Origin of the sequence: Haloarcula rara (genome assembly GCF_029338235.1) — an archaeon.
In the GTDB taxonomy this organism is placed as follows: Archaea; Halobacteriota; Halobacteria; order Halobacteriales; family Haloarculaceae; genus Haloarcula; species Haloarcula rara.
The window spans coordinates 1,661,509-1,767,307 of the sequence record NZ_CP119785.1; the positions used below are offsets into that span (position 1 = coordinate 1,661,509).

123 protein-coding genes, 1 tRNA gene and 4 pseudogenes (2 of these 128 running past the window's edge) are annotated in these 105,799 nt (G+C 66.6%); 66 read left to right on the forward strand and 62 right to left on the reverse strand.

Annotated elements, in window-relative coordinates; translation table 11 throughout:
- Both P1K32_RS08770 and P1K32_RS08775 read right to left on the reverse strand, forming a co-directional pair.
- Positions 1 to 596, reverse strand: the 5' portion of a protein-coding gene (locus tag P1K32_RS08770; protein ID WP_276249360.1) for a thiolase family protein. Its footprint begins 535 nt before the window's first position; the window shows 596 of its 1,131 coding nt (coding positions 1-596); it begins with the start codon at positions 594 to 596; its stop codon lies beyond the left edge, outside the window.
- Between the two features lie 64 nt (positions 597 to 660).
- Positions 661 to 1,131 carry a pyridoxamine 5'-phosphate oxidase family protein gene (locus P1K32_RS08775; protein ID WP_276249361.1) on the reverse strand — a complete coding sequence of 157 codons (471 nt, stop codon included), beginning with the start codon at positions 1,129 to 1,131 and terminating at the stop codon, positions 661 to 663.
- Positions 1,132 to 1,245: 114 nt separating this feature from the next.
- Here P1K32_RS08775 and P1K32_RS08780 point away from each other — a divergent pair, with 114 nt between their 5' ends.
- Entirely contained in the window at positions 1,246 to 2,601 is a 1,356-nt protein-coding gene (locus P1K32_RS08780; RefSeq protein WP_276249362.1) for an ATP-binding protein, read from the forward strand.
- Between the two features lie 68 nt (positions 2,602 to 2,669).
- Here P1K32_RS08780 and P1K32_RS08785 read toward each other — a convergent pair whose 3' ends face one another.
- On the reverse strand, positions 2,670 to 3,104 hold the full coding sequence (locus P1K32_RS08785) for a universal stress protein (protein ID WP_276249363.1): 435 nt from the start codon (positions 3,102 to 3,104) through the stop codon (positions 2,670 to 2,672).
- 179 nt (positions 3,105 to 3,283) lie between these two features.
- Between P1K32_RS08785 and P1K32_RS08790 the strand changes: the two genes are divergently transcribed.
- A complete protein-coding gene (locus tag P1K32_RS08790; RefSeq protein WP_276249364.1) occupies positions 3,284 to 4,159 on the forward strand; it encodes an MBL fold metallo-hydrolase in 876 nt (291 codons plus the stop codon).
- 64 nt (positions 4,160 to 4,223) lie between these two features.
- Positions 4,224 to 4,520, forward strand: coding sequence for a hypothetical protein (locus tag P1K32_RS08795; RefSeq protein WP_276249365.1), 297 nt, complete (start codon positions 4,224 to 4,226; stop codon positions 4,518 to 4,520).
- Here the strand turns inward: P1K32_RS08795 and P1K32_RS08800 are convergent, their stop codons facing one another.
- A complete protein-coding gene (locus tag P1K32_RS08800; RefSeq protein WP_276249366.1) occupies positions 4,521 to 5,465 on the reverse strand; it encodes a DUF5787 family protein in 945 nt (314 codons plus the stop codon).
- Between the two features lie 122 nt (positions 5,466 to 5,587).
- Between P1K32_RS08800 and P1K32_RS08805 the strand changes: the two genes are divergently transcribed.
- The 6 genes from P1K32_RS08805 to P1K32_RS08830 all read left to right on the forward strand — a co-directional run bounded on the left by P1K32_RS08805 (position 5,588) and on the right by P1K32_RS08830 (position 8,998).
- Complete coding sequence (locus P1K32_RS08805) at positions 5,588 to 5,995, forward strand: response regulator (protein ID WP_276249367.1); 408 nt, start codon at positions 5,588 to 5,590, stop codon at positions 5,993 to 5,995.
- Positions 5,996 to 6,067: 72 nt separating this feature from the next.
- Entirely contained in the window at positions 6,068 to 7,300 is a 1,233-nt protein-coding gene (locus tag P1K32_RS08810; protein WP_276249368.1) for a translation initiation factor IF-2 subunit gamma, read from the forward strand.
- Positions 7,297 to 7,674 (forward strand): twitching motility protein PilT, encoded by a 378-nt coding sequence (locus P1K32_RS08815; protein ID WP_276249369.1) that lies wholly within the window; start codon positions 7,297 to 7,299, stop codon positions 7,672 to 7,674. Before P1K32_RS08810 ends, P1K32_RS08815 begins: the two co-directional genes overlap by 4 nt.
- Position 7,675: 1 nt before the next feature.
- Complete coding sequence (locus P1K32_RS08820; RefSeq protein WP_276249370.1) at positions 7,676 to 8,254, forward strand: DNA-directed RNA polymerase; 579 nt, start codon at positions 7,676 to 7,678, stop codon at positions 8,252 to 8,254.
- Positions 8,254 to 8,451, forward strand: coding sequence for a transcription elongation factor subunit Spt4 (gene spt4 / locus P1K32_RS08825; protein WP_276249371.1), 198 nt, complete (start codon positions 8,254 to 8,256; stop codon positions 8,449 to 8,451). Before P1K32_RS08820 ends, spt4 begins: the two co-directional genes overlap by 1 nt.
- Before the next feature lies 1 nt (position 8,452).
- Entirely contained in the window at positions 8,453 to 8,998 is a 546-nt protein-coding gene (locus P1K32_RS08830; protein ID WP_276249372.1) for a GTP-dependent dephospho-CoA kinase family protein, read from the forward strand.
- Positions 8,999 to 9,070: 72 nt separating this feature from the next.
- Here P1K32_RS08830 and P1K32_RS08835 read toward each other — a convergent pair whose 3' ends face one another.
- Together P1K32_RS08835 and P1K32_RS08840 are read right to left on the reverse strand one after the other, a co-directional pair.
- Positions 9,071 to 9,223 carry a rubrerythrin-like domain-containing protein gene (locus tag P1K32_RS08835; protein ID WP_276249373.1) on the reverse strand — a complete coding sequence of 51 codons (153 nt, stop codon included), beginning with the start codon at positions 9,221 to 9,223 and terminating at the stop codon, positions 9,071 to 9,073.
- 88 nt (positions 9,224 to 9,311) lie between these two features.
- Positions 9,312 to 10,349, reverse strand: a pseudogene (locus P1K32_RS08840) (TIGR01177 family methyltransferase).
- A gap of 248 nt (positions 10,350 to 10,597) precedes the next feature.
- On the opposite strand from P1K32_RS08840, the gene P1K32_RS08845 reads away from it, so the two are divergent.
- From P1K32_RS08845 to P1K32_RS08855, 3 genes and pseudogenes are all read left to right on the forward strand, one after another.
- A complete protein-coding gene (locus P1K32_RS08845) occupies positions 10,598 to 11,158 on the forward strand; it encodes a TATA-box-binding protein (protein WP_220588475.1) in 561 nt (186 codons plus the stop codon).
- 75 nt (positions 11,159 to 11,233) lie between these two features.
- Positions 11,234 to 11,623, forward strand: coding sequence for a DUF7473 family protein (locus P1K32_RS08850; RefSeq protein WP_276249374.1), 390 nt, complete (start codon positions 11,234 to 11,236; stop codon positions 11,621 to 11,623).
- Positions 11,624 to 12,966, forward strand: a pseudogene (locus tag P1K32_RS08855) (MFS transporter).
- A 41-nt stretch (positions 12,967 to 13,007) separates the two neighbouring features.
- Here P1K32_RS08855 and hisG read toward each other — a convergent pair.
- Positions 13,008 to 13,856, reverse strand: a complete 849-nt coding sequence (hisG, locus tag P1K32_RS08860) for an ATP phosphoribosyltransferase (RefSeq protein WP_276249375.1) — start codon at positions 13,854 to 13,856, stop codon at positions 13,008 to 13,010.
- Between the two features lie 417 nt (positions 13,857 to 14,273).
- Here hisG and P1K32_RS08865 point away from each other — a divergent pair, with 417 nt between their 5' ends.
- From P1K32_RS08865 to priL, 6 genes are all read left to right on the forward strand, one after another.
- On the forward strand, positions 14,274 to 15,371 hold the full coding sequence (locus P1K32_RS08865) for a hypothetical protein (protein ID WP_276249376.1): 1,098 nt from the start codon (positions 14,274 to 14,276) through the stop codon (positions 15,369 to 15,371).
- A gap of 26 nt (positions 15,372 to 15,397) precedes the next feature.
- Positions 15,398 to 16,696, forward strand: coding sequence for an amidohydrolase (locus P1K32_RS08870; RefSeq protein WP_276249377.1), 1,299 nt, complete (start codon positions 15,398 to 15,400; stop codon positions 16,694 to 16,696).
- 156 nt (positions 16,697 to 16,852) lie between these two features.
- Complete coding sequence (locus P1K32_RS08875; RefSeq protein ID WP_276249378.1) at positions 16,853 to 17,614, forward strand: hypothetical protein; 762 nt, start codon at positions 16,853 to 16,855, stop codon at positions 17,612 to 17,614.
- Between the two features lie 44 nt (positions 17,615 to 17,658).
- On the forward strand, positions 17,659 to 18,936 hold the full coding sequence (locus tag P1K32_RS08880) for an adenosylhomocysteinase (RefSeq protein ID WP_276249379.1): 1,278 nt from the start codon (positions 17,659 to 17,661) through the stop codon (positions 18,934 to 18,936).
- A gap of 268 nt (positions 18,937 to 19,204) precedes the next feature.
- A complete protein-coding gene (locus tag P1K32_RS08885) occupies positions 19,205 to 19,366 on the forward strand; it encodes a DUF7534 family protein (protein ID WP_276249380.1) in 162 nt (53 codons plus the stop codon).
- Positions 19,367 to 19,431: 65 nt separating this feature from the next.
- Positions 19,432 to 20,523: a DNA primase regulatory subunit PriL gene (priL, locus tag P1K32_RS08890; protein WP_276249381.1), complete on the forward strand. Its 1,092-nt coding sequence runs from the start codon at positions 19,432 to 19,434 to the stop codon at positions 20,521 to 20,523.
- Here the strand turns inward: priL and P1K32_RS08895 are convergent.
- On the reverse strand, positions 20,520 to 20,729 hold the full coding sequence (locus tag P1K32_RS08895; RefSeq protein ID WP_276249382.1) for a DUF7472 family protein: 210 nt from the start codon (positions 20,727 to 20,729) through the stop codon (positions 20,520 to 20,522). The genes priL and P1K32_RS08895 overlap by 4 nt on opposite strands.
- A gap of 568 nt (positions 20,730 to 21,297) precedes the next feature.
- On the opposite strand from P1K32_RS08895, the gene P1K32_RS08900 reads away from it, so the two are divergent.
- Positions 21,298 to 21,930 (forward strand): SWIM zinc finger family protein, encoded by a 633-nt coding sequence (locus tag P1K32_RS08900; protein WP_276249383.1) that lies wholly within the window; start codon positions 21,298 to 21,300, stop codon positions 21,928 to 21,930.
- 175 nt (positions 21,931 to 22,105) lie between these two features.
- Here P1K32_RS08900 and hjc read toward each other — a convergent pair whose 3' ends face one another.
- Positions 22,106 to 22,627, reverse strand: a complete 522-nt coding sequence (hjc, locus tag P1K32_RS08905) for a Holliday junction resolvase Hjc (protein ID WP_276249384.1) — start codon at positions 22,625 to 22,627, stop codon at positions 22,106 to 22,108.
- Between the two features lie 119 nt (positions 22,628 to 22,746).
- On the opposite strand from hjc, the gene P1K32_RS08910 reads away from it, so the two are divergent.
- Positions 22,747 to 23,637 (forward strand): DUF4382 domain-containing protein, encoded by an 891-nt coding sequence (locus tag P1K32_RS08910; protein WP_276249385.1) that lies wholly within the window; start codon positions 22,747 to 22,749, stop codon positions 23,635 to 23,637.
- A 30-nt stretch (positions 23,638 to 23,667) separates the two neighbouring features.
- Here the strand turns inward: P1K32_RS08910 and P1K32_RS08915 are convergent, their stop codons facing one another.
- The 4 genes from P1K32_RS08915 to P1K32_RS08930 are packed head-to-tail and all read right to left on the reverse strand — an operon-like array spanning position 23,668 to position 25,984.
- Positions 23,668 to 24,279 carry a cell division protein CdpA domain-containing protein gene (locus P1K32_RS08915; RefSeq protein ID WP_276249386.1) on the reverse strand — a complete coding sequence of 204 codons (612 nt, stop codon included), beginning with the start codon at positions 24,277 to 24,279 and terminating at the stop codon, positions 23,668 to 23,670.
- A gap of 36 nt (positions 24,280 to 24,315) precedes the next feature.
- On the reverse strand, positions 24,316 to 24,813 hold the full coding sequence (locus P1K32_RS08920; RefSeq protein WP_276249387.1) for an alpha/beta fold hydrolase: 498 nt from the start codon (positions 24,811 to 24,813) through the stop codon (positions 24,316 to 24,318).
- Positions 24,810 to 25,196: an alpha/beta fold hydrolase gene (locus P1K32_RS08925; protein ID WP_276249388.1), complete on the reverse strand. Its 387-nt coding sequence runs from the start codon at positions 25,194 to 25,196 to the stop codon at positions 24,810 to 24,812. Before P1K32_RS08925 ends, P1K32_RS08920 begins: the two co-directional genes overlap by 4 nt.
- 44 nt (positions 25,197 to 25,240) lie before the next feature.
- On the reverse strand, positions 25,241 to 25,984 hold the full coding sequence (locus P1K32_RS08930) for a DNA polymerase sliding clamp (RefSeq protein WP_276249389.1): 744 nt from the start codon (positions 25,982 to 25,984) through the stop codon (positions 25,241 to 25,243).
- Between the two features lie 178 nt (positions 25,985 to 26,162).
- On the opposite strand from P1K32_RS08930, the gene P1K32_RS08935 reads away from it, so the two are divergent.
- Both P1K32_RS08935 and P1K32_RS08940 read left to right on the forward strand, forming a co-directional pair.
- On the forward strand, positions 26,163 to 26,783 hold the full coding sequence (locus P1K32_RS08935) for a hypothetical protein (protein WP_276249390.1): 621 nt from the start codon (positions 26,163 to 26,165) through the stop codon (positions 26,781 to 26,783).
- Positions 26,784 to 26,832: 49 nt separating this feature from the next.
- A pseudogene (locus P1K32_RS08940) lies at positions 26,833 to 27,626 on the forward strand (23S rRNA (uridine(2552)-2'-O)-methyltransferase).
- Positions 27,627 to 27,707: 81 nt separating this feature from the next.
- Here P1K32_RS08940 and P1K32_RS08945 read toward each other — a convergent pair.
- From P1K32_RS08945 to P1K32_RS08955, 3 genes are read right to left on the reverse strand one after another with little or no spacing between them, the layout of a single operon-like run.
- Positions 27,708 to 28,403, reverse strand: coding sequence for a queuosine precursor transporter (locus P1K32_RS08945; protein WP_276249391.1), 696 nt, complete (start codon positions 28,401 to 28,403; stop codon positions 27,708 to 27,710).
- On the reverse strand, positions 28,393 to 28,569 hold the full coding sequence (locus P1K32_RS08950; RefSeq protein WP_276249392.1) for a ribbon-helix-helix domain-containing protein: 177 nt from the start codon (positions 28,567 to 28,569) through the stop codon (positions 28,393 to 28,395). The genes P1K32_RS08945 and P1K32_RS08950 overlap by 11 nt, the downstream gene beginning before the upstream one ends.
- Before the next feature lie 44 nt (positions 28,570 to 28,613).
- Positions 28,614 to 30,830 carry a twin-arginine translocase subunit TatC gene (locus tag P1K32_RS08955; RefSeq protein ID WP_276249393.1) on the reverse strand — a complete coding sequence of 739 codons (2,217 nt, stop codon included), beginning with the start codon at positions 30,828 to 30,830 and terminating at the stop codon, positions 28,614 to 28,616.
- Between the two features lie 102 nt (positions 30,831 to 30,932).
- On the opposite strand from P1K32_RS08955, the gene tatC reads away from it, so the two are divergent.
- Together tatC and P1K32_RS08965 are read left to right on the forward strand one after the other, a co-directional pair.
- Positions 30,933 to 32,357 (forward strand): twin-arginine translocase subunit TatC, encoded by a 1,425-nt coding sequence (gene tatC / locus P1K32_RS08960; protein ID WP_276249394.1) that lies wholly within the window; start codon positions 30,933 to 30,935, stop codon positions 32,355 to 32,357.
- Complete coding sequence (locus P1K32_RS08965; RefSeq protein WP_276249395.1) at positions 32,354 to 32,971, forward strand: histidine phosphatase family protein; 618 nt, start codon at positions 32,354 to 32,356, stop codon at positions 32,969 to 32,971. The genes tatC and P1K32_RS08965 overlap by 4 nt, the downstream gene beginning before the upstream one ends.
- Here the strand turns inward: P1K32_RS08965 and larE are convergent, their stop codons facing one another.
- Positions 32,972 to 33,841 carry an ATP-dependent sacrificial sulfur transferase LarE gene (larE, locus tag P1K32_RS08970; protein WP_276249396.1) on the reverse strand — a complete coding sequence of 290 codons (870 nt, stop codon included), beginning with the start codon at positions 33,839 to 33,841 and terminating at the stop codon, positions 32,972 to 32,974.
- Between the two features lie 122 nt (positions 33,842 to 33,963).
- Here larE and P1K32_RS08975 point away from each other — a divergent pair, with 122 nt between their 5' ends.
- Positions 33,964 to 34,698 (forward strand): MinD/ParA family ATP-binding protein, encoded by a 735-nt coding sequence (locus P1K32_RS08975; protein ID WP_276249397.1) that lies wholly within the window; start codon positions 33,964 to 33,966, stop codon positions 34,696 to 34,698.
- Here the strand turns inward: P1K32_RS08975 and P1K32_RS08980 are convergent.
- The gene (locus tag P1K32_RS08980) at positions 34,695 to 35,972 is read right to left on the reverse strand and encodes an outer membrane protein assembly factor BamB family protein (protein WP_276249398.1); all 1,278 of its coding nucleotides are present in this window, start codon (positions 35,970 to 35,972) and stop codon (positions 34,695 to 34,697) included. The genes P1K32_RS08975 and P1K32_RS08980 overlap by 4 nt on opposite strands.
- 215 nt (positions 35,973 to 36,187) lie before the next feature.
- On the opposite strand from P1K32_RS08980, the gene P1K32_RS08985 reads away from it, so the two are divergent.
- Complete coding sequence (locus P1K32_RS08985; RefSeq protein ID WP_276249399.1) at positions 36,188 to 38,164, forward strand: MutS-related protein; 1,977 nt, start codon at positions 36,188 to 36,190, stop codon at positions 38,162 to 38,164.
- Between the two features lie 141 nt (positions 38,165 to 38,305).
- Here the strand turns inward: P1K32_RS08985 and P1K32_RS08990 are convergent, their stop codons facing one another.
- Both P1K32_RS08990 and P1K32_RS08995 read right to left on the reverse strand, forming a co-directional pair.
- Positions 38,306 to 39,343: a PGF-CTERM sorting domain-containing protein gene (locus P1K32_RS08990; protein WP_276249400.1), complete on the reverse strand. Its 1,038-nt coding sequence runs from the start codon at positions 39,341 to 39,343 to the stop codon at positions 38,306 to 38,308.
- A 335-nt stretch (positions 39,344 to 39,678) separates the two neighbouring features.
- Positions 39,679 to 39,975: a hypothetical protein gene (locus tag P1K32_RS08995; protein WP_276249401.1), complete on the reverse strand. Its 297-nt coding sequence runs from the start codon at positions 39,973 to 39,975 to the stop codon at positions 39,679 to 39,681.
- Positions 39,976 to 40,303: 328 nt separating this feature from the next.
- Between P1K32_RS08995 and P1K32_RS09000 the strand changes: the two genes are divergently transcribed.
- Together P1K32_RS09000 and P1K32_RS09005 are read left to right on the forward strand one after the other, a co-directional pair.
- A complete protein-coding gene (locus P1K32_RS09000; RefSeq protein ID WP_276249402.1) occupies positions 40,304 to 41,431 on the forward strand; it encodes an ORC1-type DNA replication protein in 1,128 nt (375 codons plus the stop codon).
- A gap of 47 nt (positions 41,432 to 41,478) precedes the next feature.
- A complete protein-coding gene (locus P1K32_RS09005) occupies positions 41,479 to 42,321 on the forward strand; it encodes a hypothetical protein (RefSeq protein ID WP_276249403.1) in 843 nt (280 codons plus the stop codon).
- A 1-nt stretch (position 42,322) separates the two neighbouring features.
- On the opposite strand, the gene P1K32_RS09010 is transcribed toward P1K32_RS09005, so the two are convergent.
- The 4 genes from P1K32_RS09010 to eif1A all read right to left on the reverse strand — a co-directional run bounded on the left by P1K32_RS09010 (position 42,323) and on the right by eif1A (position 44,534).
- Positions 42,323 to 43,108: a DUF7089 family protein gene (locus P1K32_RS09010; protein WP_276249404.1), complete on the reverse strand. Its 786-nt coding sequence runs from the start codon at positions 43,106 to 43,108 to the stop codon at positions 42,323 to 42,325.
- Entirely contained in the window at positions 43,109 to 43,204 is a 96-nt protein-coding gene (locus P1K32_RS17780) for a hypothetical protein (protein WP_419181046.1), read from the reverse strand. It abuts the gene before it with no gap.
- 65 nt (positions 43,205 to 43,269) lie between these two features.
- A complete protein-coding gene (gene rio1, locus P1K32_RS09015) occupies positions 43,270 to 44,205 on the reverse strand; it encodes a serine/threonine-protein kinase Rio1 (RefSeq protein ID WP_276249405.1) in 936 nt (311 codons plus the stop codon).
- Between the two features lie 41 nt (positions 44,206 to 44,246).
- Entirely contained in the window at positions 44,247 to 44,534 is a 288-nt protein-coding gene (eif1A, locus tag P1K32_RS09020) for a translation initiation factor eIF-1A (protein ID WP_276249406.1), read from the reverse strand.
- Between the two features lie 118 nt (positions 44,535 to 44,652).
- On the opposite strand from eif1A, the gene P1K32_RS09025 reads away from it, so the two are divergent.
- Both P1K32_RS09025 and P1K32_RS09030 read left to right on the forward strand, forming a co-directional pair.
- Complete coding sequence (locus tag P1K32_RS09025; protein ID WP_276249407.1) at positions 44,653 to 45,066, forward strand: SCP2 sterol-binding domain-containing protein; 414 nt, start codon at positions 44,653 to 44,655, stop codon at positions 45,064 to 45,066.
- Positions 45,067 to 45,148: 82 nt separating this feature from the next.
- On the forward strand, positions 45,149 to 45,337 hold the full coding sequence (locus tag P1K32_RS09030; protein WP_276249408.1) for a DUF7470 family protein: 189 nt from the start codon (positions 45,149 to 45,151) through the stop codon (positions 45,335 to 45,337).
- A gap of 298 nt (positions 45,338 to 45,635) precedes the next feature.
- Here the strand turns inward: P1K32_RS09030 and P1K32_RS09035 are convergent, their stop codons facing one another.
- The 4 genes from P1K32_RS09035 to P1K32_RS09050 form a co-directional block, all read right to left on the reverse strand.
- On the reverse strand, positions 45,636 to 46,625 hold the full coding sequence (locus tag P1K32_RS09035; RefSeq protein ID WP_276249409.1) for a sensor histidine kinase: 990 nt from the start codon (positions 46,623 to 46,625) through the stop codon (positions 45,636 to 45,638).
- A gap of 282 nt (positions 46,626 to 46,907) precedes the next feature.
- Positions 46,908 to 49,304: a bacterio-opsin activator domain-containing protein gene (locus P1K32_RS09040; RefSeq protein WP_276249410.1), complete on the reverse strand. Its 2,397-nt coding sequence runs from the start codon at positions 49,302 to 49,304 to the stop codon at positions 46,908 to 46,910.
- A gap of 39 nt (positions 49,305 to 49,343) precedes the next feature.
- Positions 49,344 to 49,493 carry a hypothetical protein gene (locus P1K32_RS09045; protein ID WP_276249411.1) on the reverse strand — a complete coding sequence of 50 codons (150 nt, stop codon included), beginning with the start codon at positions 49,491 to 49,493 and terminating at the stop codon, positions 49,344 to 49,346.
- A gap of 418 nt (positions 49,494 to 49,911) precedes the next feature.
- Positions 49,912 to 49,982: transfer RNA gene (locus P1K32_RS09050), tRNA-Gly, on the reverse strand.
- Positions 49,983 to 50,198: 216 nt separating this feature from the next.
- Between P1K32_RS09050 and P1K32_RS09055 the strand changes: the two genes are divergently transcribed.
- From P1K32_RS09055 to thsB, 3 genes and pseudogenes are all read left to right on the forward strand, one after another.
- On the forward strand, positions 50,199 to 51,032 hold the full coding sequence (locus P1K32_RS09055) for an NAD+ synthase (protein WP_276249412.1): 834 nt from the start codon (positions 50,199 to 50,201) through the stop codon (positions 51,030 to 51,032).
- A 527-nt stretch (positions 51,033 to 51,559) separates the two neighbouring features.
- Positions 51,560 to 51,949, forward strand: coding sequence for a DUF7383 domain-containing protein (locus tag P1K32_RS09060; protein ID WP_276249413.1), 390 nt, complete (start codon positions 51,560 to 51,562; stop codon positions 51,947 to 51,949).
- 191 nt (positions 51,950 to 52,140) lie between these two features.
- Positions 52,141 to 53,798 (forward strand): annotated as a pseudogene (gene thsB / locus P1K32_RS09065) (thermosome subunit beta).
- A 353-nt stretch (positions 53,799 to 54,151) separates the two neighbouring features.
- Here thsB and P1K32_RS09070 read toward each other — a convergent pair.
- Positions 54,152 to 54,292, reverse strand: a complete 141-nt coding sequence (locus tag P1K32_RS09070; RefSeq protein ID WP_276249414.1) for a hypothetical protein — start codon at positions 54,290 to 54,292, stop codon at positions 54,152 to 54,154.
- Between the two features lie 108 nt (positions 54,293 to 54,400).
- Positions 54,401 to 55,804, reverse strand: coding sequence for an ATP-binding protein (locus P1K32_RS09075; protein ID WP_276249415.1), 1,404 nt, complete (start codon positions 55,802 to 55,804; stop codon positions 54,401 to 54,403).
- A gap of 289 nt (positions 55,805 to 56,093) precedes the next feature.
- Here P1K32_RS09075 and P1K32_RS09080 point away from each other — a divergent pair, with 289 nt between their 5' ends.
- Positions 56,094 to 57,089, forward strand: coding sequence for an ornithine cyclodeaminase family protein (locus P1K32_RS09080; protein ID WP_276249416.1), 996 nt, complete (start codon positions 56,094 to 56,096; stop codon positions 57,087 to 57,089).
- A 7-nt stretch (positions 57,090 to 57,096) separates the two neighbouring features.
- Here P1K32_RS09080 and P1K32_RS09085 read toward each other — a convergent pair whose 3' ends face one another.
- Positions 57,097 to 57,303: a DUF7535 family protein gene (locus tag P1K32_RS09085; protein ID WP_276249417.1), complete on the reverse strand. Its 207-nt coding sequence runs from the start codon at positions 57,301 to 57,303 to the stop codon at positions 57,097 to 57,099.
- Positions 57,304 to 57,460: 157 nt separating this feature from the next.
- Here P1K32_RS09085 and P1K32_RS09090 point away from each other — a divergent pair, with 157 nt between their 5' ends.
- From P1K32_RS09090 to P1K32_RS09125, 8 genes are all read left to right on the forward strand, one after another.
- On the forward strand, positions 57,461 to 57,676 hold the full coding sequence (locus P1K32_RS09090; protein ID WP_276249418.1) for a hypothetical protein: 216 nt from the start codon (positions 57,461 to 57,463) through the stop codon (positions 57,674 to 57,676).
- Positions 57,677 to 57,678: 2 nt separating this feature from the next.
- Complete coding sequence (locus P1K32_RS09095; protein WP_276249419.1) at positions 57,679 to 58,887, forward strand: hypothetical protein; 1,209 nt, start codon at positions 57,679 to 57,681, stop codon at positions 58,885 to 58,887.
- 125 nt (positions 58,888 to 59,012) lie between these two features.
- The gene (locus P1K32_RS09100; RefSeq protein ID WP_276249420.1) at positions 59,013 to 60,284 is read left to right on the forward strand and encodes a hypothetical protein; all 1,272 of its coding nucleotides are present in this window, start codon (positions 59,013 to 59,015) and stop codon (positions 60,282 to 60,284) included.
- A gap of 1 nt (position 60,285) precedes the next feature.
- Positions 60,286 to 60,942: a hypothetical protein gene (locus P1K32_RS09105; RefSeq protein ID WP_276249421.1), complete on the forward strand. Its 657-nt coding sequence runs from the start codon at positions 60,286 to 60,288 to the stop codon at positions 60,940 to 60,942.
- Positions 60,908 to 61,462, forward strand: coding sequence for a hypothetical protein (locus P1K32_RS09110; protein ID WP_276249422.1), 555 nt, complete (start codon positions 60,908 to 60,910; stop codon positions 61,460 to 61,462). The genes P1K32_RS09105 and P1K32_RS09110 overlap by 35 nt, the downstream gene beginning before the upstream one ends.
- Before the next feature lie 101 nt (positions 61,463 to 61,563).
- The gene (leuS, locus tag P1K32_RS09115) at positions 61,564 to 64,263 is read left to right on the forward strand and encodes a leucine--tRNA ligase (RefSeq protein ID WP_276249423.1); all 2,700 of its coding nucleotides are present in this window, start codon (positions 61,564 to 61,566) and stop codon (positions 64,261 to 64,263) included.
- 49 nt (positions 64,264 to 64,312) lie between these two features.
- Positions 64,313 to 64,765 carry a hypothetical protein gene (locus P1K32_RS09120; protein WP_276249424.1) on the forward strand — a complete coding sequence of 151 codons (453 nt, stop codon included), beginning with the start codon at positions 64,313 to 64,315 and terminating at the stop codon, positions 64,763 to 64,765.
- Between the two features lie 58 nt (positions 64,766 to 64,823).
- Positions 64,824 to 65,255, forward strand: coding sequence for a hypothetical protein (locus P1K32_RS09125; protein WP_276249425.1), 432 nt, complete (start codon positions 64,824 to 64,826; stop codon positions 65,253 to 65,255).
- Positions 65,256 to 65,263: 8 nt separating this feature from the next.
- On the opposite strand, the gene P1K32_RS09130 is transcribed toward P1K32_RS09125, so the two are convergent.
- The 3 genes from P1K32_RS09130 to pheA all read right to left on the reverse strand — a co-directional run bounded on the left by P1K32_RS09130 (position 65,264) and on the right by pheA (position 67,003).
- Positions 65,264 to 65,713, reverse strand: coding sequence for a peroxiredoxin (locus tag P1K32_RS09130; protein WP_276249426.1), 450 nt, complete (start codon positions 65,711 to 65,713; stop codon positions 65,264 to 65,266).
- 1 nt (position 65,714) lies between these two features.
- Entirely contained in the window at positions 65,715 to 66,116 is a 402-nt protein-coding gene (locus tag P1K32_RS09135; protein ID WP_276249427.1) for an Hsp20/alpha crystallin family protein, read from the reverse strand.
- 74 nt (positions 66,117 to 66,190) lie between these two features.
- Positions 66,191 to 67,003, reverse strand: coding sequence for a prephenate dehydratase (gene pheA / locus P1K32_RS09140; RefSeq protein ID WP_276249428.1), 813 nt, complete (start codon positions 67,001 to 67,003; stop codon positions 66,191 to 66,193).
- Positions 67,004 to 67,139: 136 nt separating this feature from the next.
- Here pheA and P1K32_RS09145 point away from each other — a divergent pair, with 136 nt between their 5' ends.
- Positions 67,140 to 67,538 (forward strand): hypothetical protein, encoded by a 399-nt coding sequence (locus P1K32_RS09145; protein ID WP_276249429.1) that lies wholly within the window; start codon positions 67,140 to 67,142, stop codon positions 67,536 to 67,538.
- A gap of 27 nt (positions 67,539 to 67,565) precedes the next feature.
- Here P1K32_RS09145 and P1K32_RS09150 read toward each other — a convergent pair whose 3' ends face one another.
- The 3 genes from P1K32_RS09150 to lpdA form a co-directional block, all read right to left on the reverse strand.
- Positions 67,566 to 68,396, reverse strand: coding sequence for an aldo/keto reductase (locus P1K32_RS09150; protein ID WP_276249430.1), 831 nt, complete (start codon positions 68,394 to 68,396; stop codon positions 67,566 to 67,568).
- Positions 68,397 to 68,444: 48 nt separating this feature from the next.
- A complete protein-coding gene (locus P1K32_RS09155) occupies positions 68,445 to 69,065 on the reverse strand; it encodes a hypothetical protein (RefSeq protein ID WP_276249431.1) in 621 nt (206 codons plus the stop codon).
- 127 nt (positions 69,066 to 69,192) lie between these two features.
- Positions 69,193 to 70,614, reverse strand: a complete 1,422-nt coding sequence (gene lpdA / locus P1K32_RS09160; RefSeq protein ID WP_276249432.1) for a dihydrolipoyl dehydrogenase — start codon at positions 70,612 to 70,614, stop codon at positions 69,193 to 69,195.
- Positions 70,615 to 71,092: 478 nt separating this feature from the next.
- Here lpdA and samp2 point away from each other — a divergent pair, with 478 nt between their 5' ends.
- Positions 71,093 to 71,293: a ubiquitin-like small modifier protein SAMP2 gene (gene samp2 / locus P1K32_RS09165; RefSeq protein WP_220588538.1), complete on the forward strand. Its 201-nt coding sequence runs from the start codon at positions 71,093 to 71,095 to the stop codon at positions 71,291 to 71,293.
- Between the two features lie 8 nt (positions 71,294 to 71,301).
- Here the strand turns inward: samp2 and P1K32_RS09170 are convergent, their stop codons facing one another.
- Complete coding sequence (locus P1K32_RS09170; protein ID WP_276249433.1) at positions 71,302 to 71,706, reverse strand: DUF5788 family protein; 405 nt, start codon at positions 71,704 to 71,706, stop codon at positions 71,302 to 71,304.
- A gap of 106 nt (positions 71,707 to 71,812) precedes the next feature.
- On the opposite strand from P1K32_RS09170, the gene P1K32_RS09175 reads away from it, so the two are divergent.
- Both P1K32_RS09175 and P1K32_RS09180 read left to right on the forward strand, forming a co-directional pair.
- Entirely contained in the window at positions 71,813 to 72,304 is a 492-nt protein-coding gene (locus tag P1K32_RS09175) for a peroxiredoxin family protein (protein WP_276249434.1), read from the forward strand.
- Positions 72,301 to 72,675 carry a GNAT family N-acetyltransferase gene (locus tag P1K32_RS09180; RefSeq protein WP_276249435.1) on the forward strand — a complete coding sequence of 125 codons (375 nt, stop codon included), beginning with the start codon at positions 72,301 to 72,303 and terminating at the stop codon, positions 72,673 to 72,675. The genes P1K32_RS09175 and P1K32_RS09180 overlap by 4 nt, the downstream gene beginning before the upstream one ends.
- Here P1K32_RS09180 and P1K32_RS09185 read toward each other — a convergent pair.
- The 6 genes from P1K32_RS09185 to larB form a co-directional block, all read right to left on the reverse strand.
- Positions 72,672 to 73,124 carry a pyridoxamine 5'-phosphate oxidase family protein gene (locus P1K32_RS09185; RefSeq protein WP_276249436.1) on the reverse strand — a complete coding sequence of 151 codons (453 nt, stop codon included), beginning with the start codon at positions 73,122 to 73,124 and terminating at the stop codon, positions 72,672 to 72,674. The two genes, P1K32_RS09180 and P1K32_RS09185, sit on opposite strands and share 4 nt — an antisense overlap.
- Positions 73,125 to 73,196: 72 nt before the next feature.
- The gene (locus P1K32_RS09190) at positions 73,197 to 73,751 is read right to left on the reverse strand and encodes a DoxX family protein (protein ID WP_276249437.1); all 555 of its coding nucleotides are present in this window, start codon (positions 73,749 to 73,751) and stop codon (positions 73,197 to 73,199) included.
- Between the two features lie 91 nt (positions 73,752 to 73,842).
- Positions 73,843 to 75,231, reverse strand: a complete 1,389-nt coding sequence (locus P1K32_RS09195; protein WP_276249438.1) for a phosphohexomutase domain-containing protein — start codon at positions 75,229 to 75,231, stop codon at positions 73,843 to 73,845.
- A gap of 44 nt (positions 75,232 to 75,275) precedes the next feature.
- Positions 75,276 to 75,563, reverse strand: coding sequence for a GIY-YIG nuclease family protein (locus tag P1K32_RS09200; protein WP_276249439.1), 288 nt, complete (start codon positions 75,561 to 75,563; stop codon positions 75,276 to 75,278).
- A gap of 102 nt (positions 75,564 to 75,665) precedes the next feature.
- Positions 75,666 to 75,815, reverse strand: a complete 150-nt coding sequence (locus P1K32_RS09205; RefSeq protein ID WP_324665626.1) for a DUF7563 family protein — start codon at positions 75,813 to 75,815, stop codon at positions 75,666 to 75,668.
- A gap of 109 nt (positions 75,816 to 75,924) precedes the next feature.
- The gene (larB, locus tag P1K32_RS09210; RefSeq protein ID WP_276249440.1) at positions 75,925 to 76,695 is read right to left on the reverse strand and encodes a nickel pincer cofactor biosynthesis protein LarB; all 771 of its coding nucleotides are present in this window, start codon (positions 76,693 to 76,695) and stop codon (positions 75,925 to 75,927) included.
- 246 nt (positions 76,696 to 76,941) lie between these two features.
- On the opposite strand from larB, the gene P1K32_RS09215 reads away from it, so the two are divergent.
- Positions 76,942 to 77,109, forward strand: coding sequence for a DUF1931 domain-containing protein (locus tag P1K32_RS09215; protein ID WP_220588548.1), 168 nt, complete (start codon positions 76,942 to 76,944; stop codon positions 77,107 to 77,109).
- Between the two features lie 73 nt (positions 77,110 to 77,182).
- Here the strand turns inward: P1K32_RS09215 and rpiA are convergent, their stop codons facing one another.
- Positions 77,183 to 77,863 (reverse strand): ribose-5-phosphate isomerase RpiA, encoded by a 681-nt coding sequence (gene rpiA / locus P1K32_RS09220; RefSeq protein WP_276249441.1) that lies wholly within the window; start codon positions 77,861 to 77,863, stop codon positions 77,183 to 77,185.
- Positions 77,864 to 77,953: 90 nt separating this feature from the next.
- Here rpiA and glmM point away from each other — a divergent pair, with 90 nt between their 5' ends.
- The gene (glmM, locus tag P1K32_RS09225; protein WP_276249442.1) at positions 77,954 to 79,270 is read left to right on the forward strand and encodes a phosphoglucosamine mutase; all 1,317 of its coding nucleotides are present in this window, start codon (positions 77,954 to 77,956) and stop codon (positions 79,268 to 79,270) included.
- A 41-nt stretch (positions 79,271 to 79,311) separates the two neighbouring features.
- On the opposite strand, the gene P1K32_RS17785 is transcribed toward glmM, so the two are convergent.
- The 3 genes from P1K32_RS17785 to P1K32_RS09235 all read right to left on the reverse strand — a co-directional run bounded on the left by P1K32_RS17785 (position 79,312) and on the right by P1K32_RS09235 (position 80,608).
- On the reverse strand, positions 79,312 to 79,467 hold the full coding sequence (locus P1K32_RS17785) for a DUF7563 family protein (protein WP_419181047.1): 156 nt from the start codon (positions 79,465 to 79,467) through the stop codon (positions 79,312 to 79,314).
- Positions 79,468 to 79,531: 64 nt separating this feature from the next.
- Positions 79,532 to 80,110, reverse strand: a complete 579-nt coding sequence (locus P1K32_RS09230) for a DUF7090 family protein (protein WP_276249443.1) — start codon at positions 80,108 to 80,110, stop codon at positions 79,532 to 79,534.
- A gap of 57 nt (positions 80,111 to 80,167) precedes the next feature.
- Complete coding sequence (locus tag P1K32_RS09235) at positions 80,168 to 80,608, reverse strand: DUF2391 family protein (protein WP_276249444.1); 441 nt, start codon at positions 80,606 to 80,608, stop codon at positions 80,168 to 80,170.
- Positions 80,609 to 80,779: 171 nt separating this feature from the next.
- Here P1K32_RS09235 and P1K32_RS09240 point away from each other — a divergent pair, with 171 nt between their 5' ends.
- The 3 genes from P1K32_RS09240 (at position 80,780) to P1K32_RS09250 (ending at position 82,994) form a co-directional block, all read left to right on the forward strand.
- Positions 80,780 to 80,977 carry a hypothetical protein gene (locus P1K32_RS09240; protein WP_276249445.1) on the forward strand — a complete coding sequence of 66 codons (198 nt, stop codon included), beginning with the start codon at positions 80,780 to 80,782 and terminating at the stop codon, positions 80,975 to 80,977.
- Positions 80,978 to 81,021: 44 nt separating this feature from the next.
- Positions 81,022 to 81,702 carry a class I SAM-dependent methyltransferase gene (locus tag P1K32_RS09245; RefSeq protein ID WP_276249446.1) on the forward strand — a complete coding sequence of 227 codons (681 nt, stop codon included), beginning with the start codon at positions 81,022 to 81,024 and terminating at the stop codon, positions 81,700 to 81,702.
- 287 nt (positions 81,703 to 81,989) lie between these two features.
- Positions 81,990 to 82,994, forward strand: a complete 1,005-nt coding sequence (locus P1K32_RS09250; protein ID WP_276249447.1) for an AI-2E family transporter — start codon at positions 81,990 to 81,992, stop codon at positions 82,992 to 82,994.
- Between the two features lie 21 nt (positions 82,995 to 83,015).
- On the opposite strand, the gene P1K32_RS09255 is transcribed toward P1K32_RS09250, so the two are convergent.
- Entirely contained in the window at positions 83,016 to 83,795 is a 780-nt protein-coding gene (locus P1K32_RS09255) for a sulfurtransferase (protein WP_276249448.1), read from the reverse strand.
- Between the two features lie 256 nt (positions 83,796 to 84,051).
- Here P1K32_RS09255 and P1K32_RS09260 point away from each other — a divergent pair, with 256 nt between their 5' ends.
- Positions 84,052 to 84,906, forward strand: coding sequence for a sulfurtransferase (locus tag P1K32_RS09260; protein WP_276249449.1), 855 nt, complete (start codon positions 84,052 to 84,054; stop codon positions 84,904 to 84,906).
- A gap of 129 nt (positions 84,907 to 85,035) precedes the next feature.
- On the opposite strand, the gene P1K32_RS09265 is transcribed toward P1K32_RS09260, so the two are convergent.
- Both P1K32_RS09265 and P1K32_RS09270 read right to left on the reverse strand, forming a co-directional pair.
- Positions 85,036 to 85,476 carry a type II toxin-antitoxin system VapC family toxin gene (locus P1K32_RS09265; protein WP_276249450.1) on the reverse strand — a complete coding sequence of 147 codons (441 nt, stop codon included), beginning with the start codon at positions 85,474 to 85,476 and terminating at the stop codon, positions 85,036 to 85,038.
- Entirely contained in the window at positions 85,473 to 85,748 is a 276-nt protein-coding gene (locus P1K32_RS09270) for a hypothetical protein (protein WP_276249451.1), read from the reverse strand. The genes P1K32_RS09265 and P1K32_RS09270 overlap by 4 nt, the downstream gene beginning before the upstream one ends.
- A gap of 116 nt (positions 85,749 to 85,864) precedes the next feature.
- On the opposite strand from P1K32_RS09270, the gene P1K32_RS09275 reads away from it, so the two are divergent.
- The 7 genes from P1K32_RS09275 (at position 85,865) to P1K32_RS09300 (ending at position 91,652) form a co-directional block, all read left to right on the forward strand.
- Positions 85,865 to 86,176, forward strand: a complete 312-nt coding sequence (locus P1K32_RS09275) for a WNWW family protein (RefSeq protein WP_473092381.1) — start codon at positions 85,865 to 85,867, stop codon at positions 86,174 to 86,176.
- 66 nt (positions 86,177 to 86,242) lie between these two features.
- Entirely contained in the window at positions 86,243 to 86,440 is a 198-nt protein-coding gene (locus P1K32_RS17790; RefSeq protein WP_379691037.1) for a hypothetical protein, read from the forward strand.
- A gap of 119 nt (positions 86,441 to 86,559) precedes the next feature.
- Positions 86,560 to 88,500: a PAS domain S-box protein gene (locus tag P1K32_RS09280; RefSeq protein WP_276249453.1), complete on the forward strand. Its 1,941-nt coding sequence runs from the start codon at positions 86,560 to 86,562 to the stop codon at positions 88,498 to 88,500.
- Between the two features lie 531 nt (positions 88,501 to 89,031).
- Entirely contained in the window at positions 89,032 to 90,264 is a 1,233-nt protein-coding gene (locus P1K32_RS09285; RefSeq protein ID WP_276249454.1) for an MBL fold metallo-hydrolase, read from the forward strand.
- Between the two features lie 127 nt (positions 90,265 to 90,391).
- The gene (locus tag P1K32_RS09290) at positions 90,392 to 91,033 is read left to right on the forward strand and encodes a helix-turn-helix domain-containing protein (protein ID WP_276249455.1); all 642 of its coding nucleotides are present in this window, start codon (positions 90,392 to 90,394) and stop codon (positions 91,031 to 91,033) included.
- A gap of 89 nt (positions 91,034 to 91,122) precedes the next feature.
- Entirely contained in the window at positions 91,123 to 91,476 is a 354-nt protein-coding gene (locus P1K32_RS09295; protein ID WP_276249456.1) for a HalOD1 output domain-containing protein, read from the forward strand.
- Positions 91,473 to 91,652 carry a hypothetical protein gene (locus P1K32_RS09300; protein WP_276249457.1) on the forward strand — a complete coding sequence of 60 codons (180 nt, stop codon included), beginning with the start codon at positions 91,473 to 91,475 and terminating at the stop codon, positions 91,650 to 91,652. Before P1K32_RS09295 ends, P1K32_RS09300 begins: the two co-directional genes overlap by 4 nt.
- Before the next feature lie 62 nt (positions 91,653 to 91,714).
- Here the strand turns inward: P1K32_RS09300 and P1K32_RS09305 are convergent, their stop codons facing one another.
- Entirely contained in the window at positions 91,715 to 91,876 is a 162-nt protein-coding gene (locus tag P1K32_RS09305; protein ID WP_276249458.1) for a ribbon-helix-helix protein, CopG family, read from the reverse strand.
- A 116-nt stretch (positions 91,877 to 91,992) separates the two neighbouring features.
- Here P1K32_RS09305 and P1K32_RS09310 point away from each other — a divergent pair, with 116 nt between their 5' ends.
- A complete protein-coding gene (locus P1K32_RS09310) occupies positions 91,993 to 92,295 on the forward strand; it encodes a cupin domain-containing protein (RefSeq protein ID WP_276249459.1) in 303 nt (100 codons plus the stop codon).
- A 106-nt stretch (positions 92,296 to 92,401) separates the two neighbouring features.
- Here P1K32_RS09310 and P1K32_RS09315 read toward each other — a convergent pair whose 3' ends face one another.
- Positions 92,402 to 93,487, reverse strand: coding sequence for a hemolysin family protein (locus tag P1K32_RS09315; protein WP_276249460.1), 1,086 nt, complete (start codon positions 93,485 to 93,487; stop codon positions 92,402 to 92,404).
- A gap of 48 nt (positions 93,488 to 93,535) precedes the next feature.
- Positions 93,536 to 94,468: an oxidoreductase gene (locus P1K32_RS09320; protein WP_276249461.1), complete on the reverse strand. Its 933-nt coding sequence runs from the start codon at positions 94,466 to 94,468 to the stop codon at positions 93,536 to 93,538.
- Positions 94,469 to 94,546: 78 nt separating this feature from the next.
- Here P1K32_RS09320 and P1K32_RS09325 point away from each other — a divergent pair, with 78 nt between their 5' ends.
- Positions 94,547 to 94,795, forward strand: coding sequence for a glutaredoxin family protein (locus P1K32_RS09325; RefSeq protein WP_276249462.1), 249 nt, complete (start codon positions 94,547 to 94,549; stop codon positions 94,793 to 94,795).
- A gap of 6 nt (positions 94,796 to 94,801) precedes the next feature.
- Here the strand turns inward: P1K32_RS09325 and thiE are convergent, their stop codons facing one another.
- Both thiE and P1K32_RS09335 read right to left on the reverse strand, forming a co-directional pair.
- Entirely contained in the window at positions 94,802 to 95,449 is a 648-nt protein-coding gene (gene thiE, locus P1K32_RS09330) for a thiamine phosphate synthase (RefSeq protein WP_276249463.1), read from the reverse strand.
- A gap of 41 nt (positions 95,450 to 95,490) precedes the next feature.
- Positions 95,491 to 96,120 (reverse strand): rhomboid family intramembrane serine protease, encoded by a 630-nt coding sequence (locus P1K32_RS09335; protein WP_276249464.1) that lies wholly within the window; start codon positions 96,118 to 96,120, stop codon positions 95,491 to 95,493.
- Positions 96,121 to 96,211: 91 nt separating this feature from the next.
- Here P1K32_RS09335 and P1K32_RS09340 point away from each other — a divergent pair, with 91 nt between their 5' ends.
- Together P1K32_RS09340 and P1K32_RS09345 are read left to right on the forward strand one after the other, a co-directional pair.
- On the forward strand, positions 96,212 to 97,348 hold the full coding sequence (locus tag P1K32_RS09340; protein WP_276249465.1) for a site-2 protease family protein: 1,137 nt from the start codon (positions 96,212 to 96,214) through the stop codon (positions 97,346 to 97,348).
- A gap of 53 nt (positions 97,349 to 97,401) precedes the next feature.
- Positions 97,402 to 98,256: a ZIP family metal transporter gene (locus P1K32_RS09345; RefSeq protein ID WP_276249466.1), complete on the forward strand. Its 855-nt coding sequence runs from the start codon at positions 97,402 to 97,404 to the stop codon at positions 98,254 to 98,256.
- Here the strand turns inward: P1K32_RS09345 and P1K32_RS09350 are convergent.
- From P1K32_RS09350 to P1K32_RS09360, 3 genes are all read right to left on the reverse strand, one after another.
- Positions 98,253 to 98,552, reverse strand: a complete 300-nt coding sequence (locus P1K32_RS09350; RefSeq protein WP_276249467.1) for a CPCC family cysteine-rich protein — start codon at positions 98,550 to 98,552, stop codon at positions 98,253 to 98,255. The genes P1K32_RS09345 and P1K32_RS09350 overlap by 4 nt on opposite strands.
- Before the next feature lie 162 nt (positions 98,553 to 98,714).
- Entirely contained in the window at positions 98,715 to 98,999 is a 285-nt protein-coding gene (locus P1K32_RS09355; protein WP_276249468.1) for a DUF6360 family protein, read from the reverse strand.
- Between the two features lie 24 nt (positions 99,000 to 99,023).
- Entirely contained in the window at positions 99,024 to 100,193 is a 1,170-nt protein-coding gene (locus P1K32_RS09360; RefSeq protein WP_276249469.1) for a nicotinate phosphoribosyltransferase, read from the reverse strand.
- 118 nt (positions 100,194 to 100,311) lie between these two features.
- Between P1K32_RS09360 and P1K32_RS09365 the strand changes: the two genes are divergently transcribed.
- Positions 100,312 to 101,061, forward strand: a complete 750-nt coding sequence (locus tag P1K32_RS09365) for a DUF3592 domain-containing protein (RefSeq protein WP_276249470.1) — start codon at positions 100,312 to 100,314, stop codon at positions 101,059 to 101,061.
- 119 nt (positions 101,062 to 101,180) lie between these two features.
- Positions 101,181 to 102,008, forward strand: a complete 828-nt coding sequence (locus P1K32_RS09370) for a DUF3592 domain-containing protein (protein ID WP_276249471.1) — start codon at positions 101,181 to 101,183, stop codon at positions 102,006 to 102,008.
- A 20-nt stretch (positions 102,009 to 102,028) separates the two neighbouring features.
- On the opposite strand, the gene P1K32_RS09375 is transcribed toward P1K32_RS09370, so the two are convergent.
- The gene (locus P1K32_RS09375; RefSeq protein ID WP_276249472.1) at positions 102,029 to 103,351 is read right to left on the reverse strand and encodes an Hvo_1808 family surface protein; all 1,323 of its coding nucleotides are present in this window, start codon (positions 103,349 to 103,351) and stop codon (positions 102,029 to 102,031) included.
- Complete coding sequence (locus P1K32_RS09380) at positions 103,344 to 104,849, reverse strand: Hvo_1808 family surface protein (protein WP_276249473.1); 1,506 nt, start codon at positions 104,847 to 104,849, stop codon at positions 103,344 to 103,346. Before P1K32_RS09380 ends, P1K32_RS09375 begins: the two co-directional genes overlap by 8 nt.
- 76 nt (positions 104,850 to 104,925) lie before the next feature.
- Here P1K32_RS09380 and P1K32_RS09385 point away from each other — a divergent pair, with 76 nt between their 5' ends.
- On the forward strand, positions 104,926 to 105,498 hold the full coding sequence (locus tag P1K32_RS09385) for a cysteine hydrolase family protein (RefSeq protein WP_276249474.1): 573 nt from the start codon (positions 104,926 to 104,928) through the stop codon (positions 105,496 to 105,498).
- A gap of 30 nt (positions 105,499 to 105,528) precedes the next feature.
- Here P1K32_RS09385 and P1K32_RS09390 read toward each other — a convergent pair whose 3' ends face one another.
- A protein-coding gene (locus P1K32_RS09390) for a DUF8155 domain-containing protein (RefSeq protein ID WP_276249475.1) crosses the window boundary here: on the reverse strand, positions 105,529 to 105,799 show its end. 554 nt of this gene lie beyond the right edge of the window; only the last 271 of its 825 coding nucleotides appear in the window; the start codon falls outside the window, past its right edge; its stop codon occupies positions 105,529 to 105,531.

Genomic DNA, 105,799 nt, shown 5'->3' on the forward strand with positions numbered 1-105,799 from the left:
GTGACGGTCCCCTCGTCAGTGTTGATGGGGACGAGTTCGTCGTCGAAGCGACCCGAATCTGTCGCGTCGGCGGCCCGTTCGTGGCTCCGGAGCGCGTACTCGTCCTGGCGCTCTCGACTCACCCCGTGTTCCTCGGCGACTTTCTCGGCTGTCATCCCCATCTGGAGCTCGCCGATGTTGTAGTGCTCCGCGAGGCGGGGGTGGACGTTGTGGGTGTTCTCGCCCATCGGGACTCTCGACATCGACTCGACGCCGCCGGCGATAAGCACCTCGCGCTGGCCCGCCGCGATAGCGTCGGCGGCCCGCATCAGCGCCTCCGCCGAGGAGGCACACCAGCGGTTGATGGTCGACCCCGGCACGCCCTCGCCCAGGTCCGATAGCAGCGAGATGACGCGGGCCACGTTGTTGCCTTGCTCGCCCCGCTGCTGGGCACAGCCCCACAGCAGGTCCTCGACCGCGTCGGGGTCGATACCCGTCCGAGAGAGCAGTTCGTTCACCAGCGGAATCGAGAGGTCCTCGCTGCGGACTCCCGCGAGGGCCCCGTCTTCCTTGCCTTGCGGGGTGCGGACGGCGCTGACGATAACCGGTGTTGGCATGGCCGCCACAACGACCGCAGTCGTGTTAAACCCTCACAAACTCACGGCCACGGACGCGGGGTTGTTATGCCGACTCGTCGACGTCGAATCCCGGTGGGAGCCCGGTGTGTTTGTAGCCGGTCCACTCCTCGACTGCGAACCGATAGACGGTCACGTCCTCGGTCTCCATGGCGGCCTCGATGACGTCCGGACGCCAGGCCGCCTCCAGGACCGGCACGATATCGTCCCACTCGTCGTCAGAGATGGCGTCGACGGTACCGGTCAGCAGGGCGCTCTCCCAGCTGAAGGGGCTCTCGGCGGCGTAGGTCAGAAACACCGCGCGGTCGGTCGCCTCGACGAGCCCGCGCTTGCGGCTGTCGGGGCCGCCGACGAACGTGAAATACAGCGTCTCCCCGTCGTCGTAGCCAAAGGACATCGGGAGCAGGTACGGAACCCCGTCGGTCGGGAGGCCAAGCACCCCCATCTTCCGATTCGCCAGGAACGCCCTGATGGCGTCGTCGTCCATCTCCGTGAGCTGTATCTCCTCAACTGTCATACGAATGGAACTTCGGCGCAGCCGCGAATAAGTGGTTCGGCGATTCCCGCCACGCGAATGGGGCTCGACTCGCTTCGAGTCACTTATGACCGTCCCGAGGTAAACTGCGTGGGAATGAGCAATCCGGAACTGGACGTCGTGGAGTTCTTGCTGACGACGACTATCTACAGCGAGCGGCGAGACCTCGACCCCGACGACCTGCCGCCGGCCTACCGAACGGTGTTCTGGACCGACGGGGACATCGAGCGCCCCCTGTCGGCGACGACCTCGACGGCGCGGGAGGCCACCGGCGTCGAGCGGCCGTGGCAGGCGGTCTCGGGGCTGATGTTCACTGACCGTGACGACTTCTCAGGGACTATCTCCTTTACCGACCGGGACCTCGCCGAGGAGTGGTTCCTGGAACGGGCCGACGCCAGTACCATCGAGTCGAACCCGGTGCTCGCGGCCGAGTACGGCGACGACTACGACGTGGACTACGACGCCGCCCGCGAGGGCAATCGACCGGCGCGGGCCGACCGCGCCTTTATCGACGCGATGCTGGAGGAGGCCTTCGACAGCGAGGACGAGGACGACGAGGAGATGCTCGACCTCGTCGACGTCCGCGCCCCCGCGGAGGTCGAGACGACGCTCAACGACCTCGTCCTGACCCCCGACCAGGAAGGCGAGATTCAGAAGATAGTGAAGGCCATCGAACACCGCGACTACCTGGCCCGCATCGGCCTGCGCGAAATCGGGAAACTGCTGTTTGTCGGCCCGCCGGGCACCGGCAAGACCTCCGTCGCCCGCGCGCTGGCTCACGACCTCGACCTCCCCTTCGTCGAGGTGAAACTGTCGATGATTACCAGCCAGTATCTCGGCGAGACGGCGAAAAACGTCGAGAAGGTCTTCGAGGTCGCAAAGCGGCTCTCGCCCTGTATCCTCTTTATGGACGAGTTCGACTTTGTCGCGAAGACTCGCTCCTCGGACGAGCACGCCGCCATCAAGCGCGCGGTCAACACCCTGCTGAAGAGCATCGACGAGATATCCCTGATTCAGGACGAGGTCCTGCTCATCGGCGCGACGAACCACCCCGACCAGCTCGACGCCGCGGCGTGGCGCCGCTTCGACGAGATTGTCAACTTCCCCAAGCCCGACCGGGGGATGCGCGCGGACATCCTCCGCATCGTCACCCGGCAGATGGACATCACGGAATTCGACCCGGACACGCTCGCGGAGCTGACAGAGGGCCTGACCGGCAGCGACCTCCGGATGGTGCTGCGGGAGGCAGTCCTGGAGGCCCTGACCGAGGAGCGGACCACGCTCACCCAGGACGACCTCGAGGACGCCATCAAGGACTTCGAGGAGCGTGACAACCTGAAGAACATGGACATGATAGACGGCGACCACGACGCGCTCGTGGCGGGCGGGGACTTCACCGACGACAGCGCCGACGCGGCCTCGGACGGCGGGCACGACCACGACCACGACTAGCGAGGGACCGGCGGTCCCTCGGGTAGTGCGAGCGGCGTGAGCCACGAGCACTGCGAAGCCGCAGCGGCCTACTCACTTCTGACCAGCACCACGTCGTAGGAGCCGTCGGTGGCGATGCGGTTGCCGACGCTCGATGCCGTCGTCGTGAGGCGGCCGGCGTCGTCCGAGCCGACGAAGACCATGTCGGCGCTGTTGCGCTTTGCGACCTTGCGGACGGGCTTGGCGATGCGGTTGCCGGTGACGCTCCGGCTACACCGCTCGTACTCGAAGGTCGCCTCGGGCGCGATATCGGTGACCTGTTGGCGCAGCGTCGTCACGATAGCCTCCAGATCGAAGGGCTCGCCGGCCGGGAGCCAGCCTCGTTCCCGGGCGTAGGCGGCGTTGCGCTGTGGAATCACGCTGACGACGATGATGTCTTCGCCGAGCGGGTCGGCGAACTCGCGGGCGCGTTCGAGCGCGGTGACGGTACGCTGGGCGCCGTCGAACGGGACGACGAAGGTCATATCGGCCCCAACGGCGAGACCGAAAATATACCTCTCGGACCTCGGTGGCCGAGCCCGAAACGCGGGACTTATACTGCCGGCTGTAAGTTCGCAAAGATGTTCGCCACCCCGGGGTGGCGAATTACTTCAGTTTGTTACAGCCGGCAGTATTAGGACCTTCGCCGCGAGAGTGTCCGGCGATGGAGGTCACGCTGCTGGGCACTGGCGACACGACGGGCACACCGACCATCGGCTGTGACTGTGACACCTGCGAGCGGGCTCGCGACCCGGACGACCCACTGCGCGAGCGCCTGGCCGAGCGGGGCGTGGACGCCCAGGGCGGCGTCGAGCGGTCGCGCTTTTCGGTCTACCTGGCAAACGACGCGACGGGCGAGACGCTGCTGGTCGACGTCAGCCCCGACTTCCGCCACCAGTTCCTGCGAGAAGGGGTCCCGTTGCCCGACGCCGCCATCGTCACCCACGTCCACTTCGACCACCTCGACGGGCTGGGCAATGCCTACCGGCTGTTCGACGACCTGCCGGTGTACGCGGCCGACGAGACCGACCCCGTCACCGGCGAGAGCGTCGCCGAGGGTATCAGAAGCCGCTACGACTACCTCGACACCGTCTCTGTCCACCCCCGGACGCCCTACGAGCCCTTCGAGGTGGCCGGCTTCGAAGTAACACTTGTGCCCGTGGAACACCCGCCGCTGCTGTGCTACGGGCTGCGTATCGAGGAGCCCGAGACCGGCGCCGTCCTGGCTATCTCGGGGGACACCTGTTACGGGATTCCGGACCGCTCGCGTGCGGTGCTGTCGGGCGCCGACCTGGCCCTGGTCGAGGGAATCGTCCACGCCGAGGCCTGCGAGCGCCACCCCAGGGGCGGGGCCCACCACGACGCCGACGGCGTCCCGCGGACGTTCGGCACGAAACACATGACGCTCTCTGGCGCCCGGGACTTCGCCGCCGACATCGGCGCTGACGACTACCGCATCGTCCACACGGCTCACTTCGTCCCGGCCCAGCGGGCCTTCGCCGACGATATCGCCGTCGACGGCGAGCGCTTCTCGCTGTGACGGCTAGCTTCATGAACTGAGGCGGCCCGGACACCTTTGTACGATGGCCGTGAACACACCGTTCATGGAACGGCGCGGAATCGCGGAGGCAGGCGGCGCGGCTATCGCAAGCGGTGTGCTCGCCATCGGCGCGCTGTGGCTGGCCGTCGGCTACATCGACTGGGTCCTCGTCGTCGGGCTCGCCCTCGGCGTCGCCATCGCTGCCGCGGCGAACTACCGCGCCCGGACCGGTCACGCTGACGCGGTCAAAACGGCGGCCCCCGAGGTGACCGCCGACAACTTCGAGAACTACACGCCGGTGAAAGCCGGCGACGGCGGCACCGAGGGTCTGGAGAACGACGGCGACCGCGACTCGGAGTAATCACTGGAAGCGGTCCAGTCCCGACTGCCGGCGGCGATAGCCGTCTGGCTCGGGCTCCCACGGCGAGCGCTCGGCTCTGCGGGCGTCGGTGTCGACCGACGGCGGCTCGCTGGCCTCGTACCCGCCACACGTCGCGCCACACTCCTCGCTCGCTCTGACGGGCTGGCCCTTCCACGCGCAGTACGGGAGGCCGTCTTCGTCGGGCGAGCACTGCGCACACGCCGGGTAGTCGAACGTGCGCCACCCCTTCGCGTAGGCTCGTTCGGCCAGCCGCGTCCGCGCACTGTGCTTCTCGGCGGCGGTCACGGCCCGGACGTCGGTCCGGCCGGGGTGGCCCTCGATGCGTTCGATTCCCGGCTCCTCGACCGGGAGTCGGGTCGGCTCCCGGACCACCTCGCGCTCGCCGCTGTCGGGGTCGAACCGCCAGACGCCGACCGCGTCGGGGATTCGGTTGAGGTGGGCGCGGGTGACGTAGTCGGCCGTCGCAAGCACCACCTCGTCGGCAAGCGCCAGCGACACGTCGGTCCGGAGCTGGGCCTCGAGGTCGCCCGGTCGGTCGAGGTCGGGCTTGTTCTCGACGGCCGTGACGCGCTCGACCCAGTCCGGATAGCGGGCAGTCTGGCGGACGTACGTCCGACCGCGGCGGCGTTCACGCTCGAAGAAGCCCCGCTCGACGGCGAGTTCGACGGCCCGCTCGGCCCGGTCGGGGTGGCAGTCGAAGGCGTCTTTCCAGTACCGGGCCCGGCCCGTCCCCACGTCGGACTCGATTGCGGCCGTCGGGATGCGCTCGCTGGTGATGGCGGCCCGCGCCGGGATATCGCCCGCGACGAGGACGGTGTCGAGGATGCGCCGCCCGTGGACGTGGCCGCCCAGCTGCCGGCTCACCAGTCGCTCGTCGCCCTCGAGGGCGCCGCACAACGACAGCTCGAAGCCGAACTCACGCACGCGGTGAGAGACGGGCCTAACGAACAAAAACCGTGTGCTCAGTGGACCGGTCCGGGACGCGTTTTCAGCGCGTGAACACGCTCACGACGCTTTATTGTCCAGTGGTATACACTGTCATACGAATGGGGTGTGTAGAAGTGGGAACTGGAAGTTCGGACGCTGGGGAGTCACATCGTGTGCTGGTCGTCGACGACAATCAGGCGCTGGCGGCGGTCGTCGCGGAGTCGCTGGAACAGATCGACAGCGAGTTGCGGACGTCCTGTACCACCGAGCCGGCGGACGCGCTGAGACGGCTGCGAGAGGGCTGTGTCGACTGTCTCGTCACGGACTACGAGATGCCCGACCTCGACGGGCTGGCGCTGGTCGACCGGGACGGGACCGACACGCCCTTCGTCGTGTTCACGCAGCGTCGCGACGACGGAATCGCACGCGCCGTCGCGGACCGCGGCGGCGCCTACCTCCGGAAAGGGGCCAGCCGCGAGCAGTACCGTCGTCTGGCGACGCTGGTCCGCGACCAGCTCGGGAGATAGCCTCCGGCCGCGGGGCGAAACAGTAGGTTTATCAGTCGCACGTGGCGAATCTCCACCAAGATTACTCCCGAGATGACATCAAACAACCAACCGGAGGTGAACATCGGACTCGTCGGCCACGTCGACCACGGGAAGACCACCCTGGTACAGGCGCTGTCCGGCGAATGGACCGACCAGCACTCCGAGGAGATGAAGCGCGGAATCTCTATCCGGCTCGGCTACGCCGACGCCACCTTCCGTCGCTGTCCCGAGGAGGACGAGCCCGAGGCGTTCACCGTTTCCGAACGCTGTGAGGACCACGACGTCGACACCGACCACCTCCGGACGGTGTCGTTCGTCGACGCCCCCGGTCACGAGACGCTGATGGCGACGATGCTGTCGGGCGCGGCCATCATGGACGGCGCCGTCCTCGTGGTGTCGGCGACCGAACCCGTCCCGCAGGCCCAGACCGAAGAGCACCTCTCCGCGCTGGACATCATCGGCATCGACAACATCGTCATCGCCCAGAACAAGGTCGACCTCGTCGACGAGGAGCGGGCGATGCAGAACTACGAGCAGATACAGGAGTTCGTCGAGGGGACCGTCGCCGAGGGCGCGCCAGTCGTGCCCATCAGCGCGGGCCAGGAGGCCAACATCGACCTGCTCATCGACGCCATCGAACGGGAGATTCCAACTCCCGACCGGGACCCCGACGCGGACGCCCGCATGATGGTCGCACGGTCGTTCGACATCAACCGGCCCGGCACCACCTACGAGGACCTGTTGGGCGGTGTCCTCGGTGGCTCGCTCGTCGCGGGCGAGCTCGAGGTCGACGACGAACTCGAACTCCGGCCCGGCCGCGAGGTCGAAGAGGGCGGCCAGACGGAGTGGCGTCCGGTCGAGACGGACGTGCGCTCGCTGCAGTCCGGCGGCGACTTCGTCGACGAGGTCACGCCCGGTGGCCTGCTCGGCGTCGGGACCGGTCTGGACCCCTCGATCACGAAGGGCGACGCCCTGGCCGGCCAGGTCGCCGGTCCGCCCGGCAGCCTGCCGCCGACCCACGAGCAGTTCGTCATGGACGTCGACCTGCTCGAACGCATCGTCGGTGACGACGGCGGCGAGGTCGAGGAGATATCGACCGGCGAGCCGCTGATGCTCACCATCGGCACCGCCACCACCGTGGGCTCGGTCACCAGCGCCCGCGGGGGCGAGTGTGAAGTCGCGCTCAAACGGCCGGTGTGTGCCGAGCCCGGCGCGAAGATCGCTATCAACCGCCGTGTCGGCACCCGATGGCGACTCATCGGCGTCGGCACACTGCGTGAATGATAGTGCTCGACACGAACGCACTCATGATGCCGGTCGAATGTAACGTCCGGCTGTTCGACGAACTCGACCGATTGCTCCCCGACGCCGGGGGGTATCTCGCGCCGGACGCGGTCCGCGCGGAACTCGACAAACTGGCCGACGGCGCCGGCAACGAGGCCACCGCGGCTGCTGTCGGTCGGGACCTCCTGGAGCGGTGTACGCTCGCCGCGACCGAGGCCGACTACGCCGACGACGCCGTGCTCGAACTCGCCGAACGCGAGGACGCGACACACGCCGTAACGAACGATAAACCCCTCAAACGCCGCCTGCTCGACGCGGGGATTCCAGTAATTAGTTTAAGGGGCCGGAACAAACTGGGTATCACTCAACCATAATATGTACAAACGGGTACGCCTACGCGATACAGTCGAAGTGCCGCCGCGCCACCTCGCGGACGTCAGTCCGGGGATGGTCAAGAAGCTCCTGCAGGACAAACTGGAGGGTCGGATGGACGAGGACGTCGGGAGCGTCGTCTCCGTCATCGAGGTCCACGACATCGGTGACGGCGCGGTTTTGCCGAACAAGCCCGGCGTCTACTACGAGGCCGAGTTCGACGCCCTGACCTTCGACCCCCAGATGCAGGAAGTCGTCGACGGGGAGGTCGTCGAGGTCGTCAACTTCGGGGCCTTCATCGGCATCGGCCCGGTCGACGGGCTGCTCCACGTCTCCCAGATCTCCGACGAGTATCTGGCCTACGACGAGGAGAACCAGCAGCTCGCGTCCAGAGAGTCCAACCGCACGCTCGGTGTCGGTGATGCGGTCCGGGCCCGCATCGTCACCAAGAGTATCGACGAGCGCAACCCCCGTGACTCCAAGATCGGCCTCACCGCAAAGCAGGTCGGCCTGGGCAAGCACGGCTGGCTCAAGGAGGAGCGAAAGAAACGCGAGGGCGCGCCGGAAGCCGGTGATAGCTGATGGCGGACCGACTCGTCTGTCGCGACTGTCACCGCGTCCAGGGCGCCGAAATCGAGAGCCAGTGTGAGGCCTGTGGCGGTACCTCCCTGACGGAAGACTGGGCGGGCTACGTCGTCATCGCTCACCCCGAGCAGTCGGATATCGCCGCCGAGATGGAAGTGACCAAACCGGGCCGCTACGCGCTGAAAGTCCGCTAACGTGGCCGACGTTTTACTGACGCTCCCCGCCGCGCTCCGGAGCGAACTCAAGGAGCCGATGGGCGCTCTCTACACCGACACAGCGGCGCTGCTTTCCGATGCCGGCGAGCCGCTCGTGGCCGTGGGCGATATGGTCACGTATCATCTGCTCGAAGCGGGCCGGGTGCCCGACCTCGCCTTAGTCGACGAGCAGACAAAGCGCTCGGCCGTCGACAGCGACGTGACCGCGGCCATAACCGGCTTCGACCGGACTGTCGGGGTCGACAATCCGGCCGGAACGCTCACCCGCGAACTGCTCGAGGCGATGCGTGCGGGGCTGGATAGCGACGATACGACGCTCGTCGACGTCGACGGCGAGGAGGACCTCGCCGCGCTGCCGGCCGTGCTCGTGGCCCCGGAGACGGCCAGCGTCGTCTACGGTCAGCCCGACGAGGGGATGGTGCTCGTGACGCCCAATGGGTCCGTTCGCGAGCGTGTACGGTCGATTCTTGCTCGGATGGACGGGGACTCCCAGGCGGTTTTCGCCGCGATTTCGTCTCGAGAATAGCGGTTCGACAGAGCCACAGACAGCAAGAGACAGCGTCAGCTATCGGATTCTCCGGACTCGATTCGGGGCGAGCTACTGCGGTCGCGGCACGCTCAGGTTCTGCATCTCCACGCCGCACCGGTCACAGCTCACTGTCGAGCGGTCGGTACAGAGCCGCTTGCCGCAGTCCGGGCATTCGAAGAGCCGTTCGTCGTCGCAGGGGGCGGGGTCTGACCACCGTGGCATAGTTGTGCATAGATGCCCATCCCTGAACCTTAAACATTGTTACCATTCCGAAACAGTGGGCAATCGTCCAGAAAAAGTGGACGAACGGTCACTCCAGAACGTGAACGTGCCTGACCAGCGACCGATGGACGCGCCGTTCGAACCGGTCGGTGACGGTCCAGCCGGCCTCGCGCGCCAGGACAGACCAGTCGCGGTCGGCGACCAGCACGCAGCGGGGGGCGATTCGGTGGGACGCGTCGAGCGCACCGGAAACGAGGGTGCGAGCTCGCCCTCGATGCGGGACTGGCGGCCGTAGGGGGCGTCAAAGACCACGGCGTCGGCGGCGCCGTCGGCGAGTGGCAGGCGCGCGGCGTCCGCGCGGAAGCAGTCCCAGTCGCCGGCGGCAGGATACCGGTCGGGGGCCGGATGCCCGTCGCCGTCGAGGACGTGCCGGAGGTTCCGCCGGGTGCCCCGGACCATCTTTTCCTGTGCGTCGCCGCCCACCACGTCGGCCCCGACGAGACCGGCCTCAAGCAGGAGGCCGCCGGTGCCACACATCGGGTCGACGACGGTGGCGTCGGGACGGGCGCCGGCGATGTTCACCAGCGCGCGGGCCTCCAGCGGGGCCATGCTGCCGGGCTGGAAGAACGGCCGGTCGGTGGGCTGGCGGCCGCCGAAATCACGCAGTGAGTCGACCGCCTGCCAGCCCAGCGCACAGCAGGCTTCGCCGGCCGGGTCATCGGTCTCCTCGTCGCCCGCCGGGTCGGCGAAGTACGCGTAGAGCGTGTGATCGGGCGCTCTGCAGGTCGACGGCGAAGCCGCGGTCGGTCAGCACGCCGCCCAGCGCCCGCTCGGCCTGCTGGGTGTCGATGCCCGTGCTGGCGCGCACGTCGACGGCCCGGACCGCGACGGAGCCCTCGCGGTCGAGGGCGGCGGCCTCGAGGACTGCGGTCGCGCTCTCGACGTCGGGGGCGGCGGTGCCGACGAGGGCACAGGCCCGGTGGGTGTAGGCGAGGTGGCGGGCGCGGTCGGTGACGCCGCGGGCGGTGGCGAGGCCGGGCGCCAGCGGGGTCACGTCGCTGGCGGCGCTCGCGGCCTCGCGGCGCGCGAAGGGGTCGTCCTGCCCGCCGAGTTCGAGGACGTACACACCCGAGCACTGTTCCCACGGCGGTATCAGCGTGCCGGTCCGTCTTCCCCGGTCGGGAACCCGGAGACGGCGGCCGCACGGTCCCGGCCGGACGACCACGATGCGGGTCGGCGACCGCGGCCATCGTCGCGACCGACTCGCCGTATTTAAAACGATTTATAGTCGAGATTGTGTTAGTTTCCGGCCGTTGACTGTCAGTCCATGCCATGAACCTTTATAAAGGTTAAATACGTGTTTTAAGTCGAGATATGGTTGACCCCAAGGAAACCATCAACATCGAAAACGTCGTCGCCTCGACCGGTATCGGCCAGGAGCTCGACCTTCAGAGCGTGGCGATGGACCTCGAGGGTGCCGACTACGACCCTGAGCAGTTCCCCGGACTCGTCTATCGCACGCAGGACCCCAAGTCCGCGGCGCTAATCTTCCGTTCGGGCAAGATCGTCTGTACCGGCGCGAAGTCGACAGACGACGTCCACCAGAGCCTGCGCATCGTCTTCGACAAGCTGCGGGAGCTGAATATCCAGGTAGACGACGACCCCGAAATCGTCGTCCAGAACATCGTCACCTCGGCGGACCTCGGACGCAATCTGAACCTCAACGCCATCGCCATCGGGCTGGGACTGGAGAACATCGAGTACGAGCCCGAGCAGTTCCCCGGCCTCGTCTACCGACTCGACGAGCCCGACGTGGTGGCGCTCCTGTTCGGGTCCGGGAAGCTGGTCATCACCGGCGGCAAAAAGCCCGACGACGCCAAGGAGGCCGTCGACAAGATCGTCTCGCGGCTCGAAGAGCTCGGTCTGCTCGACTGAGCGGCCGCTCCGGCGGCAGTTCACCACCCACCGCGTAGCACAACGCACAAACGCTGGCACGCCCAACTGTCGGGTATGCTCCAGGCCGGCACGCCGAGTCTGACGGGCGGCGGCGTCCTCGCAGTCATCGTCACGCTACTGCTGACGTGGCTGTTCTACGCCGTTACCCTCCATCTGGCGGCGACTTTCTTCATCGGTGAGACGCCGACACAGCTGGCGGCAAAGGCCGCCATCGTCCCCGCTATCGTCTCGATGCTGCTCCAGCAGTGGGGGGTCACTTCGGGACTGGTCTCGCCCAGCCTCGGCGTGCTCGTGGTCGTCGTCGCCACGCTCGTCGCCGACGGCATCGCTATCAGCCTCTCCTACCGCCTCTCGACCAGTTCGACGGCGCCGCTCGTGGCGCTCCACCTGGCCTTCGCCGCGGTGCTTGGCTTCGCGCTGAACAACATCTTCAGTCTCGTGTAGATGGACGACAACGACCGCGCTATCGTCTCCTTTACCGGGCTGGCCCACGCGCTGGTCCACACCTACGAGCTCTCTATCCCCATCTTCGTCGTCGTCTGGCTCACCGAGTTCCCCGTGACGACCGCGACGCTTGGCACCGTCGTCGCCGTCGGCTACGCCCTCTTCGGCGCGGGCGCGCTGCCCGGCGGCGTGCTCACCGACCGCTACGGATCGAACACGCTCGTCACGCTCTGTCTCGTCGGGATGGGGGCCTCGTTCCTGCTGCTGTCCGTCGCGCCCGCTATCCCCGTTATCGCCGTCGCGCTCGGGCTGTGGGGCCTCTCGGCCAGCGTCTACCACCCCGCCGGGCTGGCGCTCATCTCGAAAGGCGTCTCGGCGCGGGGACCGGCTTCGCCTACCACGGGATGGCCGGCAACGCCGGTATCGCGCTGGGCCCGCTCGTCACCGCCCTCCTGTTGCTGGTGGCCGACTGGCGCGTCGTGGCCGCCCTGCTGGTCCTGCCCGCGGTGGGTGCCGTCGCCTACGCCCGGACCGCGGAGTTCGACGAGACGGCTGCGGTGCGCGCGGCGGACAGTGCCCAGCGTTCCGACGGCGGGAAGGCGAGCGACGAGAGCCGCCCCTCGTCGGAACAGCGTTCCGACGGCGGTGAGTCGAACACTGCAGCAGACGGCCCGCCGAACTCACTCCGCGAGTTTCTGGCCGACAGCCGCGCGCTCTTTACCGTCGGCTTCGCGCTGGCGATGCTCGTGGTGATGGCCAACGGGCTGTTCTACCGCGGGGTCCTCACCTTCCTCCCGGACGTGCTGGGTAATTTCCTCCCGCCCGTCGGCGACGTCCTCGGCCTGTTTGCCGACAGCCCGCTCGCCGCGGAGTTCGACCTGGCCTCGTACCTGTATGTGGGGCTGTTGACCGTGGGTATCGGCGGCCAGTACGCGGGCGGGAAGCTCACCGACCGCATCCCGACGGCCACCGGCATGGTGGCCGTCTTCGCGGGGCTCGCGGTGGTCGCCGTCAGCTTCGTCCCCGCCGCGGGCGCCGGTGTCCCGGCGCTGCTCGCGGCCAGCGCCGCGCTTGGCTTTCTCCTCTTTGCGCTCCAGCCGCTCTACCAGGCCACCATCGCCGAGTACAGCCCGCCGGGTGACCGCGGCCTCTCCTATGGCTACACCTACCTGTGCTCGTTCGGTGTCGGCGCCGCCGGCGCGGCCATCTCGGGCTATCTGCTGTCGGCCGTCGGGGTCCGGGGAACCTTTCTGGGCCTCGCGGTCTTTCCCCTGCTCGGGCTCGGTTTCGCGCTGGCGCTGTGGCGGCTGGGTGGGCACAGTGACGACACGCAGCCGCGATAAAGGGGGTTACGCCGACGACTGATAGCGGGACCGGACCTACGTCACTCGACTAGGCGCTCGATTTCGGTCACCAGCACGTCGCTGGCGCCCACGTTTTTGAGGTCGTTGATGACCTCGAAGACGCGGCTGTCGTCGACGACGGCGTGGACCGCCACGTCGTCGCTGCCGGCGATGTCCATGACGGTGGGGCCACCCATCCCCGGCAGCACGTCTTTGACTTCGGACAGAGCCGACTCGGGGACGTTCATCATCAGGTAGCGTTTCCCCTCCGCCGACAGCACCGAGTGCAGTGCCATCTGGACCTGCTGGACCTTCTCGTCGTCGGCCACGTCCTCGCGGGCGAACAGGCGCACCGAGGAGGAGAGCACCTCGTCGATAATCCCGAGACGGTTCATCCGCAGCGTGGTCCCGGTCGAGGTGATGTCGATGATGCCGTCGGCGATGTCGACGTGCGGGGTCAGCTCCGTCGCGCCCGAGACCTCCGCGATGTCCACGTCCACGTCGAGGTCGGCGAAGTAGTTCCGGGCGATGTTGGGGAACTCCGTGGCGACGGTGCCGCCGTCCAGGTCGTAGACGGTCTCGATGTCGCCCTCCTCCGGGGCGGCAAGCACCAGCCGACAGCTCCCGAACTCAAGGTCCAGCAGCTCCTCGAGATTTCCGACCTCGGACTCTCTGACCTGGTCTAGCCCGGTGATGCCGATATCCGCTGCACCGTCGGAGACGTACTCCGGGATGTCCGCGGCGCGGGCGTACAGGACCGTCACCTCGGGGTCGACGGTGTCGGCGTACAGTTGGCGGTCGGCTCCGTCGACGATGTGGAGGCCGGCCCGTTCCAGCAAGTCCTCCGCCGGGTCGTGCAAGCGGCCCTTGTTGGGGACGGCGATTCGCATACTGGGTGGTCGCGGCCGCGGGCCTACTGTCTTTCCCTCTAGTAACAGTGGTTGCGTCGTCTGCTGGCAGGGAGAACGTCCCGGTAGTGGTGCTTCCCAGCGATGCGAACAGCCAGAAAGCCCCGGCTTGCTACATTCGGGGGACTTTCTGTCTGTCCACGGTTCCATCTCAGGCGTCTCAACTGGCGCTGCCAGTCGTTTCTAGTCCCGACGCGGCAACAACAGAAAGAGTCCCCCGGCTACCAGCGTCAGCCCGGCCATCAGGTAAAACGAGAGGTCGAAGAGGCCGCGGTCGGCCAAGGCGGCGGCCAGCAGGCGGGAGGTTGCCGGCCCGGAAGCACAATGCTTTGTTTCACGACCCACTAGCTGAAACTGCTGATGAGTCCACTCTCTCTCACACTAGGGGCTCTCGTTCTGTTGAGTCTGGTAGTCGCATCGACGCTCTACGCGCGGCGAGTCCGGCGCTACGACAGTGAGCGTGCAGCGGCGATGCTGGACAGTGCTGGGGGAACGGTGTTGGGGGCCTTTGCCACGGTCGCCGCCCTCGCGCTCGTCGGCAGCAACGCCGGCCCCCTCAACGACGGGCTCGCAGTCGCCCTTCCGGCCGGCGGCTGGCGTTTTATCGGGACCGTCAGCGTCGCCGCCCTTTTGGCCGGGCTACTCGCTGGGGCGATACTCGTCTGTTACGTCCCGCTCGCGTTCGCCATCGTCACCGCCACCGAGACGGACCGCACCGCCCCTGAACTGCTCGGCAGGCTGGCTCGGTCGCTCCTCGTCTACGCCCTCGTGTTGACGCCGTTGCTGACAGTCCGCTGGTTGCCGCAGTTCGGACTCGCCGCGCTCCTCGCGACAGTGGCGGCGCTGCGGGTAGTGTGGTACCTGCTTTCCCCACAGATTGTCCGGTTCACCCACCGGACGCGACCACTGGGGGAAGCGGAGCGCGAGCGCCTCGAAGCGGCGTCCGCTGCCGTCGAGTTCGAACCGCACGCGGTCTCCGTGCTGGATAGTGAGCGGTCTCCCTCGCTCGGGATGAGTTACGTCGGAATCCCGGGTCGTCGCACGGTGCTCGTCGCCGAGCAGTTCCTCTCAAACGCGGACGATTCACAGCTTCGCGTCGCGCTCTCCCATCTCGACGCCATCTGTCGGACGGGTTTTACCGAGCGCCGGACCGCGCTCCTCTCCGGCGGTCTGCTTGGCTGTGCGTTCTTGCTCTCGCCGCTGTCGCCCCTCTCCGCTTTCCGGACGCTCCTCGCTCTGGCGGCCCTGGCCGCGGGTGTCGTCGCCGGGCTCTGGCGACTCAGCGCGAAACTCTATCGCGCCGATCGCGTCACAGCGGACCGGGTCGGTGCGCGGGAGCTGCTCGCGCTGTTCGAGTGGTGGCTCGACGAGTGTGGCCAGCCGGAGTCCACGCACGGGCGACTCGCCACAGTCCTGCACTCCCAGCCGCCACAGAACCGGCGTCTCGACCGGCTCCGCGAGCGAGCCGACGGCGACGACCCGAACCCGGCAGATTGAGGCACCGGGAGCCAGAACGCAGAGCCATGACCGACCTCCTCGTTGCCGGCGGACAGGTACTGCGACCGGACATGACAGTCGAACGCGCCGACGTGCTCGTCGACCAGGACAGCGGCGACATCGTGGCCGTCGACGACCCCGGCGAACTGGCCGGCGACGACGAACTGGACGCCAGCGGCGGCCTCGTCATCCCCGGACTGGTCAACGCCCACACACACGTCGCGATGACCCTCCTCCGGGGCTACGCCGACGACAAACCGCTGGACGCCTGGCTCCAGGAAGATATCTGGCCGGTCGAGGCCGAACTCACCGCCGAGGACGTCCGCGTCGGCGCGGAACTCGGCCTGGTGGAGATGATTCGCTCGGGGACGACGGCCCTCTCGGATATGTACTTCCACGTCGACGAGATAGCGGCGGCCGTCGAGGAGGCGGGGCTGCGGGCCGTGCTGGGCCACACCGCCGTCACGGTCGCCAAGGACGACGAGGGGGCGCGAGCGGACATGCAGGCGAGTCTCGAGACGGCCCTGGAACTCGACGGCGCGGCCGACGGGCGCATCCGGACGACGTTCCAGCCCCACAGTCTGACCACCGTGGGCGAGACGTACCTGCGCGAGTTCGTCCCCGAGGCCGTCGACGCGGGCCTGCCTATCCATTTACACGCCAACGAGACGACCGACGAGGTCGCCCCAATCGTCGACGAACACGGCGTGCGCCCGCTCGAATACGCCGACGACGTCGGGCTGCTGGGCGCGGACACCTTCCTCGCCCACTGTGTCCACGTCGACGAGACCGAAATCGACCTGCTCGCCGAGACTGGCACGGGCGCGGTCCACTGCCCGGCCTCGAACATGAAACTCGCCAGCGGGATGGCGCCGGTCCAGGCGATGCTCGACGCCGGCGTCACCGTCGGGCTGGGCACGGACGGGGCGGCCTCGAACAACGACCTCGATATGTTCGACGAACTGCGCGACGCCGCGATGGTGGGGAAGCTGGCCGCCGACGACGCGAGTGCCGTCCCCGCCGCGGCCGCCGTCGAGATGGCGACCGCGAACGGGGCCGACCTGCTGGGCTTCGATTCGGGCCGCGTGGCGGCGGGCGCGAACGCCGACCTCGCCGTCCTGGACCTCGACGCTGCCCACCTGACGCCGGCCCACGACCTCGTCTCGCATCTGGCCTACGCCGCCGGCGGGAGCGACGTGTGCCACACCGTCTGTGACGGCGAGGTGCTCATGCGCGAGGGCGAGGTCACTGTCTTCGACGAGGCGGCGGTCCGCGAGCGAGCGGGCGAGCACGCGGCGGCGCTGGTCGACCGTGCGGCCGAGTGAGAATTAAACACTCAAAGAACGTTATAAACGCTCCAACGGTTTCTGAGGCGGTAATGGTGCTGCTGACACGCAGGTGAACGAACTGAACGGGAGGGGGGGTTTAATCAGGTCTCTCGCGAGGATAGATGTGTGATACATACCAGATTATTCGCAGTTATGGCCACAGTGGGGTTGGTCCTGTTCGCGCTGGGACCGGGGGCGGCGACTGTCGCGGCTGACAGCGCAGGTAACGACTCGCTCGACGTATCGGTCAGCCAGGCGGACGCAGAACCGACCGTGACGGTGACCGATAACGATACCGCCGTCGAAAACGCCACCGTGACCGTCGAGGTCCTCGACAACGGCACGTACGCGGGTGCCGGTGAGGAGTACTCGACCGATGCGAACGGGACGGTCACGCTGCCCGAGCCCGAGGAGAACGTCTCCGTCGAGGTGACCGCGACCGACGGCGACGCGACCGACTCGACGACCGCGGAGCTGACCGTTTCGGACGAGAACGAGACTGTCGTCTTCGGTGACCGCGTCTCCTCGTTCGTCCAGTCGCTGCAATCGGGCAACTCGACCGGTATCGGTCAGCAGGTCGCGCAGTTCGCGACCGAGAACAACCCCGGCAACGCCCCGGAGTGGGCCGGTCCGCCTGAAGACGGTGACCGCGGCCCGCCCGAGCACGCCGGCCAGAACGACTCCGACAAGCGAGGTGGCCCGCCCGAGCACGCCGGCCAGAACGACAACGAGACGGCCGAGAACGACTCCGAGAAGGGCGGTGGCCCGCCCGAAGACGCCGGCCCGTCCGACGATAGCGACGACAACGAGACCGCCGAAACCGAGGAGGACAGCGGCGACGAGGAGGCCGACGGCGCCAACGGCAACGGTAACGGCGGCGGTCCGCCCGAGCAGGCCCGCGGCAACGGTAACTGAGCAGCTTCGGTAGCGTTTTACGAACTCTCTCCTTCTTCTCGGGCATGACAGCGCCCATTTCTGAGCGACTGGAGGACGCAGACGCGGCCCGTGAGTCGGGCCGCCGGAAGATGGACTGGGCAGCCCAGCACATGCCCATCTGTGACGCGCTCGCCTCGGAGTTCGAGGCCGAACAGCCCTTCGAGGGCGAGCGTATCGGCATGGCGATGCACGTCGAGGCCAAGACAGCGATTCTGGCCGAGATTCTGGCCGCCGGTGGCGCGGAAGTCGCTATCACCGGCTGTAACCCGCTCTCGACCCACGACGACGTCAGTGCCGCCCTGGACGCCGTTTCCGGCGTCACCTCCTACGCCGAGCGCGGCGTCGACGACGACGAGTACTACGCCGCTATCGAGGCCGTCATCGACCACGAGCCGACCATCACGGTCGACGACGGCATGGACCTCGTCGCGGCCATCCACGAGGACTACCCCGAGCTCATCGATACCATCGTCGGCGGGGCCGAGGAGACTACGACGGGCGTCCACCGCCTGCGCGCGATGGACGAGGACGGCCAGCTCGACTACCCCGTCTTCGCCGTCAACGACACGCCGATGAAACGGCTCTTCGACAACGTCCACGGCACCGGCGAGTCCTCGCTCGCGAGCATCGCCATGACCACGAACCTCTCGTGGGCCGGCAAAACCGTGGTCGTCGCCGGCTACGGCCACTGCGGGAAAGGCGTCGCCAAGAAGGCCAGCGGCCAGAACGCCGACGTGGTCGTCACGGAGGTCGAACCCCGCCGCGCCCTGGAGGCCCACATGGAGGGGTACGACGTCCTCCCGATGCTCGAGGCCGCCGCCGAGGGCGACGTGTTCATCACGACCACCGGCAACCGCGACGTCATCGTCGAGGAGCACTTCGAACGGATGCAGGACGGCGTCCTGCTCGCCAATGCCGGCCACTTCGACGTCGAAATCGACCTCGACGCCCTCTCGGACCTCGCGGTCGACTCCTACGAGGCCCGCGACGGCGTCCAGGCCTACGAGATGGCCGACGGTCGTCGGCTGAACGTCCTCGCGGAGGGCCGACTCGTGAACCTGGCGACCCCTATCGCGCTGGGCCACCCGGTCGAGGTGATGGACCAGAGCTTCGGGATTCAGGCCGTCGTCGTTCGCGAACTGGTCGAGAACGGCGACGCCTACGAGGCGGGCGTCCACGACGTGCCCGACCGGCTGGACAAGGAAGTCGCGGAGATTAAACTGGACGCCGAGGGCGTCGAGTTCGACGGGCTGACCGAGACCCAGGCGGAGTATATGGATTCCTGGCAGCACGGGACCTAGCGAGGTTTCGAACGAAGTGAGAAACCTCGAAAGCGAGCGGGGAGCGTAGCGACCCGCGAGCAGGGAGAGCCCGAGCGTAGCGAGAACAGCTGAAATGTCGAACGGGGAACGAAGTGACCCGTGAGACGCAGAGAGACGTCTCGGAAACGCCGAACGGGCGAGCGGACGTGCCCAGAGCGGTCGACAGGGGCCGTTACAGCGCGAACCGAAAGCACAACACCTACAATCTGATGCCCGGGTGAATATAGCAGTGAGTGGAGAGCGCTTTGTGGAGTTTCTCGCGGCCGAAGCCGCCTTCATTATGGTCGGCTTCGCCGTTGCCGCACAGCTCGCACCGCCTGATCTGTCCTCACAGATTATCGGGACACTGGTGATTCTGGCGGTGACGCTCCCACTCTCGTACTGGCTGGTCTACCGGCGGGGGCGCTGACGTCGAACCGAACTGCCCGGCACGGGGACGGCAATTTTATTCGGCCCCACGCGCAAGCGGTGTCCATGCAGCCGCTCCACGCGCGCTACCCGTTCCTGGCCGCCGCCCGCGAGGCCGTCGAGACCGCGGCGGTCGACCTGGGCGAGGTCGTCGCGACCGACGAGGCCGTCACCGAGCGGGCCGTGGAGCGGGTCGAACACGCCATCACCGACGGCAGTGTCGGCGACCCACACCGCCGGACCCGCGTCGAGTTGCTCTCTTACCCCGTCGCTCGCGTGCTCGTCTCGCTGGTCGATACGCACGTCTGTACCCGCAAGTACGCCCAGGCCGAGGCCGAGACGGCCCAGGACCGCTTCAGCCAGGAGTTCGCGGCGACGACGGAGTTCAAGTCCACCAGCACCGAACGCGTGAGCCTCGACCAGCTGCTCGCGGAGTTCGACCTCGCGAGCGCCGTCACCGACGCCGAGGACGGCTATTGGGTCGAGGTGGGGACCTACCTCGACCTGGCGGCCGACCAGCGGGGCGACCACTGGCGGCTGGTCAACCGGCCGCTGGCGGACGGTCGGGTCCGCATCGGCTCCGAGGAGCTACACGTCCTGCTGAAACAGGCCATCCGTCACCGGGTCGCCGAGGGACTCCCCTTCCAGGTGCCCGGCCCTATCGCCGACGAACTCGACGACGAGGTCGAGCACCTGAACGAGGTGCTCGCGGAGCTCGATCTGACCCGGGAGATAGACACCGTCGTCCCGGAACTGTTCCCGCCGTGCATGCAGGCGCTGCTGGACCAGGTCCAGAAGGGCGAACACCTGGCCCATCACTCGCGGTTCGCTATCGCCGCCTTCCTCACCAGTATCGGGATGACGACCGACGAGATCGTCGACCTCTTCCAGGTCAACCCCGGCTTCGGCGAGGAGGCGACCCGGTATCAGGTCGACCACATCCGCGGCGAGACCAGCCCGACGGAGTACTCGACGCCGGCCTGCTCGACGATGCAGTCCTACGGCGACTGCGTGAACATGGACGACCTCTGTGAGCGCATCTCCCATCCGATGGCCTACTACGAGAAGAAGATAGACGACGCCGAGGACGAGGAACTGGAGGACTGGCGCGACGAGAACAGCGACGGCGACGGCGAAGACGAAGCGGCCGAGGCCTAGAACTGCGACCGTTCCAGCCAGATGCCCGCGCCGAGCATCACGACGACGAACAGTCCAATAGCGCCGACCAGTGCGGTGCCGCCCTGGGGCGTGAGTCCGCCGTTGCTCGAGTAGGTCGTGGCGACGTAGACGGTTGCCGCGACGAACGTCACGAGGGCGATGGCCGAGATAACGACCTGCACGATGGCCTCCCGCTCGATTTCCATGTCCCGCGATATCCCCGGGGCGGCCAAAAGGGTGTCGAACCGCTCTAGCAATGGTTTGTGTCCGTGATGTGATTAGTTCTGAGAGCCAGAAAGTCCAACCCGTAGCCGGTTGGCCAGCCGGCATGGGTGGAACTGAAAGGGGCGACGCGTTCGACGAAGGCCGACAAAGCAAGCACCGCAGGCCGGAGGCCGAGGCGCGTGGTTCGAAAGGCGCCACGCGCCTTTCGTCATCACGAGAGAGTCGTCCGAAAATTGAAGATTTTCGGAAGTGAGCGAATCGGAGATTCGCGATCTGTGCAAGACCTTCGGTCTTGCAGCATCACGAGAGAGCTCCGCTCTCTCGGACGACTTCGCTCTCTCGAACGACAGCGAGTCGACCGAGTCGAACGCGTCGGGGCTTTCTGGCTGTTGGCGGTGGTCCTGACTGCTGTTGCTAGCGGGGCGGTCTGGCTGTCCACGTTCACAGTCACTCTAACACCTACGACCCACCCTGGCCGAGGGATTTAGGGTCGTTCGGGCCCTACGTTTCGACTGGACACACCGAGAAAAACAGCCGTGTCCGCCCGCTATGACACTGATTACGCCATCGGACGACACCGAGCCGACTGCACTGGCACCCGACCCCGAGCGGCTCGACGCCCGCTCGCGTCGCGCCTGGACCGAGCGGATGCTGGTCGACCGCCGCGAGGACGACAGCTACGCCGTCACCACCGAGAGCGGTCACACCTACCGCGTCGACCTGACCGAACACAGCTGTAGCTGTCCCGACCACCGGATACGCGGCGAGCAGTGCAAACACCTGCGGCGGGTCGCCATCGAGATAACCGCCCGCCGTGTCGCCCCGCCGGGCCGCGAGCGGGCGCGCTGTGACGTCTGTGGCAGCGTCACGTTCGTCCCACGGGACGCGGTCCCACCGCACCGCTGCCGGCGCTGTCGGCTCGTCCCCGGCGACGTCGTCGTCGACCGAGAGACGGGCAAGCGCCTCGTCGTCGCACGCGTTCTCGACGAGCAGGCCGACGAGCACGTCGTCGAGGCCACCGGGGAGACCGTCGCCGAGTACGAGCGCAACGACGGCTACCCGCCCGAGGACCCCGTGGTCGAGGCGACGTATCTGACCGACACCCGCCGGCGGAGGAGGCCCCGTCGCTACGCCTTCCCGCGGTCGCGGCTGGACCGGACCGACGAGCGAATCGTCGAGTGAGGGGGCAGACAGCGCCCCCGTAAAAAAGGTGAGTGGAGCGAACCGTGACAGCCGCCGTCGGTGCGTCGAAGCCCCCAGGACGGCTTCGACACACGTGTGTCGGTGTGACCCACCCCTGCGACGGCGGCACGCTATCTGCTGGCGGTATCGTTGATAAAGTCCCGCACTGCAGGGCTCACTCAAGCATCGCTGCGGCCTCGTCTTTCGAGAGGTCGCCCCGCTCGAACGCCGCGAGGATATCGAGTATCGCCTGGTCCGGCCCGCTATCGTCGGCGACCTCGTCGAGGGTCACCTTCCTCGTGTTGCCGACGAACTCGTCGAAGTCGGTGCCCTCGGCGATGGCAGTCTCCTTCTTGACGCGGTAGTTGCCGCCGTCGGTCGTGTAGAGGTCGCCCGGGTGGAAAAAGTACCAGTCCTCGCGGTCGAAGCGAGCGGCGACGCGGGGTCTGGCGCCGAAGTTCCGCGCGAAGAAGAGCAGGGCCTCTATCTCCGCGCCGTCCAGGTAGATGGGGTCGCCGGCGCTGGATTTCGCCTCGATAGCGTAGAAGGTCTCCCCGTCGCCGGTCAGTACGTCCGGGAGTTCGCGCTCGGTCGCGCTGCCGCTCGCGGGCGCGCGCATCACCGCGAAGCCGGCGTCGTCGAGTGCGTTGACCAGCTCCCGCTCGCGGCGGTCCCCCTTCGCGTTCGAGTTTGCCATTATCAGACGGTGGTTCCACACCGGTAAAACGTTCATGTATAGCGTTTATTCGGTTCATCCGGCCAGCGAACGCTGAACAGTCGACGCCGTATATATGGGTGCAGTCGCACGGAGCGGGTATGGACCGACGACAATTCCTCACTGCGACGACAGTGACCGGGACGACACTGCTTGCCGGCTGTGGCGGCTCGACAGACAGTAGCGGTACCGCGGCCGACGACGGGACCCCCGGAGATAGCACCGAAACGGCCATCGACGGAGAGAACAGCGCCACCACCGGCAGTTTCCGACTGCTCATCAGCGACCGACCGGCCGACATCGGCGACTTCGACTCGCTGGACGTGACCTTCGAGAAGGCCCGCGTCCACCGCCAAAATTCGGGAGACGACACCGACGAAACGGAGACGGCCACGGAGACCCAGACAGCGACCGAAACGGCCGAAGCGACGGAGACGGCCACGGAGACCGAAACGGCCGAGGAAACGGAGACGGCCACGGAGACCGAAACGGCCGAGGAAACGGAGACGGACGCCGAGGAGGACGACTCGGACGACGCGGACGTCTCCGAGCGGGGATTCACCGTCTTCGGCCTGGAGTCGCCGACTGTCGACCTGACACAGGTCGTCGGCGAGAAGGCCATCGGCGTCCTCGACGGCAAACTGGAGACCGGCACGTACAGCAAGATAGAGCTGTACGTGAGCGACATCGAGGGCGTCGTCGACGGCGAGACGGTGCCGGTGAAGCTCCCGAGCGACAAGCTCCAGATTCAGAAATCCTTCGAGGTGACGGCCGACGAGCCCGTCGAGTTCGTCTTCGACATCAACGTCGTCAAGAAGGGCAACGGCGGCTACAACCTCAAGCCAGTCATCAGCGAGAGCGGTGTCGCCGGGAAGGACGTCGAGGTCGAGGAGGTCGACGCCGACGAGGGCTCGACCGAGTCGTCGACGGAGAGCGGTACTGAAACGGAACGTGGAACGGAAACAGAGCGCGACACTGCGACCGAGGCCTAACAACGTCCCCGGTCGGCCGTTCGCCGCCGGCTACTCTTCGGCCCGGGATTCGATTTCTCGGATAATCTGTTCGGTCTCGCCCCCGTCGCTGCGCACGGCGTTCGCGTAGCGCTGGTACTCTTCGCGGGTGACCGTCACCGTCTGTTTCTTGCCCTTGCGGGTCAGCTCCAGTCGGACCATCCCCTGCGGGTTGTTCCGGGTGCGGAAACTCGCCATCGCGGTGAAGACGAACCAGAACGCCAGGGCGGTGCCGACGAAGTACGCCATCGCCGTCTCGAAGGCGAGCGTCTCCGCCCCGGTCGTCCATCGCTCGGGGTAGGCCACCTGGAAGATGGCGACACCGACCAGACAGAACCCGGCGCCGACGAGGACGCCGACGTTCTCGCGCCGGGAGGATGGGAGGACGGCGACGACGCCCAGAAACATCGCCGGGATACCTAGCCCGCCCAGCGTCCCGGCCAGCTTCTCGGCGGCCCGGAGGTCGCTCGCGCCCAGCCACGCGCCGACGGGTGTCGTCACGACCAGTAGGCCCAGCACGACCGCCAGCGCGCCCAGCCCGCCGAGTGTGGCCCCGGCGTAGACGCGACGCGGGTCCCGCCCCTCCCACCGGCGGCCACCGTACGCGTCTCCGAGGTTTTCCATGGGATGCCGTTGTATCCCATCCCACAAAACGGTACGTCAGACGGGCGTCGGACCTCGTAACGCGGGGCCCGCCGCCACACAGAGCGTCCCCAGGTGGTCGCTGTCGACCCGTTCGAGCGTGGCCTCGGGGAGCCGGCGGGCCAGTGTCTCGCCGGTCTCGGGTGCGACGTTGGTGTCGCGCTGGCCCTGCAGGACGGTGACTGGAACCGACACGTCCGCGAGGTCGAAGGGCCAGGGCCGGGCGAGCAGGCCCAGTTCCCGGACGACACCCGAGGGCCCGCCCGCGGTCGCCGCCAGCAGGTCGGCCTTGACGAGTCGGGCGATGTCGTCGGTCGCAAGCGTCTCGGTCTCGGGTGACTCCTGGGCCACGAGGTCAAGCGCCGCCTGCGGGTCCTGCCGGGCGAGCAGCCGCCGCTGGAGCCGGACGAGCGGCGAGCAGAGCCACGGAGCGTACGTGGCCAGTGCCCCCATCGCCCGCTGCGCTCGTCCCGTCTCGCCGACGCCGGGCGGTCCGGCCCCGCTGACCAGCGTCACCGACGCGACGGCCTCGATGGGATGACACGCCAGCGCGAACGGGGCGCCCCGGAGAATCCCACCACTCTGGCCTCGTCGGCGCCGATGTGGGAAAGCAGCGCGGCGGCGTCGTCGGGCCAGTCGTCGATACCGCGCTCGGCGGCCTCGGAGTCGCCGATACCTGGCCGGTCGGGGGCGACGAGGCGGATGCCCCGCTCGGCCGCGGCGGCAGAAAGCAGGCGGCCGAGCAGCCGCGAGCCGGGCGTCCCGTGACAGAAGAGAACGGGGCGTCCCGTCGGGTCGCCGTAGGTCGCGTAGGCGAGCGCTCGGCCGTCGCGGTCGAGATACTTCGGGGCAGCGTCCTCCGGTCGCCAGTCGGCGTCGGGAGCTGTCGCGGCGCCCATACGCCATCGTTCCGGATAGCTTCAGAAAAGTCTGGCCCCGTCGTCTAGTCGCTCTGGATGCGCGGCGCGAGCATGTAGGTGACCCGGCCCTGGCCCTCGGCGAAGTCGAAGTGCATCTTGACGGGGAACTCCTCGCCCAGCTCCATCTCGACTTCCGCGTCTTTCGGGATGGCCTTGTTCATGTTCTTCAGGTAATCAAGCGAGAACAGGGAGTGGGCGTCACCGGGCGTGAGGTCGATGAGATCCTCCTGTGTGAGTTCGAGGTGGACGTCGTCGGTGTCGCCCTCGGCGTCGACGTAAAACAGCTCGTTGGTCGCGTTGACGCCAAGCGCGATGTGGTCGCTGACCATGTCCGCCGCGGTCACCGACCGGTTGATATCCTTCCCCTCGATGACGATGTGCGAGGACAGATCCAGGTCGGGGAGGTCGGGCTCCTGGCGGATGGAGTCGGGGTCGATGAGCGCGAGCGTGTATTCGAGGCCGTCGATGGCGATGTGGAGCTTGCGCGTCTCCTCGTCGAGTTCCAGATGGACGAGCTGGCCCGAGTCGGCCATGCCGGCGATATCTTCCAGCCGGGAGAGGTTGACACCGATGAGGCCGCCGTCGGTCTCGTAGGACTCGAAGGCCGCCGCGTCGAGTCGCAGGTCGACCATACCGACGTTGGCCGGGTCGACCGCCCGAATCTCCAGCCCGTCGTCTTCGAGGTGGATCTTGCACTCGTCCACCAGCACGCTCACTGAGTCGAGAGCCGACTTGAGCGTGTCCGCACTCACGATGGCGTTGAACATCTTGAACCGGGCTACGCCCCCATGCATTAAAAAGTCCCTCATTGAATCCGCGTGCGCGCGGGGGAATCGGCGCCGACGCCGACAGTGCGGGGACGAGTCGACCCCCGAACAGACGGACCGGAGCGGTTGCAGACGCAGGCACTGGCGGTATCAGCCCGGCTCGACAAAGGATAGTGAGATGAATCGCGCAGCCGACGGCGGGGAGCACCGCTGGTGGAGCCGACGAGCGGTGTTGCGGTCGGTCGCCGCCGGCGTCGGTGCTGTCGGGACCGCCGGCGTCGCGGCGGGCCAGCAGGAGACCGACGGCAGTGGCGCCCAGGGCGGGCAGCGACACGCCGTCATCCCGGAACAGCAACAGTACGACCAGACGGTGACGGGATTTTTCGTCCACATCGGGCCGGGCGTCGACCCGCTGGAGTCCAGTGTCGCCGACAACTGTGATTTCGTCGACTGGACAGACGACGAGACGCTGGCCTACGACGCCCGGCTCATCGACCGCAAGGCCGACCCCGAGCAGACCCAGATAACGCTGTATCTCAACGACCGCGTCGACGTCGAGCCGGGGATGCTGTTTATCATCAACGACCGCGAGCAGTGCGAGAGTGGCTATCTGGGCATCTATCTCGAACCGGTCGGCATCAACCTGGCACAGCTCCGGAGCCGGGATTACACGCCAAACGCCGAGAACCAGGACGGCGGCGGTGGCGGTATCGGTGCCGCCGGTCCCGGAATGGGTGTCGCGAGCGGGCTGGCGGGGCTACTAGGTGGTGGATGGTTCTATAGTCGGCGCGGAGACTGATGACGGCAAAACAACACCCCTAACCCCATCGGTGGCGAATCACCGGCAAATGAGCGGCAAAGACGAATACTACAACAAGGCCAAACAGCAGGGCTACCGCGCCCGGTCGGCCTACAAGCTCCAGCAGCTGGACGAGACGGCCGGCCTGCTCGGCGACGGACGCACCGTCGTCGACCTCGGGGCGCGCCGGGCGGCTGGCTGCAGGTCGCCGCCGAGCGCGTCGGCGAACGGGGGACCGTCGTCGGCGTCGACCGCCAGCGCATCGAGCACCTGGAGGACCCGGACCCGACCGTTGAGTACGTCCGCGGCGACATGACCGAGGAGTCGACGAAACAGAAGGTCCGCGACGCCGTCGGCGGTACCACCGACGCCCGCGGCGGCCCGGTCGATGTGGTGCTCTCGGACATGGCGCCGAACATGAGCGGCGACTACGACCTCGACCACGCCCGTTCAGTCCACCTGGTCCGGCAGGCCTTCGAGGTCGCGACCGACCTGCTCGACTCGGGCGGGGATTTCGCCGCGAAAGTGTTCGACGGCCAGGACCTGGCGGACCTCAAGGCCGACATCGAGCCGGAGTTCGAGTACGTCCGCGAGGTGCGCCCCGACGCCTCCCGTGACTCCTCCTCGGAACTGTACCTCGTCGCGAAACACCGCCTGACTGCGCCGGTCCGCGAGGGCGACGTGGTCGAGGTGACCATCGACGACATGGGCGAGGAGGGCGACGGCATCGCGAAGGTCGATGGCTTTACCGTCTTCGTCAGCGGCGTCGGGGAAGGCGAGACAGTCGAGGTGCGTATCGACGACGTGAAACCGCGCTTTGCGTTCGGCCAGCCGGCCGAATAGCGGTCGACCTCGCTCTGCTCCGCGGTTTCGTGCCGCTCACCGCTCCGCTTCGAGGGTCTGAGCGACAGCGAAGACCCTCGCTCACCACGGCGACGGTCGGGCGGCCTGCTCCCGACCGCGGGCGAAGGCGACGACGGCGTAGACGAAGGGGGTGTCGACCAGCGCGATGACGAGTTTCAGGAGGTACTGGCCGATGATAAGCGCCAGTGCGCCCGACAGCGAGACGTCCCCGAAGACGACGAAGGCGACGCCGATGAAGATAACCGTATCGAGCAGCTGGCTGGAGGCCGTCGAGCCGATGTTGCGCAGCCAGAGGTGGTCACCGTCAGTGAACTCGCCGATGGCGTGGAAGACGAACACGTCCCAGTTCTGGGAGACGACGTAGGCCGCGAGGCTGGCGGCGACGATGCCCGTACTCGCCGCGAGCACCTGCCGGAACGCCGCCGGCTCGATGGGCTGTGCGGCCGCGGGGAGGCCGGGCGCGTAGATGGTGCTCCAGACTAGTCCCAGCAGCACGAAGTTCATGGCGAAGCCGACGTTGACGACGATTGTCGCGGCCCGGCGGCCGTACAGCTCGGTGTAGCTATCGGAGGCGAAGAACGTCAGCGCGTAGGCCACCGCCGAGCCGGGCATCACCAGCTGGGCGCCGACGACGGGCAGCGAGACGGGTAAGGAAAACGCCAGCAGCTTCGAGGCGGTTACCTGGGCGACCACCAGCGACGTGACAAAGAGGGCGACCAGGCCGATACGCAAGGGGTCCTCGCCGCTACTGCTCATCGTCCAGCCGTCCCTGTCGCTCGTCGATGTCGTCGAGCATATCGAGCGTCTTGCGGATGGAGGCCCGGATGGCCTCGCTGCGGTTGACGAACTTCCCGTCCTCCCCGACGTGGTCGTCGAGGTCCGCGAGGAGTTCGGCGGGCACTTCGACGCTTATCTTGGGCATACCCTGAGAATATTCTGTCTCGGCTTAAATCGGTCGAATCGGCCCTAATCGGCCGGTTCGCCCCGGCGCTCCGGCGTCCGTCGCCCGCCCAGCGTGTACACCCACAGGATAGCCAGCCCCAGGAGGTACGCAAGCGAGACGGGGATGCCGACCAGGAACATGGTGAAGATGCCCTGAGGCGACAGAATCGCCGAGAGTGTGATGATGCCGATGACGACCTCGCGCCAGCGCTCGTACATCAGGGTAAAGGGGACGATGCCGCCCCGATGGAACAGGAACATCGTGATGGGTATCTCCGCGAGCAGACCGATGCCGACCGTGAGGAAGAACACGAGCCAGCCGAAGCTGCTGATGCGGTAGGAGATTATCATGTTGGCCTGCAGCTGGTCGCGGGCGATGGCCGAGATGGTCACCGGCGCGACGTAAAGAAAGCCCACGAGACTGCCGACGATGAGCGCGCCAAACAGGGACCCGCCCCAGACCAGCAGTATCTTCCGGTCGCCGACGACGAGCCCGCGGTCTTTCATCGCCGGCCACGCGAAGTACGCGACCAGCGGAATCACCGAGACGGCGCCGATGATGGTCGAGAACTTCACGATGAAGACCAGGTGCTCGACGGGGTGCAGGGTCACGATGTCCACGCCGGCGCGCATCCCCTCGGGGAGGCGGCTGACGAACACTTCCCGGATGGCGCCGATACCGCCCTGGTAGAGAAAGAGGAAGACGCCGGCCAGCACGGCCCCGAACAGGCCCATTATCCAGAACGCCTTCGAGAGCAGCGAGTCGAGGATAAAGCGGATGTCGTAGTAGTAGCCGCCGATGTCGTCTTCGGTGGTCTCCTCTTCGGTGAAGGCGTCGGCCATCCCGGCCGTCGTCGAGGTGACGATGCTGCTGTCGTCCTCGGGCTGGTCCTCGCTTGCCGAGGCTGCCTGTGCGCTCTCTTCCTGGCCCTCGTCGGGGCCGTCGTCCTCGTGGACGGCGTCCCAGCGGTCGAGGACGGCCTGGGCCTTCTCCTGGTCGTCGTTCGACAGCGCCCGGTCGGCGTGGTTTAGCGCTTCCTCCTCGGTCATGACCTCGAAGGCCTCCTCGGGCGCGACGCGGACGGCGGATGCGTCCAGTTCCCCGATGTCGATGGCCGTCGGGTCGCCGTGACGCCGGCCGGTGGGGACGGCGCTCTCGCCGAGCGCCTGCAGGACGTGGTAGTACAGCACGACCGCCGCGCCCGCGAGCCCGACGACGGCGCCGATGGCGAGGGCGGTCTCGGTCGTCGAGAGGCCAAGCAGGTCGGGCCGGGCGAGCTCCCCTTGCAGACTCTCCGAGTAGGGCGCAGCGGCGGCGTCGACGGCCCGGAGCGCCTCGAAGGCCGACGTGGTCAGCAGCAGGTACACCGCGCCGCCGCTCAGGACGGCCGCCCCGAGGACGGTGTTCCACTGCTCTCTGGCGACCCGGCGGGTGCTGACGAGCTCGCCCGAGCGCTTGACCGTCACCGCGAGCTTCGAGAGCGCGAGGCTGAAGCCGTAGAGCCCACACAGCGGCAGGGCCCACATGATCTGGGTGAACGGGTCCGGGGGCGAAAAGAGCGCCCCGAAACCGAAGATGGCGAGCACGGCCAGGCGCCACTTGTCGCGAAACGTCTCGTAGGGGACGATACCGGTGTAAGAAAGCACCGTCATCATGAGCGGGAGCTGGGCCGCCAGGCCGAACGAAACCGCGAGCAGGAAGACGAACTGGAACCACTTGACGATGGAGTACTGCGGGGTGAAGCCGGCGGCCAGCGCGTTGCCGGCCAGGAAGTTGAACATAATCGGGAAGAACAGCTCGTAGGCGTAAGCGACGCCGACGGCGAACAGTCCCAGGGCAGTGACGACGAAGAGTCCGCCCTTCCAGGCGGGGATGTGTTCGGTGGGCCACCAGCCCCGGCGGCGAAGCCCGTCACGACCGAAGAAAATGAGCAGCGGTAGCGACATGAGAATCCCGATGACGGCCCCGATTTTCACCTGCAAGAGGATGACGTCGAAGGGCGTAACGGCGACGATCTGCGTGGCCTGCGACGTCGTCAGGTCCATCTTGGAGTACAGCAGGTCTGCTCGCAGTCGGTCCCAGGCCCCGTACTGCAGCGCCAGGATGGTTCCGATCATGCCGACGACGAAGACGATAAAGACCTTCTGCAGGTTCGACTGGGCAGCGGAGAGCATCGCCCCCAGCGTCTCACGGCCGCTCTGGACGGTGCGGACCGTGTCCTCGTCGATGGCGCTAGACATCTGCTCGGTGGTAGCCGACTGACTGTTATCAATTTGTTCATGGCCCGCGCCCCCTCGCTCGAAAAGAAAGTTTACAACAACCTCCGTCTAAGCCCGTCACAGATGGCTGACGGCTCCGACGGGGACGACCGCGACTGGGACGTGCCACGCCGCGAGAGCGAAGTCTATCCCAGTCTGGAGATGCCCGGATCCCCGACACCGGCTGGCGACGTGGGCTCGGCCCCGTCGACAACCGAGAGCGCGCCGACCCCGGAGCCGACCGGGTCGGGCGAGGAGTTCGACGGGGCGCCCGACGACGAGGAGATGCCCCTGGCCGACCACGTCGAGGAGATGGCGACGCGGCTGTTCATCGTCCTGGCCGTGATGGCCGGGGTCGCCGTCCTCGCCCTGCCGTACTCGGACGAACTCATCAACTTCCTCTGGTACTCCTTTCTCGACGGGCCGGCGGAGAACTGCGCCCGCATCGCCGTCGACGCGACCGAGGGTGGCCAGGCGGCCGGTCCCTCGGGCGCGGACTGTCCCCACGTCTACAGCCCGCTCGCGCTCATCCTCGCGCGGCTGAAGGTCGCCTCGCTGGTGGGCCTCATCGTCGCCTTGCCCGTCTTCGTCTACGAGACGTATCTGTTCATGCGCCCGGGGCTGTACCCCAGCGAGCGACGCTACTATCTGGCCGCGGTGCCGACGAGTCTGGTGCTCGCGGCGGTCGGCGTCGCCTTCGCGTACTTCCTCGTCCTGCGGGCGATGTTCGACTACTTCATCACCTATTCGGACCGCGCCGCCGACCTCGCTTTCGGCCTGAGCGAGACGTTCAACCTCATCATTCTGATGCTGGGCTTTTTCGCCATCGTCTTTCAGATTCCGCTCTTTGTCATGCTGGCCATCATGATGGGTCTCGTGACCCGGCAGTGGCTGGTCCAGCGCCGCCTCTACTTCTGGGGGGCCTTCGCGGCTATCGCCTTCGTCTTCAGCCCGGACCCGACCGGGATGGCGCCGCTGATGGTCGCGGTGACGATGATCGGCCTCTTCGAGGGGACGCTGCTCCTGTTGAAGTGGACCGGCACCAGCTCGCCCGTCCCGTCGAGCGAGACCCTGGCCAAGCGCCGCCCCTACGCCTACCTCCTCTTTGCGCTCGTCGGCTACGTCCTCAGCCCGCTGCCGGTGCCCACGGGCTACTACGGTGCCCTGCCGAGCGCGCTCACCGACCCCCTCGCTGCCATCGGCTTCGCCCCGTCTATCGTCGTCGGCGGCGGAATCATCGTCCTGTTCGAGCTGCTGGCCTATCTCAACAAGAACTTCTACGGCAGCGTGAAACTGTGGCGCGGCCTCCGCCGGGCCCGGCTGGCGGTCTGGACGGTCGCTATCGTCGTCGGCTACCTCTCGACGCCCGACCCGACGCTGTTCCGGCTGGTCGACCAGTTCGGCCTGCCGCTTTCGGCCGCCGCCGGTATCGCCGTGGCCCTGCTGCTGGTCTTCGAGGGCAGCCTGCTCGTCGTCCGGCGCGGGTCGAGTGAGGGGAGCGAGGAATGACCACACTGCTGCTCGTGCGTCACGGCGAGACCCACTGGAACCGCGAGGGGCGGGTCCAGGGGTGGGCCGCGACGGGGTTGACCGACCGCGGTCGCGAGCAGGCCCGAGCGCCAGGCGCGTGGCTCGGCGGGGCCCACACCGTCGACCGCGTGTTGTCCTCGGACCTCGAACGGACCCGGGCCACCACCGCGACCGTCCGCGAGGCGGCCGGCGGGCTGCCAGCGCCCGCCTTCGACCCGTCGCTCCGCGAGCGCGGCTTCGGCGTCTACCAGGGTTTTCTGGCAGCAGAGATGGCCGACCGCTTCCCCGACCACGACAGCTCGAAGAGCTACCTCACCCTCGAGGTCGACCCGCTGAACGGGGAGTCCGTCGCGGCCTTCGTCGACCGCGTCGAGCGCGCCTGGCGCGGGGTCACCGGGGCCGTGGCCGACGGCGAGACGGCCGTCGTCGTCACACACGGCGGCGTGTTGAAGCTCGTTCGGGCGATACTGACCGACCGGGACCCGCGGGCCACGCTGGCGCAGTCGTCGCCGCCGAACTGCTCGGTCACCGAGGTCCGACTCGACGGGACGCCCGAGCTGGTTCGGTTCGGCGCCACGCCGTGGCGCGAGTAATCACTCCGCGCTCGGGTAGTCGGCGTCGAACACGTCGCTCACCACGTCCTCGCTCTGCTCCTCGTCTTCCGGACTCACGCTACCAGTTCGATAGCCGTGCAAATCCAGCGTCACGTGGTCGAAGCCACAGTCCCCGATGTGGTCCCGGGCGGCGCGGACGAAGTCCGGGTCGAGCGCGGCCGCCAGTTCGCTCTCGCCCACTTCGATACGCGCGAGCCCGTCGTGGTCCCGGACCCGGAACTGCTCGAAGCCCCACGTTCGCAGCAGGCGCTCGGCCTTCTCGACGCGGGAGAGGCGCTCCTCGGTCACCTCCAGCCCGGTCGGGATGCGCGAGGAGAGACACGCCATCGAGGGTTTGTCGGCCACGGAGAGGTCGTACTCGCGGGCGATTTCCCTGACCTGTGCTTTCTCGACGCCGTGTTCCAGCAGCGGGGAGTAGGCGTCCAGTTCCTCGACGGCGCGCAGGCCCGGACGATGCCCCTCGCCGGCGTCGGAGGCGTTGGTGCCGTCACACACCACGTCGATGCCGAGTTCGCGGGCGCGGTCGTACATTGCGCCCAGCCGCATCGACCGGCAGTGATAGCAGCGCTGCTCGTCGTTTTCGACGAACTCCTGACTGTCGAGTTCGGAGAACTCCACGAGTTCGTGGCGGATGCCGATCTCCTCGGCGACCCGAACCGCGTCGTCGAGTTCCGCCGCGGGCAGCGTCTCGGATTTGGCGGTGCAGGCGACGGCATCGTCGCCCAGCGCGTCGTGAGCCAGCGCCGCCACCACACTGGAGTCGACGCCGCCGGAGAACGCGACGAGTACGCCGTCCCGGTCGGCGAGGTCCTCGCGAACGGCGGCGACGGTCTCGACAACAGCAGACATAGGGTCTGGTACTGGGTGGACGGGCAAAACGCCTTCGCGTCGAAGGTCCGCTCCGTTGACCGGTGTCTTGCACGCGTCATACTCGGGATTTTTACTCGCATGGCCTGAAACAAACAAGATAGATGCGGGGTCACTGTTACGCGGTCGCAAGCGGCAAAGGCGGCGTCGGGAAGACGACGACGGCAGTCAACACGGCTACCGAGTTGGCGGGGCGGGGCTACGACGTCGTGGTGGTCGACGCCGACCTCGCGATGACGAACCTCGGGCGCGTCGTCGGCGTCGACCACGAGCCGACGCTACACGACGTACTGGCCGGCGACGCGGCGCTCGAAGCCGCGATACACGCCGACGGGGAGTTCGCCGTCGTTCCGGGGACCGACGATATCGGCAAGATACGGGACGCCGACCCCGCTGAGCTGCGCCGAGTCATCAAGCGGCTGCAGACGGCTTTCGAGGTCGTCATCGTCGACACCGGCGCCGGCGTGGACCACGAGACGATGGTAGGCTGCGGGCTGGCCGATGACGTCGTGCTCGTGACGACGCCCGACGAGACGGCGGTGACGGACACGAAAAAGAGCCGGGAGATGGTCGAGAAAGTCGACGGCGACGTGCTGGGCGTGGTCGTCACGCGGACGCCGGACGCGGCCGCGGCGACGTCGGCCGCAGACGAACTGAGAGTCGAGATGCTGGGTGCGGCGCCCGAGGCCCCCGAGGTCGTCGGCGACGAGCCGGTCGTCACCACGGCCCCGGACTCGGCCGTCGCAGCGGCCTATAGCGACATCGCCGAGCGGCTCGCGGTCGCGGTCGACACTGCGGGCACCGCCGCCGCGGACGAGGGGGCCGTCGGCGACGACTAGCGTTCTTCGGTCGCGATTGCGGACACGGTGTCGTTGTAGTTCCCGACGTAGACGATGCCGTCGACGACCGTCGGCGGCGTCCGAATCAGGTTGCCCGTATCGACAGTCCACCGCTCGGTGCCGTCACTGGTGTCGAGTGCACGGACCGTCCCGTCGCCACAGCCCGCGTAGACGGTGCCGTCGACGACGCTGAGTTCGGCCATGAGCCAGTCGCCGGGTCGGTATCGCCACTGCTCGGCCCTGGTGGCGGCGTCGAGCGCGAAGATGTCCTCGTGGGTGGTTCCGAGATAGATGGTCCCGTCAGCGACTGCGACTGTCTGCCCCCGGGGCGTGAAGCTCTGGTAGCGCCACTGCTGGCTCCCGTCGGCCGTCGACAGGCCGAGTAGCGTCCCTTCGGTCCGGTCCGAGGTACTGATGTAGACGATGCCGTCGGCCACTGTCGGTGCGTTGAAGACGTACTTCCCGGTGTCGACGCTCCACTGCTGGCTCCCGTCGGCAGTGTCGAGTGCGTACGCCCGTCGGTCGAGACTCCCGGCGTAGACGGTGCCGTCGGCGACCGCCGGCGAGGCCTGGACGGGCCCCCGGGTCTGGAAGCGCCACTGCTGGCTGCCGTCGGCGGTGTCGATAGCGTACACGTATCCGTCGTCGCTGCCCACGTAGACGGTGCCGTCGACGACGGCGGGCGAGGACTGGACGGCGTCGCCCGCCTCGAAGCGCCACTGCCGGCTGCCGTCGGCGGCGTCGATAGCGTACACGTACCCGTCGTGGCTCCCGACGTAGACCGTGTCGTCGACGACTGCCGGCGACGACCGGACGACGTCGCCCGCCTCGAAGCGCCACTGCCGGCTGCCGTCGGCGGCGTCGATAGCGTACACGTACCCGTCGTGGCTCCCGACGTAGACCGTGTCGTCGACGACTGCCGGCGACGTCTGGATGATGTTGTCGGCCCGGAACTCCCACCGGGTGACGACGTCCTCGGTGGGCCCCGTCTCCTCGAGTGCCGCTCGTGTCCGTGCGGGGTTGGCGCCGAACATCGGCCACCCGCTGATCGACTCCTCCGCGATGGGTTCCTCGGGTTCGGGTTCCGGTTCTTCCTCCGGCGTCTCGTCCGGGGCCCCCGTCTCGGTCGCTGTCGGGGTGGCGGTCTCGGCGTCGGTCGCCGTCTCCGTTCCCGTCGGTGCCCCCGTCTCGGTCGTGTTACAGCCTGCAAGCCCCGCCGCGCCGGTGACTCCCAGCGACAGCAGGTACTCCCGTCTCGTCGGTCGTCGTGTCATGGGTGGTATCGGACACCAGACGGCTTAAAGTAGCTGTCAGAAAACACATAATATCTCCCCGGCCCTGGGGCCGTCACACGGGTCGGCGCCGCCTCACAGGGGCGCCACACTTCCGTTCTAGCTATCGCCGCCCGGCGGTGACACATATCGACAAATCGTTGTCCCGACCCCTGTCACGGGAGGTTTTTTCTCGTCGGCCGCGAATGGCCCGACAGATGGAGCTCGAATCGGTACCGGGCGTCGGGGCGAAGACGGCCGAGGCGTTGCGCGAACTCGACGACCCCGAGCGGGCCCTGAGCGAGGGCGACGTGGCCGCGCTCTCGCGGGCCCCCGGAATCAGCGAGGGTCGGGCCGCCCACATCGCACGCGGCGCGATTCGGGCCGAACACGACGACCCCGGCGGCTTCGCCGCCACACAGCGGGCCCGGGAGCTGTACGAGGCGGCGCTGGGCCTGCTACAGGAGCGCACCGTCACCGACTACGGCGCCAAGCGTCTGGAGACGCTGTATCCAAGCGGCGTTCGGAGCCGCATCGACGAGGTCCGGGCGTTCACCGAGCGCGCGCTCGAACGCGAGCCGACGCCCGCGGTCCGCGAGGCGCTTTCCGGCGTCGAACCACTGACCGAGCCCGGTGACGTGCGGGTCCGGGACCGCTGTCTGGCGACCGGCGACGCCGAGACGTACGCCGCGGCACAGTCCGCGATTCCGGAGGTGAGCGTCGAACTCGTCGACGACGCCCGCCAGCTCGCGGAGCTGGCCCGCTCCTATGCGACCGTCGTCGTCCTCGACGAGGCCTTCGCCGGCGTCGACGTCGAGGGGGACGTGCGGGTCGAACCCGACGCCCTGGAAGCGCCCGCGTCGGTCGTCCCCGAGCGCGTTCTCACGTTCTTCGCCCGGAACCGCGACGCCGTGCGGGCCGCCGTCGCGGTCCACCGCGAGGTCGACCTCGAGGCCCCCTGTGACCTCGACGCGCTCGAGTCGGCGCTCGACCAGCTCGGCGAGGACGGCTCGGTCAGGGGCGACGAGGAACTCGACCGGCTCGCGACCGCCGTGGACGACCTCGACGCCGCCGTCTCGGCCGCAGAGGGCGTCGCCAACGACCACCTGCGGGCGGCCATCGAGGAACGGGACGTCACCATCGAGGGGACGGACCTGCTGTCGCTGGTCGAACGGGGCGCGGGGGTGGACTCGCTGCTCGACCGGGAACTGGCCGACGAGTACGCCGAGGCCGTCGACCGGGCACGGGACCACCTCGTCGACGCGCTCCAGTTGCGTGACACGGAGGCGATGGCCCGCCGGGCGTTCCCCGACGAGCCGACCTATCCGGTCGAACACGAGGAACGCGTCGTCTCGCGGCTCCGCGAGGAGCTGACCGCGACGCGGGACCGCCGGGCGACCCAGCGCAAACGCGCGATAGCGGACGAGCTCGCGTCCGTGCGAGGTGCCGCCCAGACGCTCGTTGACGCGGCACTGGAGCTGGACGTGGAACTCGCTGTCGCCAGATTCGCCGTCGACTTCGAGGCCACGCTGCCCGAACTGACCGACGAGCCCGGCTTCGACATCGAGGGCGGTCGGTCGCCGCTGCTCGATGTCCCCTTCGCCGAGGTCGAACCCGTCGACTACCGCGTCGACGGCGTCACCGTCCTCTCGGGAGTCAACAGCGGGGGCAAGACCTCGACGCTGGACCTGGTGGCGCTGGTGACCGTCCTGGCCCACATGGGGCTGCCCGTCCCCGCCGAGTCGGCCCGCGTCGGGCGGATTTCGGAACTCCACTACCACGCCAAGACCCAGGGGACGCTGGACGCGGGCGCCTTCGAGACGACGCTGCGGGACTTCGGCGGATTAGTCACCGACGTGACCGCTGACCGCCCCGTTCTGGTACTGGTCGACGAACTCGAATCCATCACCGAACCGGGCGCCGCCGCGACCATCATCGCCGGCATCCTCGAATCGCTCACCGAGCGGGAGGCCGCCGGCGTCTTCGTCTCTCACCTCGCCGAGGACATCGTCGAGGCCGCCGACGCCGACCTCTCGGTCGACGGTATCCAGGCCGAGGGGCTGGTCGACGGCGAGTTGCGGGTGAATCGCTCGCCCGTGAAAGGGGAGCTCGCCCGCTCGACCCCGGAGCTCATCGTCGAGAAGCTCGCCGAAGACGGCGACGGGTTCTACGCCGGGCTGTTAGAGAAGTTCTGACGCCGTAACTCGGGAGCGACCGCCACGACCCACCCGTCGTGTTTCGCCGCGCCATCGGCGCCACTCCGGCGGTGAATCTGTGACACGGTGTCGTTGCTGGATCGCGGTCAAAAAACAGAACCGCAGGACGGGTCGTTCCCGTTAGTCGTCGCGTCGGACGGCTAGCAACGCAGCAGCGACGAGCGCGAGCAGCGCGACCGCGGCGGTGAAGCCGGGACCGCTCCCGTCCGTCGTGGCTGTCGGCCCGCCGTCGGTCGACTCGCCGTCGGTCGGCTGGTCATCGTCGACAGGCGTGGCAGTGTCGGTCGGCGTGGCAGTGTCGGTCGGCGTTCCCGGCGTCGGTGTTTCCGGCGGGTCGGTCTGTCCCGGGTCCGTCGCGAAGACCGCGTACTCGGAGAAGCCGTCCGGCGGTGCCTCCAGCACGACGCGGTTGTCGTTCTGTCTGACGACCGTCGTGTCGAGTTCCGCCCACTCGCCGGCGGTCTCGTTCAGGTGGTAGATCGACAGCTGGTCCGCCGTGACGCCGAGTTCGTCGAGCCGGGACTGCTTGACCCCGATTCGAATGGTCTCGATGCCGTCACTCTCACCGAGGACGAACTCGATGTCCGCGCCGGTGGCGAAGGTCCTGTTCGCGGGGCCTTCGACCGACGGACCGGTTCGCTCGGTGATCGAGACCGTCGCGCTCAGGTTGGTCTGGCTGGTGAAGCCGACTGCGCTCAGGCTCTCACCGTCGACGGAGATGGTCGCGTTGGTCCCGGAGATGCTATCTGAGACCGTCATACCCTCGCCGGTGTCGTCGTCGCCGGCACCGCCGACGCTACCGCCACCGCCGCCCCCGCTGGGAACGTCGGTGTCGTCGTCGGTATCGGCCTGGACGCTGAAGTCGAACTCCTCGGAAGCGCCCGAGGAGAACGACGTTGTGTCGGACTGTTCCTCGACCGACACGGTCAGTTCGTCGCCGGACTCCTGTTCCTCGGCCGGCACCGAGAGCTCGTAGTACCCGTCGGCGCCCGTCGTCGCCGTGTAGCTGTTACCGTCGGGACCGGTCACAGTGACGGTCGCGTCACTGACCGCGTCGCCGTTCTGGTCGGTAACAGTGCCGAACACCTCGTGTGGTGGACTCGGGACTGCGGTGGCAGTTGCCGGTGCGAACGCCGTGAGCACGACGACTACGACCACCAGATACCGCAAACCACGTCTGTCTGTGTTATCGTGTATCATGAGTGAACCTATCTAAAAATTTGGAATTTGGGTTTGGTGGTTAGTCGAGCTGGCGCACCGGCTCCTCGTTCGGGTACTGAGCCTCGGTGTAGACTTCGTCGTCTACGAGATTACCGACAAGGGGCGTGTCGCCGCCGCGAACCAATCGGTCTACGAGGACGACGAGACCGATTTCGAGGCGTTTCTCGATGCGGAGTGTGCGGCAGACGGGGACGCGTAGTCCGGTACAGCGCGCCGACGTACTCTCAGTGTCACCTGCGGCGTGACGAGCACCCCTGTCATCGCGTGCGCGTTCACTCGGTCTGCTGGTCGAGTTCCTCGATCGCGTCCAGCGCCAGGTTGATGTCCTCTTTTGCCGCTTCCAGGGACTGCCGTATGTTTTCGAGATTCCGATTCCCGAATCCGTCGTACTCTCGCTCTGTAGCGGCTTGCTGGTACTGGAACAGACTCGACTGCGTAGCGATGTCGTTACACGACTGTGATGCAGTGAGCAACGATACCGACACGATCCACAGTAACTCCTCGGACGTCGTTTCTCCCCTGTCTATCTCCCCTGCGGTATCCCTTGCAGGCTTAACCTGTCCACCCATTGCGTATCAGGTCTGGGGTATTACAAGAATAAAATAGTTTGCATAGAATCATATGTTCCGATAGGCGGCCCATACTTTCGCATTCGGGGAAGTACAATTTCTAGATGTAGTTTTAAATAAATACAAAAATAATTAATAAAAATAGAACGTAAAGTACCACGAATTGTCTGTTTGCTGGCCCGAGTGTGCTGCGACCGATACGATGTGTAGCTGGTGTCGACTGTCGCGACTGACCGTCGTCGCCGCTCCGAGCCCCGCGTTCACCGTCAGTTCCACTTTCACTGTCGGTGGCAAATGGTTAAGTGGGCAGCGAAGCTCGGTGAAAGTGATGAGCGACAATCCTGAGGAGGACATGCTCGGATGGGACGAGTCCGTCTTCAGGGACGAACACGTCTTCGAGATCGACTGGCTGCCGGAGACGTTCAAACACCGCGAGACGCAGATGGAGACGCTGAAGTACGCGCTCCGCCCCGCCGTCCGTGGGTCTCGCCCGCTGAACGTCATCGCCCGGGGCCCGCCCGGCACCGGCAAGACCACCTCGACCCAGATTCTCTTCGACGAGTTGACCGCCCAGACGGACGTCCAGGCGGTGCGGGTCAACTGCCAGGTGGACTCGACGCGCTACGCCGTCTTCTCCCGGCTCTTTGCTGAAATATTCGACTACGAACCGCCCTCCTCGGGTATCTCGTTCAAGAAGCTGTTCTCCCAGATAACGGACAAGCTCGTCGAGGAAGACGAGGTGCTCGTCGTCGCGCTGGACGACGTGAACTACCTCTTCTACGAGTCCGAAGCCAGTGATACGCTGTACTCCCTTCTCAGAGCCCACGAGGCCCACTCCGGGGCCCGGGTCGGCGTCATCTGTGTCTCCTCGGACCTCGAACTCGACGTCATCGAGGAACTCGACACGCGCGTCCAGTCCGTCTTCCGGCCCGAAGAGGTGTATTTCAACAAGTACGGCCAGGCCGAAATCGTCGATATCCTCGACGAGCGCGTCGAGCGCGGCTTCAACGAGGGCGTCGTCGGCACCCAGGTACTGGACCGCGTGGCCGAACTCACCGCCGAGCAGGGCGGCGACCTGCGGGTGGGTATCGACCTCTTGCGGCGGGCCGGGATGAACGCCGAGATGCGCGCCTCCCGGAGCGTCGAGCTGGAAGACGTCGAGTCGGCCTACGACAAGTCCAAGTACGTCCACCTCTCGCGTCGGCTGCGGGAGCTCTCCGATTCCGAGCGCGCCCTCGTCGAGGTCATCGCCGAGCACGACGGGAAACGGGCCGGCGACATCTACGACGCGTTCAACGAAGCCAGCGGGCTGGGCTACACTCGCTACTCCGAGATAATCAACAAGCTCGACCAGCTGGGCATCATCGACGCCGAGTACACCGAAGTGGAGGGCCGCGGGCGCTCCCGGCAGCTGACGCTCAACTACGACGCTGACGCGGTGCTCGAACGGCTCTGACCCGGCCGAGAGTTTATATGCGAACCCGCGGCCAGACCCGGCTTACCATGGACCGGAGAACGTATCTCACAGCACTGGGCGCAGCCGCCGCGGCCGTCAGCGGCTGTAGCGAGGGCGACGGCACAGAGACGGCGACCCGGACTTCGACCACCGACGGGACGCCCACACCGACCGAGCGGGCGACTGCGACAGCCCAGCAGCCCGACCCGACGCCGAGCGTGACCAACGCGGGACTGTTGCTCGACAAGGGGGAATACACGTCCCTCGGCGACATCGACAGCGTCGGTCAGGGCGCCCCACTCGTCGTCGGGGTCGAGTACGACCTGCCGGCCAGCGGGGGCAGTGCGCGCGGACTCGTCGAAACGCGCGTGTTCGACGACGAGGGGGCTCGTCTCGACACCAACACCAGAGAGGTGAACGTCGTCGCCGACGGCGACAGTGTGAGCCGGCAGGCCTGGTTCGCGTTTGACACGACTGACTGGACGATGGGCGACTACACCGCCGAGGTGCTCGCCAATTCCGAGGAGTACGACACGTCGATCTCGACGGAGGTGGCGTTCGACATCGTCGAACCGCTGGGTGCGGGCGAGGCCGAGATGTACATCGAGGAGTTCCCGGACGACGCCGTCGCGGGCGAACCGTTCGACTGGACGCTCGGCTTCCGGAACCGCACCGACCGCGACAGCAGCGTCGTCACCGACACCGTAACGCTCGACCCCGCCAGGGCTGACTCCGTGGAAGTTGACTTTTCGTACCACGAGAACGTTCCGGCGAACGGAGAAATACAGGTCGAGCGTGACGATATCCGGATCAACCGACCGGGCACATTCACCTATCGAATCGACGAGATAGACGACGAGGTCAGCTTCAGTATCGACCCGCCGGAGTGAGCTACACCAGCTGCTCGATGGTCTTCTCGGCCCACCGGACAGCGTAGTCTGCGCCGTGGTCGCCGTAGGCCGACGTATCCAGCGCTGCGAAGGGCGCGGGCAGCTCCAGGTCGTGCTTGACGGCGCTGCAGGCCAGCTCCGCGGCGGCCGCGAAGTCGGTCCGGCCGCGGGCGACCTCGCCCGGGAGGTCCGACAGGCGCGGTTGCAGCCGCTCGCCGGCGTCGGCCCAGGCGTCGTAGCAGTCGGGGTAGTCGTCGGCCCACGTCTCGAAGGTCTCGCGGGTCTGCAGCCCGAGGTAGGCGTCGTACAGCGCCACGGCGAGCTGGTAGGTCCCCGTCGGACCCACGTGTGGGTCGGTGACGGCCGCGAGGTCCCGGTAGCGGTCGCCGAAGAACGAGACGAACTGCTCGGGCTCGCCGAGGCTCGTCTCGACGATGGCCTCGGCGACGAGGAAGTCGACGAAGGCGTCGGGAGAGGTCTCCAGTCGCGGTTTGACGATGACACAGGCCGGCTCGGTCTGAGTGGTCCAGGCGACGCCGCCGTCGCCGGGCAGGCCGACAGTGAAGTCGCCCCCGACGTAGCGGGTGAGCTGTGCCGGCGCGCTGTCGGGGAGCCACGACGGGTCGAGCGCGAGCGGGTCGACCGAGTCGGTGACCAGAAGCAGGTCCTCGGCCACTGCCGGGGAAAGCGTCTCGAAGTCCGTCGCCGCGTTCAGGACGACGGCGTCGGGGGCGTACGCGTCCCGGACCGCCGCGACGTCCCCGTCGATATCGCGCTCGCTGAACATCTACGCCGAGAACACGACGAGGTTCGCGATGATGGCGACCGAGAGCAGTGCGGAGACAGCGATGGTTCCCAGGACGATTTTCGTTGCCGTACTCATGTGGGTGGCTATCGCAGGCCGGACATTAAACCTTGAGAAAGCCGCCAGGCTCGCAGCTGTCTCCGTCACTCCTCGCGGTCCTCGAAAGTCCCCTGTGGCACGGCGTCGTCGTCGCTGCCGGGCGCGGTGTCCTCGTTGTCCTGTGGCGTCGCGTACTCGCGGACGTACGCGAGCAGGTCCTCGGGCGTCGTCTCGACGCCCTGGCGGGCGAAGAAGTTCGAGATGTTGCGACAGTCCCGTTCGAGGAACTCCTCGGCGTTGGGGTGGTGTATCGTCACCGCCTGTCCGAGGTCGATGATGTACAGTTGCCCCTCGTGGAAGACGATGTTGTACTCCGAGAAGTCGCCGTGTACCAGCCCGGCGTCGTAGAGCCGCCGGAGGTACTCCTTGACGACCTCGTAGGCGGTATCTGGATTCTCGATGTGGACCTCGCTGAGACGCTTCGCTCTCCCTTCCTCGGTCCCCAGATACTCCATCACGAGGACGTTGCGCTCGACCGCGATGGGTTTCGGAGTGCGCACGCCGGCCCGCCGCGCTCGCTTCAGGTTCGAGGACTCCTTGCGGACCCACGCGGTGACGACTTTCTTCTTATCGGAGCCGATACCATCGAATCTGGGGTCGCCGTCGAGATAGCCCCGCATATCGGTGAAGTCGGAGGCGTTGATACGGTAGACCTTGACTGCGACCTCGTGGTCGCCCGAGAGCGCGGTGTAGACGTTGGCCTCCTTGCCCGTCGATATCGGCCCGCCGAAGGCGTCGATGTGGCCGTCCTGGACGAGCTTGTACAGGGCGCCGTAGGTCGCGTCGTCGAAGACGCTGGCCTCGACCTTGAACTGGTCTGCGTCCTTGATTCGCTTGCGGAACTCGCTGAACTCGCGGTCGCGCTTGCGGGCGATGCGGTCGGCGTCGGTGTCGCTGACGTCGATCTCCTCCCACTCGTCGCCGACACCGTCGACCTCCTCGGTATCGAGCAGTCCGAACTCGCTTTCGCTGTCGGTCACGTCTCGACCCCCGTCGACGCTGTGGCGCGGTGCATTCGGCGCTACTCCTTGATGTGGCCCTCCTCGCGGAGCTGGTCTGCGTCCTGTTTCTCGTAGCGCCAGGTGATGTCGGCCTTCTCGTCTTGCCAATCCCACGGCTCGACGAGGACGACGTCGTCCTCGCGGATCCAGATGCGTTTCTGCATCTTGCCCGGAATTCGGGCTGTGCGCTCGACGCCGTCCATACAGCGTACTTTGACACGGTTCGCCCCAAGCATGTCGGTGACGACCGCGAACACCTCGCTGTCGTCCGGCATCCGCAGGTCCTTCCGGCCCTCGTTGTCGCTCATACGCGGGTATTCGGTCCCGGGAGGGTTAAGTTTTGTACGATTGCCGTCGCCGCGAGCGACGGCACAGGCCCGCCGGGAAGTGGCAAGGCCCAAGACCCGGCCAGCAGAACGGTCGCCAATGACACTGACACTGCCGGCTGACGCCGCTTCGTGGGCCGACACGTGGCGCGACCGCATCAACGACAGGGAGGCGTTCGCGGCCGCCGCCGCCGACTTCGAGGCGACCTTCCGCTTCGAGATACAGGCCGACGACCGCTACGAGGGCGAGCCGGTTCGGATCCTCGTCACGCTCGCCGACGGCGCCTGTACTGCCACCGAACTCGTCGACGGTGACGCCGACTACGACTTCGCCATGCGTGGCTCCTACGACGCGTGGGCCGACCTGCTCTCGGGCGAGCTTGACGTCTCCGAATCCGTCATGGACGGCACCTTCGACGTGGTCGGCAACACGATGACGCTGATGCGTCGCCAGGACGCGATAGCCGAGATGGTCGGGGCCGCACAGTCTATCGACACCGAGTTCGAGTACTGAGCCACGGGTCCGTGCGGCTGCCCTGCCGCCCGGACCCGATGGGCTTCGACGGCCTTTTTCGCCCGCCGACCGGAACTCGGGTATGCTCGATAAACTCGGTGTCGCCGGCGTCGCCGGTATCGTCGTCCTCCTTGCGGGTATCGGTCTCGTGGCGTGGCAGAACCTGATTCTGGCCGCCGGGCTCGCCATGGTCGTCAGCGGTCTCGGCCTCGTCGTCTACGGGCTCGTGACCAGCCTGCTCTCCTCGTTCGGGCTGGGCGGGATGCCCTAGACGGTGAACTACCCCACCCTACCGCTCGCCTAACGGCTCGCGCTTGTGGGTGGGGTCGTCCGAAAATCGAAGATTTTCGTGATCACGAAAGACTCCGTCTTTCGAACGACTTCCTGTTTCCATGACGCACTTTGCAGATACGGAATTGGTATCCACAGGAAGCGCAGTCTCCACAGGCGTTAACGAGAGCGAAGCTCTCGTTCGCACATCAGAAATCTCTGATTTCTGAGGACGCTGTATCCCCTCCCTACTCGCTCCCTTCGGTCGCTCGTTGAGGAAGGGGCCTTAGCGCCTCAGTTCAGGTAAAATCAAAGCGGGCGCCGCCACTGGTCGCTTCGGTCACCGCCACCTCCCAGCCGTGGGCCGCCGCGATAGTGCGCACGATGTACAGCCCGAAACCAGTGCCACCGGTGGTGTCGCTCACGCCGGGGTCGAAGACCTGGTCCCGGACCGCAGGGTCGATACCGGCGCCGTCGTCCTCCACGGCGAACCCGCCGGCCGTCGCTTCCAGTCGAACCGTCACCGGAGTCTCGTCGTCCGTCTGTCCGTGTTCTATCGAATTCCGAAAGAGGTTCTCGAACAGCCGCAGGAGCCGGTCGGCGTCCGCGTCGAGCCGGAGCTGCTCCGGGCCGTCGAAGACGGCGTCCTCGGTGTCGACGTACTCCCAGGCTTCGCGGGCCGCCCACGCGATGTCGGTCGGTTCGATGTCGGTCGCCAGCGTCCCCTCCCGGGTCGCCAGTCGGATGTCGGTGATGATGCGGTCGATGCGCTCGTGGGCCGCCTCGATGGCGTCGAGCGACGCCGCATCGCCGTCGCGGGCCAGCGCGAGGTGGCCGCTCGCGACCGAGAGCGGATTCCGGATGTCGTGAACCAGCAGGTCCGCGAACTCGGCGAGGCGCTCGTTGTGCTGGCTGAGCTGGCCCGCCTGCTCGGAGCGCTCGGTCACGTCCCGGCCGATGCCGACGAACCCGAGTACCTCGCCGTCGTCGTCGGTGAGTTGCCGCCCCGTCAGTTCGAAGCGGACGGGGCCCTCGACTGTCGGACTCACCGCTTCGACGATAGTCTCACCTGTCTCGCGTATCTCCTCGAGGGCCGCCTCGACTGTCGGTTGGTCCGCTGGCCCGAAGAAATCCGTCGCTGCCATCCCGTCGAGTTCGGTGTCGCTCAGGCCGTACAGTTCGTTGAGTCGCTTGTTCCAGTAGACCAGCCTATCCGTCTCGTCGTACACGTAGATGACGTCGTCCAAGGTGTCCAGCGCCCGTTCGAGAACGTCCCCCTCGACACTCATGGCATCTGTACGTGGTCCCCGCTGATAACCGTTGGCAGGATATCGAGAAATAGTCCGCAAACACTGACATGCCATTTGGGTATCGCGAGTGAAACAGAACAAACGCTCGATAATATTGGATTTCGCGTCTGACCGTCCCTCTCCCTACCCATGCTCTCCGTACCGCGTGGCGGGCGTCGGTCCGCCGAGGCGGTTCGCTGTCGCTCACCACCTCGCTCTACTCCGCGGTTCGCTGTCGCTCACCGCTCCGTTTCGAGGAATCTCGCTGCGCTCGATTCCTCGCTACTCAAACAACTCTTCGTACACCTTCTGCTGAGCGGCCCGCAGATGCTGGTGGTACGTGGGCCGGGAGATGTCCATCGCCTCGGCGAGTTCGTCGCCGTCGACCTCGCGGGGCCAGTCGAAGAAGCCGCCGAGATACGCGGTTCGCAGCGCCGTCTCCTGGCGGTCGGTAAAGCGCTCGGAGAGCGAGGCCTGGAACTCCTGCTGGGTCTGGACCGGTCGCTCGTGCTCGTGGTAGCCCACCAGGTCGGTCCCGTCGTAGTTGTCCTCGACGAGCGAGAACACCTCGCGGGCGTCGCCCTCGTAGGGGAGTTCGATGGTGTAGCGAGCGACACCGTTCTCGCCGGTTATCTCCTTGGGCACCGCGCCGTGGTCGACCAGCGTCGCCAGCAGCGACTCCTCAACGGTTATTTCGAACAGCGCCGACCCCTCGTGTTCGGCTACCTGCGTGACCCTGCGGACCGATTCGTCGTCTTCGAGCGCCGTCAGGACGGCCTCGCTGTCGCCGCCCTCGGTGTCGAGATACACCCTGAGTGACCCGTCGCCCTGGGTCACGGTCCCGACGGAGGTCAGCGCCGCGTCGGTCGACGCCGAGAGCCGGCTCATCAGCAGGTCGCGGTCGGTGACGGTGAACTCCAGCTCGATGACCTTGTCCGCCGACAGAATCTTCCCGCTCTCGATAGCGTTGATGGCGTTGGCGACGGCCCGCCCCAGCGCCTCCAGGACGACCTGCTCGCGGTCGTCGAACGCGTCGGGGCGGTCCGAACAGACGAACAACACGCCGTAGGTCGAGTCGGTGTAGGAAAGCGGGACGACCATCATCGACTCGACGCCGGCCTCGTGGACTCGCTGGACCCACTCGACGTCGCTTGCGAGGTCGCCGACGATTTCGCTTCGCCCCTCGGCCAGCGCCCTCGCGCCCGGCGTGTCGTCTGTGACCGCTATCGACTCGCCGTCGGCCACGACGCCCGTCGCTCCGGCCCACTCGCTGACGTCGAGGTTGTCCCCGTGGACGGCGGGGCGGCCAATCCATGCGAGCGTGTACGGCTCTGTCGCCGCCAGTTCCGCACAGACGCCGGCCTCGACGGCCTCCCGCGTCGTCGCCTCGACCAGCACCTCGACGGTGTTCTCGATGAGGCCGTTGATGCGTTCTAAGATGGTCGCGATGCGCTCTCTGGTCTCTCTGACCTCCTGTTCGCGTTTCGCGCGGTTGCAGGCCGCGGCGGCGTTGGTCGCAAGCAGCGCGACGACCTGTCGGTCGATGTCGTCGAAGGCGTCCTCCTCGGTCGAGAGGACGCTCAACGTTCCGTGGACGCCGATAGGCATGTACAGTCCCGAACCGACGGTCGTCCCGCTGTCGTCGAGCGCGTGACTGGCGCTGTAGCTCGCCGTCTCGCCGGAGGCAAAGACCTGGCCGGCCTCCCCCTCGTCGAGGCTGTACACCGGTCGTTCGCCCAGTGCCTCGACGACCGCGTCGGTCGCCGCCGCCGGCCGGAGCACCCGCTCGTCGGCGTCGTACAGCCGGACGACGGCCATATCCAGGCCGAGCACCCGCTCGGTCGCGGCGGCGACGATGCTTGCCACGTCCTCGCGGCTCGGCGCCTGCATCAGGCTCCGGGAGGTCTCCTGCAGGGCCGAGAGCAGCTCTTCGCGGCGCTTGCGCTCGGAGATGTCACGGATGACGCCCGCGGTACCGCGAAAGTCGCCGTCTGGGCCGTACAGCACCGTCATGTGGTCCTCACAGGCGATGGTCCGTCCGTCGGCCCGCCGGAGTTCCAGCTCGAAGGTCGTCCCGACGTCGTCTCGGCCCGACGACGAGAGCAGCTCCCGCAGTTTCGACTCGGCGAGTTCGACCGTCTCGCGGTCCTTGATGATGATGGTGTGTTCGCCCAGCAGTTCCTCGATGTCGTAGCCTGTCAGCTCCGCCAGTGCCTCGTTGGCGAAGATGAACTCCCCATCGTCGTCGAGCGCGTAGACGCCGTCGTCGAGCGCGTCGATGACCTCGCCGTAGCGGTCGAACGCTCCCATAGCCACCGGGCCGTCGCCCCTCGCCACCGACGCGATACGGTGGGCCAGTTCGACGTACTGCGTGTCCCCGCCCGGCCGGACGTACGCCAGCGTCTCGTCGGCCAGCACCTCGCTGACCCGTTCCGGGTCCCCGTCGGCGAACACCACTATCGGTAGTCTCGGCCGCTCCGCCCGGAGCTGCGTGACCAGCTCGGGCAGTTCGAACGCCAGGCTGACGACACAGTCGACCTCGTCGACCGAGTCGGCCGCTGCCTGACCGGTCGCCGTCCGAACGGCCAGCCCCGCCTCGGCTGTGTCGAGGCCCGCCGCCGTCTCTGCAACCCGTTCCTCGTCGTCCCCGCACACGAGGACGGTGTGACCGCGATTCATGCCTAACTGGTTAGCCAGTCTGGCACATGAATGTGCGGGTCAGGTGCTGCGCTGGGACAGCCGCTCGCGCATCCGCGGATGACAGCCCGCACAGAGATGCTCTTCGCGCCGGTACGTCATCGTCTCCGTCGGCCGCCGGTGTTTCCATACGTGACCCACCTCGTCGTTGCAGTTGTCACAATCTACCATGGGTGTATTTATCGTGTGTGATATTATCTGGCATAAAGCTCTCGTCTAGATTTGTTTAAGGAATACTAACTGGACGGACGCTCAATTCGTCACCCGCTCGGTCTGCCGTGCTTCAATTCCCTGAATAACGCATTCGACGCTCACGAATTGTTCGCGTCAGAATGCGCCGTCCGGGAGTGAGTGAATCCGAAGGATTCACGAACGACAGAAGACGCCTCGCGTCTTCTGGAAGTGAGCAAAGCCGACGGCTTTGCGAACATCGGACGGCAAACGACCGGAGGGAGTGCGCCGTCCGGGAATTGAACCGGAATCAGACGTTCCGGGTCGCTCACTCCGTTCGCTTCCCGGGCTGCCACTGGCAGGGTTCAATTCCCTCTATTTTGCATACAAGGCTCTCACGTCCGTTCGAGCCGAGAGATGCGCCGTCCGGGAATTGAACCCGGGCTCTAGCCTTGGGAAGGCTATGTCCTACCACTGGACCAACGGCGCGCTTCGTTTACTCCGTTCACTCGCGCCCCGAGGCTCGCAATCACTTCGTGATTGCTCACCAACGGCGCTTGGTCGAACCGTCACACGGCGCGCACTTGAACGTAGCGTTTCGACCGCTGTGGACACTGGCCCCGAAACCCGGCCGACTGGTGGACGCGCGTCCGAAAATACCGCACCGATAGGTGGGTATTTGTCTCGTGCGCCCGACATTCAGGTATGGCTGATGCCGAAACCGTCATGCGGGCGACGGACCCGCTTGACCTCTCCTTCTCGGAGGCCGAACTCGAGGCGCACCGCGAGCACATCACCGCGTTCATCGAGGGCCAGCTCGACGCGGCGGGGGTCGACCGCGCAGTGATCGGGCTGTCGGGCGGTATCGACAGCACGCTCGTCTCGCATCTGGCCGTGGAGGCGCTGGGTCGGGACGCCGTCCACGGGCTGGTCATGCCCAGCGAGGTCAACGCTCCGGACAACATGAGCGACGCCGAGCGGGTCGCCAACGACCTGCTGGGTATCGACTACGACGTCATCGAGATCAACCCGCTCGTCGACGCCTTCCTGGAGGCCTACCCCGAGGCCGAGGGCGACCAGCTCGCCGTGGGGAACCTCCGGGTGCGCTGTCGCGCCGTCCTCAACTATCTCGTCGGGAACCACGAGGACGCCATCGTTCTGGGGACCGGTAACCGCAGCGAGGCGCTGGTGGGCTACTACACGAAGTACGGCGACGGCGCTGTCGACTGTCACCCCATCGCGACGCTGTACAAACAGCAGGTCCGCCAGCTGGCCAAACACGTCGGCGTCCCCGACGACCTCGCCGAGAAGACCGCAAGCGCTGAGATGTGGTCGGGCCAGACCGACGCCGGAGAGATGGGCATGACATACGACACGCTCGATTCGATTCTGGCGCTCCATATCGACGGCGGCGTGCCCAAGGACGCCACCGCCGACCACATCGGCGTCCCGCCCAGCGTCGTCGAACAGGTCCGGGAGATGTACGAGACCAGCGCGCACAAGCGCGCGATGCCGCCCGGCCCCGACCCACTTTACTGAACTGTAGCTGCTGGGTTTGGGGAGGTGAATATTGCTGTTCCGGCCAGCAAGTCTCGCTAGCAGTGGTTACTCATAGCGCTGCAAACAGCCAGAAAGCCCTGAGACGCTCGGCTCGGGGGGCTCGTTGTGCGCGCTCGCTTCGCTCGCGTGCTTATGATATGAAAATCGCGGAGCGATTTTCATCATCTCGGAAGACGCGTAGCGTCTTCCGGCGACGTCGCCCGCCTTCCCCGAGCGTCTCGCCCCTTTCAGTCCCACCTATGCTGGCTAGTCAAACACTGCTGGGTGGGACTGAAAGGGGCGCTGGGCTAAACGAAGGCGGGCGAAGCAAGGACCACAGCGAACGAAGTGAGCGAGGACCGCAGCGAGCCCCCCGAGTTTAGCCCAGCGGGGCTTTCTGGCCGTTAGCAAGGCTATTGACACGGATTGCTAGCGGGGCTTTCTGGCTCTCAGTCTCATCGCGAGCAACACTCACACTCGCTGCGAGCGCCACCGTACTTTATTTAGCAGCCGTCCGACGCTCCGGTATGTCATACCGCGCGAACTACGCTCGCTGTTCGTTCCAGCAACATCTCGGTCCGTCGGCGGACTCGCTGGACGTGGCGTGGGCGGACTTCTCCGGGGACAGCACCGACCAGGTCACCTTCACTGTCCCGACCGACGCGCCGGTCGAGCCGTACGTCCAGATGCAGGTGTACGACGTCGGCGAGTTCAGCCACGAGATTCGGGTCAACGGGACCGAGCTGACGGGCTTTGACATCGCCCCCGGCGAGGGCTGGCAGTACTGGATGGACACTATCGCCGACACACAGCTCCAGCAGGGGGAAAACACCATCCAGTTTAGACGCGACCGGGACACCGACGACGCGTTCATCGTCGGCACGGCCGTCGTCCACTGGAAGGAACCGGTCGACTAACTACTTAAAACGCTCCGCTGACGGTCGGCAGTCTGTGCGAAACAGTCACACGATGCAGCGTCGTTCCGACCGCAGTGGTGGGGTTTCGGGGGCACGACACGGCGGCGCGCTATCAGCGACCGTCGGCCGCTATCCCATACTTTTATATAGAACCACAGACAATCAATCGACTGATTATGAGCCAGCGTCAGATGCAGGGCCAGCCGATGATCATCCTGGGGGAGGACTCCCAGCGGATGAAAGACAAGTCTGCACAGGAACACAACATCTCGGCCGCCCGGGCGGTCGCCGAGTCCGTTCGCTCGACACTCGGTCCCAAGGGGATGGACAAGATGCTCGTCTCCTCGACAGGGGACGTAACCGTCACGAACGACGGCGTCACCATCCTCCAGGAGATGGACATCGACAACCCGACGGCCTCGATGATCGTCGAGGTCGCCGAGACCCAGGAGGACGAGGCCGGTGACGGGACCACCTCCGCCGTCGCTATCGCGGGCGAACTTCTCGGTAACGCCGAGGACCTGCTCGAGCAGGACATCCACCCGACGGCCATCATCAAAGGGTTCGACCTGGCCGCGACGGAGGCCAAGGCCGCCGTCGAGGACATCTCGACCGAAGTCGACCCCGACGATGAGGAACTCCTGAAGAAGGTCGCCGAGACCTCGATGACCGGCAAGGGCGCCGAGCTCAACAAGGAGCTGCTCGGCCAGATCATCGTCGACGCGGTCAACGCCGTCACCGTCGAGACTGACGAGGGCGAGCACGTCGTCGACCTCGAGTACCTCAACGTCGAGACCCAGACCGGCAGCGCCGCCGGCGAGTCCGAACTGCTCGAAGGCGCCGTCGTCGACAAGGACCCGGTCCACGAGGAGATGCCGACCACGGTCGAGGACGCGAAGGTCATGCTGATGGACACCGCCATCGAGCTGGAGGAGACCGAGGTCGACGCGCAGCTCTCCGTCGACGACCCGAGCCAGCTTCAGAACTTCCTCGACAAGGAAGAACAGCAGCTCAAAGAGCTCGTCGACAAGGTCGAGGCCACCGGCGCCAACGTCCTGTTCTGCCAGAAGAACATCGACGACATGGCACAGCACTACCTCGCACAGAAGGGCATCCTCGCCATCAAGCGCGGCAAGAAGTCCGACATCGAGTTCCTGAAAGAGGTCCTGGGCGCCAACGTCGTCTCGGACCTCGATTCGGCCAGCGAAGGCGACCTCGGCCACGGGTCGGTCACCCGTGACGAGGCCGAGGGCCTGTTCTACGTCGAGGGGTCCAACGAGGACGCCCACGGCGTCACCCTCCTCCTGCGTGGTTCGACCGACCACGTCGTCGACGAGCTCGAGCGCGGCGTCATGGACGCGCTGGACGTCGTCGCTGCCACCGTCACGCAGGGTCAGGTCCTGGGCGGCGGCGGTGCCCCCGAGGTCGAGGTCGCCCGACGCCTCCGTGACTTCGCCGACGGCGTCGAGGGTCGCGAACAGCTCGCCGTCGAGGCCTTCGCCGACGCGCTGGAGATTATCCCGCGCACACTCGCGAAAAACGCCGGTCTGGACGGCATCGACACGCTGGTCGACCTGCGCGCCGCCCACGAGGACGGCCAGGTCAGCGCCGGCCTGAACGTCTTCACCGGCGACGTCGAGGACACCCTCGAAACCGGCGTCGTCGAGCCGGCCCACGCCAAGCGCCAGGCCATCTCCTCGGCTGCAGAGGCCGCGAACCTCGTGCTCAAGATCGACGATATCATCGCCGCGGGCGACCTCTCGACCTCCGGTGACGGGGACGAGGGCGGCCCCGGCGGCCCGGGCGGCGCCCCGGCGGTATGGGCGGCGGCATGGGCGGGATGATGTAGCGAGGGTCTGAGCAACGCGAAGACCCTCGGAAAAGCCGAGCGGGGAACGTAGTGACCCGCGAGGCAAGACCACTTTTGCACTTCACTCGCGCGGCTTCGCCGCGCTCGTTCAGGCAAAAACGTGGGGAAAAATCGCGGCGTGCTCCTTTCGCGCGGCTTCGCCGCGCGGCAGTCCGCGCGCCGCGGGAGAACCGGCGCGCTGACTCACGGCTTCGCCGTTCGCCTCGCGGTCGCTTCGCGACCGCGCTGCGCGCGCCGGATGCTTTTTGCTGTAACGCCTGCTGTCCCTGCTGAACCGTGGTTGATTCGGTCTGCTAGCTATCGACGGGTCTGTCAGCCGTCTTCACGCGATGCTATCGTTTTGTCCCGACCAGCCAGTACACCGCGAGTCCGAGTACGGTTTCGAGCGGGCCGACGAAGACGGACCCGAGGAGAAACGCGGCGTAGACGAGAACGCCCGATATCGAACCCGTATCGTCGGTACCGTCTGTCATCGGTGCTAATGATGTACAGATATCGTTTAATAGTTGGTATCACGGTCGCCGTGGCGGTCGACCAGTACACTCGGGCACCGTCTATCGCTGGCCGGCGAGCGGCCCGCTTTACCGTGAATCCAGATTGACCGCGCCGTTCTCGGGGGAGTCTTCGACGTCGGTCGCCAGGGGGAGCCTGAGCGTGATGGTGGTCCAGCCGTCGGCCCTGTCGTAGGAAACCGACCCGTCGGCGGATTCGACGATCCACCGGACGACCCACAGCCCGAGCCCGCTCCCGTGTTTGAGCTGGGTGACGTCGGCGCCCTCGAATATGACGGCCTGTTCGTACTCGGGGATTCCGGGGCCGTCGTCTTCGACCGTGATGACGACGTTCTGGCCGGTCGCTCTGGTTGTCGCGTGGATCGGCGTCTCCGTCCGCGTGGTCACCCGGATGGTCGGTGAGCCGGTGTTGTGCGTGACCGCGTTCTCCACGAGGTTCTCGATAGCGTCCTTGATTTCGAGTCCCGTCGACACGGCGACGGGCGTCTCGATGTCGGTTTCGATAGTCGCGTTGGGCCACTTCCGCCGTGCGTCCGCGACCACTTCGCTGGCCGAACCGCCGACCTCCACTATCGTATCGGACGGAGAATCACCGAGCATGTTCTCCGCCATGCGGGCCTTCTCGCTGACGCCCGCGAGGTCCTCGGCGTGGGAGATAATCCGTGACGCGGCGTCCGTGACCTCGGGCGTGGTCGCGTTGTCCGATATCTGCTCGGCCATCCCCAGGATGACAGTCAGGTCGTTGCGGACGTTGTGGCGTAACACGCGATGGAGGACGTGGAGGTGCTGTCTGGCGTGTTGGGTCTCGGTCATGTCGGCGTAGATAGCCAGCCCGTAGAGGTGCCCCTCCGTGCGGTCGATAGGGAGCCCGCGATAGGAGAATTCCTGGACGCCGTTGGTGGTCTGTCGCCTGACCAGCTCCGTCGTCACGTTCCCGTCGGCGACCTGCTCGTCGAACCGCGCGGCTTCCGCCTGATACTCCGCCGGGACGATGTAATCGTTCAGGGACTCACCGACGATGTACTCCGGCTGGTAGCCAAAGGTCCCTTCGAACGCGGAGTTGACGGCCTGGACGAGTGGTTCGCCATCGACGAGTTCGTAGACGACGGCGGCGTCGTCAAGCAGCTCGATGAAATTTCGCAGTCGTACCAGCTGTGCGGACGAACGCTCCTCCGGTACCGTCTCTCGATGTACCGTGCCGATGACCGCCCCGAGTGTCGACTCTGCCGCCACGGGGGCGAAGTCGATACTGACCGGCACGGTCTCGCCGTCGACGACGAAGCGACAGGCGACCGTCTGGGCCGTCTGTGTTTCTATCACACGGCTGAGCGCGGTTTGCAGGGCCCCGACGTCGGCCTGTGCGACGACAGCCGTTACCGGCTCTCCGAGCAGCGTTTCGTGTTCGTGGTCTAACCACTCAGCTAGCGTGCCGGCGATTCGGGTGATCTGCAAGTCATCGTCTAGAAAGAACATGAGACGGGCGCTGTTTGGGGGAGCAGCGATTCCCTTGCTGGACCGTGCTGTGCCGTGCCTGTCATCGGTGTCGAACGCTCTAACAGGTCAACGACGGTACCAAATAAACATATTGTGGCTGTTTCAGGCAGTAACACGTCGTCTGATTGTCGTTCTCCGCCCGCGAGAGCGTTCGGTCTCCGCTCGACGGTGTCGCTGAAGGCGGCGCTGTGGCCCGCGCCAGTGTCGCGGTCCCGTGCCGGAGCACGCCGGCTTGGTAGTTAAGTGCAACCGTACCCCACACTAGCGTATGCAGACGCTGTTGCTCGGTCCCGACGACGTGAGCGAGTACGCCGACCTCCCGTCGGTCATCGACGCCGTCGCGGCGGCCTTCGCCGCCGATTGGCGGGGCGACACCATCATGCCGGCAAAGTCCTACATCGACCTCCCCGCGTACAACGGCGACTTCCGGTCGATGCCGGCGTACGTCAACGCGGGCGAGTGGGACGCCGCGGCGGTGAAGTGGGTCAACGTCCACCCGGACAACCCCGCCGACCACGACCTCCCGACCGTGCTGGGGACGCTCATCTACTCGGACCCAGAGACCGCGTTCCCGCTGGCGGTGATGGACGGGACGAACCTGACGCGCCTGCGGACCGGCGCGGCCGCGGCCGTCGCGACCGACCACCTCGCCGTCCCCGACGCGGACTCGCTGGGGCTCGTGGGCGCGGGCGTCCAGTCGTACACCCAGCTCGAGGCCATCGCCGCGGTGCGGGAGATAGAGCGGGTCGTCGTCGCCGACCGCAACGAGCAAAAACAGCGGGCCTTCGTCGACCACTTCTCGGACCGATTCGACGTTCGCGCGGGCAGTATCGCCGAGGCCGCCGCTTGTGACGTGCTCTCGACGATTACCCCGGTCGAGTCGCCCATCGTCGACCGGGCGTGGCTGGGCGAGCACACGCACGTCAACGCCATCGGGGCCGACGCCGAAGGCAAGCACGAACACGACGACCAGACGCTGCTGGACGCGAAGCTCGTCATCGACGACTACGAGCAGTGTACCCACTCGGGCGAAATCAACGTCCCCTGGAGCGAGGGCGTGCTCTCCGAGGACGACATCGACGGCGAACTCGGGGCCATCGTCGCCGGTGACATCGCAGGCCGCGAGTCCGGGGACGGAATCACACTGTTCGACTCGACGGGACTGGCGATTCAGGACGTGGCCGCGGCCCACGTCGCCTACGAGAACGCCCGCGCGGCCGGGGAGGGGACCGACTTCTCGCTGGTCGGCACGGGGACGAGCTAGCTCGGTGTCAGCGCCCCAGCGCGTCGCTGGCTCGCGAGATGAGCCAGACGACCAGCAGCAGCGGGAGGACGGGGGCCAATAGGATGAGCAACCCCAGGAATATCAGCCAGCCGATGACGTCCATCTGGGCGTCGGGGTGCGTTCCCGACGGCGGCGTCACCGTTCGGAGGGGCTCCGGGAGCCGCGAATCGTCCGTGTCATCGGCATCACTCATACTCGCTGATACGTTCGCCGGCCGAATAAACGTGTCTCGGTGGTCCGCCGTCCTCACCTCGCCCTCGGCGCGGCACTCATACCGCTCTGTCGTCGTGGACCGCCACTACGTGCGTCGGTAGTAGATGAGGCCCGCGACGAGGACGACGAGTCCGCTGATGACAGCCAGTGGCAGCAGTCGGGCTGACCCCGGTTCGATTGCAGTCGTACTCGTTGTCAGAAACAAAGACGTTACGTTCGATGCAGAGCTCGGTGAGAGCTTCCCCCTCGACGTGGAAGACGTCGAATCGCTCACCGACCTCGTAAACACCGTGGACTCACAGTTCGACGGGACAGAGGTAACAATCAAAACCTTCGACGAATTAGACAGTTGAAGATGCGTGACGGTACAGCCCTGGCCTCTCTGTTCGATACGGACCCACCGGCGCGGGCGGAACCCTGTCGACGGATACCCCAGATAGGCCGAACGCTGGGACTTACGCTTGACCGCGACAACGCGCCAGGCGTCAGTGACGATATCGACACGAACGTCGACTCCCTGTCTCTCCGTCTCGGAGATAGGCAGCTAGAATGTAACATCGGCGATGAATCGGCGGAGTATGAGTTGCCGGATTCGTATCTCGACATATCGACCGCGGCTTCGAACCTTGCGATAGAATCGAGGAACCGTCCCGAGTCAGAGCGGGAACGGTTCAAAGCCGACTATATCGAACTCCTCTCCGCACTTGCGGTCCATCTCGACCCGCTGTATCTCGCGGTAATAAACACGGCTCAGGTAACTACCGGCCCGCCGCCGAAAACCTGTCATCCATCGGGTGTACCGGTAGAGCTAGAGCGTCTGCCCTGGCTTGGGGTCTACTCGGAGCCGCTAATCGAACGCTTTGGCGGCCGTGAGCGGGTTCTGGACACCCCGGCCTGGAAGGTCGAAGAACTCGAAAACGGGAGTGTCCTCATCGTCACGACCCGGGTACCCTGGGAAGACTACGGGAGTAAACACCCGGCAGACCGGTACCTGCTGGACGGGATGGACCGTGCGGACGCCGTGTCACCGTCCAGTGAGGTGACACTGGCCGACCCGTTCGCGAGTTTCGACTCGGGCCAGATTGGCACCGATATCTGTGTCCACCGCGACGATATCGCCCCAGAGTTCGCCAACGAGGACCTCAATCTTGTCCCCGTCCGCGTCGACGAACACCGGAACCTGCGGCATCTCGACACAGATGTGTTCGTTCGTAACGTCGTCACCGACACCACGGGAGAGAAGGCCGACATCGTCAAGCGAATGCTCTCGGATATCCCGGCTACGGCCGGCGATGACCTCTACGTCTCGGCCCTACTTCGGGAGGTGATTCCGCCGTCGTTCGTTCGACTGGACGACCCCGACGACGAGAACGTCGTGACGAAGGTAATGGCTCTGGAGACGGACGTAAGCAAAATCAAGCTCCTCGTGAGTCTCGGCCGCGTGGCCCAGCAGGACGACTTCACGGTCGAGGACCTCGACTCGATGGAAGGGGCGCTGGACACGCTCGCCGAACTCGACGACACCGAGAACATCGACCAGTACATCCGAGAGCGGCTTCTGTGACTGCTGTTCCTTCGGAAATCATCTGTCGCACGCATTGAGTAGCCGGCACAGTCGCGCCCGCGTTTGCCTCCGGGGGGTCGAGCGTCTTACAGAAGGGGCTGAGCAGTTCGAGCAAACTCCGGCGGATGGTCGACGCCGCCGACTCGGCGGTCCCCAACAGGGTGCCAAACGGCGTCAAGCCGACGGCGCTGCGTCGGGCCGGCAAAGTCGACGACGCCGTTCCCGACGCGGACGTGCCGACCGGGCGCATGAGCGCGAAGCTCAACGACATGCCCGGGCCGCGCCGCCAGCGGACCACCGAGCAGTTCGACCGCCTCGACAGCGACGGCAGCGACTACCTGGGCAACACGGACATCGACGACCCGACGCTGAAAGCTGCCGACCTCTTCGAGAACACCGGGCCGAAGGGCCGCCGCGCGCTGAACGACCTCGCCGACGGCGACCGCGAGGCCGCCGACGTGTTGCTGGAGATGGACCCCAACACCCAGTGGCGGTTCACCAGAGCGTACGACAGTGATTCGGTCGACAAGGATGAACTCGCGTCGGCGCTCAGACGGTACGACGAGTTGGACGCTCAAGAGCGGGCGTACTTCAGGCAGTCACTGGCACGCTCGGACGACGACGCTGTCGAACTGCTCAACGTCGATGTCTGTAACAGCCCGTGTGACGACCCGATCGATGCGGTCTTCGAGCTCGGTCGCGACCGGAGCGAACTGGACAACTCTGATGTGAAACGGCTCCTCCAGGCCACCAGAAACGGAGAGAGCGTCGACGCTGGGCCGGGAAGTGACCGTGGGGAGTTCATCGAGCGACTCGGTAATCTTGACGACAAGGAGGATCTCAGTGGACTCGACGACGCAATGACGGTCCAAGGTAACCTCAGGGGCTACAAGGCTGTGACCGGCGAAGTCCGGACGGCGGACGAACTCATCGGTCGGAGTGACGTGAGCGCAAATCAAGTCACGATGAGTGAGGACGTGCCGCTCAGCGACGTTCCGTCACGATACAGGTCAGATCCCGACCTGGAGCTAAAGCGTGGCTCCGAAATCGACAGCAAACTGGAAACGAGTGTCGATATCGACGGCGATACCTTCGAATCACCGGCCGTCGAATCGAAGAACTTCGGAGACCTCGCCGACGATAACGGATTTGTCCAGGGACAGCGGGCAAGGGACCTCCGCCGGAAACTCGAGACGCAGGCAGCAGCCGGAGAGGACGAGATTGTAGTGGCAACGAACGATCCAGACTTCGAGTTCAGTGACGAGGCCCGAGAGAAGTTCGCGAGTAATGTCAACGATTACGAAAAACTCTCCGATATCGGGGACGTAGTCGAGTCGAAGTTTGACGATAGAGATATGACGGTCAAGTTCGTCTCGTACGATGAGCTGAGTGACTGATATGACCGATGGGCTCGTACTGGTGGATTATTTCACCACTAATCTGCAGGACAATGTCCTCCGTGGGGTGCTTCGCGCCGGGGATACTGCAGGATTCGAGACGCCAGCACCGGAGTCGCTTGACGCCAAACACGAAGGAAAACCCGGCGTCACGCTCAGCTGGCCGTTCATGCCAGTCGATGTGACGGTACACTACGACAACGACTGGGACGAACTGGAGCGAGCGCTCACCGTGAGCTTTGATGCCGGGGCGCTCCAGTCTTCAACGTGGGATAGCGAGGCACATCGGGACGAGTTCGTGGATGGCGTTATTGATCTCGTCTGTTCGCTGGCCCTATCGAACGACCCCGAGTACGTCGCTGCACACAACCCCGTGTCGACCGACAGTGATCCCGTCACTCCGACGACGCGCCCCGTCCTCGACGACATCGACCGACTCCCAGTTCTCGGCATCTACTCGCGGGATATGGTCGACACGCTGGGCGGAAGGGGCCGTGTCTTGGAAACTCCAGCCTGGCGGGTCGAGGAGCTGGATAACGGTCAGATCTTGATCATCACCGACGAACCGCCCTGGTATCACGGGGTGGGCACCGCGAACGCGACCGAGTATCTTCTGAGTGGCGGTGAGCACAGAGGGGGTAGTCAGGGTGCAGAGTGAGCCTGCCCTCTCGGACCCATTCGCCGCCCTCGAACCCGGCGACTACGGCACCGATGTCTGTGTCCGTCGTGCGGACATTGCCGCCGAGTTCCACAACGAGGATATCGAACTCGTTCGAGTTTATGTCGACGAAAACCAGGATCTACGGCGTGTTTCCGAAGATTCGTTCGTCCGGAACGTGGTAGTCGACGCCCCTGACGACGCTGCGTTCATCAAGCGGATGCTCGTCGATGTCCCTTCGGACGCTACCGAAGACACTCTCATGGTGTCGGCACTTCTCCACGGTGCGATCCCCTCGTCATTCGTGCGACTTGGCGAACCAAGTGGCAAGAACGTCGTCACGAGAATTATGGGTCTCGATGTCGAGACAAACAAGATCGATATGCTGGTGTCCCTGGGAAAAGCCGTTCAGCAACAAGAAGGAATCGGCATCGCGATGGTCGAGTCCGCGCTCGACAATCTGGCCGGTCTCGAAGATGTCGAGGGTATCGAACAGTATATCCAACAGAACCTGCTTTAATATCAGCCACGTCTGTGAGTTGCTGTGCAAGCCCGCCTACCCATCTGTCCCCTGCCCCGTGAAGGGAAAGCTATAGCAACGTCGGTCTCGGACCCCCTATCATGACTACGACCGGCGAGGAACGCGAGCGGGCCTTCGACCACGGCGAGGTCGAGCCACGCTGGCAGGCGGCCTGGGACGAGGCCGACGTGTTCCGCATCGACGACGACGCCACGGACCCCGAGTACGTGCTGGCGATGTTCCCCTACACCTCGGGGCAACTGCACATGGGCCACGTCCGCAACTACACCATCACGGACGCCTTCGCCCGCTTCGAGCGGATGCGCGGGAAGGACGTCCTCCATCCGATGGGGTGGGACTCCTTTGGCCTGCCCGCCGAGAACGCCGCGGAGGAACGGGACACCAATCCGCGGGACTGGACGATGCAGTGTATCGACCAGATGCGCGACCAGTTCGTCGAGATGGGCTTTGGCTACGACTGGGAGCGCGAGGTCACCACGTGCGAGCCCGAATACTACCAGTGGAACCAGTGGCTGTTCAAACAGTTCCGCGAGGCTGGCCTGGTCGAGCGCCAGGGCGCGGAACTGAACTGGTGTCCCTCCTGTGAGACCGTGCTCGCGGACGAACAGGTCGAGGAGGGAGAGGCTCCGGAGGAGCCTCACGGAGACGGCGGAGCCGTCGAAGTCTGCTGGCGCTGTGACACCCCCATCGACCACCGCGAGATGGACCAGTGGTTCCTGACCATCACCGACTACGCCGAGGAGCTGCTCGACGCCCTCGACGACCTGGACGGCTGGCCCAACAACGTCCAGGAGATGCAGCGCAACTGGATCGGCCAGCAGGAGGGGGCAAGCGTCGCCTTCGAAGTGGGCGAGTACGGCGAGGTGGACATCTTCACGACGCGACTCGACACCATCCACGGCGCGACCTACTTCTCGCTGGCACCGGGCCACCCCGTTGCCCAGGAAATCGCCGAGGAGAACGACGAGGTCCGGGAGTACGTCGAGATGGCCGAGGAAGCTGACGAGGACGACCTGGACGTCACCTCCGGCGTGTTCACGGGCGAGTACGCGACCAATCCCGCCACTGGCGAGGAGATTCCGGTCTACGTCGCCGACTACGTCCTGACCGACGTGGGGACGGGCGCGCTGTACGCCGTCCCGGCCCACGACGACCGCGACCACGAGTTCGCCGAGTACCACGACATCGACATCCAGCAGGTCGTCGAACCCGCCCCCGACGCCGACCCCGAAGATATCGATGTCCAGGAGGAAGCCTACACCGAAGACGGCGTGCTCGTAAACAGCGGCGAGTTCGACGGGCTCACGAGCGCCGAGGCCCGCGAGGAGTTCGTCGAGGTCTTCGACGGCGAGCATCGTACTGAATACAACCTGCGGGACTGGGGCATCTCCCGGCAGCGCTACTGGGGCACGCCCATCCCGATGATTCACTGCGAGGACTGTGGCTACGTCGAGGTCCCCGACGAGGACCTCCCGGTCGAACTGCCGGAGTTCGTCCACACCACCGGGAACCCGCTGGACGCCGCCGAGGAGTGGAAACACGTCGACTGCCCCGACTGTGGCGCCGACGCGGTGCGGGAGACGGACACGATGGACACCTTTGTCGACTCCTCGTGGTACTTCCTGCGCTACGTCTCGCCCGAACTTGAGGACGCCCCATTCGACACCGAGCGGGCCAGCGACTGGATGCCTGTCGACCGCTACGTCGGCGGCATCGAACACGCCGTGATGCACCTGCTGTACGCCCGTTTCTTCACGAAGGTGCTCGACGACGTCGACCTGCTCGATGGGGTCCGCGAACCCTTCGTCAACCTCACCAACCAGGGGATGGTGCTTGGCGAGAACGGCAACAAGATGTCAAAGAGCAAAGGAAACGGCGTCTCGCCACAGCGCATCATCGAGGAGTACGGCGCCGACACCGCCCGGCTGTTCATCATGGAGGCCGCCCAGCCCGAGAAGGAGTTCGCCTGGAGCCCCGAGGGCGTCCAGTCCTCCCATAGCTTCCTCCAGAACATCTACCGGCTGACCGACGAATTTGCGGACGGCAAGATTGCCTTCGGTGACGAAGGGCAAATCGCAGACTACGTGGCCCGCGAAATCGATGCCACGGCGGCACGGGCCACCGAGGAGTACGAGAAGTTCCGCTTCAACCACGCCCTGCAGGCCGTGCGTGAACTGGTCTCCCTGCTGCGCCGCTATCGGGAGGCCACCGACCCCGACGCCGAGACGTTCGAGCGCGGGCTGGTGACCGCCGCGAAGCTGCTGGCACCGGTCGCGCCCCACGTCGGCGAGGAGCTGTGGGAGCGTCTGGACGGCGAGGGGCTCGTCGCCGAGGCCGGCTGGCCCAGTGCCGACGCGCCCGCCGACTACGACATCGAGCGCCGCCTGGTCGAGAACACCCGCGAGGACGTCCGTGACATCGTCGACACTGTCGGCATCGAGGACCCCGAGACCATCACGCTCGCGGTGGCACCCGCCTGGAAACACGACGTGGTCGACATCGCTCGCGAGGCCGACAACGTCGTCCCCGCGGTGATGCAAAACGAGGAGCTCCAGCAGTACGGCGAGGCCGCCGCCGACTTCGCGAAGACGCTGGCGGGCCGGGCCAACCTCGACGAGCATCTGCCGCCCGAGCGGGAGCTGGCCGCACTGGTTCGGGCCGCCTGGCTCGTAGAACGGGAGTTCAGCGCCGACGTAGTGGTGGAGTCCGCCGACGAAGCCGACGACGGGCTGGCGTCGAAGGCCGAGCCAGGGCGTCCGGCTATCGATATCGAGTCGTAGCAGTTCGGTGTCGGTACCATTTTCTCACCAGTTCAGAAATAGCTAGTTGATGGCCCCGTCGGATGGAATTTCCGAACTGTTGACGCCGGAGCGCAAACAGATACTCATCGCCTCGGCAGGGTTGTTTTGCATCTCGCTCGGCGTCCTGATTCCGAGATGGGGCATCTCCCTGGGCTGGCTGTTCACCATCACCGGCGGCGTCGTCGGTGGGATACTCATCGGCGGGCTCCGCAGACGGGGCGGTGTGGACGGCTTTGTCTACGGCGCCTACGTCGGCGCCGTCGGTGGCCTGGCGTCCTCGATAGTCGGCGTCGTTCTCGGGACGGTTATCAACCTCACCACCTTCGCCTCAGAGACCTCGACCACCCCGAGCGAGTACACTATTGGCGGGTACGTTTTGATCGCCATCGTCGGGTTCGTCTCGGGAATGGTGTTCAAACTGATGGGCGCGTCGGTGGCCGGCGCCCTGGTCGGAGCGCTCCTGGACGACCGGTCCGTATGAGTGGCCACACCACTCGCGTCCGCCGGCCTTTATTTCGCTTGCCAGCCGAGTAGTTCCCATGACTGTCGAGAGTGCAGGGACCTCGGAGGTGCGAGGGGGTGGGCTCACGACTGCCCGGAAACACGTTCTCGTCGCCTCCGCGGTGCTGTTTTTCGTCTCGCTGGGCGTGTTGATTCCCGCGCTCGGTATCGTCCTGGGCTGGCTCTTCACCATCACCGGGGGTATCGCAGGTGGTATCACCGTCGGTGCGCTCCGCCGGCGCGGCGGACGAGACGGCGCGAAGTACGGCGCCATCGTCGGTGTCGTCGGGGGGCTCGCGTCGTCGATACTCGGTGTGGTCGTCGGGACGCTCACGAACTTCGTTCTCGCGCCGGACGCGAGCCTCGGATTCCTGTTCGTCGCGGCCTTCGGGTTCGTCTCGGGGATGCTCTTCAAAGTCATCGGGGCCGCCGTCGCCGGCGCGCTGACCGGTGCGGTGCTTGCGTCGTAAGCCCCCGGCTACCCTTCGAGCAATCCGGCTTCGCCTAGGTCCCGGAGCACGTCTTTCGCGTGGCCGTCAGGACGGACGCCCTCGTACAGCCCGACGACCTGGTTGTGGGCGATGACGAACGTCGTCCGCCGGGCGTGGCCGTCCACGAGTTCGACGCCGAAGGCCTCGGCGACGTTGCCGTCGGGGTCCGCGAGCAGGTCGAAAGAGAGCCCCTCGCTCTCGGCGAACGCGGCGTGGCTCTCGACGCCGTCTGTCGAGACGCCGTACACCGAGACGCCGTACGCCTCGTAGCGCTCGGCCTCGGCCTCGAACTGGCTGGCTTCGGTCGCACAGCCCGGCGTGTCGTCTTTCGGGTAAAAGTACAGCACCGTCGGCGTCGCGAAGTCGGGCCGGACCGCGTCGCGGTGCTGGTTCTTGGCGACCACGTCGGGGACGCTATCGCCGGGTTCGAGGGCCATCTCAGTTCACCGGGATGGACGTGCCGTCGTCGTCGGCGGTTGCCTTCGGCAGTGTGACGGTGAGCACGCCGTCCTCGTAGCTCGCCGTCGTCTCGCTCTCGGTGACGGCTTCCGGGAGGCTGACTGTTCGAGAGAGCGACTGCTGTCGGCGTTCGCGCTGGACGTAGCGGCCGTCGGTCGTCTCGCTTTCCTCGCTGTGCTCGGCGCTGACGGTCAGCGTCCGGCCTTCGGCCAGCTGGACGTCGATGTCGTCGCTGTCGTAGCCCGGCAGCTCCGCGTGGACGACGAAGCTGTCGCCGTCGTCTATCACGTCGGTCGGGACGGTGCCGGCGGCGACGCCGAACTGGTCGCCCAGCACGTCGAAGGCGCGCTCTATCTCCGATAGCGGGTCACGGTCGCTCATAGGCGAGTGTACACGCTCGCGGGACTTAAGACCTGAAGACCAGTTCCGGCGCCGGTCGCGGTGTGGCGGTTCCCTCAGTCGATGACGGTCTCGGTATCGTACGAGCCGAGATAGCGGACCCAGCCGTTCTCGGCCAGCGCCTCGATGTCGGCCAGCGCCTCCTGGCACCGTTCCTCGTAGAGGCCGGCGGCCGCGTCGAGGTGGAAGACGTAGTCGCCGAGCCGTTCACCGCTCGGTCGGGACTCGATGCGGGTGAGGTTGATGTCGCGGTCGGCGAAGGCTTCCAGCAGTTCCAGCAGGAGGCCGGGGTAGTCGGCGTTCGGGTAGATGATGAAGGAGGTCTTCCCGCCGCCCTCCTTACGTTCACTCGCCGGTGCGACCGCGACGAAGCGGGTCGCGTTGGAGGACTGGTCCTGGATGTCCTCGGCGAGCAGTTCGAGGCCGTCACCGGCGTTGTCCGGGTGGCCGATGGCGGCGACGTCGGGGTCCTCGCGGGCGCGCTCGACGCCGCGGGCGGTGGAGGCGACGGCCTCGACGTCGACGCCGGGGTAGTGCTCCTCGAGCCAGCCCCGACACTGGGCCAGCGCCTGTGCGTGGCTGGCGACGAGCGAGAAGGAGTCGTCCTGTGCCAGCAGCGCGTGGCGGATGGGCGTGATTATCTCGCGGACGACGGCGACGTCGTACTCGGTGAAGGCGTCGAGGGACTCGGTGACGGAGCCCTCGATGCTGTTCTCGACGGGCACGACGCCGCGGTCGGCCGCCCCCTCGGCGACGGCCTCGACGATGGCGGTCATCGATTCGGCGAAGTCGATCTCGCCGTCGTCGGCGACCGCGCGGGCGGCCCGGTGGGAGTACGTTCCCGAGGGCCCGAGCGTGATAGTCGTCATGTGGATCGCTACTCCGTTGGAGGACAAAAGGGCGGTGGTAGCGTGACTGTCGCCCGCGGTGGCCCGGCCCGGTCGATATGTAACACCTACTCTGTAAGGTATCACTTGTCTATTCAGGGGGATCGATACTTCTTCCATGTCAGAAGCGACGGGAACGCTCCCCGACCCCGACGACTACGAGTGGGCCTTCGAACAGCGCGGCGGCGTCGGCATCTGGTTCATGCAGGGCTGGCGCGGCTTCGCCGACGAGGACCTCGAAGCGGCGAGCGACCACTACCGCGAGCGCGGCAAACGGTCCGACATCGAGGCGACGCTGGCGGTCTTTGGCGACAACACGAACCTTCCCCGTGAGACCCAGGAGTACATGGGCGAGGCGTGGTCGGAGAACGGCGAGTACACCGGCGTCGAGAAGGTCGGATTCGTCTCCGAGGGGACCACCGCGATGGCGGTGAAATCCAAGATGGACATCCCCGGCGCGGATATCGAGAGTTTCAGCGACCTCGACACCGCCGTCGAATGGGCGCAGTCGGCCTGACGCTGCCGGAGGGCTCCGCTGTGTGCGCTACCGCAGCGTCGCCAGCTCCTCGTCGGTCAGTTCGATGTCGGCGGCGGCGACGTTCTGTTCGAGGTGTTCGATGCTCGCGGTCCCGGGAATCGGAAGCGTCACGTCGGAGGACGACAGCAGCCACGCCAGCGCAATCTGGTGGGGCGTGGCGTCGTGGCGGTCGGCGATGTCGTCGATACCCTCTACCCCGTTTAGCTCCCCGGCTGCCAGCGGGAACCACGGGATGAAGCCGATGCCGTATTTCTCACAGGCGTCGAGCACCGCCTGGGCGTCGCGGTTGGCGACGTTGTACTGGTTCTGGACCGTGGCGATATCGACGATGTCGCGGGCCCGGTCGAGCTGGTCGACGCTGACGTTCGAGAGGCCCACGTGCTCGACGAGCCCGGCGTCTTTCAGCTCGGCCAGCGCGTGGACGGAGTCCTCGAAGGGGGTGTCAGGGTCCGGCCGATGCAGCTGATAGAGGTCGATGGTGTCGACGCCCAGCCGGTCCCGCGAGCACAGATAGGCGTTGTGGAGATACTCGGGGTCGCCGTGGGGGAGCCAGTCGGTGTCGGTGTTGCGCAACAACCCGCCCTTGGTCGCGACCACAAGGTCATCGCGGCCCACGTCTATGGTCTCCCCCAGCAGCCGTTCGGAGACGCCGGGGCCGTAGGAATCGGCCGTGTCGATGAAGTCCACGCCGAGCTCGACGGCGCGGCGGAGCACCTCGCGGGCGTTGTCGACGTCGTCCGGTTCGCCGATGATGCCCTCGCCGGTGATTCGCATCGCGCCGAAGCCGAGCCGGTCGACTGTCAGTTCGCCGCCGATGTCGAAGGTGTCGTCGGTCATCTCCGGGACGTAGGTCCCTCGGCCTGAAATGCGGCCGGGTCGCGCCGGTCAGGTATCTCGTCCCGACAGCCGGACCGAGAGGTAGCCACCGGTATAAAAGAGGACGACGCTGGCGACAAAGGCCACGAGCGAGACGGCGACGATCGGGAGCCCCATCCCGGAGGCCACGAACGGGTTGGCTCCTGCCGTCCCGACGTAGGCGTCGACGGCCGCCCCGCCACCCAGCCCCACCGCGAACACGCACACCGTCAGGAGGATGGCAAGTCCCCCGGTCCCAAGGCCGACGTACCGCGCGAAGTCCTCGATGTCCAGCATCGTGTGGGCCTGGGACTCGCTCAGCGGCGCGCGGCGCACGCGGTACAGCGCTGTCCCGACCAGCAGGGTCGCGCCCAGCAGTTCCAGCAGCCCGCCGAAGACGCCAAGCAGCAGGACCTTCGGCGAGGCGACGGCGGGGTCGGTCGTGGGGAGGTAGCTGGCGACGCTCGCCGGGAAGAGCCCGTACATCGGGAGGAGTGCGACCAGCAATCCAAGCAGCGCGCTCTGGAGCATCAGCGTCCGCGGGACCGACTGCCGGAGGAACGCGTGGCGCTGGTATCGGACTTTCTCGTACGTGCTACCCGAGCAGATGGCGCTCGCGATGTGGTCGTCCGTCGGGGGGTCGGTAGTCATATATCTCGCCGGTTCTGGCGGTGATTTTTCAGACGAGAACATAACCTTTGTGTCTGGCCTGAAAACTGCCTTCGTGGGCCCTGAGCGGTGGTATCCGGACTCCTCGGAACTGGATACTACCCCGGCGTCACCTGGTGTGAATCGCCTCGCCGCGGGCGGCCGCGGCGGCCTCGTGGACCGCCTCGGAGAGGGTGGGATGGGTGTGAATCGTTCCCGCGATATCTTCGAGTCGGGCGCCCAGCTCGATGCCCAGCCCGACCTCGGCGACGAGTTCGGAGGCCTCCGGACCGACAATCTGGGCACCCAGCAGGAACTCCGTGTCGGCGTCGGCGACGATGCGGACGAACCCCGCACGTTCGGAAAGCGTGAGCGCCCGGCCGTTGGCTCGCAGCGGCATCTGGCCGACCACGGGCGAAAAGCCCGCTTCGCTCGCTTCGGCCTCGGTCATCCCCACCGTGCCGATCTCGGGGTCGGTGAACACCGCCGCCGGAATCGCCTGGTGGTCGAGCGCCGCGGGCTCGCCGGCCGCGACCTCGGCGGCCACCTCGCCCTCGGCCATCGCCTTGTGGGCCAGCATCGGCTCGCCGGCCACGTCGCCGACGGCGAAAATATTCTCGAGGTCGGTCCGGGCCTGCTCGTCGGTCGCCAGGAAGCCGTTCTCGTCGGGGTCGAGGTCGATGTTCTCGAGGCCCAGCGTGTCGGTCACGGGCTCGCGACCGACCGCGACGAGGCACGTATCGGCGTGGTACTCCTCGACCCCGTCGTTCTCGTCCGTCGTCGCCACGCGGACGCGCCCGTCGTCGAGCGTCTCCCAGCTATCGGCTGCTTCGCGGAAGGCGAAGTCGATGCCCAGTGATTCGGCCCGGTCGCGGACGACCTCGGCCACGTCGTCCTCGTAGCCCGGCAGGACGTCCTCGAGCATCTCCACGACGGTGACCTCGGCGCCAAGTTTCGCGAACACAGTCGACAGCTCCATTCCGATGTAGCCCGCCCCGACCACGAGCAGTTCGTCGGGCACCGTCTCCAGGGCCAGCGCCTCGCGCGAGGAGAGGACGTGCTCGCCGTCGAACTCGAAGCCCGGAATCTCGATGGGACGACTCCCGGTGGCGACGATGGCGTCCTCGAAGGCGATGGTTTCGGACCCCTGGCCGTCGCCGCCGTGGGCCACCCGGACCGTCTCCTCGTCGACGAACTCAGCGGTCCCCTCGACCAGATTGACGCCCGCCGCCTTGCACAGCGACTCGACGCCACGGGTCAGCCGGGTGACCACGCCGTCCTTCCAGTCGGTCAACGCGTCCATGTCGACGGCGGGGTCCGCGAAGATGCCCATGTCCTCCGCTTCCTGGGCGTCGTGGGCGATATCGCTCGCCGAGATGAGCGCCTTCGAGGGGATACAGCCGTGATTCAGGCAGGTCCCGCCGTAGGCGTCCCGTTCGACCAGCGTCGTATCGAGGCCGAGTTGCGCACCGCGGATGGCGGCGACGTAGCCGCCCGGACCCCCGCCGATGACCAGCAATTCTGTTCCCGTTGTAACGTCTCCGACGACCATACGCGTGTCTGGACGGGACGCCTGATAAATGGGCCGAGCTAGGAATCGCTGGTGTCTGATTTACGTGTCTCGCTGTAGACGTGGACAGCCAGAAAGCCCCGCTAGCAAGGACTGAGGACCACACCGCGAACCGCCAGAAAGCCCCGGACCTATCGACTCCCGCGGCTCGCTGCGCTCCTCGCTCCGCTGCGGTGCTTGCATCGCCGGGGTTCGTCGATAGGTCCGCCCCTTTCAGTCCCACCCGTAGCCGGTTGGTCAACCAGTGCTGGGCGGGACTGAAAGGGGCGGTCTGCTAAACGAAGGCGGCTGACGCAAGCACCGCAGCCGACCATCGGGAGGCGAGGAGCACAGCGAAGCCCCCGAGTTTAGCAGACCGGGGCTTTCTGGCTGTTGGCAGTCTCGCTCACACCGTCATAGATACCCACTCCAGCAGTTCCTAGCCGACACACTCAAGCCCGTAATCCGGCTACACCGAGCCATGAACGTCACCGTCGAGGTGGCCGGCGAGGACACCCACGAACTCGACGTCGCCGAGGACGCCACCTACGCCGACCTGCTCGCGCCGCTCGACCTCTCGCCGCACGCGGTGTCGGTGCTGGTCGACGAGCGAACGGTGCCGACGAACCAGCCCGTCGAGAGCGACCACGTCCGCGTGGTGCGGCTCATCAAGGGCGGGTGAGCGCCTGGCTAGCTGAGTTTGTCGAGGAACGACGCCCACCGCTTGTGGTCGTCGATGGCAGCCGTCCGGGCCGTCTCGCCGTAGTCCGGCTTCCGGATGTTCTCCAGGGCGTGTAGCGCCCGGTCGAGGCCGACGATTTCGTCGGCCAGCTGCTCCGCCGTCTCGCGGTCCAGCGGGTCGGACTCCAGTCGCTCCAGCCGCTGGGCGCGCTCGCCGCGCAGGGTCTTCTTGGCGTCTGCGAGCAGCTCCCGGTGCTCGGGCGGGACGCCCGGCACCTTCCGGGTCTCGATGACGAATTCAGCCAGGGGCAGCTCCTCGCCGCCGACAGTGACCGTCTCCGGGAGCGAGGCACCGATTGTCGCGCCTTGCCGATTGACCCGTGCCAGGAGTTTCTCACGCGCCGCGTCGTCCATACCGCCAGTAACGGACCCGCCCTGAAAAGTCGCCCGTCGCCGCGGCCGGCGTCGAGTCACCGCACCGTAACCCCCCGTTTTTGCCGGTCGAGCGTCTATACCTCCTATGTCCATCGAGGCGACCGACTTCTCCCTGCAAAATGTCGGATCCGGGCCGGACCCGCTGACGCTGTCCGCGCTCGCGGCCGACCACGACTTCGCCCTGTTGCTCTTCCAGCGGGACCACTACTGCACGAACTGCCGAAAGCAGGTCCAGACCGTCGCGGGCCGCTACGAGGAGTTCGCCGAGCGAGCGACGGAGGTCGTCTCTATCGTCCCCGAGCCCCCCGAGAACGTCCGCGAGTGGCAGGACAGCTACGACCTGCCGTACCCGCTCGTCGCCGACCCGGAGACGGAGGCGGGCGACGCCTACGACCAGCCCGTTCGATTCGGCTTTCTGGGCGACTGGAGCGACTTCCTGGGGCGCATGCCCGAGGCGGTCCTCATCGACCTCTCCGCGTCCCCCGAAATCGTCTGGCAGTACCGGAGCAAATCCACGTTCGACCGGCCCAGCGTCGACGACCTGCTCGCCGCCATCGACGACGCTCGCGACGGATGACCGCCGTTCGCGACGCGACGGTGGGGGACCTCCCCGACGTGATGAACGTCCTCGACGGCGCGGTACTGCGGGCCGACGCGGCCGCCGTCCGTGACCACATCGGCGACGACGAGGTGCTGGTGGCGGTCTCCACGGACGGGGAACGCGTTCTCGGTGCGCTGGTACTTTCGGGCCACCACATCGACGCCGTGGCGGTCCGGCGGCGGCGCCGGGGTCAGGGTATCGGGTCGGCGCTGGTCGAGGCGGCCGCCGAGCGGTGTGGACGGCTCACTGCCGAATTCGACGTCGACCTGCGCCCGTTCTACGAGGCCCTCGGATTCACCGTCGAGGCGACCGACGAGCCCGGGCGGCTGTGGGGCGAGCGCGACTAGTTCTGTCGGCCCGTGATGGCGTCGGCCTGCAGTTCGTACAGCGTCAGCGCCACCTCGTCGTGGGCCTCGTCGAAGATTCGGATGGGCGCGAACTGCTCGTTGATGGACTCGATGTCGTACGCGGTGTGGGACCGCGGGACCCGCTGGATGGGGCCCCGCGCGATGACGCTCCACCCGCGCTCCGCCGCGGGGTCGGCCGTCTCCTCGGCCTCGAAGACGACGTAGGTCGCCGTCCCGGTGGCCTCGATGAAATCGGCCTTGCGGTTGTCAGGTGTCTCGCCCAGGCGGAAGAAGATGGTTCCGTCCTCGTAGTGGTGGTACAGCGGGATGGCGTAGCTCTCGTCGTCGTCGGCCAGCGAGAGGACGCCGTGGCCGACGTCACGGAGCGCCGATTCGATCTCGTCGTCGCTCATCGCTCGCGTGTAGGCAAAGCGGGCGTCAGGATCCATAGTAAATCTACGACCTCTGACAGGTTAAGCCACTGGCTCGACCGGGACAGCCGTGGAAGCGGCTACCGCCAGTCAGCCCAGGAGGTACCGCATCCACGGGTACCGTTCGACGAGCGCCACGCCGCCGACCTCGTACTGTTCGATATACTGGTCCAGGCCCATGATGCGGCCCGCGCCGAAGGCCGCCACGGAGAGGAACACGAGCATGTACGCGAAGTCGCCGTTGATGTAGCCGTGGGAGATGTCCCAGTTCCCCAGGTAGAACAGGAGCATCATGAACGCGCCCCAGAACGCCGCCAGCCGGGTGAGCGCGCCGACGATGAGGCCCAGTCCGATGAGCACCTCGCCCCACGGGACGGCGACGTTGACGAACTCGACGAACCCGGCGTTACTTCCCATCGCGGTAAAGAGGCCGGCCGCGGGGCTCCCGTTTGCCTGCGGGGCGTTCGTGAGGTAGCCCGCGGCGCTGAAGCTGCCCGACAGCACCTTATCGAATCCGCTCTGGAAGAACGCGACGCCCATCATTATCCGGAGGGCGAGGATGAACCAGACGGAAAGCGTGTGGAGTCGACCTTCGGCGGTGAACCCGCCGACGCTGCTTCGAAGTGACACTTCCTGTGACGACATATGAGAAGGTACAACGGGTATGGTAGTAAGTATATGGGGCCGTTCCCGTATCCGGAGAATCGGCCTACAGCCGGGCGAAAAAGCCGTCCGCTCAGACCAGCGGCTCGACCAGGTCGCGGCCGGCATCGAGCAGCTCCTCGACGCGTTCCTCGCTGCCGGCTTCGGCGTAGATACGGAGCTTCGGCTCGGTACCCGATGGGCGCATCAGCAGCCAGGTACCGTCTTCCAGACGGACTTTGAAGCCGTCGATGGTGTTGATGCCGTCCACGTCGACGCCGGCGACGGTCTCGGGCAGTTCGGTCTCCAGGTCCGAGAGCACCGGCTCCTTCCGGTCGTCGGGACAGTCGACGCTGATGCGGGACTGGTGAATCTCGCCGTAGGCGTCGATGAGGTCGTCGACCCGGGCATCGAGTGATTTCTCGGACTCGGCGGCGGCCGCCACCAGCGCCAGCAGGACGCCGTCCTTGTTCCGGAGGTGGTCGGTCAGGCCGAACCCGCCCGACTCCTCGCCGCCGAAGAGGGCGTCGTGTTCGCGCATGGCCTCGGCGACCCACTTGAAGCCGACGGCGGTCTCGTGGACGTCCTGGTCGTGGGCCTCGGCGACGCGGTCGACGATGCTAGAGGAGGAGACCGTCCGGACCACGTCGCCCTCGCGCGTCTCGAGCAGGTAGTCGTACATCGCGGCGAGGAACAGGTTCGGGTCCAGAAAGCCCCGTTCGGGCGTGACGATACCCAGGCGGTCGGCGTCGCCGTCGTTGACGAAGCCGACGTCGGCGTCGCCCTCGGTCACTTCCTCGATGAGGTCGCCGACCTTCTCGGCTGTGGGTTCCGGCGAGCTGCCACCGAACTCGGGGTCGAGGTAGTCCCGCAAGGCGGTGACGTCGGCGCCGGCCCGTTCGAGCAGAGCGTTCGTGACGCCCCGGCCGCTCCCGTACATCGCGTCGTAGGCGACGGTGAGCCCCTCGAGGTCGGCGTCGGCGTACTCGATGGCGTGGTCCTCGTAGTCAGCGATGAGGTCACGCTCGGTGACCTCGCCGTGCTCGTCCTCGGGGAGGCTCTGGGGGTCGTCGAGGTTGCTCTCGACCTCCTCGGTGAGGTCGGGCAGCGCGGGTGCGCCCTCACCGGGGATGAACTTCACGCCGTTGTACTCGGGCGGGTTGTGACTGGCAGTTATCTGGAGCGCGCCGTCGTGGCCGCCCTCTTTGGCCGTCCAGGCGACGATTGGCGTCGGTGTGTCCCGCTCGGGCAGCACCACGTCGAATCCGTTGGCACAGAACACGCGGGCCAGTTCCTCTGCGAAGCCCCGCGAGGTCTCGCGGGCGTCGTAGCCGACGACGACGGAGCCGTCGTGGCCGCGGTCGCGAAACGTCGTCGCGAGGGCCTGGCCGACGATTCGCACCCGGGGCTCGGTGAACACGTCGAGTGTCGCTCGCCAGCCGTCTGTTCCGAAACGTATCGCTTCAGCATCGTCTTCGTCCATGTCCGAACAGTCACGTGGGCCCGTCAAAAAGGTCACCCCCTGCTTCAGGGCGTGAACTCGCTCTCGGCGCCATCTCCTCGGACCAGGGTCTCCTTCTCGGCCCGAGTGAGCTGTTTTATCTCGTACTCGCGGGACATCGCCGCCGACTTCGAGTCGAAGCGCTCGACGTGGACGAGTTCGACGGGCGTCCGGCCGCGAGTGTACTTCGCGCCCTCGCCGGCGTTGTGTTCGCCCAGTCGGCGCTGTACGTCGGTCGTGTAGCCGGTATAAAAGCTTCCGTCACTACACCGCAGCACGTAGGCGTAGTGGACAGGGCTCCGCGTGGTGGTCATCGTCCGATGCGGGTGGCCCAGTGGGCCTCATACGGATGGTTGTAGTCTCGTCCCGGTCTCGCCGGTCCGGCGAGTACCGGGAAACAGCTACAACCATTCGTATCACACTTCGTGGGCGCGCTCTTTCGACACCTCGGCGATGCCAGCGTTCGCCGAGCAGTTCGGGCAGGCCCGGATGTGTCCGTACTCGTCCGCGAACACACGGGCGAACTGGTCTGAGACGTGCGCGCCGCAGTGATTGCATTCGGGCATCGTATTCGTCGGCGACACCACCGCCGACATACAATCAGAGGTGTTCTAGTCCTATATTGCTTTACCCAAATGCTTTGGTATGACGTTCTGCTGGCAGTATCTCCCTCGCTCATTTTTCCTCCCGCGCCGCCGCGACCTGTCGAGCGATGAGCCCCGCCTGCGTGCCCGCGGTAAAGCCCCCGTCGACGTTGACGACTGACAGCGCCGTACAGGACTGGAGCATGCCCGAGAGGGCGGCCTCCCCCTCGCCGTCGTGGCCGTACCCGGTCGAGACGGGGAGGCCGATAACCGGCGTGTCGACCAGTCCGGCGACGACGGTGGGCAGGGCCCCCTCCCGACCGGCGGCGACGACGAGGACGTCATGCTCGCGCAGGCGAGACACGGCGTCGATGGTCCGGGCCAGACTGGCGACGCCCACGTCGTCGGTTCGGGTGACGTCGGCGCCCATCTCGCCGGCAATCATGGTCGCCTCACCGGCTGGGACGGCGTCGGACGTCCCGGCCGTGACGACGCCGACGCGGGCATCGACGTCGGGTCGCTCGAACGCGGGGACTGTGGCCACGAGCCAGTTCGCCCGCTCGTCCCACCGGACGGTGGCCTCCGGAGCGGTCTCGGCCAGCTGTCGGCGGACGGCCACCGCCCCGGCCGCATCGATGCGGGTGACGATCGCTCGCCCGGTCGTCTCGACGGCCGTCGCCGCGAGGTCGGCTATCTCCTCGGGTGTCTTCCCGTCGCCCAGCACCGCCTCGGGGACGCCCGAGCGGGCCTCGCGGGCCGCGTCGAAGCGGCCGGCACCGGTCGTGGCGTAGCCGGCCAGTTCCGACTCAGCCTCGGCGGGGGTCAGTTCACCCGCCGCGACTGCCTCCAGTATCTCTCGCATATCCCCCCTCCGAGGGCCGGCTACTCCTATCCGTCGGTCTCCTACGGCAGCGCGCGCGAGACGGCGAGATAGGGGCGATTGCTCCTCACATATCAATTCTACGGCCACACCCCTCGCGATAGCGGAAAAATCGGCCTTATTTATATGGGTCTCGATGGCCGAAACGCCCTGAAACCCCCGTCAGTACCGGTGAGAGCGACCCAATTGGGGAAAGTATTTAAACAATCCCTTCGCACTGCGCAGTGTATGGCAGACCTAATCGTCAAAGCCGCCGTGAAGGAAGAGCTCGATGACATGAACGTTGCGTCGGACTTCTACGATGCACTCGACGCTGAAGTCGAGGAACTGCTCGCCGACGCCGCTCGACGAGCTGACGCTAACGACCGAAAGACAGTCCAGCCGCGAGACCTGTAAGGTCGCTTCCACCCGTTTTTCTTTCAGCAACGTCCCGTAGCGACAGCGCTGTCTGCGTAGCGTCACCAGCCCCCTACAGCGTCCGAACCGTCACGCCGTCCTCACTGCCGACGTGGACTTGGTCGGCCAGTCCGACGAACAGCCCGTGTTCGACGACGCCGGGGAGTGACGCCAGCTCCCGCCCCAGCGCCGCCGGGTCGTCGATATCGCCGAAGGCACAGTCGAGTACGAGGTGCCCGTTGTCGGTGACGACGGGCCCGTCCTTGCGCTCGGCCTGTCGCAGCGTCGGCTCGCCGCCCAGCTCCCGGACTGACTCAGCGACGGTGGTCCGGGCCGCCGAGAGCACCTCCACCGGCACTGGCTGGGAGAGCGTCCTGGCCTCCTTCGTCGGGTCGGCGACGACCAGAAAGCGGTCGGCGCTCGCGTCGACGATCTTCTCGCGGGCGTGGGCCGCCCCGCCGCCCTTTATCAGGTCACCGCCGGCCACCTCGTCGGCGCCGTCGATGGCCAGGTCCACGCTCGCCTCGTCCAGGTCGGAAAGCGGGATGCCGGCCTCCCGGGCGAGTTCGCGGGACTGGAAGGAGGTCGGGACGCCGACGATATCGAGGCCGGCGTCGACCTGCCGGCCGATGGCCCGGATGGCGTGTGCCGCCGTGCTCCCGGTACCCAGGCCGACGACCATCCCGTCCTCGACTGCCTCGGCCGCCGACTCGCCGGCCGCGCGTTTCGCCGCGTCGGAGCCGCCCTGTTTCATGTGCGGACTCTCTCTGGAGGCGGACAAAACGTTTGTTCTCCCGCGGCGTACGAACAGTATACTTTTTTCCGCGGCCTGCGCGGTCGGCGTATGACACTCTTCGGAACGAGCGGCATCAGAGGGCCGGTCGGCGAGACGGTCACGGCCGACCTGGCGCTGTCGCTGGGGCGGGCACTGGGCGTCGACTGTTCTCGCGTCGTCGTCGGCCGGGACCCACGTGCGAGCGGCGAGTTCCTCCAGTCCGCGCTCGTGGCGGGGCTGCGAGAGAGCGGTACGGACGTACTCGACGTGGGCGTGGCAGCGACACCGACGGTCGCCCGGGCGGTGGGGTGGCGCGACGCCGACGCCGGCGTCTCGATTACAGCGAGCCACAACCCGCCCGAGGACAACGGGCTGAAGCTCTGGCAGCCCTCCGGGCAGGCCTTCGACGGCGAGGGCCGCGACCGAATCGAAGGCCGCATCGCCGACGACACCTTCGAACCGGCCGCGTGGGACGAAAGCGGCGACCTCGAAACGTGGGACGCCCGCGCCCGCCACGCCGAGGCCATCCGGTCCGAACTCGACCGCGAGTCGATGGACAGCCGCGTCGTCGTCGACGTGGGCAACGGCGCCGGCGGCGTCACGGTAGACGTCCTCAAATCGCTGGGCGCACACGTCGAGACGCTGAACGCCCAGCCCGACGGCGCGTTCCCCGGCCGGCCGAGCGAGCCCAAAGCCGAGAACTGCACGTCGCTGTCGACGCTCGTCGGCGAGAGCGACGCCGACATCGGCATCGCCCACGACGGCGACGCCGACCGGATGCGGGCGGTGGCCGGCGACGGCACCTACCTCACCGGCGACGTCACGCTCGCCCTGTTCGCCCGCGCGGCCGCCGAACCCGGCCAGCGGGTCGCCGTGCCGGTGGACACGAGCCTGGCGGTCGCGGACTACCTCGCCGAGATAGACGTCGGCGTGGAGTACACGCCGGTCGGTGACGTCTACGTCGCCGAGGCCGCCGAGGCCCCCGACGTGGCCTTCGGCGGGGAGCCAAGCGGCGCGTGGATATGGCCCGCCCACACGCTCTGTCCAGACGGCCCGCTCGCGGCCTGTACTATCGCCGCGCTGGACGCCGACCGCCCGCTGGCCGAGCGCGTCGCCGACGTGCCCACCTACCCCATCCGCCGGGACAGCGTCGAGGTCGAGGACAAAGCGGGCGTGATGGACCGGGTCCGCGAGCAGGTGCTCGACGAGTACGACGACGTGACGACGCTGGATGGTGTCCGCGTGGACCTGGGCGACGCGTGGTTCCTGCTCCGGGCCAGCGGCACCCAGCCGCTGGTCCGGGTGACCGCCGAGGCCCGCGAGGAATCACGGGCCGACGAAGTACTGGAGACGGCACGGGACTGTCTGGCAGCGGCTCTGGAGTAGGAGAAGCTCCCCGTGACAGACCCAGCCACGGGACAGAACGGTTATCTGCGTGTCGACCGGGCCTCGCGGATGTCGGCCCCGTCGCGTATCTTATCCTCACACTGCGGACAGACCCGTGGTTTATCGACGCCGTTTGGCGTGAAAACCCGCGCGTATGCGGCAGTTACGAAATTCTCACAGTTCTGGCATTCCGGCATACACCCTGATAGACGGAGTATACCGTCTTAATTGTGGTGTCGTGCCAAACGTTGGCACGGACGTTCAGAAATCGCTCGTCACGCTGTCGTCTTCGCCAAGTTCGACCACGCCGTCGAACCGCTCGCGGAACTGCGCGACGGTGTCGTCGTCGTGGACGCCCCCGGCGAGGTGGAACATCCCGACGGCGTCGTAGTCGGCGAGGAGTTCGAGGATGTCGCCGACGGCCTCCAGTGCCTGCTGTTCGTCGGCGTAGTAGATGAGTTCGGTCACCGAGTCGAAGCTCACGCGCAGCTTGCCGTCGTGGTCCTGCAGGAACCGCTCGGTCTCGGCGACGATGCCGGCCAGATCGTCGGGCGCGGAGACGTAGCGGACCTGGTCGGACTGGCGGCGGGTGTAGCCCCGCTCGACCGACAGCGTATCCAGGATCGTCGCGCGCTCCTCGTCGACCTCGTAGTACTCCAGTTTCTGTTTGACTTCGCGGGCGGTGGTCCGCGTCGAGATGACCAACATCGCGTCGGTGTCGGTCGAGAGGAAATCGGTGTCGAGGCGGTCGGTCGCCCCGGTGCTGGGATGTACCAGCAAGATTCCAGTGCCCCCCGCCACGGTGTCCGGCGTGTTGTCGATAGCCAGCGTGTACTCCATGTGCCGGAAAGGGCGTGGCGACGGGCATTAACTTTTGCGAGGGGCGGCCCGCTCGGCTCAGAACACGCTGTCGGCGGTCGCCGCGCCGACGACGCTGAAGATAGCGCCCACAGCGACGGCTTTCAGCGTCGTCAGCGCGACGGCCGTCTGCGTTGGATTTTCGAGGATGCCGCCCTCGATGAGGAACGCCTCGGGCGCGGTGAACACCGTCGCCAGCACAGCCACGGAGCCGAAGGCGACGACCATCAGCGAGACGAACCGGATCGGGACGCCGGCCACCTCGGCCTCGCGTTCCAGGTCCCGGTCGTCGTCGGCCTTGTACAGCGCGCCGTAGCCGATGGCGAAGACGATAGCGACCACGGCGGCCGCGTGACCCCACGACATGTTCGCCGCCAGCACCCACACCTCCTCGGTGACGACGAAGGGGCCGGCCAGCAGGAACCCGCCGACCACCTGCTGGGCGGTGTCGGCGACTCGATAGCGGCGACGGCGGGACATACCTTCTCTTGTGCTACCACCCCGGAAAACGCTACTGGGTCAGCCCGTGGCCGGTGACTCCACGGATGGCGAGACACCCGGTAGCCGGCGGCCAGCCACTGCACTCCCATCACGCCGGGTACTGTCTCTAAACTCATATGATTTATCTGGGACTGGCCTACATACCTGTCTATGAACAGTACACTCACCAACGCCGTTCCGGAGGACGTTGCACCGGTGATCGTGTTGTTTGGCGTCCTAGTCGGCCTCTCAGTGGGCTGGGTCGGGGGCAGTGTCCTGGCCGGGGCGTCCGTATCGAGCTATCTGCCGCTGCTGGCCACGCTTCTGGCTGCCGGCACCGTGGTGTACGTGGTCCGGACCGGCGAGTAGCGACGAGTCGAAGGGCGTTTTGCCCCGTCGCCCCCAGCGGGTGTATGAGCGTTAGCGACGAGTTCGACGACTGGGCCGCCCGCGGGAAGGACCGCGGGATGGAAGACCGCCACTGGCACACCGCAAAGCACGTCCTCGCGCGGATGCCCGTCGAGGCCGGCGACACCGTCCTCGACCTCGGTTCGGGCAGCGGCTACGCCGGCCGCGCGCTGAAAGAGACCGCCGACGCCGGCCGGGCCTACGGTATCGACGCCTCGCCGGCGATGGCCGAAAACGCCCGCTCCTACACCGACGACGGCGACGTGGGCTTTCTGGTGGGTGACTTCGAACACCTCCCCTTCGAGACCGACAGCGTCGACCACTGCTTCTCGATGGAGGCCTTCTACTACGCCAGCGACCCCCACGCCGTCCTCGACGAAATTGTCCGCGTCCTGCGCCCGGGCGGGACCTTCCACTGTGCCGTGAACTACTACGAGGAGAACGTCCACTCCCACGCGTGGGACGAACTGGTCGAGGTGCCGATGACCCGCTGGAGCGGGGCCGAGTACCGCGAGGCCTTCCGCGAGGCCGGGCTGGCCGTCGCCGCCCAGGACAACGTCCCCGACCGCGAGATAGAGATTCCACCCGCGAGCGAGTTCCCCACCGAGGACTGGGACACCCGCGAGGCGATGGTCGAACGCTACCGCGAGTTCGGGACGCTCGTCACCGTCGGTGTCGCGCCCTGAAAACAACGTTTTAGAACTCTGTGGAGCGCTGAACTGTTCGAAAGCCCCGCTAGCAGTGTCCGCTAACTACGGTGCGAATAGCCAGAAAGCCCCGGCCTGCTACACTCGGGAGGCTCGCTGTGCGCCTCAGTCGTCATCACGAGAGAGCGAAGCTCTCTCGGACGACAGCGAGTCGCGGGAGTCCAGAGCGCGGGGGCTTTCTGGCTGTTCATAGGACTGTGGACCAGATCGCTGAACCACACTGCTAGCGGAGGAACCCTTTTGGTAACCACTCGACAAGGTATCTCGTGTCGATTCGCCAGCGAACGTACGTCCTTGCAGGCCTGCTCGTCCTGCTGGTAACGCTTTCGACGGTCCTGCTATCGAGCGTGCTGGCGACCGTCTTCTTCGCGATAACCGTCGCGTACGTCCTCTTTCCGCTGTCGGAGTGGTTCGTCGACCAGGGGCTCTCGAAGCGGCTCGCGGCCGCCGTCTCGACGGCTATCGCCTTCGTCGCCGGCTCGCTCGTCCTCGTCCCGCTGGTCGCCGTGCTGTATCGCCGCCGGCGTGACCTCTTTGTCTTCTTCCAGCGCCTCCCCGACGAGGTCACCGTCGCCGTGGGGGAGTTCAGCTACCCCATCGACGTGCAGTCGGCGCTGGTGACGGCTCGTGACGCGACCGCAGACGTGGCCGTGGACCTCGCGAGCGAGACGCCGATTCTCGCGCTGAAAGCCGTCCTCTTTACTATTCTCCTCTACGCGATGCTCTGGCAGCCCAGTGCCCCGGGGAAAGTCGTCTACCGGACCGTCCCGAAGCCCTACCACGATATCGTCACTCGCTTTCACACCCGGGTGCGGTCCACGCTGTATGCCATCTACGTCCTGCAGGCCGCGACGGCCTTTGGCACCTTCCTGGTGGCGTGGGCGCTGTTCGCCGTCCTGGGGCTCAACGGCGCGTTCGCGCTGGCGGTCGTCGCCGGCATCCTCCAGTTCGTCCCCGTCGTCGGGCCGAGCGTCGTCATCCTCGCCATCGCCGCGTCCGAAGCCATCGCCGGCGACGCCGTCGGCGCGGTCGTTATCACCGTCCTGGGGCTCACACTCGTGGGCTTCCTGCCCGACGCGGTCATCCGCCCGCGGCTGGCCCGCTACACGACCGGGATGCCCGCCAGCCTCTACTTCGTCGGCTTCACCGGTGGGGTGCTCTCGCTGGGGATTATCGGCTTCATCGCCGGGCCGGTCGTGGTCGCGCTGTTGCTGGAAGCAGTGCAGCTGCTGGCGGACGAGAACGGGGCGCATGCCGACACGCAGGCCTGACTCGCAGGGCCGAGTTCCCTCTCAGTCCCGCTCCAGGGGCCGGTCCTGGGCCTCCCACTCGGTGAGACTGCCCTCGTAGAACTCCACGTCCTCGAAGCCCAGATGCTGGAGCACGACGTAGGTGTGGCTGATGCGTCGCGCTGTATTGCAGTACAGCACGACGCGTTTCTCGGGGACGACGCCGGCCGATTCGAGGACGGCCAGGGCGTCCTCGCGCGGGAGCAGTCCCCGCGTCTCGTCGTCGACGAGTTCGCGCCAGTCGAGCAGGACGGCGCCGGGGATGTGCCCCTCGGCGTACTCGGACTCGTCGCGGGTGTCGACGAGGACGGCGTCGGGGTCGTCGCTGGCGGCGGCGACCCGGTCGGCGTCGACCAGCGGCGTCGACTCGGGCGGGTCGACGCTGTAGTCGGTCTCTGTGACGTCGGGCGCCTCGTTGCTCGTCGGATGACCGAGCTGCCAGCTGGAGAAGTCGCCGTCGAGCAGATAGAGTTTCTCGGGGTCGTGACCCAGCAGCTCAGCCGTCACCAGGAAGCGAGCGGCGAAGACGCCGTGGTGGTCGTCGTAGGCGACTATCTCGCTGTCGGCGCTGATACCGGCCGGGCCGAGCAGCGACGCCCACTGGCTGTGGCTGGGCAGCATCCCCTCGCTGTCGCCCGACCCCTTCCGGAAGCGGTCGAACGGAATCGAGACCGCACCGGGAAGGTGCGCCATCGCGTCGTACTCCCAGCCGTCGCGCACGTCGACGACGCGTACCTCGTCGAGGTTGTCCGCCACCCAGTCGGCGGAGGCGATATCGGTCATTATCGACGCTTCCGCCTCCGACTGCTTGAAAACTCGGATACAGGCCGCTCGAAGATACCGACATTTGTTGCCTACTCTTTCAGCCCGTCTCTCCGGCGACAGCCTCACGCCTGCCTTTTCAGGGCGACATAATGAGTCACGTTGACAATACTCGTTCCTGTTGTAGGGGCAACATATGCCGTCACAGGGGAGGAGTGGCCGTCCATGCCGCCACTCGTGGTAATATATGTGTGGTAGGCCAAGGGTTCAACGCATTATGACTGATTACGCCAACGACGTGCTCGTCTCGGCCGACTGGGCCAGCGAGCACCTGGACGACTTCCAGGACGACGACTCCGGCCTCCGGCTGGTCGAAGTCGACGTCGACACGGAAGCCTACGACGAGGCCCACGCGCCCGGTGCCATCGGCTTCAACTGGGAGACAGACCTGCAGGACCAGACGACCCGAGACATCCTCTCGAAAGACGAGTTCGAGGCGACGATGGGCGAGGCTGGCATCAGCGAGGACGACACCGTCGTGCTGTACGGTGACAACTCCAACTGGTTCGCCGCCTACACCTACTGGCAGTTCAAGTACTACGGCCACGACGACGTGAAGCTGCTCGACGGCGGCCGCGAGTACTGGGTCGAGAACGACTACGAGACCACGGACGAGGTCCCCGAGTTCTCGGCGACCACCTACACGGCGTCCGGTCCGCGCGAGTCCATCCGCGCCTACCGCGACGACGTCGAGAACGCCGTCGACAAGGACCTGCCGCTGGTCGACGTCCGCTCGCCCGAGGAGTACTCCGGCGAGATTCTCGCACCGCCCGGACTCCAGGAGACCGCCCAGCGCGGCGGCCACATCCCCGGCGCGGAGAACATCTCGTGGGCCGCCGTCACGAACGACGACGGCACCTTCAAGAGCTACGACGAGCTCGAGGAGCTCTACGGCGAGTACGGCATCGACGGCGACTCCACGACGGTCGCCTACTGCCGCATCGGCGAGCGCTCCTCGGTCGCCTGGTTCGCGCTGCACGAGCTGCTGGGCTACGACGACACCGTCAACTACGACGGCTCCTGGACCGAGTGGGGCAACCTCGTCGGCGCGCCCATCGAGAAAGGGAACTAGGTCGTTCTAACCACGTCGATTTTTTCGTGTGCTGGTCGGGTAGCTGGTCGTAGACGAGGCCAGTGATATCGTCGATGTTCGCCCCGAAAGGCGACTCTCGTGGTATCGAATTCGTTCGAAACGGGACAGTCAGGGGCCAGCAACTGTCGCCGGATCGAGGCGATCAACGACGCCGTCGAAGTCATCGTCGAAGCTCAGGACCGCGTCGATGTCGTGGTGGTCGACCAGCGTGACTGTCATCGCATCGGTGAAGCTGAGCCCGTGTTCGGCGTACTTCTGGTGAGCGGTGACCGCATCCGTGAACTGCTGCCGTGAGCTGTGTAGCATATCGATTGCATCGGGATACCCCTCACCACGAATACGCCGGCCGACCTCGATTCCGGCAGCGATGTCGCCCGTTTGCCGGTGCGTGAGCGTTACGACCTCGTCGTAGACGTAGTCACTCGTCAGTACGTATCCGTACTCGGACGATTTGAGCACGGTATTCAGTGCGTCCATCCCGACAGTGTGCCGGTTGGCGTCGGTATCGTGATGCGCGTAGAATACGCCCGTATCGATGAAAACGCTCATCGGTAGAGGATGTCGTCGATATCGTCTTCTGTGGTCTCGACACCCGAGCTAATCTGGCCCTCGTTGAACGCCGCGAGTTCCCCCTCACTGAGTGTCGCCGTGCCGTCGCGGAACGAATCGATGAACTCCGCACGCGATTCGACAGCCGACTCGACTAGACGAGCCAGTAACTCCTGCTGGGTCACTTTGGTCCCCGTCTTGAGTTTGATTTCGGCCTGCAACTCCTCAAGCCGGGATTTCGTCTCTTCATCCATCTTGACGGCCGTGGCCATACTATACAGTTGTATACGCAACTGGGTTAAACTTTCTATTATCCTGATACTGGGACTCGGAAATCCTCTCTCTGGGGTCACGAGTTCCGTGAAAGTGGTGGTACGCCGAGCCGTAGATTCAAGGCCGTAGCTACCGAGAAAGCAGTGTGGACCGACAGGAACTCGAACGCGTACTGTCCGAGACGTTCGACGACACAGGGGCGGCCGCGGTGGTGGCACGACAGGCCGGTGACATGGCCGACGGGGGGCAGTTTGACGCGGACTTCGGCGGCGAACTGACCGTCGAGACGGTCGTCGAGAACCTGCATGACGCTCCCGGCGAGTATTCACTGGCCGAGCGGTGGAACTGGTGGCTTGGGGCGCTGGATATCTCTCACGGTGGGTACGCGCGGTTCAGCGTCCGCCCGGACGTGGACAGGCAGTCCTAGGCGCGTCGGCGACCGAAAAACGGCGCGCCAGCCTCAGAATACTGAGAGCCCGTGAGCCTCTCGTGCGTGTTCGAGGAGTGCCTCCGTCGTCTCGAACTCCTCGCCGCATGTGCACGTGTGGTACGTGGTCGGGGTTTGCTGGCGTGTTGCCATAGCAACCACACATTGAACGCCAATCATAATAATTGTTTATGTGGTAGTGTTATCAGCCCACATAACCGGTGGTACCGAATCTCACGGCCGCAGTCCAATGCATCGTGGTAACAGCAGACTGACCATGGTGTACGAGGGGCGTGCGCGTTTCAGTACCGCTATTGCCGGCTCTACCGGCAGAGAGACTATACCTGTCCAATCCCAACGAACGGGAAACAGTCCCCTCCCCCATGACCCAGCCGGATTCCAAGGCGGCCCATCGCGAGCAGGTGTACGAAGCCTTCGCTGACCGGCGCCAGTCACTCGAAGCGGCCGTCGATGCCGCGCTCGAGGCCGGTATGGGTCGCCTCGGTGTCGGCATCGGGTTTCTGACGCGAATCGAAGACGGGACCCAGTACATCGAGCAGGCTGTCGGCGACCACGAAGCGATACAGGCCGGCGAGCAGTGCCCCCTGGACGAGGCCTACTGTCGGCGGACCGTCCAGCTGGACGGCCAACTGTGCGTACAGGACGCCGAGGCTTCGCCGGATATCTCCGAGCAGGCCGTCGAGGCGTTCGGACTCGGCTCGTACATCGGCTGCAAGCTCACGGTCGACGACGACGTCTACGGGACGGTCTGTTTCGCCGACCCGGAGCCCCGTGAGCGACCGTTCTCGGAGGCCGAGGAGCTGTTCGTCGAACTCGTCGCTCGGCTGGCCGGCCGGGCTATCGAGCGCTGGGCATACGAGCGCGAGCAGGCCGAACGGACGGCCCAGATAGCGACCGAGAAACGTCGGTTCGAGGGTATCGCGGAGAACAGCTTCGACGTCCTCTACCGCATCGACACCGACGGCGAACTGACCTACGTCTCCGACGCGATTCAGCGAGTGCTGGGCTACGAGCCAGACGAACTCGTGGGCGATAGCTTCGCGACGCTCGTCAGCGACGACACGACGCCGGCGGCTATGGACGCGTTCGCGCGGCTGCTGGACGGCGAGACGGTCCAGGGACTGGAAATCGCGTTCACGCATCGGGACGGCCACCAGGTTTCCATGGAGGTCAACGCGACGCCCATCACGGACGACGACGCCGTCACGGCCGTCCAGGGCGTCGCCCGCGACATCACAGGCCGCAAGGCCCGCGAGCCGGAGCTTCGGCTCCGAACGCGGGCGATGGACGTCGCCGAGGTCCCAATTACCATGGCCGACGCCACCGCGCCGGACAACCCCATCGTCTACGTGAACGACGCCTTCGAGGCGGTCACCGGCTACAGCACGGACCAGATACTCGGGAACAACTGCCGGATGCTGCAGGGCCCGGGCACCGACCCCGAGGCCGTGGCGACGATTCGAGAGGGTATCGACGCGAACCGGCCGATGACGGTCCAGCTGTTGAATTACCGGCGCGACGGGACGCCGTTCTGGAACCGCGTCACCGTGACGCCAATCGAGGACGAGAGCGGGACGGTGACCCACTATCTCGGCTTCCAGCAGGACGTGACCGAGCAACAGCGCATCACGCGTGTGGTGGAGCTGCTGAACCGCGTGCTCCGGCACAACCTCCGCAACGAACTCACCGTCATCGAGGGGTACACCGACTTCATCGACGACCCGCCAGAGGGGATGGACATCCAGGCGAAGATACGACGGCCGCTCCGTCGGCTGGTGTCGCTCAGCGAGCGCGCCCGTGAGCTGGAGAACATAGCGAAGACGGCCCGCGACCCGGACCGAATCGATCCGACCGACCTCCTCTCGGGCGTCGCCGACCGGCACCGCGAGGGCACGACGGTCGATGTCAGCGTCGACACCGGCCGGGACATCTGTGCCGGCACCGAGCTGGAGACCGCCATCGGCGAGCTGGTGACCAACGCCGTCGCGCACGACCCCGACGACCACACCACGGTCTCGCTTTCGGCCCGCGACGAGGGCAAGTGGGTTGTCGTGACCGTCGCCGACGACGGCCCCGGCATCCCGCCGATGGAGGTCGCCGTCGTCGAGGCCGGCCAGGAGACCCCGCTCGAACACGGGAAGGGGCTCGGGCTCTGGCTCGTCAACTGGGTCGTCACGCAGTACGGCGGCTCGTTCCAGCTCTCGGCCGAGGACGGGACCATCGCGACGCTCCGGCTGCCGGCCGTCGCGGACGACCAGTCCGTCGCGGACGCCGCCCGGCGACCGACGGCGCTGTTACGATAGCCTGAGGGTACAGCCGTATTTGCTTCGTTAGCGAACGATGCAGAGAGCCAGAAAGCTCCGCTAGCGACGATTGTAAACCACACCGTGAACAGCCAGAAAGCCCCGGCTGGCTTCGGTCCCGCGCCTCGCTGTGCGCGCTCGCTTTGCTCGCGTGCTTGCTTCGTCGGAGTTCCCGAAGCCAGCCACCCCTTTCATTCCACCCGTAGCCGGTTGGTCAGCCGGCATGGGTGGGACTGAAAGGGGCCGTGTTCTCGACGAAGCACGGCGTTCGGTAGAGCGGAGCTCTACCGCAGCCCATCAGAAATCGAAGATTTCTGAGGACGACGCAAGCACCGCAGGCCAAAGGCCGAGGCGCGTCGTTCGAAAGACGCGACGCGTCTTTCGTGATCACGAGAGGGCTCCGCCCTCTCGGACGACAGCGAGCCGCGCGAGTCGAGAACACGGGGGCTTTCTGGCTGCTTGCGGTCTGGCTCACCTTACTGCTGCCCGGAACCGACGAAGGCAAACCACGTCGCGGTCTATGAGACTTCAATGGAGGTCCAGTTCCTCGGTGGGGCCGACGAAATCGGGCGCAGCGCCGTCCTCGTAGACGACTCGCTGTTGCTCGACTACGGAATGGCCAGCGAGTCCCCGCCCCAGTACCCGGTCGGTGACGTTGACCCCGACGCCGTCGTGGTGAGCCACGGCCACCTGGACCACGCTGGCGCGGTGCCGGCGCTCATGTCGAGTGGTGACCTCCCGCCGGTCCACTGGACGCCGCCGACCAGAGAGCTGGCGACGACCCTGGCCGAGGACACGCTGAAACTCCACGGCTCGACGCCGCGCTGTCCGTTCACCGACACCGACGTGCGCCGGCTGACCCAGGCCTCCGAGACCCACGGCTACGAGGACTCGTTCGAGGCTGCCGGTTACGAGATAACGCTCTACAACGCGGGTCACATCCCCGGCAGCGCCCACGTGCTGGTGGACGATGGAGACACACGCTTGCTCTACACCGGCGACTTCCACACCGGCGACCAGCGCCTCGTCGCGCCCTCCACTGCCAGACCCGACGCCGACGCGGTCATCTGTGAGTCCACCTATTCGGACGTGACCCACGAGGCCCGCGACAGGGTGGAAACACGGTTCGCCGACAGCGTCCAACAGACGGTCTGGGAGGGCGGCACCGTCGTCGTCCCCGCCTTCGCCATCGGTCGGACCCAAGAGGCGATGCTCGTGTGTAACGCCCACGACATCGACTGCTACGTCGACGGAATGGGCCAGCGAGTGACCAAGCAACTGAAACGACATCCCGAGTTCCTGCGGGACGCCGACGCGCTGCGAGGGGCGACATCGAGCGCCCGGTTTGTAACGGGTCGTGACGGCCAGCGCAAGCGTATCGCCGAGCAGAACACCGTCATCATCACGACGAGTGGGATGCTCAACGGTGGCCCCGCGATGACCTACGTCCCCGCCATCCGCCACCACCCCACGAACAAGGTCGCGCTGACGGGCTACCAGGTCGAGGGGACCCCCGGCCGTTCGCTGCTGGACACCGGGAGCGCAGAACTCGACGGTCGCGTGATGCCCGTCAGCGCCCAGGTCGAACTCCACGAGTTCTCCGCCCACGCTGACAGACAGGGCCTGCTCGGCTTTCTGGAGAGCTACCGCGACATCCCCGTGCTGGCCGTCCACGGCGACTGGACCGCCGCCTTCGCCGAGGAGCTGCGCGAGGACGGGTTCGAGGCGTCGGCGCCGACGCTGGGCGAGACAGTCGAGCTGTGACCCGGTTCGGGAGCCGGGTGTGGTTCAGTGCGACCCGAACAGCACGCCACTCTCGGGCCAGCGCTACCGTCTCGGGCATGATGTGTCACGCTCGTGGATTATTCCGTCTCGGGCCGAATACATCGGTATGGCGACTGTCATCGAGTTCACCAGTCCGGCCGACGAGTTCCCGTTGGGGACTGTGTTCGAGAACCTCACGGAGGCGACTGTGGAACTGGAGCGACTCATCCCACACGACACGCTGATAATCCCCTATTTCTGGGTCCGTGGCGCCGACGCCAGCGACATCGAAGCCGCGTTCGAAGCCCACGCCGGCGTGGTCGACGTCGACCTCATCGACAGCGTCGAGGACGAATACCTCATGCGTGCCGAATGGGAAGCGGAGTACTTCGGCATTCTGAGTGCTCTGGGGAAGGCCAACGTCGTCGTTCTCTCGGGGGTCGGAACCAAAGACGGGTGGGACTTCGAGGTGAGGGGCGAGGACCGGGCGGCGATAAGCGAGTTTCGCACGCTCTGTCAGGACCACGATATCTCGCTCGAAGTCACGGCCGTTCACGCCTTGCTCCCGCTTCAGGGGGACAGTTACGAACTGACCGACCCCCAGCGAGAGGCGCTCGTGCTGGCGTACGAACGCGGCTACTTCGACTCGCCGCGGACGGCGTCGCTCGAAGATATCGCCGAGGAGCTCGGTATCACCCAGCAGTCGCTCTCCTCGCGTCTCAGACGCGGCCACCGGCGACTCATCGGCGGGACGCTGATACAGCAGTAGGCCGACCGACCAGTCACCGCTCGGACATAAATACCTCCTGTATAGTAAGTGCTCAGATTAAACCGGATTTGGGCGCTACGGTCGGTGTAATGGTAGTTACACTAGCCGGTGTCAAGTTGGAGCCGCTGGAGTCCCAGACGGGTCCCGACTGCCACCGGTTCGAGTACGAGCAGGACACGACGCCGGCCAGCATGGCTGTGGTCGCGGCGCTGTCGGAAGTGAATGAGACGGACCCGATGGAACTGCAGCCGCTGCAGCAGACCATCGACGCCGACGCACTCGACGCGCTCGTGGCTGGAGGAGAGGCAGACAGTGACGCGGTTGCGGTCACACTCGACGTCGCTGCGTATACGGTCACGGTGTCCGGCGACGGCGTGGTCGCCGTGTCACCGTCGGCGACACAGCGGCCAGAGGCCCCGACTGGGACGGGTTGTCAGCTATGACCGACGGCGACACAGCGGTATCCTCCGAGCGAGAACTCCACACCAGACTGCAGGCGCTCTTGCACCGGGCCCACACCAGCGGTATCGACGTCGAAGGCGCGTGGGAGTGTCGCAACGGCGCCGAGCATCCCGACTGGGACGTCGTCGTCACGGAAATGGAAAAGAAACGCGGGTGACTGTCGGCGTCGGTTCGTGCCGACAGCACGCCGGTAGCGTCAGGTCGACTCCGAGCACACCGTCAGCCGTCGGCCCGCTGTTTCAACCACTCATCCAGCAGGTCCCGGATGGCCGCGTCCCGGTTGTCCCGGTGGTCCGCGAAGGCCTTGTCGTCGACCGCCTCCAGCAGCGCCTCGTCTAGCTCGACGTCGACCTCTTCGAGGTTGAGGAACGCTTCGTCCATGGGTTTTGAGCGGTGCCGACCGGATAAATACCCTCGTCAGACGGCCGTCGCCCGCGCGTGTGACACTGACGGCTCGCCGTCGAAAGCCACACCTCGACGGCCGCCCATCCACCGACATGGAGCGTACGCACCTCGACTTCGACCGCTACTTCGAGGTCGTCATGGAGACCGACGAGGCACAGGCCGCCGAGATGACCGTCGAACCCGGCCGCAGCGTCGGCGGGCCGGAGAACTACCACCCCGACAGCGACCAGTGGCTGTTCGTCGTCTCGGGCACCGGCGTCGCCACGGTCGACGGTGACGAGCAGCGCATCGACGCCGGCGACCTGCTCCGTATCGAGGCCGACGAGCGCCACGGCATCGCAAACGACGGCGAGGAACCGCTGGCGACGGTGAACTTCTACACGCCGCCGCGATAGCGCTCGGTCAACGCGTCGCCTCGCTTCGAGGGCCCTCGCTACTGCTCCGCGGTTCCCTGCGGTCACCGCGTCGCTTTCGAGGGACTTCGCTTCGCTCAGTCCCTCGCTATGCCACCCCGGCCTGTTCGTCCATCGGGTCCCGGATATCACCGACCACCGCCTCCAGGGCGTCGGTGACGGTGAGCAGTCCGACGACCTCGCCCTCGGCCAGCACCACGGCCAGTTCCTGGCTCTCGGCCTGGAACCGGTCTATGGCGTCGCTGACGCTCGTGTCCGCCGAGATGGTCATTGGCGGCGCGGCGACGGCTTCGAGGTCGACGCCCGCGAGCAGGTCGCCTTCGCCCGCCGCCTCGGTCGCCGCTCGGAGCAGTTCGGGGACGTAGACGATGCCCAGCAGGTCGTCGCTGTCTGTCCCTATCAGCGGATACCGGGTATGTGGCGTCTCGGCCACCTTGCGGGCGTTCTCGGCGTCGCTTTCGGCCGTCGAGAGCGCGACGACGTCTTCGGCTGGGACCATCACGTCCCGGACCTGCTGGTCGTCGGCGTCGAGCGCCGCCAGCACCTCCTCGCGCCGTTCCTCCGAGAGGTCGCCCGCCGCCAGCGTCGCGTGGAGCTCGTTGCGCAGATCCGCGCGGCTCTCGATGACGTCCTCCTCCGTCTCGAGCCACGCGCCGGACATCTCGATGCCGAAGATGCCAAGCGTCCACTTCGCGACGCTGTCGCCGACGGCGATGAGCGGCGAGATGAGTCTGGCAAACCAGTACAGCGGCGTCGCCCCGTACCGACAGACGAAACGGGACCGTTCGACGCCCAGGTAGGTCGGCGTCTGCTCGCCGTGGGTGAGGTGGACGAGGTTGATGATGGCGAAGGCGATGGCGGCCCCCAGACCGATACCGGCCAGTCGCGACCCCGCGAAGGCCGGCTCGAACAGCGCGGCCAGGGCCGGCTCGGCGACGATACCGACGGCGATGGAGGAAGCCGTGATACCGACCTGACAGCTCGTCAGGTATATCTCCAGGTCGCCCGTCATCTCCCAGGCCCGTTCCAGCGCCGGGTGGCCGTCGCCGACGAACTCCGACTCGGTGAACTGCCGCGCCCGGGTCAGCGCGAACTCGATGGCGACGAAAAAGCCGTTGGCGAGGATGAGCGCGACCCCGGCGAGCAGCCGCAGCGCTATCTCGACCGGTTGCATAGGCTGGCCGGGCGTTTCGCGTCACCACGTGAAAATCTGCTGGTTCGGCTACTCGAAGTCGTACTCGACGCCGGTCAGTTCCTCGGAGACGGTCCAGAGCCGCGCAGCGTCGGCCTCGTCCTGTGAGGCGCCGTTGGAGGTCTGGAACTCGGGTGACCCGCGCATTCGCATGAACCCGCTGGGACCGACGTACTCGCCGCCCGTGACCGCGTCGCTGGTGGCGGCATACAGCATCGGCAAGGCCCCGCGCTCGGCCGACTGGCCGAACAGCCTGTTGGCGGCTTTCATCACGGCCATCCGCACGCTCGACCCCATCTCCCGGGGTCCACGGAACTGCAGGTCCGTGTCGGCATAGCCCGGATGGCAGGCGACGCTCGTGATATCGGCCCCGCTGTCGTCCAGTCGACGCTGCAGTTCGTAAGCAAAGAGGAGGTTCGCCAGCTTCGAGCGGCCGTAGGCCGACCACTTGCCGTACTCGCGTTCGGATTGCAGGTCTGAAAAGTCCATCTCGCCGGCGGTGTGAGCCTGCGAGGACTGCGTGACGACGCGGCTCTCCCCCTCGCTCGCGCGGAGGTCGGGCAACAGGTGGCCCGTCAGCGCGAAGTGGCCCAGGTGGTTCACGCCGAGTTGCATCTCGAAGCCATCGGCCGTCTCCTGTCGGGGGATGGCCATCACGCCGGCGTTGTTACAGAGCACGTCGATGCCGTCGGCCGCCTCGCGGAGCCCCTCGGCGAAGGTCGCGACGCTGTCGAGGTCCGCCAGGTCACAGACCCGGACCTCCAGATTCCCGCCCCGTATCTCGCGGCGGATATCCGTCGCGGCGTCCTCGCCACGCGCCTCGCTCCGGCAGGCCATCACGACCGTGGCGCCGGCGTCGGCGAAGGCCCTGGTCGCCTCGTAGCCGAGCCCGCTGTTGGCGCCGGTGACGACCACCGTCTCCCCCTCCATCGGCGACATCTCCTCGACTATCCAGCGTGACATATTCGGATTTTGGCTCCCCACGTACAGAAATCCTCGCAATCTGTGGACCTTTTAGCGTCGGGCGCCTACGCTCCGGCGATGAGCGACGTCTCGGTCACCGTCTACACCCGCGAGAACTGCCACCTCTGTGCGGAAGCCATCGACACCATCGAACGGGTCGCCGACGAGGAGGGCGTCGACGTGGCGATGGACCTGGTCGACGTGGACACGGACGAGCAACTCCGCGAGGAGTACGGCGAACGCGTGCCCTACGTCCTGCTCGACGGCTCGCCGGCGTTCAAGTACCGGGTGGACGAGCGGCGACTCCGGCGGAAGCTGTCGGGGTGACGGCGTCTACACCCGCTCCCGTTTCCCCCGCTCGACGGCCTCACCCAGCGCCGCCGTCGCCGCCTCCGGGTCATCGGCCCGCGTAATCGCCGTAATCACGGCCACGCCGTCGGCGCCGGCGGCTGCCACCGCGTCGGCGTTCTCGGCCGTGATGCCGCCGATACCGACGATGGGGATATCCACGGCCTCGGCGATCTCGGCCACGCGCTCGGGGCCGACGCCGTGTTCCGCTTCGGGGATGTCGTCTTTCGACTGGGTGCGATAGACGGTGCCGACGCCCAGATAGTCCGCACCCGCTTCCTCGGCGGCCTCGGCCGCGTCGACGGTCGACACCGACCGGCCGATGACGGCCTCGGCACCGAGCAGTCGGCGCGCGGCCCGCACGGGCAGATCGTCGTCACCCAGGTGGACGCCGTCGGCGTCTAGCACCGCCGCCAGGTCCACGCGGTCGTTGACGACGAAGGTGACGCCGGCCTCGCGGCACAGTTCGCGAATCTCACGGCCCATCTCGTACCGTTCCCGGACGGTCCGCTCTTTCTCGCGCAACTGCACGACGCCGACGCCCCCGTCGATGGCTCGCTCGACGATTTCGCGGGTGGACCGCCCCGCCGACAGCGACTCGCCGGTCACCAGATAGACGCTCCAGTCGGGCATGGCTGGCCCTGGGGACGCTGCCGGCTTGTGTTTTCCGGCGCTCACCGACCAATGGTCTTCGAAATCGCGGGCCCCTCGCCGTCGTCGGTGTCGGTCTCGTGCTCGTCGAAGACGTACATCGCTTCGATGGCGCCCCCGAAGAGGAAGCCGAGGAAATGGGAGAAGTCGGCAATCCACCGCTGTCCGGCGAATATCATGACGATGAGGAATCCGGTGGCCAGCGGCGTCAGCAGGCCGACGACGATGACTTGCAGCGTCTCGAGCGACGAGTCCTGCAGCGCGTACCCGGTCGACCGAACGACCGCCGCGGCGCCGACCCCGAAGACGACGCCGCTCATCCCGACGGTCGGCCCCTGGATGAGAATGCCCGTCGCGGTCTTTCCGAAACCGATCGCGACCACCAGCCAGAGGACGTGTCGGTTGCTGGTGAGCCAGGTCATGAGGACCCCCAGGGGGAGCCACAGCCGCATGTTCCCGGCGTAGTGGCCCCAGTCCGCGTGAAAGAGCATGTTCACGGTGTAGGTGAACGGGTTCAGTAACCACAGGAGTCCCTCGAACTCGAAGACGTCGTGGAACCTGATCCCCTCGGCCGCGAGGACGCCGCTGACCCACGCGATACCGAGCACTGTGACGGGGACGTAGCCGACCACGCGCCGCACCGACAGCTCCATACAGATAGCAGTGTCTCGGGTGCCCGTTGTGTTTCTTTTCCCTCCGACCTGTCGCCGAAGCTATTACTGCCGTCACGCCCTCGGTCCCCACGTGCGAAACTTCCACATCACGACGGTCTGGGGGATTCCGATACGGGTCAACATCTCGCTGCTGGTCTTCCTGCCGGTGCTGGCGTGGCTCATCGGCAGCGGGGCCCAGATAGCGGCCTACGCCGGCGTCGTCGGCGCGCTGGCCGGCACCGAACTAGACGTCTCGGTCCTGCTTGCCGGGTCGACGCCGTGGGTCGTCGGCACCCTCGCCGCGGTCGGGCTGTTCGTCAGCGTCACGCTGCACGAACTGGGCCACGCCTGGGCGGGGATGCGCTACGACCTGGAGGTCGAGTCCATCACGCTGTGGATTCTGGGCGGGCTGGCGAGTTTCAAATCGTTCCCCCGGGAGTGGCAAAAGGAGTTCTGGATCGCCGTCGCGGGGCCGATAACGAGTATTCTCACCGGCGTGGCCTGTTACGCCATCCTGGTCGCCCTGCCGGCAAACGCGACGGTGACGCTCTTCGTCGTCGGCTGGCTCGCGGTGACGAACCTCGTCCTCGCGGGGTTCAACATGTTGCCGGCGTTCCCGATGGACGGCGGGCGCGTGCTGCGGTCGCTGCTTGCGCGAAAGCGGTCCTACGCGTCGGCAACCCGCACCGCCTCCCGCATCGGCACCTCCTTTGCCATCCTCTTTGCCGTCGTCGGCGTGCTCAACTTCGCGCCGATGTTGCTGCTGCTTGCGCTGTTCATCTACGCTGCGGCCAGCGGCGAGTCCCGGACCGTCGCGCTGGCGGACCTCCTGGAGGGGCTGACCGTCGGTGACGTCGCCCAGCCGACGCGGTTCTCTATCGACGCCGACACCACCGTCGAGGAGCTGGTCGACCGGATGTTCGCCGAGCGCTCGACGGAGTTTACGGTCACGCAGGACGGCGAGGTCGTCGGCGTCGTCACCGTCGCGGACTTCAGGGAGCTCTCGAAGGCCCAGCGCGAGGCTGACACCGTCGCCGACCTGATGGTGACGGACCTCCCGCGGCTCGATTCGGCGATGTCCGCCTTCGACGCGCTGGTCGAACTCGACACCGGCCGGGCGACGTCCGCGCTCGTCGAGAGCCCCGAGGGCACCCACGTCGTCGCCCGTGAGGACTTCACCTCGGCGATGGAGATGCGGCGGCTGGAACGGGCCGACGGGCCGTTCTGACTCGCCCTCACCGAGCGGTAGCTACTAATCCCCGCGTCACACAGCACGGGACGATGCAGTCAGGTCTCGTCGAGGCGATATCGTCGGTCGGCGGGTCGGATCCGCTGGTGCTCGGCCTGCTCGGCGGGCTGGTCATCGCCGGGATGAACCTCTTCGGGGCGTCGCTGGTGTTGGTCTGGCGCGACCCCTCCGAGCGGGCCCTTGACGCGGCGCTGGGCTTTGCCGCGGGCGTGATGCTCGCCGCCGCCTTCACGAGTCTCATCATCCCCGGCATCGAGGTGTACTCCGACGGTAACCCCGTGCCGACGCTCGTCGGTGTGGCGCTGGGTGCGCTGTTTCTCGACCAGGCCGACCGGTTCGTCCCGCACGCCCACTACCTGCTGACCGGGAGCAAGCGCTCGGACGCTGCGAAGCCGAGCGAGGACCTCCCCGTCGACGAGGAACGCCTCACCGGGGTGGTCCTCTTTATCCTCGCAATCACGCTGCACAATATGCCCGAGGGGCTGGCCGTCGGCGTCGGCTTCGGCGCGGCGGCGAGTGACCCCTCGAAGTTAGGGGCGGCCGTCTCCTTGATGCTCGCCATCGGTATCCAGAACGTCCCCGAGGGGCTGGCGGTGTCGGTGGCCGCGGTCAACGCCGGACTGGACCGCCGGCTCTACGCCGTCGTGGCCGGGCTGCGGTCGGGTGTCGTCGAGATTCCGCTCGCGATTCTGGGGGCTGTGGCCGTCGCGACCGTCGAACCGCTGCTCCCCTACGCCATGGGCTTTGCCGCGGGCGCGATGCTCTTTGTCATCTCCGACGAGATAATCCCCGAGACCCACCGGAGCGGCCACGAGCGGGTCGCGACGCTGGGGCTGATGGCCGGCGCTATCGTGATGCTGTATCTGGACATCGCGCTGGCTGGCTAGCGGTCGTAGGGCCAGTTCGGATCCCGGTCGAACTCGTCGGGGTCGAGGCAGCTGTCGGCCTCCTCGGGCGTGCAGGCGCCGTATTCGCGGAAGTTCTCCCGCGCCGTCGACAGCGAGACGTGGTTGCTGTCGCCGACGTAGTCGATGTCGCCAAACTGCGTCGGGTCGTCGAGCCAGTGACAGACCGGACAGACCTCGTAAGACCCCGGCTGTCCCTCCGGTAGCGTCCGATACCCACAGCACGGACAGTACCCCAGCTCCCGCGCCGCGGGGTTGCCGGGCGTGTCGGTCGACATATGCCGTGGTATGGTACGACACATCAAAGAACTACCGGGTCGTTCAAATCCCTCGAATCGCCCGCAGTCAGGCAATGGTCGTGCTAACGGACCGCCCTCGCTTCACGGCTCCCGTGGGTCGCCGTTCAGCATCGAGGTGTCTCGCATAGCTCGACACCTCGCTTACTCCGACTGGGCGGCCTCGACCTTGTCGGCGTGTTTCTCCAGTTCGGCGGCCATCTCGCGGGCCTGCTCGGGCGAGAGGGTCACCGTGTCGGCGTGGGGCTCGACGTTGTCGACCTGGGTGTTGTCCATCTCCAGTTGCACCGAGACGTGGTCGGGATTTTTCTTCGGCGAGGTCACGTTCAGCACCGCCATCGCCTCCTCCTCGAAGCCGTGGCCCTCGACTTCGCCGTCGAGGAGGTCGAAGGTCGTGTACGCCGTGACCCGCATGATTCGGTCTACCATGCCCGCCCGTTCGCTCCTCGGCGTCTAAACGTCTGTGTTCGTGTCGATACTCTCGAAGCCGACGCGGTCGGCGTCCTCGCGGGCCCGCTCGATGGCCGCGTCGAGGTCGAACTCGCGGACGACCTCGCCGTCGCGAATCAGCGGTTCCATGAGCGACTCGGCGTCGTCGGGGCCGGCCCGGTCGGCCAGCCCGATGTGGTGGCCGCCCTCGTTGGTTCGGTAGACGGCTTTCCGGCCGGTGAGCTTCCCGCGCTTGGCCGCGGGCTCGCCGTCGACCGCTACTATATCGAGCGCGAAATCCAGCGGGTCGGCGTTCGAGACGTAGCTCCCGACGCCGAAGCCGTCGGCCACGTCCCGCAGCTCCCGTAGCTCTGTGGGCCCGAGCCCGCCCGAGCAGAAGATGTCGACGTCCTCGTGGCCGTAGGCGTCCAGCGTCCAGCGGACCTCCCGGACGATGTGGCGGAAGTCGCCCCGCCGCGACCCCGTCGTGTCGAGGCGGACGCCGGCGAGGTCGTCGATGGCTTCGGCCGCTCTAAGGGCCTCGTCGACCTCGTCGGAGTAGGTGTCGACCAGCGCGATTCGCGGGGTCGACTCTGGGACCGCCTCGTCGAAGGCCCGCCACGCCTTCTCCTGCTCACCGCGACCGAAACAGATCATGAGCGCGTGGGGCATCGTCCCGCCCGCCTCGCGGCCGATGACGTCGCCGGCCGCGACGTTCGAGAACCCGTCCATACCGCCCAGCAGCGCCGACCGCTCGACCATCGCGCCCAGCGAGGGGTGGACGTGCCGGGAGCCAAAGGAAAGCACCGTCGAGTCCGGGGCCGCCCGCCGGGCTTCGAGCGCGCGCGTCGCTATCCCTGTCGGATGTGAGAGGAAGCCGAGCAGGGCGGTTTCCAGCCGGCAGAAATCCCGATAGGGCCCCTCGATGCGAAGGACCGGCCCGCCGTCGAACAGCGTCCCCTCCGGCAGGGCGTCGGCCTCGAGGTCCCGGCCCTCGAGCAGGGCCGCAGCGTCTTTCAGCCCCGCCAGCAGGTGCCACTCGCCGGTCGGGAACTGGTTGGCAGTCACCTCCGCGACCACGTCGGGGTTGCGCCCGGCGTGGTCCAGCGCCTCCACCGTCCGGTCGAAGTACGCGTCTGTCGCCCGCCCAGACCTGATGGCCTCGGACGAGATGCTGTCGAACGTCTCGGTCATTACCCGGGCTTCGGGCGGCGGCGAAAAAAACCGGCCGGTCGGCGGCGCCGAGGCCGGCAGTCGTGCAGACGAGACGCACTGGCGGAAAATTTTACCGGACACGCGTCAATGCTGATATATGTGGAGTCCGCCGCGCGTGTTCGGACTCATCGTCGGGCTTACGCTGCTGTTCTCCGGCGGCGTACTGGCCGCGAGCCAGTACCACCACATCAGCGGGTACGAGTCGACGACGGCCACGGTGGAGCGCGCCCAGGTCGAGGTCGTCGCCGTCGACGCGGCGTACGCGCCGGACGTCGCGTACACCTACATGGTCGACGGCGAGCGCTACACCGGCGAGAACGTCGCCGCCGGGACGGGCATCATCACGGGCAACCGCGAGAAACTCGAGTCCGTCCTCGCGTCGTCGGCCGGGACGACGACAGTGTACTACGACCCCGGCAACCCCGGCAACGCCCATCTGCTCCCGCGCTACAACTTCTTCCCGGGCGGGGTGCTCCTGGTCTTTGGCCTGTTCGTCCTGACGGACACGCTCACGCCGAAGCTGCGGTTCGTCCGCACTCTCAGCTCCCTGTTTCCCATCGACCTGCTCGAACGGATGCCCGGCGTCGAGCCACAGACGGTCGCCCACGCGCCCGACGACCCAACCGCCATACTGGAGAATCAACAGCGCTGGAGCGGCGGCGGGGAGGCGCCCGTCCGTGGCGGGGCTGTCCCCGCCGTCTGGTTCCTCTGTTATCTCTTCATGGCCGACATCGCTATCGGCTACTTCTGGCTCTCTGGCTGGCCGTACGACCTCTGGGGCGTCCTGACCCCGCTCGTCGTCGTCGCCGGCGTCATGCGGCTGGGGTTTGCGACCCTGCTGGACTAGAGGGCGCTGTCGAACGCCTCGTCATCACCCGTGTGGGGGTGGCACGAACGGGCGAGCGCGGTCGTGCGAACGACCCGAACTGTCGGAAATTTTTCCACGACAGGCGCGTACGTTGGCATATGCCGAGTCAGCCGCGCGTCCTCGGTCTCGTGGTCGCGCTGACGCTGCTGGTCTCCGGTGGCGTGCTGGCCACGGGCCAGTACTACCGACTCAGCGGGTACGAGTCGACGACGGCCACGATGGAGCGCGCCCAGGTCCAGCCCCAGTACACCGACGGGTTCGACCCGGGCCAGGCCAACGCCACCACCGACCAGGGGGCCCAACAGCCCGAATTCGGCCTCCGGAACGTGGTTTACAGGCCGAACGTCACGTACAACTACACCGTCGACGGCGAGCGGTACACGGGCGAGAACGTCGCCGCCGGGACCGACATCGCCACCGACAACCGGTCGGATGCAGCCGCACTCCTCCCCGCGCGCCGGGCCGGAGCGACGACGACCGTCTACTACGACCCCGAAGACCCCGACGACGCCCACCTGCTGCATCGCTATCGCTTCTTCCCCGGTGGACTCCTGCTGGTCGCCGGGCTGCTCGTGCTGACGGACACGCTCACCCCGAATCTCCGCTTTGTCCGCTTTCTCACCGACAAGATCCCCTTCGCGACGCTCGAACGGGTGCCCGGCGTCAAGCGGACGGCGCTCTCCGAGTTTTCGGACGACCCGACCGCCATTCTCGACAGTCTGGACCGGTGGGAGGGGACGGAGCCGGCGCCGATTCGGTCCAGTGCCAGCTCGGCCGTCTGGATGCTTTGCTACCTGTTTATCGCCGACCTCGCGATCGTCTACTTCGCCCTGTCGAGTCGGCCCTACGACCTCTGGGCCATGGTCCCGTTCTTCGCCGTCGCCACGGGCGTCATGCGACTGGGGTTCCGCCGTCTGGACCCGTAGCCCTGTCACAGCCGAGCGTATCAGCCGCCAGCGCGGTGGATTCCGTCCAGGTCGTCGACCGTCGGACCGTTGACGATGCGGACCGTCCGGCCCTCGCGGACGATGCGGAAGGCGTCGGCGAACTCGCCGTCGGGGACGACGTAGACGTTCTCGCGGGGGGTGCGGGCGTCGTGTGTCCCGGTTAGGGCGTCGCGGTAGGCGGCCGCGAACTCGACGGCGTCGCCCTCGGTGTCCCAGCGGCTCTCCCAGACATAGCCGCCGCCACCCGAGCCGTTCCGGTAGGGCACGACTGTGTCGCCGGCCCACCCCTCCGAGGGCTGGCTCACGTAGCTGTAGCGGTCGGCGGTCGTCTGGTCGTTGTGGTACATCGCCGCGAAGATGGAGGCTTCCCCGACCGTGTCGCCGACCGGGTCGTGGTCGAATCGGTTCCACTCGCCGTTCGAGCGGTCGGCGACGGTGACATCGACGGGCGTCTCGTCGGGGTAGCGCTCGGGGTGGATAATCTGCTCGGAACTTGCGGCGTAGTCCTCGTGGAGCGCGTCGACGGCGTCCCAGCCCCCCTCGTCGTAGACGCTGTCGATGAAGGCCGGCCCGCTGACGTAGGGTTGGATGATGACAGTGAACACGCCGCGGTTCTCACCACCGCCGCCACCGCCACCGCCGCGCTCGGGCGTCGAGATACAGCTCCAGCGGCGCTCACACCGCTTCTCGTAGGTATTCTCGATGTAGTTGGCCTCGCCCTCGACGACGCCGTTTCTGGCCAGCTGTGTGTCCTGTGTCTCGGGCGCGCCGCCGAGGCCGAACTGCTGGTCCTGGAGCGCGTGGACGAGTTCGTGGGCCAGCGTCCCGCGGTCGACGACCGGCGTCTCGCTCTCGCTGACGATGACGATGCGGTCCCGGCTCGGCGAGTAGTACCCCAGGACCGAGTCGCTCCGCGTGTCGCTGATGGCCTCGCTGCTCCCCGAGTCCTCGCCGACGAGCAACAGCGCCTCCCACACCTGGTCGTTCCAGGGGTCCCCGCCGGCGACGCCGCTCCCGCGGCCGCCCGACCGGTTGCGGTACTCGGCCCGCGAGATGACCTCGACGGGGACCGTGGACTCGAACTCCCGGTCGCGGATGCGCTCGATGCGAGCCATCGTCCGGGCCGTGACGGCTTCCAGTTCGCTCTCGTTGAGGCCGTCGCTCGTCGTCACGTCGACCGGGTCGTCGTACCAGTAGCCGTTCTCCCAGCCGATGGCGTCCCCGCCGCGTGGCTCCTCGGGGTGGCCCCAGAACGGCACCGAACAGCCCGCGAGCGCGAGCGCCAGGGCGAGACCGAGCGCGAGCGCCGCTCGCCTACGCATCGTACAGCTCGGTCAGCTCCGCCTCTGTCGGGGCGTTGACTACCGTGACGGTGTCGCCCTCGACGTGGACGGCGACGGCGTCGCCGAACGGACTCTCCTCGGCGATGACCCAGTTTCCGTCGGCGGTGCGCTCGCCGCCCCAGTGCCGGATGACCCGCTCCCACGACGTCGCGAACTGCTCGGCCGCCGCGTCGTCAGTCCAGGCCGTTCGCCAGACGTAGCCCGTCTCACCGTCGTTCGTGTAGACCTGCATCCGCCCGCCGTCCCAGCCGCTCGTCCCCGGCAGGTCGTAGTTGTACGGGTCGGTGGCGACGGTGTCGGAGTCGGCCAGGTCGAACCGGTTGACGACCGAGCTGTCGTTGTAATCGTCGAACACTGTGTACGCTATCGCCGCGGCGATGGCCGACGGGCCGACGGTGGCGTAGTCCGGTCGGTCGCGGTCGGCCGACGGCCGCACCCGCTCCCAGTCGTCGCTCGGCGGGGCCGGGAGCGTCACCTCGCGGGCCTCCCACTCGGGGTAGTCCGTCGGCGTGGTGACCTCGCGCGCCCCGTCGGGGACGTCGTCGTAGGCGTCGTTCACTGCGTCCCAGCCGCCCTGGTCACGGAGGTCGGCGACGAACGAGGTTCCGTCGCTGTAGGGGAAATACAGCATATAGAAGACGCCAATATGTGCGTCACTGCTCCCACTGCTCGCGCCTGACTGGTCGACCTTGATACACGACCAGTTCGATTCGCAGTGGTCCATATACTCGGTTTCGACGGTGCGGGCGTCGCCCTCGATGAGCGCGTTACGGCCCTGGATGGCGTCTCGGGTGCTGGCGTTGCCATCGATGCCGAACTGCTGGTCCTGCAGCGCGTGGACGAGCTCGTGTGAGAGGGTCTTCTCGCCGATTTCGGGCGTCTCGGAGTCGGTGACGATGACAATTTCGTCCTGTGACGGGCTGTAATACCCCTGGACGCTGTCGCCGAGCGTGCGCTCTTGGGTCTCGACGGAGCTGTCGTTCTCGCCGATGAGGAACAGCGCCTCAAACTTCGCGTTGTCGAAGGTCTGCAGCGCGTCGCCGTAGCTACCGTTGCCGCTCTGGTTCCGATACTCGGCCCGCGAGATGGTGGTGACGGGCACGTCCTCCTCGAACTCCAGCCCGCGGACGTACTCGACGCGGGCCATCGACCGGTTGACGACGGCCGAAAGCTCGGTGTCGTTGAGCCCGTCGCTGTTGTCCACGTCGAGCGAGTCGTTGTGCCAGTAACCGTTCTCCCAGCCGACCCGGTCGCTCTCGGGGTCCGGGCGGACGGTCGACGAGCCGTCCGAGGGTCCGCTTTCGGTCTGCAGCTCAAGCTCTGTGGAGTTTGTCGGCCGCTCGGTCCCGTTCTCGGTCACAGTCAGTGTCTCGTCTGTCCCGGTCGGTGTCCCCTCGTCTGCCCCGACACCCAGCCCCTGACAGCCGGCCAGCAGGAGCAACACGGCAAAGCAGACGGCCCCAAACTCACGTCGCATTAGCGAACCCTCGGGGGGCACGGCCAAAAGTTACACGCCCGAAGCTTACGTAGGGGTCCCGACCGAATGGGCGCGTATGCAACTGGACCCACAGCAGACAGCTCTCGTGGTCGTCGATATGCAGAACGGCTTCTGTCACCCCGAGGGGAGCCTCTACGCACCGGATAGCGAAGCCGCCATCGAGCCCGTCGCGGGGCTGGTCGAGCGGGCCCGCGACGCCGGCGCGAGCGTCGTCTTCACCCGCGACGTCCACCCGCCCGAGCAGTTCGAGGACGCCCACTACTACGACGAGTTCGACCGCTGGGGCGAGCACGTCCTCGAGGGCTCCTGGGAGGCCGAACTCGTCGAGGAACTGTCCCCCCGCGAGGACGACCTCGTGGTGGAGAAGCACACCTACGACGCCTTCCACGAGACCCAGCTGGCGGGGTGGCTCGACGCCCACGGCGTCAAGGACCTCGTCGTCTGTGGCACGCTCGCGAACGTCTGCGTGCTCCACACCGCCTCTAGCGCCGGGCTGCGGGACTACCGTCCCGTCCTCGTCGAGGACGCCATCGGCTTCATCGAGGCCGAGCACCGCGAGTACGCCGTCGAACACGCCGACTGGCTGTTCGGCGAGGTGACCGAGCGCCGCGAGGTCGATTTCGAGTGAGACGGATTCGTGTCGTCTGCGGGGCCCCGCTCACGCGCTGGCGCTGCTGACGGTCACCTCGACCCGCTCGCCGACCGCGAGGTCGACATCCTCGCCCACCAGCTTCACCCCGGCGTCGTCCCGTGAACAGAACAGCGCCACGCCCGTGACGGGCTCGCCGTTCGCGAGTATCCGGCGGTCGTCCCACGCGACGGTGCGCCCCTCGGCGACGCCGACGCGCTGGCCGGCCAGGTGTACCGTCCCGTCCTCGCCCCCGAGCGCGCCGCCCCAGTCGTAGTGGGGGAGGCCGCCGTCGAGGACG

Bases quoted from the DNA above. Each gene is read 5' to 3' on its own strand.
- P1K32_RS08775 (WP_276249361.1), bottom strand. From the start codon at position 1,131: ATGACAGTTGAGGAGATACAGCTCACGGAGATGGACGACGACGCCATC.
- P1K32_RS08780 (WP_276249362.1), top strand. From the start codon at position 1,246: ATGAGCAATCCGGAACTGGACGTCGTGGAGTTCTTGCTGACGACGACT.
- P1K32_RS08785 (WP_276249363.1), bottom strand. From the start codon at position 3,104: ATGACCTTCGTCGTCCCGTTCGACGGCGCCCAGCGTACCGTCACCGCG.
- P1K32_RS08790 (WP_276249364.1), top strand. From the start codon at position 3,284: ATGGAGGTCACGCTGCTGGGCACTGGCGACACGACGGGCACACCGACC.
- P1K32_RS08795 (WP_276249365.1), top strand. From the start codon at position 4,224: ATGGAACGGCGCGGAATCGCGGAGGCAGGCGGCGCGGCTATCGCAAGC.
- P1K32_RS08805 (WP_276249367.1), top strand. From the start codon at position 5,588: ATGGGGTGTGTAGAAGTGGGAACTGGAAGTTCGGACGCTGGGGAGTCA.
- P1K32_RS08810 (WP_276249368.1), top strand. From the start codon at position 6,068: ATGACATCAAACAACCAACCGGAGGTGAACATCGGACTCGTCGGCCAC.
- P1K32_RS08815 (WP_276249369.1), top strand. From the start codon at position 7,297: ATGATAGTGCTCGACACGAACGCACTCATGATGCCGGTCGAATGTAAC.
- P1K32_RS08820 (WP_276249370.1), top strand. From the start codon at position 7,676: ATGTACAAACGGGTACGCCTACGCGATACAGTCGAAGTGCCGCCGCGC.
- spt4 (WP_276249371.1), top strand. From the start codon at position 8,254: ATGGCGGACCGACTCGTCTGTCGCGACTGTCACCGCGTCCAGGGCGCC.
- P1K32_RS08835 (WP_276249373.1), bottom strand. From the start codon at position 9,223: ATGCCACGGTGGTCAGACCCCGCCCCCTGCGACGACGAACGGCTCTTC.
- P1K32_RS08845 (WP_220588475.1), top strand. From the start codon at position 10,598: ATGGTTGACCCCAAGGAAACCATCAACATCGAAAACGTCGTCGCCTCG.
- P1K32_RS08850 (WP_276249374.1), top strand. From the start codon at position 11,234: ATGCTCCAGGCCGGCACGCCGAGTCTGACGGGCGGCGGCGTCCTCGCA.
- hisG (WP_276249375.1), bottom strand. From the start codon at position 13,856: ATGCGAATCGCCGTCCCCAACAAGGGCCGCTTGCACGACCCGGCGGAG.
- P1K32_RS08870 (WP_276249377.1), top strand. From the start codon at position 15,398: ATGACCGACCTCCTCGTTGCCGGCGGACAGGTACTGCGACCGGACATG.
- P1K32_RS08875 (WP_276249378.1), top strand. From the start codon at position 16,853: ATGGCCACAGTGGGGTTGGTCCTGTTCGCGCTGGGACCGGGGGCGGCG.
- P1K32_RS08880 (WP_276249379.1), top strand. From the start codon at position 17,659: ATGACAGCGCCCATTTCTGAGCGACTGGAGGACGCAGACGCGGCCCGT.
- priL (WP_276249381.1), top strand. From the start codon at position 19,432: ATGCAGCCGCTCCACGCGCGCTACCCGTTCCTGGCCGCCGCCCGCGAG.
- P1K32_RS08895 (WP_276249382.1), bottom strand. From the start codon at position 20,729: ATGGAAATCGAGCGGGAGGCCATCGTGCAGGTCGTTATCTCGGCCATC.
- P1K32_RS08900 (WP_276249383.1), top strand. From the start codon at position 21,298: ATGACACTGATTACGCCATCGGACGACACCGAGCCGACTGCACTGGCA.
- hjc (WP_276249384.1), bottom strand. From the start codon at position 22,627: ATGGCAAACTCGAACGCGAAGGGGGACCGCCGCGAGCGGGAGCTGGTC.
- P1K32_RS08910 (WP_276249385.1), top strand. From the start codon at position 22,747: ATGGACCGACGACAATTCCTCACTGCGACGACAGTGACCGGGACGACA.
- P1K32_RS08915 (WP_276249386.1), bottom strand. From the start codon at position 24,279: ATGGAAAACCTCGGAGACGCGTACGGTGGCCGCCGGTGGGAGGGGCGG.
- P1K32_RS08925 (WP_276249388.1), bottom strand. From the start codon at position 25,196: ATGGGCGCCGCGACAGCTCCCGACGCCGACTGGCGACCGGAGGACGCT.
- P1K32_RS08930 (WP_276249389.1), bottom strand. From the start codon at position 25,984: ATGTTCAACGCCATCGTGAGTGCGGACACGCTCAAGTCGGCTCTCGAC.
- P1K32_RS08935 (WP_276249390.1), top strand. From the start codon at position 26,163: ATGAATCGCGCAGCCGACGGCGGGGAGCACCGCTGGTGGAGCCGACGA.
- P1K32_RS08945 (WP_276249391.1), bottom strand. From the start codon at position 28,403: ATGAGCAGTAGCGGCGAGGACCCCTTGCGTATCGGCCTGGTCGCCCTC.
- P1K32_RS08950 (WP_276249392.1), bottom strand. From the start codon at position 28,569: ATGCCCAAGATAAGCGTCGAAGTGCCCGCCGAACTCCTCGCGGACCTC.
- P1K32_RS08955 (WP_276249393.1), bottom strand. From the start codon at position 30,830: ATGTCTAGCGCCATCGACGAGGACACGGTCCGCACCGTCCAGAGCGGC.
- tatC (WP_276249394.1), top strand. From the start codon at position 30,933: ATGGCTGACGGCTCCGACGGGGACGACCGCGACTGGGACGTGCCACGC.
- P1K32_RS08965 (WP_276249395.1), top strand. From the start codon at position 32,354: ATGACCACACTGCTGCTCGTGCGTCACGGCGAGACCCACTGGAACCGC.
- larE (WP_276249396.1), bottom strand. From the start codon at position 33,841: ATGTCTGCTGTTGTCGAGACCGTCGCCGCCGTTCGCGAGGACCTCGCC.
- P1K32_RS08975 (WP_276249397.1), top strand. From the start codon at position 33,964: ATGCGGGGTCACTGTTACGCGGTCGCAAGCGGCAAAGGCGGCGTCGGG.
- P1K32_RS08980 (WP_276249398.1), bottom strand. From the start codon at position 35,972: ATGACACGACGACCGACGAGACGGGAGTACCTGCTGTCGCTGGGAGTC.
- P1K32_RS08985 (WP_276249399.1), top strand. From the start codon at position 36,188: ATGGAGCTCGAATCGGTACCGGGCGTCGGGGCGAAGACGGCCGAGGCG.
- P1K32_RS08995 (WP_276249401.1), bottom strand. From the start codon at position 39,975: ATGGGTGGACAGGTTAAGCCTGCAAGGGATACCGCAGGGGAGATAGAC.
- P1K32_RS09000 (WP_276249402.1), top strand. From the start codon at position 40,304: ATGAGCGACAATCCTGAGGAGGACATGCTCGGATGGGACGAGTCCGTC.
- P1K32_RS09005 (WP_276249403.1), top strand. From the start codon at position 41,479: ATGGACCGGAGAACGTATCTCACAGCACTGGGCGCAGCCGCCGCGGCC.
- P1K32_RS09010 (WP_276249404.1), bottom strand. From the start codon at position 43,108: ATGTTCAGCGAGCGCGATATCGACGGGGACGTCGCGGCGGTCCGGGAC.
- P1K32_RS17780 (WP_419181046.1), bottom strand. From the start codon at position 43,204: ATGAGTACGGCAACGAAAATCGTCCTGGGAACCATCGCTGTCTCCGCA.
- eif1A (WP_276249406.1), bottom strand. From the start codon at position 44,534: ATGAGCGACAACGAGGGCCGGAAGGACCTGCGGATGCCGGACGACAGC.
- P1K32_RS09025 (WP_276249407.1), top strand. From the start codon at position 44,653: ATGACACTGACACTGCCGGCTGACGCCGCTTCGTGGGCCGACACGTGG.
- P1K32_RS09030 (WP_276249408.1), top strand. From the start codon at position 45,149: ATGCTCGATAAACTCGGTGTCGCCGGCGTCGCCGGTATCGTCGTCCTC.
- P1K32_RS09035 (WP_276249409.1), bottom strand. From the start codon at position 46,625: ATGAGTGTCGAGGGGGACGTTCTCGAACGGGCGCTGGACACCTTGGAC.
- P1K32_RS09040 (WP_276249410.1), bottom strand. From the start codon at position 49,304: ATGAATCGCGGTCACACCGTCCTCGTGTGCGGGGACGACGAGGAACGG.
- P1K32_RS09045 (WP_276249411.1), bottom strand. From the start codon at position 49,493: ATGGTAGATTGTGACAACTGCAACGACGAGGTGGGTCACGTATGGAAA.
- P1K32_RS09055 (WP_276249412.1), top strand. From the start codon at position 50,199: ATGGCTGATGCCGAAACCGTCATGCGGGCGACGGACCCGCTTGACCTC.
- P1K32_RS09060 (WP_276249413.1), top strand. From the start codon at position 51,560: ATGTCATACCGCGCGAACTACGCTCGCTGTTCGTTCCAGCAACATCTC.
- P1K32_RS09070 (WP_276249414.1), bottom strand. From the start codon at position 54,292: ATGACAGACGGTACCGACGATACGGGTTCGATATCGGGCGTTCTCGTC.
- P1K32_RS09075 (WP_276249415.1), bottom strand. From the start codon at position 55,804: ATGTTCTTTCTAGACGATGACTTGCAGATCACCCGAATCGCCGGCACG.
- P1K32_RS09080 (WP_276249416.1), top strand. From the start codon at position 56,094: ATGCAGACGCTGTTGCTCGGTCCCGACGACGTGAGCGAGTACGCCGAC.
- P1K32_RS09085 (WP_276249417.1), bottom strand. From the start codon at position 57,303: ATGAGTGATGCCGATGACACGGACGATTCGCGGCTCCCGGAGCCCCTC.
- P1K32_RS09090 (WP_276249418.1), top strand. From the start codon at position 57,461: ATGACAGCCAGTGGCAGCAGTCGGGCTGACCCCGGTTCGATTGCAGTC.
- P1K32_RS09095 (WP_276249419.1), top strand. From the start codon at position 57,679: ATGCGTGACGGTACAGCCCTGGCCTCTCTGTTCGATACGGACCCACCG.
- P1K32_RS09100 (WP_276249420.1), top strand. From the start codon at position 59,013: ATGGTCGACGCCGCCGACTCGGCGGTCCCCAACAGGGTGCCAAACGGC.
- P1K32_RS09105 (WP_276249421.1), top strand. From the start codon at position 60,286: ATGACCGATGGGCTCGTACTGGTGGATTATTTCACCACTAATCTGCAG.
- leuS (WP_276249423.1), top strand. From the start codon at position 61,564: ATGACTACGACCGGCGAGGAACGCGAGCGGGCCTTCGACCACGGCGAG.
- P1K32_RS09120 (WP_276249424.1), top strand. From the start codon at position 64,313: ATGGCCCCGTCGGATGGAATTTCCGAACTGTTGACGCCGGAGCGCAAA.
- P1K32_RS09125 (WP_276249425.1), top strand. From the start codon at position 64,824: ATGACTGTCGAGAGTGCAGGGACCTCGGAGGTGCGAGGGGGTGGGCTC.
- P1K32_RS09130 (WP_276249426.1), bottom strand. From the start codon at position 65,713: ATGGCCCTCGAACCCGGCGATAGCGTCCCCGACGTGGTCGCCAAGAAC.
- P1K32_RS09135 (WP_276249427.1), bottom strand. From the start codon at position 66,116: ATGAGCGACCGTGACCCGCTATCGGAGATAGAGCGCGCCTTCGACGTG.
- pheA (WP_276249428.1), bottom strand. From the start codon at position 67,003: ATGACGACTATCACGCTCGGGCCCTCGGGAACGTACTCCCACCGGGCC.
- P1K32_RS09145 (WP_276249429.1), top strand. From the start codon at position 67,140: ATGTCAGAAGCGACGGGAACGCTCCCCGACCCCGACGACTACGAGTGG.
- P1K32_RS09150 (WP_276249430.1), bottom strand. From the start codon at position 68,396: ATGACCGACGACACCTTCGACATCGGCGGCGAACTGACAGTCGACCGG.
- P1K32_RS09155 (WP_276249431.1), bottom strand. From the start codon at position 69,065: ATGACTACCGACCCCCCGACGGACGACCACATCGCGAGCGCCATCTGC.
- lpdA (WP_276249432.1), bottom strand. From the start codon at position 70,614: ATGGTCGTCGGAGACGTTACAACGGGAACAGAATTGCTGGTCATCGGC.
- samp2 (WP_220588538.1), top strand. From the start codon at position 71,093: ATGAACGTCACCGTCGAGGTGGCCGGCGAGGACACCCACGAACTCGAC.
- P1K32_RS09170 (WP_276249433.1), bottom strand. From the start codon at position 71,706: ATGGACGACGCGGCGCGTGAGAAACTCCTGGCACGGGTCAATCGGCAA.
- P1K32_RS09175 (WP_276249434.1), top strand. From the start codon at position 71,813: ATGTCCATCGAGGCGACCGACTTCTCCCTGCAAAATGTCGGATCCGGG.
- P1K32_RS09180 (WP_276249435.1), top strand. From the start codon at position 72,301: ATGACCGCCGTTCGCGACGCGACGGTGGGGGACCTCCCCGACGTGATG.
- P1K32_RS09185 (WP_276249436.1), bottom strand. From the start codon at position 73,124: ATGGATCCTGACGCCCGCTTTGCCTACACGCGAGCGATGAGCGACGAC.
- P1K32_RS09190 (WP_276249437.1), bottom strand. From the start codon at position 73,751: ATGTCGTCACAGGAAGTGTCACTTCGAAGCAGCGTCGGCGGGTTCACC.
- P1K32_RS09195 (WP_276249438.1), bottom strand. From the start codon at position 75,231: ATGGACGAAGACGATGCTGAAGCGATACGTTTCGGAACAGACGGCTGG.
- P1K32_RS09200 (WP_276249439.1), bottom strand. From the start codon at position 75,563: ATGACCACCACGCGGAGCCCTGTCCACTACGCCTACGTGCTGCGGTGT.
- P1K32_RS09205 (WP_324665626.1), bottom strand. From the start codon at position 75,815: ATGCCCGAATGCAATCACTGCGGCGCGCACGTCTCAGACCAGTTCGCC.
- larB (WP_276249440.1), bottom strand. From the start codon at position 76,695: ATGCGAGAGATACTGGAGGCAGTCGCGGCGGGTGAACTGACCCCCGCC.
- P1K32_RS09215 (WP_220588548.1), top strand. From the start codon at position 76,942: ATGGCAGACCTAATCGTCAAAGCCGCCGTGAAGGAAGAGCTCGATGAC.
- rpiA (WP_276249441.1), bottom strand. From the start codon at position 77,863: ATGAAACAGGGCGGCTCCGACGCGGCGAAACGCGCGGCCGGCGAGTCG.
- glmM (WP_276249442.1), top strand. From the start codon at position 77,954: ATGACACTCTTCGGAACGAGCGGCATCAGAGGGCCGGTCGGCGAGACG.
- P1K32_RS17785 (WP_419181047.1), bottom strand. From the start codon at position 79,467: ATGCCGGAATGCCAGAACTGTGAGAATTTCGTAACTGCCGCATACGCG.
- P1K32_RS09230 (WP_276249443.1), bottom strand. From the start codon at position 80,110: ATGGAGTACACGCTGGCTATCGACAACACGCCGGACACCGTGGCGGGG.
- P1K32_RS09235 (WP_276249444.1), bottom strand. From the start codon at position 80,608: ATGTCCCGCCGTCGCCGCTATCGAGTCGCCGACACCGCCCAGCAGGTG.
- P1K32_RS09240 (WP_276249445.1), top strand. From the start codon at position 80,780: ATGAACAGTACACTCACCAACGCCGTTCCGGAGGACGTTGCACCGGTG.
- P1K32_RS09245 (WP_276249446.1), top strand. From the start codon at position 81,022: ATGAGCGTTAGCGACGAGTTCGACGACTGGGCCGCCCGCGGGAAGGAC.
- P1K32_RS09255 (WP_276249448.1), bottom strand. From the start codon at position 83,795: ATGACCGATATCGCCTCCGCCGACTGGGTGGCGGACAACCTCGACGAG.
- P1K32_RS09260 (WP_276249449.1), top strand. From the start codon at position 84,052: ATGACTGATTACGCCAACGACGTGCTCGTCTCGGCCGACTGGGCCAGC.
- P1K32_RS09265 (WP_276249450.1), bottom strand. From the start codon at position 85,476: ATGAGCGTTTTCATCGATACGGGCGTATTCTACGCGCATCACGATACC.
- P1K32_RS09270 (WP_276249451.1), bottom strand. From the start codon at position 85,748: ATGGCCACGGCCGTCAAGATGGATGAAGAGACGAAATCCCGGCTTGAG.
- P1K32_RS09280 (WP_276249453.1), top strand. From the start codon at position 86,560: ATGACCCAGCCGGATTCCAAGGCGGCCCATCGCGAGCAGGTGTACGAA.
- P1K32_RS09285 (WP_276249454.1), top strand. From the start codon at position 89,032: ATGGAGGTCCAGTTCCTCGGTGGGGCCGACGAAATCGGGCGCAGCGCC.
- P1K32_RS09290 (WP_276249455.1), top strand. From the start codon at position 90,392: ATGGCGACTGTCATCGAGTTCACCAGTCCGGCCGACGAGTTCCCGTTG.
- P1K32_RS09295 (WP_276249456.1), top strand. From the start codon at position 91,123: ATGGTAGTTACACTAGCCGGTGTCAAGTTGGAGCCGCTGGAGTCCCAG.
- P1K32_RS09300 (WP_276249457.1), top strand. From the start codon at position 91,473: ATGACCGACGGCGACACAGCGGTATCCTCCGAGCGAGAACTCCACACC.
- P1K32_RS09305 (WP_276249458.1), bottom strand. From the start codon at position 91,876: ATGGACGAAGCGTTCCTCAACCTCGAAGAGGTCGACGTCGAGCTAGAC.
- P1K32_RS09310 (WP_276249459.1), top strand. From the start codon at position 91,993: ATGGAGCGTACGCACCTCGACTTCGACCGCTACTTCGAGGTCGTCATG.
- P1K32_RS09315 (WP_276249460.1), bottom strand. From the start codon at position 93,487: ATGCAACCGGTCGAGATAGCGCTGCGGCTGCTCGCCGGGGTCGCGCTC.
- P1K32_RS09320 (WP_276249461.1), bottom strand. From the start codon at position 94,468: ATGTCACGCTGGATAGTCGAGGAGATGTCGCCGATGGAGGGGGAGACG.
- P1K32_RS09325 (WP_276249462.1), top strand. From the start codon at position 94,547: ATGAGCGACGTCTCGGTCACCGTCTACACCCGCGAGAACTGCCACCTC.
- thiE (WP_276249463.1), bottom strand. From the start codon at position 95,449: ATGCCCGACTGGAGCGTCTATCTGGTGACCGGCGAGTCGCTGTCGGCG.
- P1K32_RS09335 (WP_276249464.1), bottom strand. From the start codon at position 96,120: ATGGAGCTGTCGGTGCGGCGCGTGGTCGGCTACGTCCCCGTCACAGTG.
- P1K32_RS09345 (WP_276249466.1), top strand. From the start codon at position 97,402: ATGCAGTCAGGTCTCGTCGAGGCGATATCGTCGGTCGGCGGGTCGGAT.
- P1K32_RS09350 (WP_276249467.1), bottom strand. From the start codon at position 98,552: ATGTCGACCGACACGCCCGGCAACCCCGCGGCGCGGGAGCTGGGGTAC.
- P1K32_RS09355 (WP_276249468.1), bottom strand. From the start codon at position 98,999: ATGGTAGACCGAATCATGCGGGTCACGGCGTACACGACCTTCGACCTC.
- P1K32_RS09360 (WP_276249469.1), bottom strand. From the start codon at position 100,193: ATGACCGAGACGTTCGACAGCATCTCGTCCGAGGCCATCAGGTCTGGG.
- P1K32_RS09365 (WP_276249470.1), top strand. From the start codon at position 100,312: ATGTGGAGTCCGCCGCGCGTGTTCGGACTCATCGTCGGGCTTACGCTG.
- P1K32_RS09370 (WP_276249471.1), top strand. From the start codon at position 101,181: ATGCCGAGTCAGCCGCGCGTCCTCGGTCTCGTGGTCGCGCTGACGCTG.
- P1K32_RS09375 (WP_276249472.1), bottom strand. From the start codon at position 103,351: ATGCGTAGGCGAGCGGCGCTCGCGCTCGGTCTCGCCCTGGCGCTCGCG.
- P1K32_RS09380 (WP_276249473.1), bottom strand. From the start codon at position 104,849: ATGCGACGTGAGTTTGGGGCCGTCTGCTTTGCCGTGTTGCTCCTGCTG.
- P1K32_RS09385 (WP_276249474.1), top strand. From the start codon at position 104,926: ATGCAACTGGACCCACAGCAGACAGCTCTCGTGGTCGTCGATATGCAG.